Below are 112,687 nucleotides of genomic sequence, written 5' to 3'. Positions count from 1 at the left end.
TATTATGGTAAAAGTCAGGATGATAATCTTGAGCGAGCTGGTGTCCCTACAGTTAATCTTGATGAAGGTGGTGATACAAAATTCGAACCTGTTGAAACACAGGTCTACTGGGAGAATATGTATAATCAGACTTTGGGGCTTCCGCCAAGCCACAAATTTGCCGATGCCTGGAAGGCAACGCTCGCTATAGCGCAGCCTTATGTAAATAAGATTAAAGGGCAGCATATTCGTGCACTTTATCTTGAACAAAGTGATGGCAAGCAACTTAAGGTAAGTGGGCCAAAAACCTATGGTGATACTTATCTCAAAATGGCAGGAATGGACAATGTTGCCAGTAACCTGGTTGTGAAAGGTGATGCCGGGAGATATATCGCTGTTTCGATGGAGCAAATCATTGAATGGAATCCTGATATTATCTTCGTTGTATTTGGTAGCGCTAAAGACATTCTTGACAATAAAAATCCCGGTCAGGACTGGCGTAATGTGAAGGCGTTCAAGAATAAAATGATCTTTTCCACACCGGTGGGGATACACAACTGGGGCGGGTTGACAGCCGAAACTGCTTTATTACCTTTATATATGATTAATAAATTCAACCCCAATTACATTAGTGACGAGAAAATGAAGGAATTTACACGTTTGCATTATAAAAAGATGTTTAACTATGCGATCCCTGATGCATTACTTGATGATGAGCTCAGCCAACATTAAATGTTGTGTTCAATAAAACAAATATTTCGGGATGACGATGCATGCAGAACAAAAAATACTTATTGGTAATGACAGTGTTGTTGGTATTACTCATTATTATATCAATTTCTTCACTTTTCATCGGACGCTATACGTTATCTTTTAGTGATATGCTAAGAGAATTAGTACACTATGATGGCAAGTACGGTCTGAGTACCGGACTTGCTGTTATTTCCAATCTCCGGTTGCCAAGAATAATTGCTGTCATGATGGTTGGAGCCGGGCTATCGGTAGCGGGATGTACCTATCAGGCTGTACTACGCAATGCGCTGGCGAGTCCGGATGTACTTGGCACATCTTCGGCGGCGGCGTTCGGTGCTGCTTTAGGAATTTTGCTCGGCCTCCCCTTGCAGTTAAGCGCGTTTTCTTCGTTCATGTTTGGCGTTGTTAGCCTGTTTTGCGTTATGGGCCTTTGCCATCTCAAAAAAAATCACAGCGAACTAACCACTATTCTATCAGGTATTATTGTTGCTTCTGTATTCATGTCTTTTGTTTCAATTATTAAATACGTGGCCGATCCACAGGATCAATTACCAGCCATCGTATTCTGGTTAATGGGGAGTTTTGCTTCGTTGGTTAAAGGGCAGGTATATGAATTAATACCTCTGTTTGTGATTTGCTACCTGATAATCTACAGGCTCAGATGGAAAATGAATGTTTTATCACTCGGCGATGACGATGCCAGAATTGCCGGAATGAAACCGCAATCGCTAAAGGCCACATTGTTAATCACCGCCTCAATTCTGGTCGCCGCATCCGTCACGATTGCCGGTGTGGTTGGCTGGGTCGGTCTGGTGATCCCGCATCTGGTCCGGACGCTTGTCGGCTATAACCATGGAAAGCTTATCCCTGCATCTGCATTATGTGGAGCTCTGTTTTTACTGGTCATCGACAACCTGGCCAGAACAGTGACCTACGCAGAAATCCCAATTGGCATTCTGACTGCGCTAATTGGTGCTCCTCTATTTGCCGTACTCTTCATTATGAGTAATCGCTATGATCGAAGTAAATAATCTCACGTTTGCATTCAAAGGACGTAGCCCTACATTTGAAAACATCAGTTTCTCTTTGCCGGAGGGGGAAATACTGTGCATTCTGGGCCCGAACGGTGTGGGAAAAACCACGTTGCTTAAAACGATAACGGGACTGTACCAACCCTTAAGCGGCACATGCCATATCGGAGGAATAGACGGTAGAAAGGCCCGTCTGGCCCATGTACCGCAGGCAAGGCACATTCAATTTTCCTATAGTGTACTTGATTTTGTTTCATTTGGACGTCCGTTATGCGGTGGTATATTACCCTCTCCCGGAAGCAAGGACCTTGAACAATCTGCACAGATTTTGGCCGATCTTGGTGTTTCATATCTTGAGTCTAAAAACATTAACCAGATTAGCGGCGGTGAACTGCAAATGTGCTATATCGCCAGAGCACTGGTTTCTGAACCAGACATCGTGGTACTTGATGAGCCTGAATCCAATCTGGATTTCAATAACCAGGCACGTATTATTAAGTTATTGCAACAACTATCGCGAGAGAAGAATGTCACTATCATTCTTAACACGCATTTTATAAATCATGCAAACAGTATTGCGGACAAATGTTTGTTGATGAAGAGAAAGGAGTATTTTTTTGGTAATAAAGAGGTGGTTCTCCAGGAGGAGCGTCTTGGTGAATATTTCAATGTCCCCGTAAAACGGTGCTATTTTGAGCGTAGAGGTGTGCAAGAGGAGTCATTTGTGATTGCATTATAAATGACAGATAGTGAACATTAAGAATAACCGTTCTATTACCTCGTTATCATTTTCAGGAATGTTGTTTAACTATGTTTTATATTTTTACATCCACACAAATTCAAACGCAACTGAAACCATTTCAATCAAGGGTAGTTTTAAATTGGCTTCAAAAAGATCGCCTTTGTAATAAACAATAGTAACCAATAATATTATTAACTTGCGTAATTATTTCAAGGAGCCATGGAATTTAAATTTATTACACTACCTGGCGTTCTAACGACCGGCCCGATTCATTAGCCGAGGTTATCTAATAAATTATTTAACCACCACTTTATTATCTCTTGATAATATGCCACAAACAATAACATTGAGGTTAAATTATGAAACATAAAATTCTTTTTTATCTGATGCCGGTTATGTTAATACCGGGTGCTGTAAATGCAGCGGAAATCTATAACAAAGACGGAAATAAATTAGATATTTACGGTAAAATTGCCGGCTTACACTACGTCTCTAAAGATAAAAATGCTGATGGCGATCAATCATACGTTCGTAGTGGCTTTAAGGGCGAAACGCAGATCAATAATCAAATCACGGGTTACGGCCAGTGGGAATACAACATTCAGGCAAACAACACCGAGAGTGCCAGCAATCAATCATGGACTCGTCTGGCTTTCGCCGGCCTGAACTTTGGTGACGCCGGATCGTTTGACTATGGACGGAATATTGGCGTGGTCTACGATATAACCTCCTGGACTGACGTCCTTCCCGAGTTCGGCAGTGACGGTAGTAACGGAACCTATGATTCCGATAATTTCATGCAATCCCGTGCGAATGGACTAGCTACATACCGGAATAGTGATTTCTTTGGGCTGATCGATGGTCTTAATTTTGCTCTGCAATATCAGGGAAAAAATGGTAGCACTAGCGGCGAAGATGCTACCAATAATGGTCGGGGCGCACTCAGTCAGAACGGTAACGGATTCGGTACTTCCGTCACCTATGATATCGGAGATGGTTTTAGCGCAGGTGTCGCCTACTCTCATTCCAGACGTACTGATGCTCAGAACAAGCTAGCTGTTGGACGCGGCGATGACGCTGAAACTTATACGGGCGGGCTGAAGTACAATGCGAACAGAGTCTATCTTGCTACACAGTTCACGCAAACCTATAATGCCACTCAGCTGAGGGGGAATGGCGGACAGGATTCCATTAGCGGTTTTGCTAACAAAGCGCAGAACCTGGAAATGGTTGCTCAGTATCAGTTTGACTCGGGCCTGCAACCCTCCATCGCGTACTTACAATCTAAAGGGAAAGATATTGAAGGTTTCGGGGATCAGGATTTATTGAAGTATATAGATGTTGGTACGACATATAACATCAATAAAAATATCTCGACTTATGTTGACTATAAAATAAACCTTCTTAAGGACAACGACTTTACACAACGCGCCGGAATATCAACAGATAACATTGTTGCCGTCGGATTAGCATACCAGTTTTGACACTCTTATCACCCAGTTCAACCTCTTATAGGTTATTATAGGGGTTCGAAAAAGGATAAAAAATGAGAACGCAGAAAAAATGTCTTGCATATGTCTCTATTGTGGTTGATGACTACGATGAGGCTATCGAGTATTACACAGAAAAACTTGGGTTCATGCTTATAGAGGATACACCTCAACCGGGCAAGCGCTGGGTTGTCATTTCACCAAACCCAGAAAGCGATTGTCATTTGTTATTATCAAAAGCATCTAATGAAACGCAGCAGGCCTTTATTGGCAATCAGTGTGGTGGGCGTGTTTTTCTGTTTCTACAAACCGATGATTTTTGGCGGGATTACAACTCAATGAAGGCTGCTGGCGTACATTTCAGTGAAGAGCCGAGAGAAGAAGAATATGGTACCGTAGTGGTCTTTGAAGATCTATACGGTACTCGTTGGGACTTACTGCAAAAAACCTGACAGTAGTCATTCCCAGGCATGGATATTCTCCATGCCTGATCCAAACTTCTACCAGTCGTAGCCAAGGCTGACCGACTCTTCTTCTTTCTCACCGGTGTAGGGGTTGAACTTCGTGGTACCGCTAATACTTATTTTCCCACTTTTCGTCGTATAGGTTTCTTCCTGATAACCCCCGCCGAACATCGATTTCTTTTGCGTGAACTCAGGATAGTTGGCCTTTTCATCATGCCACTTAAGCTGCTTCTCTTTGTATTCAGCAGCAGATGAAGATACTGTACTCGCTGGCTCCGGGCCGCTATAACCATAGCGACCGGCAGGAAGTTCGGCCATTGCGTTAACTGCAATAGCAACCAAAATAAAGGGGATGAAAATAGTGAGTGTATATTTTGTAGTATTATGCATATCCGCTTGCCTACCAGAAGACGATAGAATAATCACACAGGATTAATATTGTTATTTACCAACCGAAGCGAGCGACGCTATCAGTACTATTGCCTGTGCGTCCTCTTTCCTGAAGTCGTTGTATACATTGCTGTCTTAAGTATTCTTTTTTCTGCTCTTTACTCATATGACAGATTTTGTTGAGACCATAGGAGGATGCCAAACTATTATATGGATAAACACCATTGCGCTTTCTCATGGTTTCGTAGCAACAGGTCCGGACATTACCAGAATTGCAAGCTGTCAACACAAACAGCGGAATAACCAAAAATCCATTTCTTAAAACTATCAACACCGAAAATCCTTGTCTATTAAGCAATTTATTACGTAAAACCCGTTCTTTCCATTCTCGTTTTTACGATAGTAACACCGTAAAGAGATGATAACAATAATCATTACCATTTTATCACCTCTGCAGATGAGAGGTCTGAACAGTTTACCCTGTTAAAAGGTCATTATTATGTTGAGTCTGACAGCCACTGCTATTCACTATCGCTTTTGATTAAAACCTGGCTTCGTCGCGGCTATTTTCACTACCTCTTCTTCACCCAAGCCCCTTTACCCTTCGATGTCTCCGTTTGTGATCGCCATTCTGATAGCTTCTGCAGTCGCCGCAAGACCTAATCGCTGCCGGGCTGATCGAAGATGGTTTTCGACCGTACGGCGGGAAATTCTCAGCATCGCTGCGATGTCAGCCTGTCTCCGACCGGTTGCAGTCCATGCAAGTACCTCATGCTCATGTCTCGAAAGCGTTCCGCCATTGTGCCCACGAACAAGTCCCATCATTCTGCGCAAACGATAGAAAACCGTAACAGCAACCAGTGGGATCCCTGGTTGCTCCTCTGAGGAGCTGTCGACCTTCTCACCGCCAAAGCTTACCGCCCCCTCCAGCCCCGTGCAGGCCAATCACCGGGGTTTGTAAACCGTGGACGCCACTTTCCTGTGGTTTACGCACAACTCGATACAACTCGCCTGTTTGTTCTGAAAACTTGCTCCAGTAAAATGCTCATCAGTTTCTAATACATGTTGGGTCATCGGGCAACGGCGCATATATGTCTGTTCATCGACGGTTCCACCGTTGTTAAACCAGTCCCCTTCGACCCAGAAAATTCTGTCAATCATGGCCACGTGATATGCAGAAGCAGAATAAAAAACATCGCGGCTCTAGCCTAATCATGTCGCAAATTGGCATACGGCAACCTGTATCTCCAGCAGGCTGTTGCTATTTTCGATAGTGATTGCCGTACGAACTGCATTATTTTCCAGCATGTCGTAGTTCTTTACTGACTTCGCTTAATAAAGCTTTCGCGGCAAGTTGACCTAACGCGTTACCGGCCAGCGGGCTATCGCCGGTCAGCATTTTCCTATCCTGACATGTAGCACCGCTGATATCCGTGTTAACTATCTCAAAACCTATGCTTTTTAGCTGCTCGCCAAATTTCCAGGTCAGGTGGCCTGGCATATACCCAATCTCAGGTGTCTGCGCATCCAGTGTATCCGGGAAAGCGCAAATCTTATACCCAGCAAACAGATCGCTACGTTCAACAGAGAGAAATGCAGCTGGGCCATGACAAAGCGAAATGATGAATTTATCGCGGGCGATGGCCCACTCGAGAAGATTTTTCACTTCGATACTAGCAGGAAGTCCGATAAGTGCGCCATGGCCACCGGGAATAAATATGCCAAGATAATCCGAATTGTCCCCCAGTTCAGTGCTGAGGACATCTGCGAGTTTCAGCGGTGATTTAAAGTGCTGATGGTATTTAGAAAACAGCCCCGTAACTTCAATATCCTCAGTTGGCATGGCCCAATACTCGAACTTTACCGGGTTACCGGATAGAGTGGCAATATCGAAACTAAAGCCTGCTTTATCGAGATGATACATGGGCAACAGCGTTTCTACCGGATGGTTTCCCGTGGAGAAGAAACTCCCGTTATCCATTTGCAAATAGCGCTCGTCGGTACATAACATCAGGATCTTCCAACGTCCCCCTGTGTAAGGTGAAGGATAATTGGCGTCGCTAAGATTTGATCGAGCTGATGTAAACTGGCTTAGTGAGTACGGTGAAGGGAAAAAAGCATCATATTCAGCCGGGTCCGCTGTCGGATGTTTGTCATTGGAGGTAGTTGCAGTCATGATATTCTCCTGAGATTAATGATATAGCCTTGTCACTATAGAATGATCAGATTACATGTAAATAAGGGATTTCCCTCAGGTATACGGCGAAATGCTATTTAAGGCAACCATTAACTCATTGTTTAACATTACACTTAGTATTGTTACCTATGGAAATAGATATCAATACTGCTTGTCGTGCTTAGCTCATCCATGAGCCGTATCCGCTCTCCCTAAATTATGCGCATGCGGCGATCCGCTCATTGAGCGTGGTGCTTATCTTCTCAACCAGCGATGAAATACTTTCCTTGGTTCTCTGATTGCGTTTGATATCAATGTCAAAAGTATCTGTGATTGTACTGGGAAGTCCCCCCAGTAGACATACCCGGTCCGAAAGCATCACGGCTTCTTCAACGCTGTGTGTCACCAGCAGCATCGAGCGTGTATTAATGACCCGCTCTTCCCATAATTCAATCAGATCCTGGCGAAGCTTATTGCCAGTGAAAATATCCAACGCAGAGAATGGTTCATCCATGAGTAAAAGATCCGGCTCAACTGCCAGTGCACGAGCAAACCCGACGCGCTGGCGCATCCCTCCTGAAAGCTCACGCGGGTAGGCTTTTTCATAGCCAGTCAGGCCAATCAAATCCAGCATATCCATTGTTCTTTTATCCACTTCATCAGACGAAAGCCCCTGCGCCTGAAGGCCAAATGCCACACTGTCAAAAACATTTAACCAAGGGAATAACGCAAATGACTGAAAGACCATGCTGGTATTTTTGCCGGGACCGTTGACAGGCAAATCGCAGCACACAATCGTGCCCAAATCAGGTTCGACCAGACCGGCAGCCATTCTCAACAACGTCGATTTACCTGAGCCGGAACGCCCGAGTAATGCAACAATCTCATTCTCTTTGACCTCAAGATTGATATGCTCCAACACCGTGATTTTTTGCTTCCGGTCTTTTTTATAAAATTTGGAGACATTCTTAACTTCCAATACCAAGTTTGAATTTTTCATATTATGTCCTGATAGCGAACTTTTAATTGTTAATCGAATTTGAAACGATTTTCTGCATAGCGATACAGGGGTTGCCAGACGAAAATAATGCACAGCAGCACCATCAAGCACATCGCCAGACATCCTAATGCTTCCTGCGGATTTTGCCCGGCATCGCTGGCGATAGAGATAAAGGCGCCCAGACCATACGTTTGTAGGGTAATTTTTCCCCAGTTTAATACCTCAGCAGCAATCGCAGTATTCCATGCCCCCCCGGCTGCCGAAATAACGCCTGTGACGATATAAGGGAAGACGGCCGGAAGCGTGAATTTAGTCCACCACAGCCATCCGCGAAGATGAAAAATTTTACTCGCCTCAACCATCTGGCTGGGGATCATTGATGTGCCAGCGATGACGTTAAACAGAACATACCATTGTGTACCGAGCATGATCATTGGGATGGTCCAGCTCCCCAAATTCTGGTGCCACGCCACAATCATAAAAGCAATCAACGGATAAAAGACGTTGGCAGGAACCGCAGCGAAAACCTGAATAATTGGCTGGAAAAAACGAACCAGACCGGGCCGTAGACCAATCCAGACACCAAGCGGCGTAAAGATAATGACGCTAAGTACCATGGCGGCAATGACCCGCCCCGCAGTTAACCCCATCCAGCCCGGAAGTGAAGTCAGATACTCCTTAGGAATAAACAACCACAGCTGATGACCGTAGTAAATGCAGCCAACTACGATTGCCAGATACCACAAGCTTGACCACAGCCAGTTCATTTGGCCCAGAATAGCAAACACGCGATGAAGCCGTAATCCATACCAGATTTTTGGTAATACAAACAACCAGAACCGGGAGAACTGTTTACAAACGTGCTCCAGCCCATGTCCAATCATTGAATGACTCAGACAGTGATAGAACCATGAACTGGGTACTTTTCTGTCACTCACATCCTCATATTTAAACTGATGAGCGTAGCGGACTAACGGGCGAAAGAGTAATTGGTCAAAGATGACGATATTAACGATAAGCGCCAATACCCCGCGAATAACACCAGGAACACTACCATCCTGAAGCGCAATACCGATATAAGAACCAACGCCAGGTAAATTTGTACTCCCATTACCTACTGTCAGCATCTCGGAAGCAATCAATGCAAACCAAGCCGCAGACTGCGATACCATCGTATTCCACAGTAACCCGGGAAATGAGTAGATAAACCCCAGCCGCCAGAATTTCTGCCATGGGTTATAGCGGAATGCATCCGCCGCTTCTACCAGTTCGTTAGGCACCACTCTTAGCGTCTGGTACAGCGTCAACATCATATTCCAGGCTTGCGCGGTAAACACGGCAAATATCGCTAAACCCTCAAGCCCCATAACACTATGTGGGTAAAGTCCCAGGAAAAAGGCGGTAGTGAAAGTCAGGAATCCTACTAACGGTACAGACTCCATAAAGTTGACAAAGGGCAAAATAACTCTTCTCATCGGTGCATATTTTGCTGCCAGAACCGCGAAGACAATTGAAAATAGCATTGAGTAAAAAAGCCCGATAACCAGGCGCATAGTGGTGCGCAGCGTATAATAAGGAAGAACATGATAATCCAGGCTAATCACAGGTAAATCACGCCCATTGAATACGCTATGCATCCCCTGCCAACCGTAGATAAATGAAGCAATACTTGCCATAAAAATGAAACAGACGACTACATCATTAAGCCATGAAGTTGTCTTACTTCTGTGTTCTGTCAATGAATACATAATAAGAGTCTCCGCTCATCAATTCACGCGCAGAAAATACCATTCACTGGACGCAAATGAATAATTTAAGATGGAATTTAAAACTCCAAACAGCCACAGAGGTACCCCGTTTTATCCGATCCTCTGTGGCGTATTATGAATTAAGGCAGCAGCGTATTTATATAATCTATAACAGCACGCTGTCTTTTTTGTGCTAATTTATGCAAGAAACGACTAACGAGACTTTTCCTGCCCGGGAAGGTTTTATGAATGAAGAAAGGTGATGAATTCCGCGGTGGTTGGCAGACATTCGCCAACGCTGAAAAAGGAATAGTGCTATCAACATCAATTAAAAACATATAACGTTTGGTTGTGAGCAACATGCTACACCTCATCTAAGTGCATAAAATGAAAGGTCATTCTCGACAGTTTTAAGGCAACTGTAATGACTACCTCCATTGCATCCACCTAATTTCAATGCAGATAGTCAGCCTGTAGCTAGCCCTCTCGATGGAGGCTCATCAGAAATGTTGTGTGTCATATCATGTCTCCTCATGAAGATACTGGATTAATTAAGCGGTATCTGGATATTATTGATAAGCACACCGCACTACATCAATGCTAATGTTATAGCGCAATCTCATGTTCCAGGTAAGATTGCTTCCCATCGGGACCGGCAAGCAGCGCCAGCAATTTTTCGCTAGTTTGCCTTGTTATTGATTGTAGAGTAACTGCTCAATGTCCGACTCCTGTTTTAAAGATGTCCTATTATAACTATGCATCCTCATTCGTAAATAAAAGAATCACTTCTGGTTATGAACTGTTTAGCTATGACAAAATAATAATCCATGTATCCAAATAATACGACATGTTCATTTTGATATATATATTTCCATTGTCACTGAATAATGGTTGTCGGCTAAATTTAATTACAGGGATAAACGTAATGACACATGATTTCATCGAATATCGAGGAGATAGAAAAGTTAGGTAAAGTTGAAAATAATCGCACAATATCTTACATAATCAGGCTTTATTGCCCGCGGAAACTAACATACTTTTATCCATCAAGGTATTTTAAAGAGGAAATTAACATGACGGATAAAATAAAGATTTCACGCCGGAACTTCTTGTTAGGATCTGGCGCCATTACGGCCGCAACCTTAGTCACCGCACCAGAAACATTAGCAAAGAATTTAGCGCCCTCCCCCGTAGCTGATAATCTCACCCACCAACAAGAGGAGGTATTATCCAAAAATTATCGTTATCATTTTAGTGGAAAGCTGCCTGATCAAATCCCCGAAGGCTACAATATTCTACTTATCACATCAGATCAGGAGCGTTATTTTGATCCATATCCGTTCCCCGTACCTGGACGTGAGCGCTTAATGGCATCAGGCACCACATTCACTAACCATCATATTTGCAGTAGTGTTTGTACGCCATCGCGCTCGGTGTTATATACCGGTTTACATATGCCAGAAACCAAAATGTTCGATAATCCTGGTTTCCCGTGGATGCCGGATAGCCTTGACCCTGAATTAGGCACCATTGGTAATATCATGAGTGACATGGGCTATTATCCTGCCTATAAAGGGAAATGGCACCTAAGTACTTTAATGGAAGATCCAGTAACCAAAAACACTGATGGAAGTACTGATCTCGGCATGATACCCAGGATCAAACTACATGAAATTATGGAAGGATATGGTTTTCACGACTATACCGGAATTGGTGACATTATTGGGCATAGCCATGGCGGTTATTTATACGATGAACTCACTGCTGCAGAAGCGATAAACTGGTTGAGAGATAAAGGTAGTGAAATGCAATCTAATAATAAGCCGTGGTTTCTGGCAGTCAACCTGGTTAACCCTCACGACACGATGTACATAGATACAGACAGTGACACCGATAAAAACCAATGGCACGGCGCTCTGATTCTCAACAGTAACTCTTCAACACCAAATAAAGCACCACAAAATACGATTTATCTGGACTCATGGCCCGAGGTTCCGCTCGCCCCCTCCAGACACCAGGCGTTCAGTGAGCATGGCAGACCACCAGCGCATCTTGAGTATCAACTATGTAATGGTTTAATGGTTGGAAATATTGCCGATCAGGATCGGCGCTGGCGAATTCTCCAGGATTACTATTTTAACTGCATTCGGGATAACGATACTCATTTGGTCAGGATCCTCGATGAACTAGATGCGTTAAATTTAACGAAAAATACTATCATTGTTTATACCGCCGATCATGGTGAGTTATGTGGCGCTCACCAGATGAACGGCAAAGGTACTTGTACCTATAAAGAGCAAGTTCATGTGCCAATGATAATCAGTCACCCTGCATTTCCTGGTGGCAGAAAATGTTCATCGCTCACTTCCCATGTAGATATCGCTCCCACCCTGGTTGGCTTGACGGGCAAAGCAAACAAAGCCAAAAGCCTTACACTGAAAAACCGTAAAGGATATGACTTTAGTACACTTTTATTTAATCCAGAATCATCTCCCATTGATGCTATAAGAAAAGGCATTTTATATTGCTACGACATGCTGTTATTTTCTGATGCGACCTATATTGGCAATATGTTTAAAATCATTAGAAATGAAACGTTAAGTAAAGAAGAAAAGCAACAACGTTTTTCTGTACTGTCCCCTGACCTCAGAAAAAGAGGTGGCGTCCGGATGATCTTCGATGGACGATATAAGTTTACACGCTATTTTTCATTACAGCAGCACCATACGCCTCAGACCCCGGATGCACTTTTTAGCCTTAATGATATTGAGTTATATGACTTGAAGACGGATCCCCATGAAATGAACAATCTGGCAAATAATCACCAAAACGTATCCCTAATTTTGAGCATGAACGAAAAATTGAATGCATTGTTCTCAAACGAAATCACAGGAAAAGACGACGGAAGCTGGATCCCTCCCCTTCATGGTATCCGCTGGGATCTCGATCCTGAAAGAGTTCGTCGTTTAATAAGAGATTAATTTTAATTGAGATGAAAACATCATGTATCGTCAATGTCATGTTATGGCTAAACCCGGTGGTGCGAAATGCAACATCGATTGTAAATATTGCTTCTATCATGAAAAGCAGTCGTTATATCCACAGCGTAAGCAGCACTGGAAAATGTCAGAAGAGACTCTGGAGGAGTATGTTAAGCAGCACATCGCGGCACAACACTCCCATCCGGTGACGTTCTCCTGGCAAGGCGGTGAGCCCTTGCTCTTAGGGCTTCCCTTTTTTAAGCGGGTTGTCGAACTCTGTCAGCGCTATGGTCAAGGGGTGAAGATAACGCACACGTTGCAGACCAACGGGATACTGCTTAACGAAGAGTGGGCAACCTTTCTCGCACAGCACCGTTTTATGGTTGGGCTCTCTGTTGATGGGCCCGAAACTCTCCACGATCGTTACCGCATCAGTCATTCGGGGAAAGGTAGCCATCGATTTGTGATGAAAGCATTATCGCTGCTGCATCGCTTCCAGGTCGATTTCAATACGCTGACGGTAGTGGGACACCATAATGTCGCCTACGCCGGTGAGGTCTATGAGTTTCTTAGGCATAGTGGTTCACGCTACATGCAATTCATTCCGCTGGTTGAACGAGTGAGTACAGAAGCAAACCCACGACTCAAATTGGTAACACCCGACGAACGGAAAGCGCGTCTGGCCCCATGGTCAGTACCTTCGAAGCAGTACGGCGAGTTTCTGAGTCAGGTATTTGACATCTGGATCCGCCGGGATATTGGCCAGATTGCGGTGCAAATGTTTGATGTCGCCATTGCGGCCTGGACTCGACAACCAGCCGTACTATGCGTTCATGCGGAGACCTGTGGACATGCTTTTGCATTAGAGGCGAATGGCGATCTGTACAATTGCGATCACTATGTCTATCCGCAACATCTTCTTGGTAATATCCATCATGATAGTATTGATGCAATCAATAACAGTGAAGCCGCCATGGCGTTTGGTCTGGCCAAAAAGTTAACCCTCACCGATGACTGCAAAGTCTGTCAGTTTCGCTTTGCCTGTCAGGGGGGCTGTCCAAAACATCGCTTTAGCCGGTCGTCATCAGGCACGGCAGGACATAATTATCTGTGCGCGGGTTATCAGCATTTTTTCAAGCATATTCAGCCCGTTATGAACCTGTGGGCTGCGTTGCTGGCTCGAGGCTGTCCCCCTGCGGCTCTGATACAGTATTTGCGCAAGCAGCATCGATTCTCACTTCGTCGAGCGCGGTAAAGAATTGCTGCAATAGTCGAGAGCGAGTTTCCTTGCGGTGGAACATCACCATTGGAATGGTGAGCGTTTCTATCAACGGTATATAGGCTATCCCGGGCATTGAAATCAAACGGGCTGAAGCCGGTGCCACGGTCATTCCGTAACCAGAGGCAATGAGCAGTAGCGCCGAGTCGTACTGCTCTACCTCAATGACTCGCTGAGGTTTCACATCGAGTGAAACCAGTCGTGCCAGTAACTCATCGGCAAGGCTCGGTCTTTTTTGGTTGGTATAAATGATGAATCGTCCCCCGTTAAACGTGGCCAGTGAAACAGCGCAACCGCGTTTGGCCAGGGGATGTGTTTGTGGTAATACGGCGATAAGCTGTTCCTGATACAGCGTGATTTGTTCTATATCATCAGCAACCACATTGATTCGGCCTATACCAATATCAATATGCCCAGCACGTAGCGCTTCCACCTGCTGTATACTGTTCATCTCTACTACCTGAACTTCTACTTCAGGACACAACTGTATGAAACGTCTGACAACGGACGCTAAATGGGCGTGAAAATTGGCTGAGACAAAACCAATTTTGATTACGTTGACTTCCGGATGAAACATGCGCTGCGCGTAGCCTTGCATCTGTTCTGTGCGCTGCAAAATCTCTTTTGCTTGCTGATAAATAAGCGCCCCCGCTACGGTTGTCTTTAATGGCCGGGAACGCCTGTCGATGAGTTCCCCACCCATTTCATTCTCCAGCTCCTGGATCCGCTGGCTTAATGGTGGTTGCGATATACAAAGATGAGCGGCGGCTCTGGAAAATGAGCCTAATTCCACCACGGTGACAAAATACTTTAAACGCCTTAGATCCATCGAGCCCTCCTGGTTGTAAGAAAATGATACAACTCTATATCAAGCTGATATTCTGAAGACCATAATGATATTTCAATAGCGGACTTTTTTAAAACATACTTTGAAGCTCGTTTAATATCAGTATAAATATACGGAAGAGTATTTCAATATGAAAAATAAAATTGCATTAGAGGAACATTTCGCTACTGAGGATACTTTAGAAGACTCCTATGACTCTATCTATCCAGAGAAATGGCATGAAATTAAATATCATATTCAGGCGGTCGGCGAGCAACGTCTACGTCAAATGGATAACGCGGGTATTGAGTTGGCAATAGTGTCATTAAATGCACCTGCTATTCAGCGCATCCACGATCCTGTTCGTGCTATAGAGGTCGCGCATAGAGCCAATGATGCGCTGGCGGAACAGATCGAAAAACATCGCGATCGCTTTCGTGGATTCGCCGCTTTGCCAATGCAAGACCCGGATGCTGCTACGGAAGAAATGACCCGATGTTTTGTGGATTTGGGGTTCGTAGGTGCACTGGTCAACGGTTTTTCTCAACATGAAAGTGAGGATACCGCTCTTTATCTCGACGATGGTCGTTATGATGCGTTCTGGGAGGTGTTTGCCGCCTTCCAGCGCCCTTTTTATCTCCACCCACGTAATCCGCTCCCGTCCCGAGCGCAGGTCTACCAGGGGCATCCCTGGCTACTGGGGTCTGCCTGGGCGTTTGGCGTTGAAACAGCCACTCATGCGTTGCGCCTGATGGGTTCAGGATTGTTTGACCGTCATCCCGATCTCCAGCTCGTTCTGGGTCACCTTGGCGAAGGTTTACCTGCCCTTATCTGGCGAATTGATCATCGGGTTGAGAATGAGCCACGAGGGTATCCGTGCAGCCATTCTTTCCAGCACTACTTTAGCCATAATTTTCACGTAACCACCTCTGGAAATTTCCGCAGCTCCGCTCTGCAAGTTGCTCTTCAGGAACTTGGCATTGAACGCATAATGTTCTCTACGGATTTTCCCTTTGAAGAGATGCAATGGGCATCAGACTGGTTTGATACGCTACCGCTCAGTGAAAATGATAAATTGAAAATATCTCGTCACAATGCGCTGAATTTATTTAATCTTCCTCACTAATTAAAAGCCTATGAGGTCTGCGTCAGACCTCATTTTAAGTGCGTCTGTTAACAATTTATTGAATTAATATGTCATACCATGAGATTCACGCGACTTAGGTTTAAAGGATGAACGATGTCAATGATTCGACTGACCGGAGTATTTTTACTTCCCGGGTTATTATTGGGCTGTGGCGATCTGGATCAAATTGACATTCATCCGGAACTGAGGACGACGTTGATTGAACGCCCGCGCCTGGAGGTCGAACAGTGTTTGGGTAAGGCTGCGAAAGTGCATCAGTTGCATTTAGTCCACAGCGGGATTCTTCCCGACAATACCGATAAATTGTTGCTCCAGGGAATTCAGCAAAAGAATATTGCTGAAGTTGAGATCAGTGCGAGGGGAAACGATGTAACAGCAGTTGATTTTTATTACCTGCCACACAGCGTAAACCGTTTTGATGACATTGAAGCAATACTTGCGGCATGCAAAAGGTAACGGCAATCGAATTAATTATGAAACTACTCATCCACTCTATCCTGCTCTCCGCACTTTGTCTCTACGCCACTCAGGTCATGGCCTTTCAGAGCACATCACCAGAGCTGCCTTTTTCTACTGAACAGCCAGTACGTTCGGAGCAACAGATCCAGCAATATGTCTACTCAGAACAACATGAGCCGTTACAGACAACACCGCTGGGAAACTGTCACGCCAGCCCAGTTCCGGGTTGTAACTATCCCTCTGAAGCAGAGAAGGAATAAAGCGATCATCGTCCGGACGGCTAACCGGCGGTGCTCTTACTGTAACGTCTTCATAGTAATTGGGTGAGTCGTCGGCGGCATATCGTATTTTCCATGTGTGATACCTGTGCCGTTACGCTCAGCCAGCAGAGGGCGGAAATTGATGGCCGTTTTGCTAGTTTCTGCCTCAACCAACGTCTTCCCTTGTATCTCACTATTGGTCGTGTTTTGCGTATCTCAGCGGGCTGGCCTGGCGCCAGCCCGCTCGGTTTACAGCACCTTGCTGAGGAACGCGGCGGTGCGTGGGTTGCTCGGCGCGCTAAAGATCTGCCCCGGCTTGCCCTCTTCCTGAATCACGCCCTGGTCGATGAAGATCACTCTGTCGGCTACTTCGCGGGCAAAGCCCATTTCGTGAGTCACGATCACCATGGTCATCCCCTCGCTGGCGAGGTTTTTCATCACCTCCAGCACGTCGCCCACCAGCTCCGGATCCAGCGCCGAAGTGGGCTCATCGAACAGCATAATCGACGGCTTCATCGCCAGCGCACGGGCGATGGCTACCCGCTGCTGCTGGCCGCCGGACAGGCTCGAGGGCCAGGCGTCGCGCTTATCGCTTAAGCCCACCTTCGCCAGCAAGGCGTCCGCCAGGTCGACCGCCTGCTGGCGCGGCATATTGCGCAGATTCATCGGCGCCATAATCAGGTTTTCCAGCACCGTCATATGCGGGAACAGGTTAAAGCGCTGGAACACCATGCCGACGCTTTCGCGCATCTTGTTGAGGTCGGTGGTCCGGTCGTGGGCGGCAAAGCCGTTAACCACCACCTCGCCTTCGCTGACCGTTTCCAGGGCGTTCATGCAGCGCAGGAAGGTACTTTTTCCCGAGCCGGACGGGCCGATGATGCACACCACTTCCTGCGGTTTAATATCGCAGCTAATGCCGCGCAGCACGTGGCTGTCGCCGAAGCGCTTATGTAAGTTATTAATGTGAATCACTTTTGCCAAACCTCTTTTCCAGACGGTTAACCAGCTGCGCCAGCAGGAAGGTGATCACCCAGTAGACCAGGGAGATGGTCAGGTAGGGTTCCCAGTAGGTGGCGTAGGCGCCGGAGACGGTGCGCGCGGCGTAGGCCAGATCGGCCAGGCCAATCGCCGAAGCCAGCGACGAGTCTTTGACAATGGCGATGGCGTTGTTGCCCAGAGGCGGCAGAATGCGGCGAAACGCCTGCGGCAGGATCACCTTGCGCATGGTTTTCCACCACGGCATGCCCAGCGCGCGGGAGGCCTCCATCTGCCCTTTGTCGATCGACTGGATGCCGGCGCGGAAAATCTCCGACACATAGGCTCCGGCGTTAAGGGTGATCGCCACGATGCAGGAGAGGAACGCCCCGTAGCTGGCGCGCAGCTCGCGGGCAAAGTCAGCGCTCATCAGGCCGCCGGTTACCAGCAGGCCGTCGCGCGGGTTGATAAACAGCGGCACCAGCGCAAAGTGCACCACCATAATCTGCACAAACAGCGGCGTACCGCGGAAGGCGCTAACGTAAAAACGCACCGGAAACTGCACCAGGTAGCGGAGAATATATTTCCATGGCCCGTGCTCGGCCTTCGCCATCCGCCCGAGACCGAGAGTTAACCCCCACAGCGTCCCGAGGATCACGCAGATAATGGTACATTTAATCGTCATCAGGGCGCCGTCCACAAACAGCGGGCCGTACTCCTCGATGATCTCCCAACGGAATCCCGTCATAGTCCTTCCCTAAAAAATACGGCTATCGCCTGGGCGATAGCCGTGGTCACTGAAAATGGTGGATTATTGCGCTGGCAGCGTCGGCACGTTGTCGTCGAACCAGGTTTTATAGATTTTGGCGTAAGTCCCGTCAGCAACAATCTTTTGCAGCCCGGCGTTGATCTTGCCCAGCAGTTCGCTGTTGCCTTTCGCCACCGCAATACCGAAATACTGACGCTCAAATTTGGCATCCGGCACCAGCTTGAACTGCTTCTCCGGGTGCTGTTTGATGTAGTACTTCACCACCCCGACGTCGCCAACCGCGGCGCTGACGCCGTCCTCAAACAGCTCCTGAAGCATCAGCGGGGTATTGTCGAAACGCTTGATCGCGGTGCTGTTTTTGCCCAGCACCTCAGAAACCACGATATCGCCGGTGCTGGAGTTCACCACCCCGACCTTCTCGTTTTTCAGGGCCGCCAGCGAATCCACCTGCGAGTCCTGGGCGACGACGATAGACTGCTCGGCCGGGAAGTACGGCGCGGAGAAATCGACCATCTGTTTGCGTTTATCGGTGATGGTGATCCCGGAGATGATGATGTCGCGGTCGCCGGTGTTCAGCGTGGCGAAGATGCCTTCCCATGGGGTATTGACCAGCTTGACGTCAAAGCCTTCGGCTTTAGCGATGGCTTTGATGATGTCGATGTCGAAACCTTCCAGCTGTTTCTGGCTGTTTTCAAATTCAAACGGCCGGTAGGTGCCGCCGGAACCGACGGTATAGGTTTCCGCAGCCGCCTGTCCGGCTGCCGTCAGCGCGGCCATCATGAAACACGCCTTGAGCAAATTCTTGACCATGAGATTTCCTTTTTATGCATTTATTTTGCATAAAAATACACACACTGACTTTTATATGCAACCGGAAACCTTCCCGCTGGTGAATTATCTCTTCAACTGCCCCGTTTACCGCCGGATTTACCGATGGCCCGGTGCAGGTCGTTGATTCGTTTCAGGGATTTCACCGTTTTTTGTGGCGTGGTGGAGGCCACCGACAGGACAATCATCTCCAGACAGACCAGCACCGTGCCGTGCAGCGGCATCCGGCTGCTGTCGCCGCCGCGCGGGACGTCGATCACTACCTGCGCCTCCTGGCTGAAGCGCGAGTCCACCGCCTGAGTCAGCAGGATCGTCGGGATACCCAGCCGCTTCGCCTCGCGCAGGGTGGTCATCCCTTCGCGATGGGGGGATTTTTGCCCCATCATGATCAGCACATCGCCGCGCTGCAGGCCGATAAGCTGCTCGGCGAGGCTAAAGCCCGTGCGGTTCATCACATACGCCGGCAAGCCAATGCGGCTGAACAGCCGGGCGGTGTACTCGGCGAGGATCCCCGAGGCGCCGATGCCGAAGATCCCTACCTGGCGCGCGTCGCTGAGCAATGCCACCGCCTGGGCCACCGCCGCGCGGTTGTCGGCGCGCGACAGGACCTCGCAGACCCGCTGATGGCCTTCAAGCACAAAATCAATACTGGAGTTGACGTCGCTGGAGAGCGCCGTGACCGTCGAGCGCATTTTTTCCGCCGAGGTAACCGAGGTGCCGAACCAGCGCTCCATGGTCTGCTTAAGCTCGCGCAGCCCGGCGAAGCCCAGCGCCTGGATGGCGCGCACCACCGTGGCGTCGGAGGTCTGGGTCGCCGTGGCGATCTCCATCGCCGTATGCTCCAGCACCACCTCGCGGTTGTCGTTGATATAGCTGACCACGGCCCGCAGCCGGGGGGAAAGCTGGTGCGCCCGGGCGCGATAGCGTTCGCCGAACAGATCGACTTTGCCCTTCTCTTTTTTTACCGCGCTTTTCATTTGGCCTCCGCCGGGATGGGCCTGCCGGCAATATGCGACTGCACCTGGGCCACCATCAGAGACAGCGCGGCGTAGGAGTTAGAGATCACCTCTTCCCGCGGCGGCAAAATATAGTGCCCGGTGCGGCAGGCACGCAAAAAGTCACACCAGCCGGGCATCACACCTTCCATCGCCTGCAGCTCATCCTGCGGCTTACCGCCGGTATCCGACCGCCAGGTGGCGAAGACAAAATCGGCATCCAGCTCCGGCAACTGTTCAGCGCTGACGTCAATGCGCTGACCGTCGGGGATCCGCTCAATCAGCGGCGGAAAGCGGAACCCGGCGTCGCGCAGCACCCGGCCCAGCGCATGATACGAATGGTGCACCGTGACCTTGCCGTTGTTCGCCTGGATCACGGAGACGCTGTACTGCGGTGGGTTGACCATCGCTTTAAGCTGTTTGATTTGTTCCTGATAGCGGCGCTCAAGGATCGCCAGCCGCGGCTGGGTGCCGGTCAGCTGCGCCAGCTTGCGGTAAATCTCCGGGGCGCTACCCTGCAGATGGTCGATGCTCACCGTCGGGGCAATCTTCTCCAGTTGCTCCACTGACACATGGCGGCTGGGCTCGGTGATAATCAGATCCGGCTTTGCGGCGGCTACCGCTTCCAGATCGATATCGGCGGTACCAATAAAGCGGATATCGCTGTTGTCGAAATCGACACCGGTGAGCTGGGCGCTGGCGCGCAGATAGTGGCTGCCGTCCGGGCGCGTCCGGCCGTGGCTGGCGATCGGCGGCACCCCGAGCTCAATCAACGGAATGGTAATATCGAGATCGTGCATCGAAACAATGCGCTGCGGATGCAGCGGGACTGTGACCGTGCGGCCTAAATCATCGGTGAAAGTTTGAGTTTGTGGGGCGGCGGCGCTGACGGCCCCCGTCAGCAACAGCAGCAATGAGACGAACCAACGCATACTACCTTCCTGGTTAAAGGGCATCACGGCGACGCCAGAGCAAGACAACAAAGAATGGGCAGCCCACCAGGGCAATGACAATCCCCGCCGGGATCTGCAGCGGGGCAAACGCCAGCCGGCCAAGGGTATCGGTTACCAGCACCAGCAAGGCGCCAATCAGCGCGCTGCCGCACAGCAGCGATACCTGGCCGCCGCGCAGCACAAAACGCGCCATATGCGGCGCCATAAGGCCCACAAAGCCCAGGCTGCCGACGCAGGAGACGCTGGCCGAGGTCAGCAGCACCGGCGCGAAAAAGCGCAGCATCGTCAGCTGCTGCAGATGTACGCCGAGGCCGATGGCGGTCCGGTCGCCCAGCAGCGCCACGTCCGCCGCCCGGGCGGTACAGAACAGGATGATGGCCCCGGGCAGCGCCCAGCAAAAGGCCACCGCCAGCAGCGGCCAGGTCGCGGCCTGCAGGCTGCCCGCCAGCCAGATCATCGCCGTCTGCACGTCGCGAACGTCGGCGGTGGTCATAAAGATGCCGACCGCTGCCGCCAGAGTCCAGGAGACGCCGATGCCAATTAAAATAAAGCGCGGCCGCGAACAGTCGCGCGCCAGCGTCAGGACCAGCAAGGCCACCGCCACGCCGCCGACCATTCCCGCCAGCGGCCGCCAGACCAGGCCTACCGCCGGGAAAAACAGCACCAGCGCCAGCACCACGATGCTGGCCCCCTCTTTGACGCCAATCAGCCCCGGGTCGGCCAGCCCGTTACGGGTGATGCTCTGCATCGCCGCGCCGGCCAGCCCCAGCATGGCCCCGCACAGCAGCGCCATCAGGATCCGCGGCAGGCGGATATCAAACAGAATAAAGCGCGGCTGCTCGCCCATATCCTGCGGCGCCAGCAGGGCCCGCGCCAGCGTCGACGCGGGCAACGGAAAGCTGCCGCGGCTGAGGCTGTACAGCCCGAGCGCCAGCAGCATCAGCATCATGATGGCGGCAATGTTGAGCGCCGCCGGGCGCAGCAGCAGCTGGCGGGAGGCGATAACCAGCGGCCGAAAACCGGCCCGGTGAACAGCGCGCGTCATTTAAAAAACCTCGCGGCGATAAAGATAAACAGCGGCGCGCCCACCAGGGCGGTCATCGCCCCGGTCGCCAGCTCCTGCGGCGCGACCAGCGTCCGGGCGGCGATGTCCGCCAGCACCAGCACCAGCGCCCCCACCGGCGCCGCCAGGGGCAGCGCCAGACGGATATCTTCCGTCACCAGACGGCGCACCACGTGCGGCACCACCAGCCCGACAAAACCGATCGGCCCGGCCACCGCCACCGCCGCACCGCACAGCAGCGCAATCGCCAGCAGACCCAGCAGCCTCGTCTGGACGAGATTAATGCCAAGGCCCAGCGCCACCTTATCCCCCAGCGCCAGCACATTAAGCCGTGGGGCAATGAGCAGCGCGACGCCAAGGCCGATCAGCGCCGGAACCAGCGCCGTCTGCAGCGTGCTCCAGTTCAGTCCGGCCAGGTCGCCGGCCAGCCAGGTACGCATCGCCAGCAGCGTCTGTTCATCGAGGATCAATATCGCCGCCGTCACCGCCGACGCAAACGCTGACAGCGCCACTCCGCACAACGTGATGCGCAGCGGCGTCGCCCCGCCGCGCCCGGCAGAGGCCAGCGCCATCACGCCACCGAACAGCAGCCCCGCGCCGCAGGCGGCGGTCAGCGGGCGCCCGGCTGGAAAAACGCCGAGAGACAGGCCCAGCGCCGAGGTCGCCACCACCGCCAGCGAGGCGCCGGCGTTAAGGCCGAGAATATGCGGCTCGCCAAGTGGGTTACGGATCACCGTCTGCAGCAGCAGCCCGGCGACGCCGAGCGCCGCGCCGGTCAGCAGCGCTGCCGCCAGCCGCACCAGGCGCAGATCGACGATGATTCGCTGGTCGAAGTTGCGCGGATTGTACTCCAGCAGCGCCTGCAGCACCGTCTGTGGGGCGATCCAGCGGGCGCCTAAGCCAAGATGCACCAGCGAGGCGGCGATAAGCAGTAGCGTTAGCAGCAAGAGCGCCAGTCGGGGGCGGGCATGACGCCGCGCGGCGTACAGAACGGCGGCGCTCATGCGTCAACGGCCTGGCGGGCGCGAAACGGCATAAAGAACGGTTTGCCGGTTTGCGGGTTAATCGACATCTGCACGTCAACGTCAAACACGCGTTTAATCAGCTCAGGGCTACAGACGTCGTTGTCGCTAATCGTGCCGGCGATGCGCCCCTGTTTGAGGAATACCAGCAGATCGGCATAGTTCACGGCAAAGTTGAGGTCATGGAGCACCGTCACCACCGTGCGGCCATGTTCGCGGGTGAGAGTCTGGAGCAGCTCGAGGATATCGACCTGATAGCGCAGATCGAGCCAGGTGGTCGGCTCATCGAGCAGAATGGTGGCCGTTTGCTGGGCCAGCGCCATGGCGATCCAGCAGCGCTGACGCTGGCCGCCGGAGAGGCTGTCCACCGGCAGATGGGCGAATTCGGCGGTACCGGTTAAGCGCAGCGCCTCCTCCACCGCCAGCTCATCGGCCTCGGACCACTGGCGCATCAGCCCTTGCCATGGGTAGCGCCCGCGCGAGACCAGCTCGAAAACCGTTAACCCTTCCGGGGTCACCGGCGATTGCGGGAGGATGCCCAGCTGGCGCGAGACGGCTTTCGTCGGCATCTGGTGAATGGCTTGCCCGTCCAGACGCACGCAGCCGCCGAGCGGTTTCAGCATTCTGGCGATGGTCGAGAGCAGCGTTGATTTACCGGAGCCGTTCGCCCCGGCCAGCACCGTCATTTTGCCGGTGGGAATGGTCAGGTTGATATCGTCAACGATCAGGGTCTGGCCGTATCCGGCCGACAGGGCATCCAGTACGATCCCCTGCTCTGCAGGTTTCACCCGCTGTGGCATAACTCGCTCCTGCGCCGCAGCGTTCCAGGCCATCGCTGAACAGTCTGCAGTCAAACAAAAATAAATCTCATTCTCTTTTGATCATGACGGGGATAGATGTAGTAGTCAATACTCGCCATCGTCATCCGTCCGTCGCGAGCACTACAGCGAGGCTGCGCAACAGCAAAACCAATAAAATCATTTAATATCAATAAAATAACAACACACCACCTCATTGAAAAGACGTGATAACCCCGCCATTTCCCACCGCCAATTTTTTATCTTACATAACATTTACTACTACATCCCTTCATGATTGAATGATTCTCAATTACACATCTGAAGGCGCGTTCAGACGCTAAACAGAGTGCTTTTATTATTCAGGGCAATGATTTTATTGGCTTAATCTGACCGCAAAGGCAGATTCGTTCACGAGAAACAGATAATGACTCAACCCCATGTCGCCTGCAGAGCGTTGCAAGGGCGCGCGCTTTTTTCGCTTCTTTTTTTAGCCTCACCGGGATTAATGGCCGCCGACAATAGCGCGGCGAAAAGTAATAACGACGCGGAAGAGACCATCACCGTGGTGGCCGACGGCGCGCAGCAGAGCGCCACCAGCGGCTATCAGCCACTCAGCTCCGCCACCGCGACGCTGACCTCGATGCCGCTGCTGGATATTCCGCAGGTGGTTAATACCGTCAGCGATCGGGTTCTCGAAGATCAGCACGCCACCTCACTCGATGAGGCGCTGTATAACGTCGCTAACGTGGTGCAGACCAACACCCTCGGCGGTACCCAGGACGCCTTTACCCGCCGCGGCTTCGGCGCCAACCGCGACGGCTCGATCATGACCAACGGTCTGCGCACCGTGCTGCCACGCAGTTTTAACGCCGCCACCGAACGGGTGGAAGTCCTGAAGGGGCCAGCTTCGACGCTGTACGGTATCCTCGACCCCGGCGGGCTGATCAACGTCATCACCAAACGGCCTGAGCGGCAGTTCTCCGGTTCGGTTTCCGCGACGTCCACCAGCTTTGGCGGCGGTACCGGCAGCTTCGACGTCACCGGCCCCATCGAAGGCACGAATCTGGCGTACCGGCTGATTGGGGAATACCAGAATGAGGATTACTGGCGCAATTTTGGTAAAAACAAAAGCAGCTTTATCGCCCCTTCCCTGACCTGGTTTGGTGAACGGGCGACGGTGACCGCGTCCTATTCGCACCGCGACTACAGCGCGCCTTTTGACCGCGGCACTATTTTCGATCTGAATACCGGCCATGCGGTGAACGTCGATCGCAAAACCCGCTTCGATGAAGCGTTTAATATTACCGATGGCTATTCCGATCTCGCTCAGCTCAACGCCGAGTATCGCCTTAACGACGCCTGGACCGCGCGCTTCGACTACAGCTACAGCCAGGATAATTACAACGATAACCAGGCGCGGGTGATGGCCTATGATTCGGCGACCGGCAACCTCACCCGCCGGGTCGACGGTACCCACGGTTCAACGCAGAAGATGCACTCCACCCGCGCTGACCTGCAGGGCAACGTGGTGGTAGGCGGTTTTTATAACGAACTGCTGACCGGCGTCGCCTATGAGAATTACGATCTGCTGCGCACCGATATGCTGCGCTGCAAGAACGTGAAAGGCTTTAACATCTATCATCCGGTCTACGGCACCCTCGACACCTGTAATACCGTCTCCGCCTCCGACAGCGATCAGCGTATCCAGCAGGAGAGCTATGCCGCATACGTGCAGGACGCGCTGTACCTGACCGACAACTGGATCGCCGTCGCCGGCGTGCGCTACCAGTACTACACCCAGTACGCCGGTAAAGGCCGACCGTTTAACGTCAATACCGACAGCCGCGATGAGAAATGGACGCCGAAAGCCGGCCTGGTCTACAAGGTGACGCCGAACGTCTCCCTGTTCGCCAACGTCGCCCAGTCGTTTATGCCACAGTCATCGATCGCCAGCTATATCGGCGAGCTGCCGCCGGAAGAGTCCACCTCCTACGAAGTCGGCGCCAAATTCGACCTGTTAAACGGCATTACCGCCAATATCGCGCTGTTTGATATTCATAAGCGTAACGTGCTGTACACCGAGAGCATTGGCGATGAGACGGTGGCCAAAACAGCGGGCAAAGTGCGTTCCCAGGGCGTGGAAGTGGATCTGGCGGGGTCCATCACCGATAACCTCAGCGTGATCGCCAGCTACGGCTACACCGACGCCAAAGTGCTGGAAGATCCGGATTACGCCGGGAAACCGCTGCCAAACGTACCGAAACATACCGGCTCGCTGTTCCTGACCTATGACATTCATAACGTCTATAACAGCAATACCCTGACCGTCGGCGGCGGCGGTCATGCGGTCAGCAAGCGCTCCGGCACCAACGGCGCGGATTATTATCTGCAGGGCTATGCGGTGGCGGATGTGTTCGCCGCCTATAAGATGAAGCTGCAGTATCCGGTGACGCTGCAGGTGAATGTGAAGAACCTGTTTGATAAGACCTATTACACTTCCTCGATCGGCACCAATAACCTCGGCAACCAGATTGGCGACCCGCGCGAAGTGCAGTTCACGGTGAAGATGGATTTTTAAGCCGGGCCATGGCGTCGCGCCGGATGTTCATTGCCGGGCGGCGCTGCGCTTGCGCCGGCCTACAACTGCATAGCCTGCGGTCCTTCCCCTTCCTGTCGAGTTCGTAGGCCCGGTAAGGCGCAGCCGCCACCGGGCAATGCGTTCAGCTTACCAGTCCTCCTCCTGGCCGAGGATGCGCAATATATCCTGACGATGCTGCAGCAGCTGCGGGTTATCGCGATGACGAGGAAAATCCAGCGGCAGCGCGAACTCGGCGATAATCCGCCCTGGACGCGGCGACATCACCAGCACCCGCTCGCACAGCAGCAGCGCCTCTTCGATATCGTGGGTCACCAGCAGGCTGGTATACCCCTGCTGCTGCCAGAGGGCGATCAGCTCCCGCTGCATGCTGATGCGAGTCAGGGAATCCAGCTTACCCAACGGCTCGTCGAGCAGCAGCAGGCGCGGTTCGTTCAATAAGGCGCGCGCCAGCGCCGCACGCTGCGCCATCCCCCCGGACAGCTGCCGCGGCCACGCCTCGCTGAAGGCCTGCAGCCCGATGCGGTCAATCAGCGCGTCGGCCTTCGCCTCCAGCCCCTTTTTGCCCTGCGCCTGCGGGCCCAGCAGCACGTTCTGCCGTACCGTCAGCCATGGGTAGAGCGTCGGATCCTGAAACACAAGGATCCGCTCCGGCCCCGGGGCGCCGGGCGCCGCACCGTCGATCTGCATCTGTCCGCTCTGCGGCGCTTCCAGCCCCGCCAGCAGCCGCAGCAGGGTTGATTTACCGCAGCCGGAAGGGCCCAGCAGCGCCACGCTTTCCCCCGGACGCAGCTGTAGACTGATATTCTCCAGCACGGGTACCGTCTGTTTGCCAAGCGTAAACGCATGATGAAGATGGCTGATGGATACCGCCGCGCCGCGCGCTATCGCCGGCGAATCTGACGTCGCTGTTACCATTGCATTCCTCCTCGCTGCCAGCTCAGCAGCCGGTCACGCAGCATAAATAATCCGCTTATCAGGCCGGAGCATAACAACGCCATTACCAGCAGCGCGGCGTACATATTCGGATAGGCCGCCCAGCCCTGGGCCCACTGGAGGTAAAAGCCGATCCCTGACTTCACCCCGACCATTTCGGCGACAATCAGCACCGAAAACGACGCGCCGAGCCCCATAAACAGGCCGACAAAGACGTTCGGCAGCGCGGCGGGGATCGCCACCCGCAGGATCAGGAAACGCTGGCTGGCGCCGAGGGTCCGCGCCACGTCGTACCACGCCTTATCAATGCCCATCACTCCGGACCAGGTCAGCACCGTGACCGGGAACCAGGTGCTCAGCGCGATCAAAAACACGCTGGCGCCGAAGCTCGAGGGAAAAATAAACAGGCACAGCGGCAGCAGCGCGGTGGACGGCACCGGGCCCAGCAGACGTAACACCGGATGCACCCAGTAGCCAATCCGTTGCGACCAGCCGATGGACAGACCGGTGATGAACCCGCTGCTGGTGCCCAGCAGCACGCCGAGCCCCAGCAGCCCCAGCGAGTGCAGCAGGCTGTCGAGCAGGCGCGGCCAGTCGTCGTGCAGTACTTCGATCAGCGCCTGCGGCGGCGCGAAAAACGGCACCGGTAGCACGGCGCTCTTGGCGGTCAGCCCTTCCCAGACAGCAAACAGCACCGGCAACAGCGCCAGCCACTTGCCGGCATGCCGCACACGCGCGCCGCGCGCTCGCCAGTAGCGATAGCTCAGCGCCAGCAGCAGTAATCCACCGCCGAGGGTGAATTGCGCCAGCGCCCACCCTTCGCTAAACGGCCAGCGCCGCCCGGCATCGGGCCAGGCCAGGGTAAACAGACCGCCCAGCAGCCACAGCGCGGCGGCCAGCAGCCCTTCTCCCCACAGCGGTGCGCGGCCGGTGGAGCGCGCCAGAGCCTGCTCAGGCGAATACGTTGGCATAGATACTCTCCGCGAACTGATGGGGATCGGTACCCGGTTTGATCACCTGCACTCGCTGCAGGTCAACCGCGTACTGCGTCAGCTCTTTCACGAATGCTTCGCCCACCGCGTGATGGCCGTGGCCCTGCCCGTGCAGGATGCCGCTCACCTCCGCTTCACTGGTGTTCAGGGCATGGGCGAGGAAGGATTGCGCCACGCTTTCCGGATGCGCTGCGGCATAGCTGTGCGCCTCAAGGATCGCCTGGGTGAGCGCGGCGGCCGCCGGTTTATGGTCCCGCGCCAGGCTCCCGCTCACCCCCAGCACGCAGCAGCTGAGGTTGGCATAATCCCCGGTCATATTGCTGGCGATCAGCTGATACTTGCCGGTCTCCAGCAGACGATAGCTGAATGGCTCGCTGCCGCTGATGGCGGCGATTTCGCGCTTGTCCAGCGCCACGCTGAGCAGATCCGCCGGGTAGACTTTCCACTGCACGTCGCTGATCGGGTCGATACCGTGGCGCTTAAGCAGAATGGCGAAGAAGTTTTTATCCGGCCCGGCCATATCAGTGACGCCGATGGTTTGTCCCTTCAGGCTCTCGAGGCCGCCGAACGGCGAGTCTTTGGCCGTCAGCAGGTTCAGACAGCCGCCGTGGGTTCCGGCGGTGAGCTTGACGTCAAAGCCCTGCTCCAGCGCCTTCAGCCAGCGCAGCGCCATCCCCACCCCGGCGTCGGCCTTACCGGTGGCGATCGCCTCCAGCAGCACATCGGTGGAGTTGCCGAAGTTAACAAACTCAACGTCGAGGTTATATTTACTGAAAATCTTCTGCTGCTCGGCGACGGCGACCGGCGCGAGGCATACCGCGCTTTTATTGATCGCCAGCTTGATCTTGTAGGGCTCTGGCAGGCGCAGCGCCGGATGGGCATCGCTGCTGGCCATGTTCGCCATATCGTGAGCCCACAGCGGCAGAGAGACCCCGGCCAGCGCCAGGCCGCCGCTGAGCTGTAAAAAACGGCGGCGGGAAAAAGTGTTTCTGGTCATGGTGTCACCTCGGCGGCGGGCACGCTAAAGCTGGGGTCAAAGGTCGGCTTCACGTCCAGCCGGGTGCGGATCAGGCCGTTGGCGAGATAAAAGTCCGCCGTTGCCTGCTGCTGGGTCACCGTTTCCTCTGCCAGCGGCTGCCACTGCGACTGGCGGTTGGCAAACTGCGCGCGGGCGATCTCCGCCGGGAAGCGGATGATCTCCCCCAGCGTTTTGCCGTAGCTGTCGAGATTGGCGTAGGCCCAGCGCTCAGCGCCGGCCAGGCGCTGGAGATAATCCTGCAGCGCGGCGCGTTTTTGCGGATCGTTAAGCGCGGAATCCGTTGCCGCGAGGAAGGTATTCCCCGGCAGCAGCCCTTTGCCGCTCACCAGAATCTGCCCCTCGTTGGTCTTCACCATTTGGGTGGTGTAGGGCTCCCAGGTCGCCCAGGCGTCTACCGAACCGTTAAGCAGCGCCACTTTGGCGTCCACCGGGCCGAGGAACACCCACTGCACCTCCTTCGGTGAAATCCCCGCCTGCTCCAGCGCTTTCAGCGCCACGAAATGACCAATCGACCCTTTACCGGTGGCGATGCGTTTGCCTTTTAAATCGGCGCCGCTTTTTAACGTGCTGCCGGGGGAAACCAGCACCGCGGTCCCCGCCGGGTTGCTTTTATCCACGGCAATGGCCTTGACCGGCGCACCGTTGGCCAGGGCAAAGAGCAACGGCGCATCGCCGATGATCCCCGCGTCCACGGCGCCCGCGTTGAGGGCTTCCGCCAGCGGCGCGGCGGCCGGGAACTCGGCCCACTTAATGTCGTAAGGGAGATTTTGCAGGGCGTTGGCCGCCTCCAGCTGCGAACGCATGCCGCCTTTTTGATCGGCGATACGCAGGGTGATCCGCTCCTGCGCTGTCGCGTAGCCGCCCAGCGCCAGCAGCATCAGCGCTGCCGCCACCCGGCCTGAAAATGATAGACGCATCGTGATTATCCTTGTGATTGAAAGACGAAGTTGCCGGCTGCCAGCCAGGCGCTGTCGCTCTGTGGGGTATGTACCCGTCCGCAGAGCACGTTGCGGTAGTGGCGTTCCAGCGGGTTCTGTCGGCTCAGGCCATGATTGCCGGTCAGCTCGAGCGCAATATTCACCGCCTGAATGGCGTTGTCGGTGATGGTGACTTTCGCCAGATTGGCCTCGATAGCGGAAAAGCGCAGCGCGGCGGCCTGCTCCAGCAGGCTGCGGTTGACCAGCAGCAGCCCGGCGATCTGCCCGACTTTCTCCTGCACCCGTGGCAGACGAGAGAGCGGATGACCGAGACCGGCGGGTACCCGTCCCGCCAGCCACCTCACCAGCCAGTCGTGAGCGGCGTGGGCAATGCTGTCATAGATCGCCGCCAGCAGCGCCGTCTGCCGGTTGGCGAACAGGCGAAACGGTTCGGCCTCCGCGGCGGGTGGCGCATCGGCCGGCCAGACATCCACCGCGTGCTCTGCCGCCACCCGCACGTGGTTAAAAATAACTTCATGGCTGCCGGTGGCCCGCATCCCGGCGTGATCCCAGCTTTTCACCACGCTGATACCCGGGCTGTCGCCAGCCACCAGCCAGGTGCCCACCAGCGGCGGGTTATCATCGCTTCTGGCCCACACCGCCAGCCAGCGCAGCCCTTCAATGCCGGTGGTATAAATTTTATGGCCGCTGATGTCCCAGCCCTCCGCGCGACGGGTCGCCACGGTGTCCGGCAGGCCGCCCCGCGCCGGGGATCCCAGCTCCGGCTCGACGCGCAGGCTGTTGATCAGGCCACCGTGTTCGACAGCATCGTGAAAAACCTGCTGGCGCAGCGGCGCGTGCCAGGCGTCATTTTCCGCCAGCCGCAAATGGTGCAGATACTGCATGCAGACAATCAGCGCTGTCGCCGGCTCTCCCCAGGCGATGGCGGCGATGACCTGCTGCAGCTGGGCCAGAGTGGCGCCCGCGCCGCCGCAGGATGACGGCACGGCGAGACTTAACCAGCCCCCCGCGCGCAGATGGTCGATATTACGCTGGGGAAAGTCGCCGCTGGCATCAAGGCTGGCCGCCTGCTCTGCCATCTGCTGGCGGAGCGCCGTCAGCTGCCGGGCCCAGTCGTCGCGCTCAGGATGGATCACGATGCGCGCTCCGCCACCGCACGCCGGGCGGCTTTTTCCCGGGCGATCGGCAGCAGCGCCCGGCCATAGTCGGCCGCGTCGTTCAGCGGATCGAAGCCGCGGATCAGGAAGTTACGCACGCCGAGGTCGTAGTAATCGAGCAGCGCATCCGCCACCTGCTCCGGGGTGCCCACCAGCGCGGTGGAGTTATGTCCGCCGCCCACCAGTTGGGCGATGCCGGTCCACAGACGTTTGTCCACCACCCTGCCCTGCGCCGCGGTGGCCCGCAGCCGCTGGGCGCCGATGCTGTCCGGTTTGGCTTTGAAACCCCCTCCGCGCTGTGCCGCCTGCTCGGTGGCGACGTGCAGGATATGCTCGGCTTTCTCCCAGGCTTCGGCTTCGCTGTCGGCGATAATCGGCCGGAACGAGACGCTGAAGCCGATATCACGCTGGTGTTTCGCCGCTTCGGCGCGCACGCGCTGGATGGTCTCTCCGGTTTGCGCCAGCGACTCGCCCCACAGGGCGAAGACGTCGGCATGTTTGCCGGCGACGGCGATGGCCGCTTCCGACGAGCCGCCGAAGTAGATGGGAAGATGCGGTTTTTGCAGCGGGCGAATGGCGGACCAGGCCTGCTCGGCCTGATAAAAATCGTTGTGAATATCCACCGGCTGCTCGCTGGTCCACACCTGGCGCACGGTGTCGAGGAAGGCGTCGGTGCGGGCGTAGCGCTGGTCGTGGTCGAGATAATCGCCATCCCGGCGCTGCTCGGCATCGTTGCCGCCGCTGATGATATGCACCGCCAGCCGGCCCCCCAACAGGTGCTCAAGGGTGGCGAATTTGCGCGCGGCGAGGGTTGGCGAAACAAAACCGGGGCGATGAGCCAGCAGGTAATGGATTTTCTGCGTCGACAGCCCCGCCAGGGCCGTCACCAGAAAGCCGTCGGGTTGATCGGACCAGTGGCCGACCAGCAGACGATCAAACCCGGCGGCTTCATGGGTTTGCGCAAAGCGAACGATATAGTCGCGGTCAAAGATCGGCCCCACCGGGGCAATCGTTTCGGAAGAGAGGCGGTGGCCAATCATGCCGAGAAACTGAATGCTCATGAACAACTCCTTGCGTCAGGGTAATGGAGTGGCCGCGACAGCGGCGCTGGTCATTACCCTATACAGAGTGTGTTAATGAGCAAAATGCATTTTTATCATATCTTAATATGCTGAATTAGCATTAAACAAAAATGCATAGTGCTTTCAGTCGGATACTGTCAGCTGCTGCACCACTTTGCTGGCGAAAAAGGTCAGCGGCGGCTGCAGGTTTGCCAGATACTGGGCGTGGATCAGCCACAGTGAGACCGCAGGCTGAAAATCGCTGAGATTGAGGACCGCGATCTCGTCCCGCCACGGGCTGTTGGCCAGCGCCGCCCGCGGCACCAGACCCAGTCCCAGCCCCTGCGCCACCAGCGCTATCTGCAGCTGCGCGCCCGCGCTTTCGACATTAAGCTTCAACCGCAATCCCTGACTCTGCAGCTCGCGAATGAGCCCGGCGCGCAGGCCACAACCGTCGGGGTTAAGGATCCAGCCCTGTTCGGCGCACTCCCGCAGGGATGACGCGCGCAAATTCAAACGCCGGCCGACGATCGGCACCACCTCCAGGGGACACAGCAGGCGCCCGCTATAGCCCTCGGCGAAGCTTTGCTGGGCGGGCCCCATCGCCAGCATGCCGTCCAGCTCGCCGTTTTCCAGCCGACGCTGCAGCTGTCCGCTCCAGCCGCAGGTGATCTGCGGCGACAGTCCGGGAAACTGCTGGCTCAGCGCTGACAGCGCCGCCGGCAGGGCAATCTCGCTGAGACTCTGCGGCACACCGAGACGCAGCGCGCCGCGCGGCTCGCCTTGCGGATCCAACAGGCTGTAGAGTTTTTTCGTCTCACGCTTAATGCTCAGACACTGCTCGTACACCCGGTGTCCGGCGGCGGTCAGGGTCAGCGGGCGGGTCTGGCGCTCCAACAGCGTCACGTTCAGCTCCTGCTCCAGGCGCTGCAGGCGCCGGGTGATGGCCGACTGGGTGATCCCCAGATATTCCGCGGCCTGATTGAGGGACGAAAACTGCACCGTGGCCAGCAAAGCGTCGATATCGTCAATGCGCATAGGATCCTTATGTGAAATTTGCATATTAATATATGCGTAAATTGCATTTAAATAATATTAACGCCTCTGTTAGCGTTTTGACCAGTCCCTCTGACAGGAACCGCACATGACTGCACCACGACTGGAAAAATTACGCCATTTCATTCATGAGGTAGACCGCCTGCACCGTGAGCACCACCAGACCGCCCCGCTGCTTGACGCCGTGGCGCAGCGACTGGCGGCGCTGGTGCGTTACGACGACTGGCTGCCGGAAGAGTACACCCTGCCGCATCCGCACCATTACCAGCAGTATCTGCTGCATGCCGACTCCGGGGAGCGCTTCTCGATTGTCAGCTTCGTCTGGGGACCGGGGCAAGCGACGCCGATCCATGACCACCGGGTGTGGGGGGCCATTGGTATGCTGCGCGGCGCGGAGGAAAACCAGCGCTACCAGCTGGATGCCGATGGCATCCCGCGCGCGCTGGGCGCCGCCACGCTTCTGGAAGCAGGCCAGGTGGAGAAAGTCTCCGCTGACGATGGCGATATTCATCGCGTCAGCAATGCGCTGGCGGATCGCGTCTCCATCAGCATTCACATCTACGGCGGCAATATCGGCGCGGTGAAGCGCGCCGTGTATACCCCGGAAGGGCAGCAGAAACCGTTTATCTCCGGCTACTCTAACCGCCATTTACCCAATATCTGGGATTTGTCCCGCGAACATCAAGGATAACCACTATGCCCACCTACGCTTATCGCCAGGCCGCCGGGATACGCCAGGCGCTGCTCGACCGTCGTGAACTGGCGCTGATCGACGTCCGTGAAGAGGCCGATTTCGCCACCGCTCATCCGCTGTTTGCCGTCAATCTGCCGCTCAGCAAACTGGAGCTGGAGGTCCGCCGGCGGATACCGCGCTTCACCACCCCGCTCACCGTCTACGACAACGGCGAAGGTCTGGCGGAGATCGCCGTCGAACGGCTACGGGCCTGGGGCTATCAGGATGTGGCCCTGCTGACAGAGGGGCTCGCCGGCTGGCGCCGCAGCGGCGGCGAGCTGTTTCAGGACGTCAACTCCGCCAGCAAAGCCTTTGGTGAACTGGTGGAAAGCGTGCGTCACACGCCGTCGCTCAGCGCCCAGGAGGTTCAGGCGCTCATCGACAGCCGGCAGGAGGTGGTGATCGTCGACGCCCGGCGCTTCGATGAGTACCAGACCATGAGCATCCCCGGCAGCATCAGCGTGCCCGGCGGCGAGCTGGCCCTGCGGGTGGAGAGCCTGACGCCCTCCCCGCAGACGCCGGTTATCGTCAACTGCGCCGGACGCACCCGCAGCATCATCGGCACCCAGTCGCTGATCAACGCCGGCGTGCCAAACCCGGTCCATGCCCTGCGCAATGGCACTATCGGCTGGACGCTGGCCGGCCAGACGCTGGCGCACCAGCAGCAGCGGCAATACGATCCCTCCGCCCGCGCCTCCGGCGTCCGGGCCGCTGAGGTGGCGCATTTTGCCGAACGGGCCGGGGTGGCGGTCATCGATGAGGCCACGCTGCAACGCTGGCTGCAGCAGAGCGACCGCACTACCTTCCTGTTTGATGTCCGCAGCCCCGAGGAGTACGCGGCGGGTCACTATCCCGGCAGCCTGAGCGCGCCAGGCGGCCAGCTGCTGCAGGAGACCGATCACTTCGCCAGCGTACGAGGGGCGCGAATTGTGCTGCTGGATGACGATGGCATCCGGGCGGCGATAACCGGCTCGTGGCTGGCGCAGATGGGCTGGGAGACGGCGCGGCTGAGCGCGCTGTCGGCCAGCCAGTTGAGCGAACGCGGGGTGCCGGCCGCCGAGGTGCCGCCCGGCCCGCAGGCGGAGGAGATAAGCCCGGCGCAGCTGGCGCAACAGCTGGACGAACCCGGTACGGTGGTGCTCGATTTTACCACCAGCGCCAACTTTGTCGCTCGCCATATCCCCGGCGCGTGGTGGCTAACGCGCTCGCAGCTGCGCCAGGCCCTGGATGTGATCCCTCCCGCACAGCGATACGTGGTGACCTGCGGCAGCAGTCTGCTGGCCCGCTACGCGGTGCCGGAGGTGGCGGCCTTGACCGGTAAACCGGTGCAGCTGCTTACCGGCGGGACGCTGGCGTGGATCGCCGCCGGTCTGCCGCTGGCGCATGGCGATAGCGGCCTCGCCGTCGAGCGCCGTGACCGCTATCGTCGTCCGTACGAAGGAACCGATAATTCCGCCGAGGCCATGCAGGCCTATCTGGAGTGGGAGTATGGCCTGGTGGATCAGCTGGCCCGCGACGGCACCCACGGTTTTCGGGTGCTCTAGCGCGAGCGCGCCTCAGGCCTCGCGCAGGATCCACGAATACTGAAAGCTCTTCGGCGCCGGAAAATGGGTCCGGCGTCGGTAGGAGCCCAGCGACTGCGGGGTGCAGTAGGTGCAACTCCCCAGCCATTCAACGCTCGCCGGCGACACTCCCGCCTCTGCGAAGATCACTTCGGCAAAGGCGCGCAGATCAAACCACAGATTATCGCTGCCGCGTGCGGCGGCTTTGAGCGGATCGCTGACCGGGCCCGAACGGGAATGAAACAGCCGCTGGCGATGGCGGGCCACCCGATCACCGCCGGGCTGGTCCAGCAGTTGCTGATAAAATCCGGCGGAGACTTCGTAACAGCAAGGGTGAATATGCGGCCCCACGGCGATGACCAGATCGGCCAATGCCACCCCCTGCTGGCGAAAACAGGCCAGACTATTATCGACAATGCCGCTGACCAGCCCCTGCCAGCCGGCATGCACGCTGCAGACGAAGCGACCGTCGCGCGAGGCGATCAGCATCGGCAGACAGTCGGCGGTCACCACCCCCACCTTTTGCCCGGCTACCGCGGTAAACACCGCGTCGGCGTGCGGGCGCGTCGGCAGCGGCTGCTGATAATGATGAACCTCATTACCATGCACCAGCTTCACCGGAGCCAGCTCGGCATAGGGAAAGGCGGCGGTTTCGTGGACATCGAGAAAAGCGTGGCGGATGCCAGGGATAGCATTGAGCAAACGGGAGGTGTAAGCCATAGGGACGATAAGCGTCAGGGAATGATGTCTTACCATAGGCCAGGTGACGCGGACAGGCAAGGCGGCGGCCCGGCATTTTTTTGCCAGACCGCCGGATGCGTCTCAGACAATCGCGGCGCGCTGCTGGCGATGCATCAGCCAGAACACCGCCACCCCAGCCAGCACAATACCCGGCGCCGAGGCCGCCATCACCCCGACGGTACCGGTGCCGAGGGCCAGCATCTTGCCGGCCAGCAGCGGGCCGCTCATCGCCCCAAGACGGCCCACCGCCACGGCGGTGCCGACCCCGGTGGCGCGGATCGCTGCGGGATAAAAAAGCGGCGCCAGGGCATAGAGTACGCTCTGGCCGCCGGTGGCAAACAGCCCGGCGACAAACCCCGCCAGCAGCATTCCGTTCAGCGATGACGCGCTGCCCAGCGCCAGCAGGGAAGCCAGAATCCCGCTGTAGATCAGGAGCGACATCCGCAGCGGGGTGAGCTTATCCATTAGCGCTCCCAGCAGCAGCGTGCCGCAGGCGGCGCCGATCTGCAGAGAGAACATCACCCCCGCCGCCTGGCTGGCGCGGAATCCCTGGCCCACCAGCAGCATCGGCAGCCAGTTGATCAGCATATAGACCACCAGCAGGGTGAAAAAATAGCCCAGCCACAGCAGCAGGGTGGCGGCGGCCTGGCCCGGGGCAAACAGGGTGCGCAGCGGCACGCTGGCCTCCGCGCGCTGAAACGCCTGCGACTCCGGTAGCCAGCGCATCAGCAGCGGGATCAGCAGTAACGGGACCACGCCGCCAATCCAGAAAATAGTCTGCCAGGCCGCGGCGAGACCGGAAAAGCCCAGCGCCGCCGCCAGCGCGGCGCCAATGGGCACGCCGCAGTACATCAGGCTTACCGCCCGGCCGCGGAAGCGTGAGCCAGCGGCTTCCGAGGTTAAGGCGATCAGGTTCGGCAATGCCGCCCCGAGCCCGACGCCGGTGAGCAGGCGCGCCAGCAGCAACGTCGGGAAGCTCCATGCCACCGCGGTGGCCAGCGAGAACAGGCCAAACAGCAGCACCGATCCCAGCAGAATGCGCTTGCGCCCGTGGCGGTCCGCCAGCATGCCGCCCACCAGCGCGCCGGGCAGCAGGCCGAGGATCCCGGCGCTGAAGATCCAGCCCATCTGCATTTTATCCAGCGCAAAGGCCTGCGCCATGCCGACGGCGGCGATCCCCGCCGCCTGCAGATCCAGCCCTTCCATCAGGGCCACCATAAAACAGAGCCCGATGGTGACCACCAGGCGCGAGGGGTTTGCAGTCGTTATCTTGGTCATAGGGTACCTTGGCGATAGCCGAACAAACGGAGCAGGTGACTGGCGGCTGATGCTTTGTCAGCCGCACGTTTTTCGTTATTTATTGCGGTTAAGCAGATCCAGTGCGACGTCGACGATCATATCTTCCTGGCCGCCGACCATCCGCCGCTTGCCCAGCTCGACGAGAATATCCACCGCGCTGAGGCCATAGCGCTCGGCCGCCGCTTCGCTGTGGCGCAGGAAGCTGGAGTAGACCCCGGCGTAGCCCAGCGCCAGCGTTTCGCGGTCGACACGCACCGGGCGGTCCTGCAACGGCCGCACCAGCTCATCGGCCGCGTTCATCAGGGCGTAGAGATCGGTGCCATGCTGCCAGCCGAGCTTGTCGGCGGCGGCAATAAATACCTCCAGCGGCGCATTGCCCGCCCCCGCCCCCATCCCGGCCAGGCTGGCGTCAATGCGATCGCACCCCTCTTCCACCGCGACGATCGAGTTCGCCACCCCGAGGCTCAGGTTATGGTGGGCATGCATCCCGGTGGCGGTCTCCGGCTTCAGCACCGCCTTCAGGGCACGGAAACGGTCGCGAATGTCGTTCATGTTCATCGCCCCGCCGGAATCCACCACATAGATACAGGTCGCGCCATAAGATTCCATCTTCAGCGCCTGCTGCGCCAGTGCCTGCGGGGAGATCATATGGCTCATCATCAGAAAACCGACGGTGTCCATTCCCAGCTCGCGGGCAAAGGCAATATGTTGCGCCGCGACGTCCGCTTCGCTGCAGTGGGTGGCGACCCGCACCACCCGCGCTCCGGCCTGATACGCCGCTTTCAGATCGTGCAGCGTGCCGATGCCCGGCAGCAGTAAGGTGGCGATTTTCGCCTGGCTGACCGCCTCCGCCGCCGCTTCAATCCAGGCGATGTCGCTGTGAGCGCCAAAGCCGTAGTTGAAGCTGGATCCCTGCAGGCCATCGCCATGGGCCACTTCGATGGAGTCGACCCCAGCCTTATCCAGCGCGCCGGCGATCTGCTGCACCTGCGCCAGGGAATACTGGTGACGGATGGCGTGCATGCCATCGCGCAGCGTCACGTCCGAGATATAAAGTTTTTTACCGTTCATGCTGTCGCTCCCGCCGCGCTGTGCATTGCCCCAGCCATTTGCTCCGCCGTCGCCAGCGCCGCCGAGGTCATAATATCGAGGTTGCCCGCGTACGCTGGCAGATAGTGCGCCGCCCCTTCCACTTCGAGGTAAATCGCGGTTTTCAGGCCGGAAAAACAGCCGACGCCGGGCAGGTTGACCGGCTTATCCTCGGGGATAACCTCAAACTGCACCTGCTGCTTCAGCCGGTAGCCTGGGACGTAAGCCTGCACTGCCGCCGCCATTTCGGCGATCGAGGCGGCAATCGCCTCCTGCGACGCCAGCTCGCTCAGGACGTAGACGGTATCGCGCATCATCAGCGGCGGCTCCGCCGGGTTCAGTACAATAATCGCTTTGCTCTTGCCCGCGCCGCCGACTTTTTCAATCGCCTGCGAGGTGGTTTCGGTGAATTCGTCAATATTGGCCCGCGTGCCCGGCCCGGCGGATTGGCTGGCGATCGAGGCCACAATCTCCGCGTAATGCACCTTCGCCACTCGCGAGACCGCGGCGACCATCGGGATGGTCGCCTGCCCGCCGCAGGTCACCATATTGACGTTGCCCTGATGGAGATTGGCCGCGAGGTTGACCACCGGTACGCAGTACGGGCCAATCGCCGCCGGCGTCAGGTCGATGACGCGGATCCCCGGCTTCGCTTCGCGCAGCGCAGCATCGTTTTTGATGTGCGCCCCGGCGCTGGTGGCGTCAAAAACAAAATCGATGTCGGCAAATTCCGCCATCTGCATCAGGCCGCCCACCCCTTCGTGGGTGGTCGCGACGCCCATGCGCCGGGCGCGGGCCAGGCCATCCGACTGCGGGTCGATGCCGACCATCACCGCCATCTCCAGATGCTGGCCGTGGCGCAGGATTTTAATCATTAAATCGGTGCCGATATTCCCGGAGCCGATAATGGCGACTTTACGTTTACGCATCACGATGTCCTTCTCCGGCGGCGACGAAGCGTGCCGCAACTGAGCCAATACCTTCGATATGGGCGACAAAGCTGTCCCCCTCGTTAATCGCCACCATCGGGCCTAACGCCCCGGTCAGCACGATATCCCCCGCCCGCAGCGGTTCGCCGAGACTCGCCAGCTTGCGCGCCAGCCAGACTGCGGCGTTCAGCGGATGCCCCAGGCACTCGCTGCCGCGGCCGCTGGAGACCAGCTCCTGGTTGCGGGTCATGTGCATGGCGCACTGCTTCAGATCCAGTCCTGCCGGGCGCTGCGCCGGGCCGCCAATGACGTACAGGCCACAGGAGGCGTTATCGGCGACGGTGTCGACAAAGCCGATTGACCAGTCGCGAATGCGGCTGCCCACCACCTCCAGCGCCGGCAGCACCCATTCGATGGCGTTATACAGCTCATCAAAGGTGGTATCGGCATGCGGCAGATCCTGCTTCAGCACCAGGGCGATCTCGGCTTCCACTTTGGGCTGCAGCACGCGGCCAAACGGCACCTCGGCGTTGTCGCCGTAGCACATGTCGGCAAACAGGGTGCCGAAATCCGGCTGGTTGACCCCCAGCTGCTGCTGCACTTTGGGATGGGTCAGGCCCACCTTGCGGCCCACTACCCGCCGGCCATGGGCCACGTGGTGCTGGACGTTCAGACGCTGGATGGCATAGGCGGCGTCGGCATTGTCGACGCCGAGGATATCGCGCAGCGGGGCGATCGCCTGGCCGGTCTGTTCCGCGTCGCGCAGCTGCCGGGCCAGCGCGTCAAGAGAAAAAGTCATCATTTACTCCTTAAGCCCGTGCGAGGAAATTGAGCACCAGCTGATTAAAACTGTCGGCATGTTCCCACTGCGCCCAGTGGCCGCAGTCGCGGTAAATATGCAGTTCCGAACCGGCGATCCCGGCGAGCAGGCGCAACCCGGCATCCATCGGCACGAAGCGGTCATTGCGTCCCCAGACGATCAGGGTTGGCGCGGTGATTTCGCCCAGCCGCGGGCCAAAGTCAGGAAACTGCTTCGGGTTGGCTTCGAGGCTCTTGACGAAGTTGTCCAGATGGTCGCGGCGCGACAGCATATTGTTGAGACGCGCCTCGAACAGCGCCTCGGTGAGGTCGCGGGTGTCGAAGACGAAGATGCTCATCATCTTTTTGAGGTTTTCAATGGTCGGCTCGCGGTACAGGGCATTCAGCAGCTTGATGCCCTCCGTCGGCATCGGCGTGAACAGGCTCATGCCGCCGGTCCCCCCACCCATTAGCACCAGCTTCGCCACCCGCTCCGGCCAGCTCAGGGTGAAGGCCACCGCGCTATGGCCGCCCATCGAGTTGCCCAGCAGATGGACTTTATCGATCCCCAGCTGATCGACCACGCTTTTCAGAATGCGGGCGTTGAGGTCCGAACGTGAGCCGCTGTTGACGATAGCATCGCTTTTGCCCCACCCCGGACAGTCGAGGAGCAGCACGCGATAGCCCGCCTCGACCAGCGGGTCAATGTTACGGCTGAAGTTGGCCCAGCCGGTGGCCCCCGGCCCGGAGCCGTGCAGCATGACCACGGTCTCTTTCCCGTCGCCGCAGTCATTGATATGGATGCGCAGCGTGCGGCCCTCCTCGTCGACATTGAGGAATCGGCTGGTGGCGGCTTCGGTTTGCGGTTGATAGCTCATGTTAGTCTCCCGGTTAATCAAATCTCGGTGGTGGCGCTCAGCGAGCCGAACCCGGCGATCCACTCGGGGATCGGCCGGTAATAGCGGCCCTCACTGCGCCAGCGGCCAAAAGCGGATAGCGCGGCAAAAGCGGCCACCCAGCTCTTAATTTCGTGCGTCGATTTCCCGGCCATCGCCGACAGCTCGTCGTTGCCGATCGCATCCAGCTCCGCCAGCCGCCCCTGCTCCAGCAGGCTCATAAAGCGGTTGTCCCAGACCGGGTTGAGGGGATGGAGCGAATGCGGATCTTCGGTAAACCGTCTGGCGGCGTTGATCACCCGCTGCTGGCGCCGTTCGCGTTCGTCCGGCGGCAGCTGTTTTCCGCCGCCGAGCAGGCGATCGCGGAGATGGGCGTCGGCTTTCGCCAGCTCCGGCACCGGCGGCTGGTGCGAGAGTCCGCCCGAGCCGAGGATCAGCACCCGCTTATTGAGGGTATTGAGAAAGCGGCCCATCGCCTCGCCCAGCAGCCGGGTACGTTGAAAACCCGGCAGCGGCGCGGCGACGCCGTTAATAAACACCGGCAGCACCGGCAGGCGGTCCAGGCCACCCAGCAGAAACTCCAGCGGCTGGGCGAAGCCATGGTCCACCTGCATGTTGTACGACACCGCCAGGTCGATACCGCTGTTGATGACCGCGTGGGCGCAGGCTTCCGCCAGCTCGGTCGGCACCGGCAGGTCGCCGGCGGCGCTGGCGAAGTCGCCAATGGCGGTGGCGCCGACGCCGAGGCAGAACGGCGGCATCACGTCATAGAAAAAACCGTTGTAGTGATCGGGAGCGAAGAGCACCACCAGCTCGGGCTCGAAAGCGGCGATCCGCCGCCGGGCGTCAGCAATCACCCCGTTCACTTCATCAAGGACCGCCTGCTCCGGGTCCACGAATCCCACCAACGGAGTGTGGGAGAGACAGTGCAAATAGGCATCCATATCAGGCCACCTTCTCTTCAGTGCGGGCGGTATCCCCGGTTGCGAGGGTCATTTTTTCCGCCAGGGCGGTCAGCTGTGCGCCGAGGGTCTGCGGGATGGCGAGAGCGGCGACAAAGCGGTCCGGTCTGACCACGGCAATGGCGGTGTTATGCTGAGCAAACCAGCTCTTCAGGCGATTTTGCGTATCGCCTACCCGCAGCGTGCCGGGGGCGTTATCCTGCTCGCGATGGATCTGCACCTCCGGCACCACCTGGATAAAGCGCACGCCAATCGCGCGCCAGCGAGCGATCTGCCCGGCGTCGAGCCCCCACTGCGGGTTGCAGCCCCAGCCGATAATGGCGAAATTCGCGCCGATGACGTCGTCGAGCAGCACGCTCTCGCCGCTCTCCAGCGTCACCTGCGGTTGAATAAACATTTTGCCCACCGGCGAGGTCTTGCCGGCGGCGTCGATCAGCAGCGCCCCCTCGCGGTACTGCGGCATCGGCTTAAAGCGCATTTCAAGGAAGTAGCGCTTCACCGGCGGCAGGTAGTTCAGCAGCCAGGAGAGACCGTCGCGCACGGCCCCCTGCCAGCGCTTCGGCGGCGCCAGCACGTGGCCGGCGGTGACCGACAGATCAATCATCGCTTTCGCGTGGTCGCGGCGCTCCTGCTGATAGCTGTCGAGCAGCGCCTCTCCCGCTTTACCGTTGACCACCAGCGCCAGCTTCCACGCCAGGTTGAAGGCGTCGCGCATGCCGCTGTTGTATCCCTGCCCCTGCCAGACCGGCATGATGTGCGCCGCGTCGCCGGCCAGCAGCACCCGGTCAATGCGAAAACGCTCGGCAAGTCGGGCGTTATGGGTGTAGACCCGCTGGCGGATCAGCTCGACGCGGTCCGGGTCCGGCAGCACTTTGCTCAGCAGACGACGCATATTGTGCGGCTCGCTGAGCTGGGCTTCGGTTTCTCCGGGCATCACCATAAATTCAAAGCGGCGCACGCCATGGGGCAGCGCGGCGGAAACGTAGGGTCGCACCGGGTCGCAGCACAGGTAAACGTGCGGGGTGGCCAGCGGGTCGTTAGCGATATCGATGACGATCCACTGATTCGGCGCGGTCTTGCCTTCGAAGGGGACGTTCAGCGTACGACGAATAAAGCTGGCGCCGCCGTCGCAGGCCACCAGCCAGTCCGCGCGCACCGTCTCCCGCTCGCCGTCCGGTCCTTTAAGATTTAACGTGACACCGTCACCGTTCTGGCTAAAGGCTTCTACTTCGCGGGAGAAGAGGCAGCGGACCTGCGGGAAACGCTGCAGGCCGTGATACATCACCGCATCGACCTGCGGCTGAATGAAGGCGTTGCGCCGCGACCAGCCAAACTCATCGGTCATCGGCTGGATATCAGCAAAGCAGCGCCCCTTCGGGGTCAGAAAGCGCATGGCGTGCCACGGCGTGGTGTGCGGCAGCACGTCATTCACCAGCCCTACCGCCTGCATCGCCCGCAGGGATTCATCGTCAATGCCGATGGCCCGCGGGTAATCGATCAGTGTGTCGAGCTTTTCCACCAGCAGCACGCTGATGCCCATCTGGCCAAGGTAGTTGGCCATCATCAGGCCAACCGGACCGGCGCCGGCGATGGCGACCTGAGCGGTATGCTGCACGGCGGGTTGAATATCGGGTGTAGATGTTGTCATTTTCAGCGACCTCACGACTCGGAAACTGCCCGGCTGACAGGCAATTTGTTAATCATGTGTAAACGTATTTTTATAATGGGCTGAGTATAGGGCGGGGGTTTTCGGCTACAATCAAAACATCGCCGAATGTGCACCAGGTGCACGATGCTGTTTATAAAGCATTTTAAGGAAGGATTTATGCGTGACGATGGGTCCACTGAGTACAAAACGGTGCGTGGGTTAAGCCGGGGTTTATTGTTATTAAAATTGTTAAATAAATTCGACGGCGGCGCGACGCCGGGCCTGCTGGCGGAGTTTAGCGGCCTGCATCGCACCACCGTGCGCCGGCTGCTGGAGACGCTGCAGGAGGAGGGTTTTGTCCGCCGCAGCCGCTCCGATGACAGCTTCCGGTTGACCATTAACGTCCGCCAGCTGAGCGATGGATTTCGTGACGAACATTGGATTTCTGCCCTCGCCACGCCGCTGCTCGGCGAGCTGCTGCGCGAGGTGCAATGGCCGACAGACATCACCACCCTCGACGTCGACGCCATGGTGGTGCGCGAGACTACCCACCGCTTCAGCCGACTGTCGTTTCACCGCGCGATGGTCGGACGGCGGCTGCCGCTGTTGCTCACCGCCTCCGGGCTGACGTGGCTGGCCTTTGCCCCCGACGCGGAGCGCGACGCCATCGTCAGCATGCTGGCCGCCCGTCCGGAAGCTGAGTATCAGCTGGCCCGCGAACCGGAACGGCTGGCGGCGATCCTCGCCCGCACCCGCCAGAACGGCTATGGCGAAAACTTCCGCGGCTGGCGGCAGGAGGAGAAAATCGCCTCCATCGCCGTGCCGGTCAGCAGCCAGCAGCGGGTTATCGGCTGCCTGAACCTGGTCTATATCGCCAGCGCAATGACCATTGAGCAGGCGGCGCAGAAGCATCTCCCTGCGCTGCAGAGGGTGGCGAGGCAGATAGAGGCCCGCATGGAAGAGGAAGAAGTGTGGTACGAAATGCCCTGATCGTGATGAGGGTAAATGCGATCACCCATTGCGCCCGGCTTCGTTATATAATTTAATACATAACGAATTTTTCACGCCATTCGGGCCACACCATGTCAAAACACCCCTTACTGCTGGGCCTGACGCTGCTCAGCGCCAGCCTGTTCACCGGCCAGGCCTTTGCCGACCGCACCGTCACCGACCAGCTGGGTCGCCAGGTCACGCTCCCCGACCACATCACCCGCGTCGTGGTTCTGCAACATCAGACGCTCAACCTGCTGGTGCAACTGCATGCCGCAGAGGATATCGTCGGCGTCTTAAGCAGCTGGCAGAAACAGCTCGGGCCGCAGTTCGCCCGCTTTATGCCTGAGATCGGGCAACTGGCGACCCCGGGCGATCTCACCCAGGTCAATATTGAAAGCCTGCTGGCGCTGCATCCGCAGGTGGTTTTTGTCGCCAACTATGCCCCGCCGGCGATGATCGCGCAGATCCAACAGGCCGGGATCCCGGTGGTGGCCATCTCGCTGCGCCAGGACGCCGCGGGTGAAAAAAATAAAATGAACCCCACCATGGCTGACGAAGAGCAGGCCTATAACGCCGGGCTGGTGGAGGGGATCCGCCTTATCGGCGAGGTCGTCGAGCGCCAGCCCGAGGCCGAGGCGCTGATTCACTACACCTTTGCGGCGCGCAAAAAAGCCAATGCGCCGGTGGCCGATATTCCACCGAACCAGCGGGTGCGGGTGTATATGGCCAACCCCGATCTGAATACCTACGGCGCCGGTAAATACACCGGGCTGATGATGGCGCACGCCGGGGCGCTGAACGTGGCGGCCGCCAGCGTAAAAGGCGCCCGTCAGGTGTCGCTGGAGCAGGTGCTGGAGTGGAACCCGCAGGTGATCTTCGTCCAGGACCGTTATCCGCAGGTGGTCAAACAGATAGAGAACGACCCGCAGTGGCAGGCGATCGATGCGGTGAAACACCACCGCGTGTGGCTGATGCCGGAGTACGCCAAAGCCTGGGGTTACCCGATGCCGGAGGCCCTGGCGCTGGGCGAGCTATGGATGGCGAAAAAACTCTATCCTTCGCGCTACCAGAGCATCGATGTGGACAGTAAAGCCAGGGATTACTATCAGCGTTTTTACCGCGTGGCGTGGACGCCAGATGCGCGCTAACCTCCATCCCTGGCGGTTGCAGGGTAGCCTGGCGCTGGCGACGCTGGCGATCGCGGTCGCCTCGCTCTGTTTCGGCCAGTACCCGTTAAGCCTGCGCGCCGTTGGCCACACCCTGGTCCATTTGCCGCCAGGTGAAGGGGTGATCGGGCAGATCGTCTGGTCGGTTCGCCTGCCGCGCGTGGTCATGGCTCTGCTGGCCGGGGGCGCGCTGGGGCTGTGCGGCGCCACCTTGCAGGGCGTGTTCCAGAACCCGCTGGTGGACCCGCACATCATCGGGGTGACCGCCGGCTCCGCCTTCGGCGGCACGCTGGCGATCCTGTTGGGCGTCGGCGGTCTGCTGATGATGGCCTCGACCTTTTTCTTCGGCCTCATCGCGCTGGGGCTGATTTACGCCCTCGCCGCCCTGCAGGGGCGGGACAGCACGCTGGGGCTGATTCTGTCCGGGATCATTCTCAGCGGCTTCTTCGCCGCGCTGGTCAGCCTGATGCAGTACCTCGCCGATAGCGAAGAGACGTTACCGAACATTGTTTTCTGGCTGCTCGGCAGCTTCGCGACCGCCAGCTGGCATAAGGTTCTGCTTATGTCCCTGCCCATGGCGCTAGCCGTCGGGGTGCTGTGGAAGCTGCGCTGGCGTATCAACCTGCTGGCGCTGGAGGAACGCGATGCCCGCAGTCTTGGCGTTCCGGTGGCCGCGCTGCGTCGCGGCGTGCTGGTGTGCTGTGCAGTGCTGGTGGCAGCCCAGGTGGCGGTCAGCGGCAGCATCGCCTGGATGGGGCTGGTGGTCCCGCACCTCGCCCGTCTGCTGGTGGGCGCTGACCATCGTCGCCTGCTGCCCACCGCCTTCTGGCTTGGCGCCGCGCTGATGCTGGTGGTGGACGATCTGGCGCGCACGCTGACCCAGGCGGAAATCCCGATCGGGATCATCACTGCCCTGCTCGGGGCGCCGCTGTTTACCTTTTTACTGGTGCAATCCCGGCGCCGGAGTACCGCCCGATGAACAGCTCATTATCGCTGGAAGCGCTACGCTACGGCCACCGTCAGCCGCTCTTCGCCCCGCTCACGCTGACCTGCCGGCCCGGTGAGATCTGGGCGGTGCTGGGCGCCAATGGCCGGGGAAAAAGTACCCTGCTGGACACCCTGACCGGCGTGTTGCCGCCGCTGGGCGGCCAGGTGCAGTGCGAGGGGGGCATCGCCCTGGTCCCGCAGTCGTTTCGTCCCGCTTTTCGCTGGCGCGTGAGCGATGTGGTGCTGATGGGCCGCGCCCGTCATGTGGATCTCTTTGCCCAGCCTGGCGAGGAGGATGCCCGGCGGGTTGAGAACGCGCTGGCGCAGCTGGGGATTGCCGCCCTGGCCGGGGATGACTTCGGCGCCCTCTCCGGCGGCCAGCAGCAGCTGGTGCTGATTGCCCGCGCGCTGGTCAGCGCCAGCCAGAATATCCTGCTGGATGAGCCCTGCTCGGCGCTGGACCTCGGTAACCAGCAGGTGGTATTGCAGCTGATCGGCGACCTCGCTCACCGCCAGGCACGCACCGTCCTGTTCACCACCCATGATCCAAACCATGCGCTGCAGGTGGCCAGCCATACGCTGCTGCTTCTGCCGGAGGGCCAGTGGCTGGCAGGCGAGACCGCCGACGTGCTGAGCGAAACGCACCTCCGGCAAGCGTACGGCCTGCCGGTACGTCTGATCTACCATCCAGCGTCCGCGTCCCCTCTGCTGGCGCCGGGGTTTACTCTGCGTCGCTGAACGGCATAAAACCCGCCTGCCGGAGATACCTCTGGCCAACGTCGCCGAGGATAAAGCGATACAGGGCCAGCGCGGCGGGATCCGCCCTGAGACGCGCCAGCTGGTAATCGCAGCGAATATTCCACGGCGCCGGGATGGTCAGGGTACGCAGATCGTCGCAGGCGGCCAGCGCGGGGCCATAGTGCGCGTAGCCGATAAACAGATCCGCCAGATTCTGGCGAATAAGCCACGCGCCGGCTATCTCGCCCGGCGGCACGCTCAGTGAGTCTCTGCCGCCGACCCGCGGCTGCGCCCGCCCGGCTATCGCGTTGCCCAACCCAGGATAGTGCGCCTCAATTCGGGCAAACAGTTGCCAGGTATAATCTCCCGACGGATCGCATCCCGGCGTGGAGGTCGCCAGCCGCAGGCGGGGCGTGCTGAGCAGCGCCAGCCAGTCCAGGCCATCGTTGTCCGGCGACCGCCGGGCGGTCAGCATCAGCTGGTTGCCGGCAAATCCCTGGCATTCCTGCGCCAGACCGGCCTGCAGCAGCGCCTGCGGGTGCGCCGCGTTGGCGGACGCAAAAACCGCGCACGGCGCCCCGGCCTCGATCCGCTCGCGCAGCAGGCCGGCAGGGCCAAACTGCGCATCGACCGCCAGGCCAGTGTGCTGCTGAAAGTGCGCCACCAGCGGCAGGAAAGCGCTTCTCAGGCTTCCCGCCGCCAGCAGCGTGAGAGGAGTGGACATCATAGATAGTCGCTATAAACCGGATAATATAACGCTATATTACCCGGTTTGCCGTCGCGTCAGTAGCGAATTTCCGCCAGCGCGCGCAGCTGCTCGGGGGTGGCTACCGGCAGGTCGAAAAAGCGCAGATAAGCGGGGATCATTTCAAACAACATGTCGGTCCCGCGCTGGATATGGCACTGTCGCGCCTGAGCGGCCCTCAGCAGCGGGGTGTACTCCTGGGTCATCACCACCTCCCCCACCCAGGTGCCTGGCGCCAGACGGTCAACGTCCAGCGGCAGCGGATCGCTGGCCTTCATCCCCAGCGGGGTGGCATTGACCACCAGCTCGTGTCCGACAGGATCGTGCTGCATCAGGGTGATATCGAGCAGCGGATAGTGCTGATGCAGCCGTCCGGCGAGGGCGTGCGCCACCTCGGGCCGGGTATCGTACAGGGTCAGGGCGCTGACTCCCGCCGCGGCGAGGGAGGCGGCGATAGCCGACCCCACCCCGCCGCTGCCGACCACCAGCGCCCGCGTCCCCTGCGGATTAAACCCTTTACGACGCAGGCCCAGCACAAAGCCGTCGCCATCGAACATATCCCCGCTCAGGTTACCGTCGGCCTCGCGACGGATGGCGTTGCAGGCGCCGGCGATGGCCGCCGTCGGGCTCAGGCGCTGGACCAGATCGCAGGTGGCGATTTTATGCGGCATCGTCACCAGCGCGCCGATGATGTTGGTCATCGTAAACAGCGGCGGAATAAACGCGGCGTAGTCCTCCGGCCTGACCCCCATCGGCACCACCTTCACGTCCACCTGCTGGTCGACGAACCACGGGTTATAGATCATCGGCGCCTTAAAACTGGCGGTCGGATAGCCAAGGTGCGCTATCAGCCGCGTATTTCCACTAATCACCATGCCTTGCTCCTTTGCTTACTGCGATAACTCGATACGTTTGACGTCGCCGAGGATAAACAGATAGGCCACCACGCCCAGCAGCGCGGCGCCGCCGATGTAGATCAACGCGTAGAAGAAATTGCCGAACCCGGCAACGATAAAGCCGATCACCAGCGGGGTGAGGATCCCCGCGAGGTTGGCGCAGAAGTTAAACAGGCCGCCGGTCAGGCCGCCTAGCCCCTTCGGGGCAATATCGGAGATCAGCGTCCAGCCAAGCCCCACCATTCCCTGACCAAAAAAGGCAAACGACATCACCAGGATCACCGCCAGGTCGCTCTGCAGCCAGTTGGCGGTGATAATGCAGCTGGCCATCAGCAGACCGGCGACGATCGGCAGCTTACGGCCAAGGTTGGCCGACCCGGTGGCCTTGAGCAGTTTGTCGGAGATCCAGCCGCCAAACATCACCCCGCCCGCGGCGGCGACAAACGGCAGGATGGAGAAGAAGCCCACCTTCAGCCAGGGCATATGCCGCTCGGTGGCCAGCCAGGTCGGGAACCAGGTGAGAAAGAACACCAGCACGGTATTGCCGGCAAACTGGCCGATGCTGGCGCCGATGATCTGCCGTTTGCTCAGCAGTTGGCGGACCAGCGGCCAGCTGAACGCCACCTGCTGGTCCGTCGGGGCGCTCAGGCCGCCGCCGTTTTCGATATGCTCGCGCTCCTGCTGGCTGAGGCGCGGATCTTCATGCGGTTCGCGGTAGCAGCGCCACCACACCAGGGCAAACAGAATACCGACCGCGCCGACGCTAACGAACAGCACCCGCCAGCCAAAGCCGTCCATGATCCAGAACAGCAGCGGCGCAAAGCAGGCCAGCCCGAGGTATTCCCCTACCGTGTACACCGCTGTGGCTTTCGCCCGCTCATGCTGCGGGAACCAGGCGCTGACCACCCGGCTGTTGACCGGAAAGCACGGCGCTTCGCTAATGCCGAGTCCGAAGCGGCACAGCAACAGTGTTTTCAGCCCCACCGCCATGCCGTGGAACAGGGTAAACAGCGACCATAGGGTCAGCGACAGAAAATAGGTCACTTTGTTGCCAAAGCGGTCAAGGAACAGCCCGCCGGGGATCTGCGCCAGGGCATAGGTCCAGGCGAAGGCGGAAAAAAGGATACCCATGATCGCCGGGTCGATCCCCAGCTCACCGGTGAGCTTTGGGGCGGCGATCCCCAGCACGGTGCGATCGAGGTAGTTGATCATGGTACCAATGGCCAACAGCGCAAGGATGCCGATGCGCCGCCGGGAGCGGCGCACGGTGACGGCAGGCTGGGCGGCAGCCGTCGGGTTAGGGCTATATGAGCTCATAGTCAGTTCCTGTCTCGGGTACAGAGGATGTTGTTATTGTGTTTAAAGCATAATGAACCATTTGATTCGGGCTAACAATACTGCATCGCCGCCAGACGGACGGCGGCATTCGCCGCGCCATAGAGCGCGTAACCGGCCCGTCGTTCGGTTAACTCAAAGAAAAAGCGCCCGGCGGTAAAGGGGCGGGTATAAAGATGCAGGAAGGCCCCGCCCTGCGGATCGCGGTCGTAGAGGAGCTGCCGCCGCTGCAGTTGCCCAACGTCCAGCTCGCCGCCGAAGCGCGCCAGCAGATCGTCATAATAATTGGCCGGGATCGGCAGCGCATGGCGGGCAACGTCGGCAAGCTGGTCGCAGGTGGCCGGCAGATCGCGGCAGGCAAAGGCCGCATGCTGCAGCCCTGCCCCCTGGTAGCAGGCGACCGAGCGGGCAATCTGCGTCGCCCGGCTCTGCGAAATATTCAGCGCCAGACGGATATCGCCCTGCGGGCTGCGCACCGCCAGACTGCGCACCAGTCCATACGGGTCCGGCAGCGTCTGCTCATGCTCAAGGGTAAAACCAAACACCGTGCGGAAGAACATCACCCAGTTGTCGCGGCTGTCGGCCTCCATCCCCAGCGCCAGATGGTCGATACCGAGATAATCCTCGCGCACCGTCAGTCCGTCGCGCAGATGAAAATCGCGCTCATAGATCCCTTCCCCGGCCTCGATGAGATAGATAAGGCTACCGTCCGGGGCGCAGATCGCCGGGATCGGCGTTTCGTTCGGCCCGGCATCGCCCTGCCAGGTGGCATACCCCAGCGCCCGGGCGCGGGCCACAATCGGCGCACTGCGATCGACCCGCAGCGCCATGGCGCACAGCGATACGCCGTGGCGTTGATAGAAATGATCGGCCCAGCTGTGGGGCTGATGGTTGATGACGATCCGCGCCCCGCCGTTGCGCCACAGCGTCACCTGTTTGGAGCGGTGGCTTCCCTCGTGCTGAAAACCCAGCGCCTGCAGATGCTGCCCCAGGCGCTGCGCCTCGGCGGCGCTGGCGGCAAACTCGATAAACTCCAGCCCGTGATAGACCGGCAGCGGCGGCGGTGAAAACAGATCGGCATCGCACGTCGGGAGCCGACGGCGGGTTTGCTCCTCCAGCCACAGCAGCGAACGATAACCATCTTTGGCCGTCGCGCCGTTCGGCGAGGCGCGAAAACCGTCATTAAAGATCTCCAGCGACCAGGGGCCGCGATAGCCGCAGCGGGTGACCTGCTCGGCAAACGGCTCCAGCGGCAGCTCGCCCTGCCCGGGGAAGCAGCGGAAATGGCGACTCCATTCCAGGAGATCCATTTTCATGTACGGCGCATCGGCGAGCTGAACAAAGGTGATTTTCTCCACCGGCACCGACGGTAGCGCGTCCAGCGTGTCGCCGCGAGCCAGAATATGGAAGCTGTCGAGCACCAGGCCCAGCGCCGGGCTGTCCACCCGCCGTACCCGCTCCCAGGCCTGCTGCCAGCGGTTCACATGGGTTCCCCAGGCCAGCGCCTCATAGCCGATGGTGATCCCCTCTTCTTCCGCCAGCGTGGCCAGCGCCCGCAGATCCGCGACCTGCAATTCGCTATCCGCCGAGCAGTCCGGCTGCACATTGCTGCACAGCAGCAGCGTGTCGCAGCCCAGCTCGTGCATCAGGGCAAACTTGCGCCGAGCGCGGGCTATATTCGCCGCAAACTGCGCCCGGCTGGCGCCTTCAAAATCGCGAAAGGGTTGAAAAAGCGTGATTTTTAACCCTAAATCGGCGGCAAGCTGGCGGATTTCCGCCGGCGTCCCCGTATAATAGAGCAGATCGTTCTCGAAAATTTCCACACCCTGATAGCCCGCCGCCGCAATAGCGTGCAGCTTCTCAGGCAGGGTGCCGGAAATCGAAACGGTGGCGATAGAGCGCAGCATAAGGTCCTCGGGTCAACAACTGACGTGAGCCTTGAATATGTATCATTTGGTTCATTTGCGCCATACTAGGTTGCTAAATTGTGATCATTATGTGTATTTTTTGTCACCCAAGAAAAAGGAGTTGCCATGACCGTCGTTGCTCATGATGAAGCACAATCCCTGAAGGCGCGGATTTTCAGCGCCGCTATCGCTGTTTTTGCTGAACACGGGCTGTCAGGCGCCCGCATGGAGCAGATCGCCACCGAGGCGCAGACCACCAAGCGCATGGTGGTTTACTACTTCAAAAGCAAAGAGCAGCTCTATCAGGAGGTGCTGCAGTATGTGTATGCGCGGATCCGCGAAACCGAGCAGCAGCTGGGGCTGGAGAATGTGCCACCGGTGGAGGCGCTGGTGCGGCTGGTGCGCTGGAGCGTGCGTTATCACGCCACCCACGCGGACTATATGCGGGTGATTTGCATGGAGAATATGCAGCGCGGCAAGTGGTTACAAACCTCGGGTGAACTGAAACCGCTGAATCGTACCGCCCTGTCGATTCTGGAAGACATTTTACAGCGCGGCCAGCAGCAAGGTGTCTTTCAGGCGGGGCTCGAAGCACGCGATGTGCACCGGTTAATCAGCAGCTTCAGCTTTTATCAGGTGTCGAACTTCTACACCTTCAGCAGCCTGTACCTGGACGACCCGCTGCCCGCCATCGACGACGAAGCGATGGTGGCCCACCACTGCGACATTGCCGTCCGGGCGGTGATCCGCTTCGTGATATCCTGACCCGCCGGTGACAGAAGTTAATGCCCGGAAAGGGCATGAATGACTTTCTCCATGGCCTCCACGGTGAGCGCCGAACGCTGAATTTTGGCGTTCGCCAGCGAGGTGCGCAGTACGCCGGCAATGACAATGTGTTTCGGCTCCTGACCCAGGTCTCGCATTTCCAGCACCACTTTACCCACCACGCGGCACATTTCCTGGTACAGCTCGTCGTCTTTGGCTTTATTTCCCATCTGGTTTTGCTCGCACTTTATTATTATCAATCAATTCATTATTGATAGATTTTTTCCGCAACGCAAATTATCCCCGGCGGAATGGGCCAATGGCGCATTTTACTGGTTCATCACGCGAGAAAAAGCGCCTTCCGCTGCCCCTTTGCCTGCCCGGTGATGAAAAAATGTGTTGCGTACTTTTATGCATAACGTGCCGGTTTTGTTACGCGTTTTGTCCATAATTTGAAACGAGGTTTTTATTTTCCTTTTTGATTTCGGCAGCGTATAATGCGCTTCGATTCTTTCTTGAATGGTTTCAGCGCATTGGACTGCATGATAAAACGCATAACACCTTGCCACATTTCATGGGCTGAACCGCCAGCACACATTCTTCTGCACGCTCCGGGGTTGTCACCTATCCTTAGGGCGTGGCTTAGCAACTTTCGTAATACAGGTTTGGCTCCCCGGCAGTGCGCCCGCGGAGCGAGAATTCCATATCCTTCACAACTTAAAGACTAAAACTGTCATGAAAAAGACCAAAATTGTTTGCACCATCGGTCCGAAAACCGAATCTGAAGAGATGCTGACCAAAATGCTGGAAGCCGGCATGAACGTGATGCGTCTGAACTTCTCCCACGGTGACTATGCGGAACACGGTCAGCGCATCCAGAACCTGCGCAATGTGATGAGCAAAACCGGTAAGAAAGCCGCTATTCTGCTGGACACCAAAGGCCCGGAAATTCGTACCATCAAGCTGGAAGGCGGCAACGACGTCTCATTGAAAGCAGGCCAGACCTTCACCTTCACCACCGATAAATCCGTCGTCGGCAACAACGAAATCGTTGCTGTGACCTACGAAGGCTTCACGTCTGACCTCACCGTCGGCAACACCGTTCTGGTGGACGATGGCCTGATCGGCATGGAAGTGACGGCTATCGAAGGTAACAAAGTTATCTGTAAAGTGCTGAACAACGGCGACCTTGGCGAGAACAAAGGCGTAAACCTGCCGGGCGTCTCCATCGCCCTGCCGGCGCTGGCTGAGAAAGACAAACAGGATCTGATCTTCGGTTGCGAACAGGGCGTGGACTTTGTCGCGGCCTCCTTCATCCGTAAACGTTCCGACGTCGTCGAGATCCGTGAGCACCTGAAAGCCCACGGCGGCGAAAACATCCAGATCATCTCCAAAATCGAAAACCAGGAAGGCCTGAACAACTTCGACGAAATCCTCGAAGCTTCCGACGGCATCATGGTTGCTCGTGGCGACATGGGCGTTGAGATCCCGGTTGAAGAAGTTATCTTCGCCCAGAAAATGATCATCGAAAAATGTATCCGCGCGCGCAAAGTGGTTATCACCGCGACTCAGATGCTGGACTCCATGATCAAGAACCCGCGTCCGACCCGCGCTGAAGCCGGCGACGTGGCCAACGCCATCCTCGACGGTACCGATGCAGTGATGCTGTCCGGTGAATCCGCGAAAGGTAAATACCCGCTGGAAGCCGTCACCATCATGGCCACCATCTGCGAACGTACTGACCGCGTGATGACCAGCCGTCTGGACTTCAATAACGACAACCGTAAACTGCGCATCACCGAAGCGGTGTGCCGCGGCGCGGTAGAAACCGCTGAGAAACTGGAAGCGCCGCTGATCGTTGTCGCCACCCAGGGCGGTAAATCCGCACGCGCTGTGCGTAAATACTTCCCGGACGCCACCATCCTGGCCCTGACCACCAACGAAACCACCGCTCGCCAGCTGGTGCTGAGCAAAGGCGTTGTGCCGCAGCTGGTGGAAGAGATCGCCTCTACCGATGACTTCTATCATCTGGGCAAAGATCTGGCGCTGAAAAGCGGCCTCGCGCGTAAAGGCGACGTGGTGGTGATGGTTTCCGGCGCATTAGTGCCGAGCGGCACCACTAATACGGCTTCCGTACACGTGCTGTAATAATTTACAGGTTAATTGGTTTTTTTTAATAAAGCGCCTCTCGGGGCGCTTTTTTTTATTCATTGATTAGCTCTTCCTATTAAAAATGCAAATCGGAATTTACTATTTAATAAGAGATTATCTAAGATGAATCCGATGGAAGCGCGCTGTTTTCACTCGCCTTTTTCAGCGATTTTGTCCAATTCGATGCTTCTTTGAGCGAACGATCAAAAATAAGTGCGTTCAGGTAAAAAAAATATTCTCATCCCAAAAAACTTTGTGTAATACTTGTAACGCTACATGGAGATTAACTCAATCTAGAGGGTATTAATAATGAATCGTACTAAACTGGTACTGGGCGCGGTAATCCTGGGTTCTACTCTGCTGGCTGGTTGCTCCAGCAATGCTAAAATCGATCAGCTGTCTTCTGACGTTCAGACTCTGAACGCTAAAGTTGACCAGCTGAGCAACGACGTGAACGCAATCCGTTCCGACGTTCAGGCTGCTAAAGACGACGCAGCTCGCGCTAACCAGCGTCTGGACAACCAGGCTCACTCTTACCGTAAGTAAGAGTTCTGGTAATAAAAATGGCGCACTCTGTGCGCCATTTTTTTTGCCCTCAGCATGAGGGCTACTGGGTAAGCAGGCTGTTGTCTGACGGCGTGTTCTGCGCCGACAGCGTAGCTGGCGCACTCCCCGTCCCCGTGGACACCACCACCGGATATCCCGCCCTTCTCGACATCGCTTTTTTCAGCTGTGCATCATCGACCGCTTTATCCTCTGCGAAGGCGTGAAACGCCGCAGGCAGCGTGTAGGCGATGGTCCGGGTGTTTTCCCCTTCCGTCTGCGAAAGCGGCCTGTGGACCTCGACATAGCGTTTACCATCCGGTTCGACGGCAAACTTCACCGGCTGATTGATAATCCGTACCGGCGTCCCGGTTTTCACCTGGTTGAACAGCGCTTTGATGTCATCGGCGTTCATTCGCATACAGCCTGAGCTGACGCGTAAACCGACGCTGTCCGGCGCGTTGGTGCCATGAATCAGATATTCGCCGTTGCCATAGGCCAGACGCAGCGCGTAGCGCCCCAGCGGATTGTACGGCCCGGCCGGGACCACCGCTGGTAACGTCACCCCTTTCTCCAGCGAACGCGCCCGAATGCCCGCGGTGGGCGTCCAGGTCGGGTTGGGGATCTTCTGCCCGATGCGGGTGGTCATCTCAGGCGTTTCCAGCCCTAACTGGCCGATACCCAGCGGATAGACCTGCACCTGATTCTCTCCCGGCGGGAAGTAATACAGCCGCAGTTCCGCAAGGTTGACGACAATCCCCTCTCGCGGTACGTCGGGGAGCAGCATCTGGGAGGGGATCAGGACCTGAGTACCTGGCTTCGGCTGCACCGGCGCGATGGTATCGTTGGCTTCGAGGATCAGCATCGCCGCGGTATCGAAATGGCGGGCGATCGCCTGCAGGTTGCGGTCTCCCTCCTGTACGGTCCAGTACTGGTTCTGGCCAATCAGCCGGCTGTTGGCGGGAGGAAGCGGGTAGTCGACGGCCCAGGCGGCCGAGGAGACGCCAAGCGCGCTGAGAAGGGCTAAGGTGATCATCGTTTTGCGTTTCATACTGAGATTCCTTCTTTCGCTGATAAAACGCCAGGAGACTGAACGGCGGCAGGAGCAGAACCCCTACCGGACGTAACAGAATGAAATCTACCTGTTTATTCTAGCTAATATTTGCGGCTTTCGCGCGGATCGCACGGATCATGGCTTCAAGCCCTTGCGAGCGGGAAGGCGTCAGGTGTTGGGTGAGCGCCATTTTTTCAAACCACGGGCGCACATCGAACTCAGTGATGTCCTGGGCGGTCATCCGATCATAAAGGATAAACACCACCGCAATCAGCCCTTTGACGATCGCCGCATCGCTGTCACCGCGCAGGGTGATAACGCCGGAGGGGTCCTGCGCCATCACAATCCACACCTGGCTTTGGCAGCCCTGAATAATGTTCTGCACGCTATGTTCTTCCGGGCTTAGCGGCGCCAGCCGCTGGCCCAGCTCAATGATATAGAGATACTTCTCTTCCCAGTTGGCGCAACGGCTAAAATTGCGCAACAGTTTGTCTTTGTCTGGTAGTGCCGCCATCGTCACGTCCTTTACCCTAATAATTTGTGGATCCGCTGCAGGCCGGCCACCAGGCGGTCCACCTCTTCCGTGGTATTGTACATCGCCAGCGAGGCCCGACACATAGCCGGTACCTGATACCGGGCCATCAGCGGCATGGCGCAGTGGTGCCCGGTTCGCACCGCGATACCGTAGTTGTCGAGGAAGCTGCCGACGTCATAGGCGTGATGCTGGCCGAGGTTAAAGGCGATCACCCCCTTGCGCTGCGCCGGCCCGTAGAGGATCAGATCCGGCACGGCGCGCAGAGCCTCCAGCGCATAGCGCATCAGGGTCTGCTCGTACTCCGCGATCTGCGTCAGCCCCAGTTGGCTGACGTAGGTCAGCGCCGCGCCGAGGCCAATGATCCCCCCGGTATTCGGCGTACCGGCCTCAAAGCGCCACGGCGCCCGGTTCCAGGTGGTGCCTTCCGTCAGGCTGACGGTGGCGATCATCGACCCGCCGCCTTCCCATGGCGCCATCGCCTGCAGTAGCTCGGAACGGCCATAGAGCACGCCGATCCCGGTCGGGCCATACAGCTTGTGTCCGGAGAAGACGTAGAAATCGCACCCCAGCGCCTGCACATCTACCGGGTGGTGCATCACCGCCTGAGCGCCATCCACCAGCACTTTCGCGCCATGCTGATGCGCAAGGGCAATCAGCGCCGCCAGCGGGTTTTCCGTCCCCAGCACGTTGGAGACCTCGGTTATCGCCAGCAGGCGGGTGCGCGGGTCAAACAGTCCCGGGACAACATCCAGTTGCAGGGTGCCGTCCGGGTTCAGGGGGATCACCCGCAGCTCAGCCCCGACGCGGGCGCACAGCATCTGCCACGGCACAATGTTGGCGTGGTGCTCCATTTCGCTGATGATGATGTTATCCCCGGCGCCGACGTTGGCGTTTCCCCAGCTGTTGGCCACCAGGTTGATACCCTCGGTGGTGCCGCGGACGAACACCACTTCCTCCGCCGACCCGGCGTTAAGGAAGTTGGCCGCCTGCTGACGCACGGCTTCCATCCGCGCGGTGGCTTCCGCGCTGAGGGTATGGATGCCGCGGTGCACCGCCGCGTAGCCGTGGCGATAGAATTCCGCTTCGGCGCCGATCACCGCCTCCGGCTTCTGGGCACTGGCGGCGCTGTCGAGATAGGCCAGCGGCTGACCGTTGACCTCCCGGTTCAGTACCGGAAAATCGGCGCGAACCCGTTCTACTGAAAATGTCATACAGTGCCTCCCGGCAAACGCTGTCCAATCCGCGCCAGCACCTGCTCTCTGAGCGCATCGCTGCGGATAGCCTCGGTGAGCTCGGCGGCGAAGGCGTAGAGGATCATCTGCTGCGCCGCCTGCTGTTCGATACCGCGCGAGCGCAGATAGAACAGCTGTTCTTCATCAATGCGCCCGACGGTCGCCCCGTGGCTGCATTTCACGTCATCGGCGTAAATCTCCAGTTGCGGTTTGGTATCGACCTCCGCCAGCCGCCCAAGCAGCAGATTGTTGTTGGTCATCTGGCCGTCGGTTTTCAGCGCGTGCGGCGCGACGTTGATCAGCCCGTTAAACACTGCCCGACCCTTATCGCTGACGATGGTTTTGTGCAGCTGGCGGCTGTTGCAGTAGCCGACCTGATGGTCGAGCCAGGTGCGGCTGTCGCAGACCTCATTTTTCACCGGCATCGCCAGCGAATTGAGGCGCAGGTTGCTGTTTTCACCGCCCAGGCGGGTGCTGGTGTGATGACGCAGCACCTGGCCGCCGAGCAGGAAACTGCTGCTGAAGGCCGAGGCGTCGCGGCCCAGCAGCAGGTCGTTATGGGCGAAGTGGTAGCTGAGCGCGTTCTCAAACGCCAGCTTGATATGCTGGAGGTGCGCGTTATCGGCCACCGTCATGGTCAGTCGCCCGCCGGTGAAGTGCGGCTGCTCATTAAAGCTGAGGTAATGTTCGACCACGGTCGCCTCCGCCCCGCTTTCCAGCGCCAGGTGATGGCGATAATGGGCGGTATTCAGCGCATCGCCGGCCAGACCGCGGGTGATATGCATCAGCAGCAGCGGCTTATCCAGGCGGCGGTTGCGCGGTACGCGAAGGCGGGTCACCGTCTGCGCCAGGCTTTCGGTCAGATGGAGAAACACCTCCGGATGCAAAGCATCCGGCAGATGCTGGCGTTGGTTATCGACGCTGACCTCCACGCCGCTGGCGGCGAGATCGTCGCTCAGCTCAGGATGATAGCGGCCATCGATAAACACCAGCCGCCAGGCGTCCAGCGGCAGCGCCAGCGCATCACGCTGTTCAGCGCTGAGCGATGCCCCCTCGTCGGCGACAAAGTGACAGTTCAGTAGCGCATCCAGCGGGGTGTATTTCCAGTCCTCGTGCTTACGTGTCGGCAGCCCCAGGCGCAGCAGCTGCTGCAGATGCTGGGTGGCCTCCGCCGTACGCTGGCCGCCCTGCGCTTCAAACAGGTGGTGCCACTGCTGCAGCGCGTTACTGCTGTTCGGTAAGCCAGCCATAGCCCTGCTCCTCCAGCTGTTTGACGAGGGTGAAATCCCCCGACTTCACAATCCGCCCCTGATACAGAACATGGACATAGTCCGGCTTGATATAGTCAAGAATGCGCTGATAGTGGGTGACAATGATGAAGGCGCGTTTGCCGTCGCGTAGCGAGTTGACACCTTCCGAGACAATCTTCAGTGCATCAATATCCAGCCCGGAATCTGACTCATCAAGAATGCACAGCTCCGGCTCCAGCACCGCCATTTGCAGAATATCGTTACGCTTTTTCTCACCGCCGGAGAAGCCAACGTTCACCGAGCGGGTCAGCAGATCTGCCGGCATCTGCAGCAGCCTGATTTTCTCTTCCATCAGATCCTGGAAGTCGAAGCGATCCAGCGGCTCCTGGCCGCGATAGTTGCGCACGGCATTCAGCGCGGTCTGCAGGAAGAACTGGTTGCTGACGCCGGGAATTTCCACCGGATACTGGAAGGCCATAAAGATACCTTCTCCGGCGCGATCTTCCGGGGCAAGTTCCAGCAAGTCTTTACCCTTAAATTCGACGCGGCCGCCGGTCACCTCGTAATCCTCACGCCCGGCCAGGGTGGCCGAAAGCGTACTTTTCCCCGAGCCGTTTGGCCCCATAATGGCGTGGACCTCCCCCGGGCGCACCTCAAGGTTCAGCCCGCGCAGGATCGCTTTATCTTCGACGGCGACGTGTAAATCTTGAATACTTAACATCTTTTTTCCTTAATTATCAGCCGACGCTATGTTCAAGGCTAATGGCCAGCAATTTTTGCGCTTCGACAGCGAACTCCAGCGGCAGTTCGGAGAAGACGTCTTTACAGAAACCGTTGACGATCATCGAGATGGCATCGTCTTCGCTGATCCCACGCTGCAAACAGTAGAACAGCTGATCTTCGCCAATACGCGAAGTGGTCGCTTCATGTTCCAGCTGGGCGCTGTTGTTGCGGCATTCCACATACGGGAAGGTATGCGCCCCGCAGTCCGGGCCGATCAGCATCGAATCGCACTGGGTGTAGTTGCGGGCATTGGTGGCGGTCGGCATGATTTTGACCAGCCCGCGATAGCTGTTCTGGCTGTGTCCGGCGGAGATCCCTTTCGAGATGATGGTCGAGCGGGTGTTCTTGCCGATATGGATCATTTTGGTGCCGGTGTCCGCCTGCTGGTGACCGCTGGTCAGCGCTACCGAGAAGAATTCGCCGATCGAGTTATCGCCGCGCAGGATGCAGCTGGGGTATTTCCAGGTGATGGCCGAGCCGGTTTCCGACTGGGTCCATGACATCTTGCTGTTCTCCCCTTCGCACAGCGCGCGCTTGGTGACGAAGTTGAGAATGCCGCCGGTGTTGTTGTCGCCGGGGAACCAGTTCTGCACCGTGGAGTATTTTACTTCCGCATCTTTATGAATGATGACTTCAACGACCGCCGCATGCAGCTGATAGCTGTCGCGCACCGGCGCCGAGCAGCCCTCAATATAGCTGACGTAGCTGCCTTCATCGGCCACCAGAATGGTACGTTCAAACTGCCCGGTCTTTTCGGCGTTGATGCGGAAATAGGTCGACAGCTCCATCGGGCAGCGGACGCCCTTCGGCACATAGATAAAGGTGCCATCCGAGGCCACCGCGGCGTTCAGCGCGGCAAAGAAGTTGTCATTGCCTGGCACCACGGTGCCCAGATACTTTTTCACCAGTTCCGGGTGGTCGTGGATCGCCTCGCCGAAAGAACAGAAGATGATCCCCTGCTCCGCCAGCTTTTCGCGGTAGGTGGTCGCCACCGACACGGAGTCGAATATGGCGTCCACCGCCACCTCGCGCCCTTCGCGTACCGGCACGCCCAGCTGGTTAAAGGCTTCTTCCACCTCGCTGGTCAGGAAGGTGTTGGCCCCGGTCTGCTGCACCGCACCCGGCTCTGAGGCGCAGGTCTCATCGCAGTTGCCGCAGGAGGGCGCGGAATAGTAGCTGTAGTCCTGATAATTCAGCTTATCGTAATGCGCCTTCAGCCAGTGCGGCTCCTCCATCTCCAGCCATGCCCGGAAAGCATTGAGCCGAAACTCCAGCATCCACTGCGGCTCATTGCGACGGGCGGAAATGGCCCGGACCACCTCTTCATTAATCCCTTTGGCCAGCTCATCGGTCTGCAGCCGGGTGAAAAAGCCCTCTTTATAATTGAGCGGGCCGCCGGTCCAGGTTTTGACATCGTCAGTTGCTTCAGTATTACGCGACATAGTTACTCCGCCTGCACCCCAAAACTTTCGCCACAACCGCACTCGTGCTGCGCTTTCGGGTTATGAAATTTAAAGATTTCATTTAAACCTTCCCGGACGTAATCGAGCTCCGTACCGTCAATGAACGGCATCGCCTGCAGCGGCGCCCACAGTTTCGCCCCGTCAGATTCAAAGAGCAGATCGTCGGCTGCCGGCTCGGCAATCATTTCGAGCACATAGCCAAAACCGGCGCAGCCGCTGGTTTTTATCCCCAGCCGCAGCCCTTTTTTGTCCGGTTGCTTGCGCATCAGATCGCGAATATGCGCGGCAGCGGCCGGCGTCATGGTCAGTCCCTGCCAGCTAAAATCGGCGGGATTAAAGGTTCCTGCTTGTACTTCCATCGATAGACCTCCAGGTTGGCGCCATCAAGGCATACCGCCATGTTAGTGATAATGATTATCACTTCAACCCATCTGCAGCAGGGGTATTGCCCCATTTAGCGCTTTTTATAAGCATAGACCCTCGCCCGGGGATTATCAGGGTATGCAGGGCCAACTTAATCTTTTGATTTATAATATGTTATTCTGAAATCGTTCTATATTCGCACGCAATGGTAAAGATGTATCGAAAATACCGATTTATGCAATAGCAGATGACCCGGTTCCTGTTTATCGCACAGCCTGGAGAAGGAAAAGTGACAGCGTCACCTAAAGGCCAACAAGGCCGAGAAGGCGCAGGTCCGGTGGTCAGGATAAGAAAGCGCCAGTCCGTGACGCTTTCAGAAAGCAACAATCGCCGCTCGCCAGGCCGCGATCCAGGGAATGAAAACTGTGATGAAACGGGTAAATGGATTGCCAGGCAGGGTAGCGACTGGCTAGGTGCCTTTTCTGACCAGGCGGGCGGCCTGAACAAAAACCTCATCTTCCACCCCGTCCCCCTTCTGTCTGCCCAGTCTCACCAGTTCATCCACGATACTCCCCTGATTAATCTGCTTCTGTGTAGCCACTAAGCTAATGACCGCCGCGCCGATGGCCATGCCAATCAATGCCGTTTGTTCATCTTTATCTTTCATGGTGTCGCTCCGTCTGTCCTCCAGAGAAAGGCTAGCAAAAGATACCACCAGCTCAATTTCAAATTCATCTTCTTTACACCTCCCGGAAAACGCAGGCGCCGCGCTGACCTCTCCTTCCCCCTGGTGGCGATGGCGCAAAGCGCTGTCGCCTCATACCGGGTCTTTATTTTGCCAGCTTCACGTTGCGCGGAAATAAATAAAAATAACGCGCGCGCCGAAGAGTAAAAAAAGGAAATAACAGCCTCAGCGATAAAACCAGATTATTCCAGCAGGGAATAGCTGGGATGCTAATATTTCATTTCCCCACCGGTTTTTAGAAGCCTATAGTTTTTTTGCCTGCAGAACATCCACTTAGGTTAAAAGACATAAGGACATAATAATGATTGTTTCAGCCCCCAGCGATTATCGCGAAGCCGCTCGTCGCCGTCTGCCCCGCTTCCTTTTCGATTATATTGACGGTGGCGCGGTGGCGGAAAATACCATGAACGCCAACGCCACCGAGCTTGCTTCGGTAGCCCTTCGCCAGCGCGTGCTGTGCGGGGCGGGCGAACCGACGCTGGCCACCACGATCCTTGATGCCTCATGGGCGATGCCCGTGGCGCTGGGGCCCGTCGGCGCCACCGGGATGTACGCCCGCCGCGGCGAAGTTCAGGCGGCCCGCGCCGCCTCCCGCGCCGGGATCCCGTACACCCTGTCCACGGTGTCGGTCTGCTCCATTGAAGAGGTGGCGAGCCAGGCCAGCGGCGCACTCTGGTCCCAGCTGTACGTGCTGAAAGATCGCGGCTACATGCGTAATGCGCTGGAGCGCGCGTGGGCCGCCGGCATGAAAACCCTGGTATTCACCGTCGATATGCCGATCCCCGGCTCGCGGTATCGGGATAATCGATCAGGCATGTCCGGGCCGCACGCCACCCTGCGACAGTATCTCCAGGCCTGTACTCATCCACGCTGGGCAATGAACGTCGGGCTGGCGGGCAGGCCCCTGTCGTTTGGTAATATCGAAGCCTACACCGGACACAAAATGACCATGGACGACTATATGGGGTTCATCAGCAACAATTTCGACCCGTCCATCGCCTGGCACGATCTGGAGTGGATCCGCGACAGCTGGCAAGGGAAATTAATCATCAAAGGGATCCTCGATGCCGACGATGCGCGCAATGCCGTGCGCCTCGGCGCCGATGGCATTGTGGTGTCGAATCATGGCGGCAGACAGCTCGATGGCGCCATCCCCACTGCCCGGGCGCTACCAAGGGTGGTGGATGCGGTCGGCGACGATCTGACGGTGCTTGCTGATTCCGGAGTGCGCTCCGGCGTGGACGTCATTCGCCTGCTGGCCCTCGGCGCGAAGGGCGTGCTGCTCGGGCGGGCCTATATTTATGCCCTGGCCGCGGCGGGCGAAGCGGGCGTGGCGCATCTGCTGCGCTTATTTGCCGAGGATATGAAGGTCACCATGACCCTCACCGGCGCGACCTCGCCATCGGCCATCAGCCTCGATTGCCTTGACCGTCTCGAACAGGATCAACATCGCACTCATGCGGTGCCGGTATCCTTACCCGCCTGACGCTGCCCAGGGCCGGGCCTGACCGCGTTTATCGGCCAGGTCCGGCAAGAGGGAATTACCCCTGCGGGTGCAGCGCCGGGTGTTGCACTGCGTCAGCCGGGGGCTGAGGTCGGATGCGGAACCAGATCGCGTACATGGCCGGCAGGAAAATAAGGGTCATGATGGTTCCCCCCAGCGTCCCGCCAATCAGCGTATAGGCGAGCGTTCCCCAGAAGACCGAATGGGTGAGCGGAATGAACGCCAGGATCGCCGCCAGCGCGGTCAGCAGAACCGGGCGGGCGCGCTGCACCGTCGCCTCCACCACCGCGTGGAACGGATCGAGCCCTGCCTGTTCGTTGTGGTGGATTTGGCCAATCAGGATCAGCGTATTGCGCATCAGGATCCCCGACAGGGCGATCAGGCCCACAAGAGCATTGATGCCAAACGGCTGATTGAACAGCAGCAGTGTCGGCACCACGCCAATCAGCCCCAGCGGCGCGGTCAGGAAAACCATGACCATCGCCGACAGCGAACGCACCTGCAGGATAATGATCAGCAGCGTGAGGGCGATCATGATGGGAAATAACGGCACCATCGCCCGCGTGGCTTTGCCTGACTCCTCGATCGACCCCGCCGTCTCGATGCGATACCCCGGCGGCAGCGAGTCGATAATGGGCTGCAGCGATTTCATCAGCGCGGTGGAGACATCCGGCGGCTGCAGGGTATCCGCGACATCTCCGCGGACGGTGATGGTCGGCGTGCGATCGCGACGGCGAAGCAGCGGGTCCTCCATTCTGATCGACACGTCGCCAATCTGTGACAAGGGAACCCGCTGCCCGCCGCTGCCCACCAGAGTGAAGTCGGCGATTTTCGCCGGATCCAGACGGATATCGCCCGCCGCGCGGCCGATGACCTGCACGGCGCGAATATCTTCCCGAACAGTGGTGATGGGGATCCCTGACAGCAGGAACTGCAGCTGCTGGGCGACGGACTGGGAGCTGAGTCCGCTCGCCTGCAGCCGGTCCTGATTGAGGCTGAAATGCATCACCGGCACCCGCGAACCCCAGTCGCTATTGACGGTGCGCATCAGCGGACTGGCCTGCAGTACCGATTTAACCCGTTCGGCGATGTCGAGCAAGGTGTGCGGATCGGGCCCCATCACCCGCCAGGCAACCGGATAGGGCGAATAAGGGCCAAAGACCAGCTGAGTGACGCGCACCCGCGCTTCCGGCGCCAGGCCATTGGCCACCGCCTCCCGCAGCCGCCGCTTGAGCGCCTCGCGGGCGTCCTGACCGTCGGTCAACACCACCAGTTTGGCAAAGGAGGGATCGGGCAACTCCGGGGCCATCGCCAGGTAAAAGCGCGGCGCGCCCTGGCCGATATAGCTGGTGACAATCTTCGCCTCCGGCTGCTGCTGCAGCCAGTGCTCAATTTTCGCCGTCGCGGCGCTGGTCTGGATAATCGACGACCCGTAAGGCATCTGTACTTCAACCAGTACTTCCGGACGATCGGAGGTGGGGAAAAACTGCTTTTTCACCGCGCTCATTCCCAGTATCGCCACCATAAACAGCACCACCACGCTGGCGGCCACGCGCCATTTGCGGGCGATAACGCGGGTCAGCAGCCGACGGAAACGCTGATAGCGTGGGGTGTCATACAGCGCGGCGTGGCCTGCCGCCGCGGGCTTTCTGTCCGGCAACAGGTGCACCCCCAGCCAGGGGGTAAAAATCACCGCCACGATCCAGGAGGCAATCAGCGCGATACCGACGATCCAGAACACGTTGCTGGCGTACTCCCCGGCGGTAGACTGCGCAAATCCATTGGGCATAAAGCCCACGGCCGTCACCAGGGTACCGGCCAGCATGGGAGCCGCGGTATGGCTCCAGGCATAGGCGGAGGCTTTGAGGCGGTCGTACCCCTCCTCCATTTTGACCACCATCATTTCGATGGCAATGATGGCATCATCCACCAGCAGGCCCAGGGCGAGGATCAGCGAGCCGAGAGTGATACGGTCGAAGTTTTTGCCGGTCGCCTCCATCACCACAAACACCACGGCCAGAGTTAAAGGCACCGCCGCCGCGACCACCACGCCCACGCGCCACCCCATGCTGACAAAGCACACCGCCATCACCACCAGCAGGGCGACAAAGAATTTGATCATGAACTCATCGACCGCGGCGCTGATATTCACCGACTGATCGGTCACCTTGGTCAACGACATGCCGAGCGGCAGGCTCTGATTGATGCTGGCCGTTTCGGCGTCCAGCGCTTTCCCCAGCGCCAGACCATTCCAGCCCTCGCGCATCACCACCCCCAGCAGCAGCGCCGGTTCGCCCTGATTGCGGATCAGGAAGGTCGCGGGATCTTCATACCCTCGCTCAACCGTGGCGACATCGGCCAGTTTCAGCGTTCTGCCCCCAGCAATAATCGGCGTGTCGCGGATCTGCTGCAGGCGGTCGAACGCCCCGTCGAGGCGGATAAAGATCTGCCCGCCCCGGGTCTCAATGGCCCCGGCGGCGGTCAGCACATTCTGGCTGTTCAGCGCGGCAAAAATCGCCTCTGGCGAAAGGCCCAGGGTGGCGAGACGATCATGAGAAAACGAGAGATAAATGCGCTCCGCCTGTTCGCCGAGGATATTCACTTTTTTCACCCCGGGTACATGCAGCAGCTGCTGGCGCAGGGCTTCAGCGTCACGTACCAGCTGCCGCGGCAGCTCTCCCCGCGCTTTCAGAGCAAAGAGGGCAAAGGTGACATCGGCGAATTCGTCATTCATCATCGGGCCGGAGACGCCGGCAGGCAGGTTTTTCGCCTCATCCCCGAGCTTTTTGCGCGCCTGATAAAACTGCTCCGGCACCTCGGACGGCGGGGTCTGCTCCTGCAGCGATAACGTGATCAACGCCATACCAGGGCGGGTATAGGTCTCCGTGCGATCGTACCACTTCAGCTCCTGGAGCCGTTTTTCCAGCGGCTCGGCGACCTGATCCTGCATCTCCTGCGCGGTGGCGCCGGGCCAGACGGTAATGACCGTCATTTGCTTGACCGTGAAGGGCGGATCTTCCGCCCGCCCGAGTCCGAAGAACGCCACCAGCCCGGCGACGGAGATGAGGATAATCAAAAACAGGGTCACCGACCGCTCGCGGACGGCCAGCGCGGAGAGATTAAAACGCCCGGCGCTCATGGCTGGCTCCCGGCGGCATTATGCTCGCGTCGTTCCGCCAGACGCACCGCCTCGCCCTGGTGCAGAAGATGGGCGCCCAGGGCGACGATGGGCTCGCCGGGCTTCAGCGGGCCGGTCACCCGCGCCGTTTCATCATTCAGGCCGAGCACGGTCACCGGTTGCCAGGAGACGGTGGCCGGACGCGAGGCAATGCGCCAGACGCCAGGGCCGTTGCCCGGATCGTAGAGCGACGCCAGGGGCACCTCCAGCACCTGGCCTGGCGCCTGGTCGCTGCCGATACGCAGGGTCACGGTAGACCCCAGCGGCGTATTCGCCAGCGCCCCGTTCAGCACATAGCGCGCTTCAAAGGTGCGGGTGGTGGCGTCAGCCGCGTCCGAAAGCAGTCGCAGGGTCGCCGTGACCGGCTGAGATTCGCTGCCATAGCGTGTCGCCAGCGCCTCGCTGCCGACCGCCGGGCGCAGCGTCTCCGGAAGCTGCACCCGCGCTTCGCGCTGCCCCGCCCGCGCCAGGCGGATCACCACCTGTCCGGCGCTGACCACCTGCCCCGGTTCGGCAAGCGTTTCCACCACCACGCCGTCAGCGTCCGCCAGCAGTCCGGCATAGCCGGTGGCGTTTTGCGCCACATTGGCCTGCGCCTGGGCCGCGCTCAGGTCGGCTCTCGCCGCCTCTGCCGCTGCGTTAATCTGGTCGAATTCCGCGGCCGAGACGGCGCCACTCGCCACCAGGCCGCGATAGCGGGCCAGATCGTTGGTCGCCTTTTTGGCTCGCGCCCGCGCGGCATCCACGGCCCGCTGTTGAGACTGCGCCTGCAAGGTTAAATCAGCCGGCTCCAGACGCAGCAGCAGTTGACCGCGCTTGACGCTCTGCCCGGTCTCCACCAGCCGGGCAAGGATTTTTCCCGATACCCGGAAGCCGAGATCGCTTTGGGTACGAGCGACCACCACGCCGGTAAAGGCCCGCGAGCTGGCCTCCGCGCGCTCGACGGTCGCCACCCGGACCAGCGGCGGCCGGGTGCGGGGATCGTCATGATCGGCAGGTTCGCCGCAGCCCGCGAGGGCCAGCGGCAGGAGGCAGACGGCAAGATGGACGGCATTGAGCCTGAGCATGGGTCACCTTAATGAAAAGACCGGACAGTGACCGCATTCTCAGACTAGTGACCAACAAAGTCAATAGTCACTAATCAGGGGGAGAGACTTCTCAGGATCAGGGAGGCAAGCAGCACCGCCGCGGTGGGCGCGGTGTCGAGATTGTATTGCAACTGCACCGGGTTGATGAAAGGACACATCACCATATAGACCGCCAGGGTTGCCTCATCCAGCGGGGTTTTGCGCTCGAACTCACCCGCCTGGCGGCCTTCGACAAGGATTTGACCAATCAGCTGCTGCAGATGACCGGCATACTGTTCCGTTGAAGGCCATTTATCGCGCGCTGCGACGGCGGCGATGTCGTACAGTTTGCGATCCTCAAAAAACAGTTCACTGCCGGCCTCGGTCAGTGCCCGGAACAGGCGGCGCAGTTTCTCGCTGGCGGACGGCGCATCGGCGATAGCCGCGCTGACGGCCACCATGATCTTCTCCAGCCGGCTGGCGCAAATCGCCTCGCCAATCGCCTGCTTGGAGTCAAAGAATTTATAGATATAGGCTTTGGAAAAGCCTATCGCTTTGGCGAGATCGGTGACCGTCGTTTTCTCATAGCCATAGCGACTAAAGTGCGCCATGGCCGCGTCAAGAATCTGGTCCCGAACGCTGTGGTCATGGGGACCACGGCTTGCAGGGGTGGGGGTATTTTTCGTCATCCGTTTAGCTTAATGCGATCGCTATCGTTTGACAACGAGTGACGTTATTATGATTTGGTCACAATAACACCCCGCTCTGTGAACCTCTCGCCGCGTCACGCCTCGCGCACCTCGGTGTTTATCGCGCCGGCGGGCAGACAACCCAGGCCTTGCAGCGTCTGAAGCACCGCGCTGTCGAGTGGGGTATGCGGCTCCGCACCTAAAAAATCAACCAGTTTATCGTTGCGCAGGCGTACCGGCAGACGCCAGAGATAGTGCATCTCGACCATTTCCCGCAGGGTGGCGTTAAAGGGCGCCGCCAGCTTTACCAGCCACCAGGGAAAAGACTTCACTGCCGCTCGGCCGCCATAGCGGGCGACCACCCGCTGGATCGCCTGACTCATTTCGCTGCCGTCCGGGTCCCAGTGGCCCTGCATATGAAAACGAGCAAACGGCTCAAGCTCATGCCTGCGGGCCAACAGCGCGGCGGTGGTGTCGGCGACGTCGGGCAGATAAGCCCACTGATGCCCGACGCCGATCGCCCCCGGGCGGCTAATGACGCGGGGAAGCTGCCCGGGCTTGACCAGCCCCTGAGAAAACCAGTTATTTCCGGCGCGTGGACCAAAAAAATCGCCCGCCCGAACAATCAACGCCCGGCCACCGCGCTGCACGTAATCCTCCAGCGCCTGCTCCATCTCCACCCGAATAGCGCCTTTACGGGTCACCGGTTGCTGAGGGGCCGCTTCAGCAATCAGCGGAAAGGCATCCGGTCCATAGTTGTAGACCGTGCCGGGCAGAACAACTAACGCCCGCTGTTGTTCGGCGGCCTGCAGGGTGTTGTGCAGCATGGGCAGTACCTGTTGCCGCCAGTGCCGGTAGCCCGGCGGATTGACCGCATGGACGATAACGTCGCAACCGGCAGCCGCCGCCGCAACCTGCCCGGCATTCAGCGCGTCGCCGGCTATCCACTGCATGCCATCTGCGGGACCGCGAATCTGAGCGCCGCGCTTCAGCGCCCGAACCTGCCAGTTGTCCGCCACCAGCCGGCGCGCCACTTCCCCGCCAATCCCCCCGCTTGCTCCCAGAATAAGTACTTTGCCGCTGCTGTTCATCCTCTTTCCCCGTTCGCTAATGGATGCTTGACAGCCTACCTGCCGCTCATATCAAATGAAATTGCATGCCATCATCGAGCAGCTATACATTTTTGTATGAATACCTCTATTCCCTGGGAGTGGTACCGAACCTTTCTCGCCGTCCTGCAGGAAGGTTCCTTATCGGGCGCATCGCGCACCCTGAACATCACCCAGCCGACGGCGGGGCGCCATATTGCCGGGCTGGAGGCCGCGCTCGGCCAGGCCTTATTTACCCGCTCGCAGACCGGCCTGCTGGCGACCGACGCGGCGCTGGCGCTGCGGGTGCACGCCGAGGCGATGGACAATACCGCCCGGGCGCTGGAACGCACGGCGGCTAACTTTAGTCGCGACCGAACCGAACTGCGTGGCGTGGTGCGGGTGGCCGCCAGCGAGGTGGTCGGCGCCGAGGTGCTGCCGCCGCTGGTTGCCCGGCTCAGGCAGGCGTGCCCGAATATCGTCATCGAACTGATGCTCTCCAATCGGTTTCAGGATCTGCTTCACCGGGAGGCGGATATTGCGGTGCGGATGGTCGCCCCGCAGCAGGAGCAGCTTATCGCCCGCCGTCTCGGCAGGATCGAGCTTGGGTTACATGCCACCGCCGCCTACCTGACGCGCCAGGGCCTGCCCGCTACCCTCGACGATCTGGCCGGCCACGCGCTGATTGGTTTCGATAGCGCCACCCCACTTGTTCGCCGGGCCCTGCAGGCTTACCCCCGATTTCAGCGCGAAGCGTTCGCGATGCGGACCGATAGCGACCTCGCCCAGTTGAGCCTGATCCGCGCCGGGGCGGGGATCGGCATCTGCCAGGTGCCCCTTGCGGATGGCATTATTCCCCTGCAGCGAGTACTGGCGGCCGACTTTTCCCTGAATCTCGATACCTGGCTGGTAATGCATGAGGATCTGCGCCACAGCCCAGCCTGTAAGCGGGTATTTGATTTTCTCGCCCAGGGGTTGCAGGCGTATATTCGTGGCCCACTGGCGAGCTGATCCGCCCCATCGCGCGGGCATTTCATTGCCTGCCGAAATAGTCACTCATTGACACTGTAAATATGGCATTGTATAAAACCCCGCCCCAATAATGAGTTTCATTTGCATTACTCCCATTTGCTGGTCATCCACTCGCCTGTTTACAAGGATAGCGTTTAATGAAGAAGGTCCTCTGCGCGTTAGGCTTGATGTTCACCGCCGTCAGTTCCGCGCTGGCAACAACCTACCCCCTGACGATTGAAAACTGTGGCTATCAGGAGACCTTCACCCGGCCGCCGGAGCGCGTGGTCGCGCTGGGGCAAAATACGGTCGAAATTCTGCTGCTGCTCGGGCTGCAAAAGCAGGTGGTCGCCAGCGCCTTCTGGCCGACCAGCGTTTTACCGCAGCTGGCTGAGCAAAACGCGAAGATTAAAACCCTGACGGTGGAAATTCCGAGCCTGGAATCCGTGCTGGCGCAAAATCCCGATTTCGTTCCCGCCCAGTTGCCGCTGCTGCTGGGGCCGGAAAGCAAAGTCGCCAGGCGTGAAGATCTCGCTACCGTCGGCGTAAACAGCTACGTCTCACCGGGGATGTGCGCCACCAAAAAGGCCACCGGCGATATGTACGGCAGCCGGCAAAAGCTGTGGGATATGACCTGGCTGTATCAGGAAATTAGCGATTTTGCCCGCATTTTCAACGTCGAAGATCGTGGTCAGGCGCTGATTGCCGATTTCAAAAAACGTGAAGCCGACCTGCGCCAGGAGTTTGGTAAAAGCAAAAAGGATCTCTCCTTCGTCTTCTGGTTCTCCAGCGCCTCACCTTCGGCCGATGCCTATGTTGGCGGCAAAAACAGCGCCTCCGGATTTATCGCCAGTGTGCTGGGCGGACATAATGCGATTACCTCCGAAACCGAGTGGCCCACGGTGAGCTGGGAGAGCATTATTGCCGCCAACCCGGATGTGATCGTGGTCTCCAGCCTGGATCGTAACCGCTGGGCGCTGGATAAGGCCGAGGAGAAGATCAAATTCCTCAAAAGCGATCCCGCCGTCAGCCAGCTGGAGGCCGTGAAAAAAGGCCATATCGTGGTCATGGACGGTCAGGCGATGAACCCGACCATCCGCACGCTTTATGGCGCGGAACAGGTGGGCGAGCAGCTGAGAAAAATGGGGCTGAACTGATGAGCGTCGCCGTGCTTCAGACGCGCCGCAGCATGCTGCTCACCGGCTGGTGTTTACTGGCCGTGATCGTGCTGGCGCTGGTGATAGCGGTGGGCGTCAGCGTCGGCGAGCTGGCCATCCCGCTGCAGAATGTCTTTTACGCTATCAGCAACAGAACCGGCTTAACCGCTGAGCCTCTCAACCGTATCTATGAGAGCGTGATCTGGGATTTCCGCCTCAGCCGCGCGCTGGTCGCCGCCTGCTGCGGCGCAGGCCTCGCTATCTGCGGCGTCGTGCTGCAAAGCCTGCTGAAAAATGCCCTCGCGGAACCCTACGTCCTCGGCGTCTCCGCCGGGGCCTCCACCGGCGCGGTGTCGATCGTGGTGCTGGGCCTTGGCGCTGGCGCGATTTCCCTCTCGGCAGGCGCCTTTGCCGGGGCCTTCGCCGCCTTCGCCTTTGTCGCCTTGCTGACTAATGGCGCGCGCGGCGGCAATGAGCGTACGATTCTGGCGGGCGTTGCCGCGTCACAGTTATTTAACGCCATCACGGCTTACACCATCAGCACCTCCGCCAGCGCGCAGCAGGCGCGCGATGTGATGTTCTGGCTGCTGGGCAGCTTCAGCGGCGTCCGCTGGCCCGAATTCCAGCTGGTCATCGTGGTGGTGCTCGCGGGCCTGGCGGTCTGCCTGTGGTATGCCCGGGCGCTGGATGCATTCACCTTCGGCGATGATGCCGCCGCCTCGCTGGGGATTGCCGTGCCACAGGTACGCCTGATCCTCTTCACCACCGCGGCGCTGATCACCGCCACCATCGTCAGTATGGCCGGCTCGATCGGCTTTGTCGGCCTGGTGGTGCCGCACGTGATGCGCTTCTTCTTTGGCCCGCTACACCGGACGTTGCTGATCGCCAGCGCGCTGGCAGGGGCGATCCTGATGGTGCTGGCGGACATTGCGTCGCGCCTGCTGATTGCCCCGCAGAGTCTGCCCGTTGGGGTGGTAACCGCCCTGGTTGGGGTGCCTTTCTTTGCCGTGATTATCTACCGCTCAAGGAATAAGTGATGAGTATTTGCGCTGAAAATATCACCTGGAAGGCAGGCAAAAAGGTCATCGTCAATAATGTCTCGCTGCGGGTGTCGCGCGGCGAAACGGTCGGACTGCTGGGACCCAACGGCTGCGGCAAATCCTCGCTGCTGCGCGTTCTGGCGGGCCTGCGCCGCCCGGATGCGGGTCGCGTCACCCTCGACGGCCAGGACATCACCCGGATGGCGAAAAAGCAGCTCGCCCGCCGCGTGGCTTTCGTCGAGCAACACGGCATGACCGAGGCCAATATGCGGGTGCGCGACGTCGTGCGCCTGGGGCGCATTCCCCACCACTCCCCGTTTTCAAACTGGAGCGCTCAGGATGATGAGGCGATCACCGCCGCGCTGCAGCGGGTAGCGATGCTGGAGAAAAGCGATCAGGGATGGTTAAGCCTCTCCGGCGGCGAGCGGCAGCGGGTGCATATCGCCCGCGCGCTGGCGCAGAGCCCGAGCGAAATCCTGCTGGATGAGCCTACCAACCATCTGGATATACACCATCAGATGCAGTTAATGCAGTTGATCAGCGAGCTGCCGGTGACCAGCATTGTGGCCATTCACGATCTTAACCATGCCGCGATGTTCTGCGATTCGCTGATCGTGATGCAGCAGGGGCAGATCCTCGCCAGCGGGACGCCGGAGGAGATTTTGTCCGAAGCGCTGCTGTGGGACGTTTTCCGGGTGAAAACCAAAATCGAGATCTCCCCTTACCACGGTAAAAAACACATTCATTTCATCGTTTAGGTTGGGCGGATATGCCTCTCTTCTCCCTGCGCCCTGCGGCAACCCTCTGGCCTCCCGTGTTACTGGGAAGTCAGTTCGTTTTTAATATTGGCTTTTACGCGGTCGTTCCTTTCCTCGCCCTCTTCCTGCGCGACGACATGCTGCTCTCGGGGGGACTTATCGGCCTGATCCTCGGGCTGCGCACCTTCTCTCAGCAGGGCATGTTTATCATCGGCGGGACGCTGGCCGACCGCTATGGCGCTAAGGCCATCATCCTCGCCGGCTGCGTCGTTCGCGTCGCCGGTTATCTGCTGCTGGCGTGCGCTACGTCGCTGTGGCCCATTATCCTCGGCGCCTGCCTGACCGGCGTCGGCGGCGCTCTGTTTTCCCCGTCGATCGAGGCCCTGCTGGCGCGGACCGGTACCCACAGCCAGGCCAACGGGAAACGCAGCCGCGCCGAGTGGTTTGCGCTGTTTGCGGTGTGCGGTGAGCTGGGGGCGGTTATCGGCCCGGTGGCCGGAGGGCTGCTGAGCGGGATCGGCTTTCGGCATATCGCCCTCGCCGGCGCGGGAATCTTTCTCCTGGCGCTGCTGGTGCTCTTTTTCTGTCTGCCCGCCGACGGGCACACGACAACAACGCGCAGACGAGTCCCATGGTGGATGCCTTTGCGCCAGCCGCGCTTTGTCGCGTTTATTCTCGCCTACAGCTCCTGGCTGTTGAGCTACAACCAGCTGTACCTCGCCCTGCCGGTGGAGATCCAACGTTCCGGCGGTCGTGAGCAGGATCTGGCGCCGCTCTTTATGCTGGCTTCGCTGTTGATTATCACCCTGCAGCTCCCTCTCGCCCGCTTCGCCCGACGAATTGGCGCCGTGCGCATCCTGCCGGTGGGCTTTCTGCTGCTGTCGGCTTCTTTTGTCAGCGTGGCGTTATTTGCCGCCACCCCGCCCGCCGAAGGCTGGCTGCGATTATTGCCGTCGGCCTGCTTTGTCACGCTGCTCACCCTCGGCCAGATGCTGCTGGTGCCCTCAGCCAAGGATCTGATCCCCCTGTTCGCTGAGGAGTCGACGCTGGGCGCCCACTACGGGGCGCTCGCCACCGCGGGGGGTTGCGCGGTGTTAGCCGGAAATTTACTGCTCGGTCATTTGCTTGACCAGGCGCTCACCCCCTCGCCGCAGGCGGTTTATCCCTGGCTTCTGCTGGCGCTGTTTCCGCTGTGCAGTGCCGTCGCCTTGCGGGCGATCTGCCGCCCGCTGGCGGCAACATGACGCTGAGCGGGCAACAGCCCGCTCAGGAGGTGAACCGGCGATGAGTGACACCGCCAGGGGAAGATAACGGGAATGCGCCCCGCCTTACTTTGCCGCCAGCTCGCGGCGAACGATCTCGGCGCCGGCGCTCAGGGCATGCAGTTTGCCGGTCGCGACATGGCGCGGCAGCGGCGCCATACCGCAGTTGGTGGACGGGTAGAGTTTGTCGGCATCGACGAACGCCAGCGCCTTGCGCAGGGTTTCAGCCACTTCTTCCGGGGTTTCGATAGCATGACTGGCGACATCGATCGCCCCGACCATCACCTTTTTACCGCGGATCAGTTCCAGCAGATCCATCGGCACCCGCGAGTTGTGGCACTCGAGAGAGATAATATCGAGGGAGGATTTCTGCAGCTGCGGGAAGGCCTCCTCATACTGTCGCCACTCAGAACCCAGCGTTTTTTTCCAGTCGGTATTCGCCTTGATGCCGTAGCCGTAGCAGATATGCACCGCCGTTTCACACTTCAGCCCTTCGGTCGCTCTTTCTAAGGCGGCGATCCCCCAGTCGTTGACTTCATCAAAGAAGACGTTGAAGGCCGGCTCATCGAACTGAATAATATCGACCCCGGCGGCCTCTAACTCTTTCGCTTCCTGATTAAGGATTTTGGCGAACTCCCAGGCCAGCTTTTCCCGGCTTTTATAGTGGTTGTCATACAGCGTGTCGATCATGGTCATTGGGCCTGGCAGCGCCCATTTGATCGGCTGACTGGTGAGCTGACGCAGATAACGCGCGTCCTCCACGAAGACCGGTTTCTGGCGCTCCACGGCGCCCACCACGGTTGGAACACTGGCCTCATAGCGGTTACGAATTTTCACGATCTCGCGTTTGGCAAAATCAACGCCGCTGAGGTGCTCAATAAAGGTGGTGACAAAGTGCTGCCGCGTTTGCTCGCCGTCGCTGACAATATCGATCCCGGCACGCAGCTGGTCGTCGAGGGACAAACGCAGGGCATCGCGCTTGCCGGCCAGTAATTCCTCGCTGGACAGTTTCCAGGGCGACCACAGGGTCTCTGGCTGCGCCAGCCAGGACGGTTTCGGTAAACTGCCGGCGGTCGATGTCGGAAGCCATGTTTTCATAATAAGTAGCCTTTTATTTTGGTTTAGCAAAGCGCGAAGTTAGCAGACCATTGCTCAAGCAACGTCTTGTGCGGGTTGATAAAATGTTGTTGTGTAAATTTACCCTGCTCTATCGCCAACAGGCTGCGCTCTTCCCGGTCATAAACAATTTTTGTTAATGAATGATCCAGGTGGTTGAGATTGGGTTGATAGTATTGCCCCGCCGCGGAATTGGCATTGTAGATCTCCGGGCGGTATATTTTCTGGAACGTCTCCATCGTGCTGATGGTCGCGATCAGCTCCAGGCTGGTGTAATCGCTGAGCAGATCGCCGGTAAAATAAAAGGCTAACGGCGCGACACTGTGCTTCGGCATAAAATAGCGCACCTGCAGGCCCATTTTGCTGAAATAGCGCTCCGTCAGCGACACGCCATCCTGAGCATATTCAATGCCGAGGACCGGATGTTCATTACCGGTACGCCGGTAAACATCTTTGCTGGAGACGCTCAGGCAAATCACCGGCGCCTTGCTGAAGCTGGCCTTATAGGCGCTGGATTGCACGAAATCCTTAAAGATATTGCCATGCAGCTCGCCAAAGTTATCGGGCACGCTAAAGCTACCCCGGTTTTTATTATGTTCCAGCAGCAGCACGCTAAAATCATAATCCCGCACATAGGAGGAGAAGTTATTACCGGCGATACCGGCATGGCGCTCTCCGCTCTTTTTATCGACAATATGCGTTTGCAGGATCTCTATCACCGGGAAGCTGGCGCCATCCTGAGCAATATTCATCTCGACAGAAATAATATCCAGTTCCACCGCATAGCGATCGTTATGAGGATTATCCCAGTGCGCCAGGGTATTAAACCGGTTATTCATCATGATTAACGTATTGCGCAGATTTTCCTGACGGTTCTCCCCTCTGGCTAAATTGGCAAAGTTGGTGGTAATACGCGTATTTTCCGCGGGGTTATAGTTTTCATCAAAACGACTGCGCTTAATCGTATAGGTAAATTCGTTAGTCATGGCGATTGTCCATTCTGGTGTTGGGTATGAAGCTGAATGAGCAGATTGCCATTCCACAAGCAACGCGGGGTCAGGCCTGGCGCGCTTCAACCGATAAATGTTGTTGATTCGTTAATGAGTCTATTTTTGCCAGAGTCGGCGGTGGAGGGAAAGCGACTTAAATTCATTGCAACATGAGCCATCCTCATGTTGCTCCGCTGAGCGCTGGTTGCAAGGTGTGGAACCGGTCGTGGTCATGGCGCTATGGTCAGGCGCGGGCAACTCAGGCAACGTCTGGCGAATAATCATTTGTCCAGTGAATATATGCCAGGGTACAATCTTTAACCACTATAATACGTGCTTTGACGTCGCCGCCGTGCCGTACCCGTTTGCTGGAGCTTTTGTCGTAAAGAATGATTGTTGATATCAGTATTATGTCGATGTGCATGGCCGTGCTGCTGATTATGAGCGTACTGCTGAACTAAAATGCTTCCCCAATGACACAAGCTCTCATCTGACCTTCACATTCGCGAAGAAAAAAGGAGATTCAGAGGATTCGCGTCGCATGGGATTGTCCCGCCTGCCGCCGCCCTCTACTCTTTTGATACTTGCTAATCGAGGAATACCAGATGAAAAAAGCTTTGACTGCCCTGTTCGCCATCGCCGCGGTTGCCGCCGCCAGCGCCTTTGCGGCCGATAAAACCGACGTCCCGGCGCCCGCCGTTGATAACGGGGCCCGCCCCCCGCTGGAGATGGGCCGTGGCCCCCTGCCGCCGTTCCCGCCGCAGCTTCCGCCGCACAGACCGGTGCTGTTTTCGGCCACGGTAGCGACCGATACGCCGGCAGAAACCATTAACAAACTGACCGCGCTGATCCCGGCCAGCCCGGCGAAGCACTACGAAGTTCACGTTGAGGTGGTGCCCGTTACCGGCGATGCCGACGGGCAGTAGCCCTTGCGCGGGTCGCCTGACCTGGGCACTGCAATAAAAAAGCTGCCGCTTATCGCGGCAGCTTTGTTAACGAGAATGAAACAGAATGGCTGAGAATTAACTGCGCACTTTCCGGTAGATAAACAGCACGACCAGCGCGCCGATTACCGCAACCACAAAGCTGCCGAAATTAAACCCGTCGACCTTGCCAAAACCAAACAGGGTACTGATCCAGCCGCCGACCACGGCGCCGATGATCCCCAGAATAACGGTGACAATAAACCCGCCGCCGTCTTTCCCCGGCATAATCCACTTGGCTAAAATACCGGCAATAAGTCCAAAAATGATCCAGGAAAGAATACCCATGGTTAACCGTCCTCTTGTTACCTTTAAGCATTTAGTATTGAAAAGAGTAGCATATATAACGCGAGTGGATCGGCAATAATATATTTATTAGATAATTCCTTGCCGCTGCAGGGTGGTCCGTGCGACAAAATCTCTGGTCCTGACAAACCCGTTACCGTTTATTACCCTGAAAAAAGGGAGGCTATTCGCCTCCCGGTCACGGCTTATATTACTGCGGTGGTTAGCCGCGATGAACAGCATAATCGCGACTGTTCATCGAAGATTTCGATTTGCCAGACCTGATGACGAGTGCCGACGTGCAGCGCTTTACAGACCCCCCGCACCCGGCCTCCGCGCGCCGAACGAATGTGGTTGGCGTTAACCTCCAGCCCCACCACCTTCTGTTCGCCTTCGCTGCACAGATAACCCGCTACCGACCCCAGGGTCTCCGCCAGCACCACCGAGGCCCCGCCGTGCAGCAGGCCAAACGGCTGCTGCGTACGGCTATCCACCGGCATCGTGGCCTCCAGCGTATCGTCGGTAAAGGTCTCAAAGCGAATATCGAGCAGCCCTACCATGTTTCCGTCACCGAGCCGGTTGAGCTGCTCCAGCGTGGCCTGACGTTTCCAAATCATCCTATTATCTCCAGTAACGCCTGCAGCGGATGGCGAACGCCGCTGCCTTCAATGCGCTTCACCTGACTGCGGCAGGAGTAGCCCGTCACCAGACAGCGGTTACGCGGCAGCCGCTGCATCGCCTGCTGCCAGGAGAGCGCGTAAATGGCCAGCGAGTTGGCATGGTTTTTCACTTCATGGCCATAGGTCCCTGCCATCCCGCAACACCCAACGCTGACGTTTTCCAGTTTCGCGCCAAAGTGGGCAAAAATCTCTGCCCACTGTTTTGTCGCCGCCGGTAGCGCGGTCACTTCCGTACAGTGACCGAACAGGTACCAGGGCTCGCCTCCCTGTTCGGGACGGGCGGCGGTCGTCAACGCCTTCGGCAACCACTCATGGACTAACAGCACCTGGAAATCGCCGCGCTTATCGCCAAGGGTTTGCTTATACTCATCGCGGTAGCAGAGCACCAGCGCCGGGTCGACGCCGACCAGCGGCATGCCAAGCTGCGCCACGCGATTGAGGAAGTCAGCCGTCTTCTGCGCGGTGCGAGCAAAGCGGGTGAGGAACCCTTTGATATGCTGCGCTTTGCCGTTCGGCGAGAATGGCAGCAGCACCGGCTGATAGCCTAGCGCTTCGACGAGGCGAATAAAGTCAGCCACCACCTGGGCGTCGTAGTAGCTGGTGAACGGATCCTGCACCACCAGCACCATCTTCGCTTTCTGCTCAGCGCTCAGCGCTTCGAGCTGCTCAAGGGTCATGTTGGCGGAGCGGTGGCCGGCCATCTGCTGCTTCAGCGACGGCGCCGAGAGCAGCGGCAGATCGACCATCCCAATGTGCTTCTCCGACAGCTTTTTCAGCCACGGCTGGTTAATAAAAAAGTTAAAGGTCTTCGGCGCCTGCGCCATCAGCGGCGCATAGGATTCGACCGAGGCCACCAGATGGTCGCGTACCGGGCGCAGATAGCGGCTGTGGTACAGCTGCAGGAAGCGCGAACGGAACTCGGGCACATCGATTTTGATCGGGCACTGGGTCGAACAGGCTTTGCAGGCCAGACAGCCGGACATCGCCTCTTTGACCTCGTGCGAGAAGTCATATTCCCCTTTACGCGCATGCCAGCTGTTCCGCGTGCGCGCCACCAGCGAACGCAGGCTGACGCCCTGCTCCGGCAGCGCCTTCTCCAGCTGGTTGGGATCGACGCCGCGGTCGGCCAGCAGGCGCAGCCATTCACGCACCAGCGTCGCGCGCCCTTTCGGCGAGTGGATGCGCTGGTTGCTGACTTTCATCGACGGACACATCGGACTCTTGACGTCAAAGTTGAAGCACAACCCGTTGCCATTACACTCCATCGCCCCGCGCCAGCTGCTGCGCACCGCGATGGGGATCTGCCGATCCCAGGTGCCGCGCTTCACCGCATCGACTTTCATCATCGGGGCGTCGACGCCTTCCGGAGGACAGATTTTCCCTGGGTTCAGGCGGTTATCGGGATCGAAGACTGCTTTGATCTTCCTAAGTTCGCCGTACAGCGCCTCGCCAAAGAAGGCCGGGCTGTACTCCGCGCGGAAGCCTTTGCCGTGTTCGCCCCACAGCAGGCCGCCATACTTCGCCGTCAGCGCCACCACGTCATCGGAGATCTGCTTCATCAGCACCTCCTGCTGCGGATCGCACATATCCAGCGCCGGGCGCACGTGCAGCACCCCGGCATCAACGTGGCCAAACATGCCGTAGCTCAGGCCGTGGCTGTCGAGCAGCGCGCGGAACTCGACGATGTAATCCGCCAGATGCTCAGGCGGTACGCAAGTGTCTTCAGCGAAAGGAATAGGCTTGGCGGCGCCTTTGGCATTGCCCAACAGGCCGACGGCCTTCTTGCGCATGGCGTAGATCCGCTCTACGCCATCGAGATCGTGACAGACCTGCCAGCCGATGACGCCCGCCTCGCTGCCGGCCATCAGCTCATCCAGCCGCTGGCACAGGGTAGTGACCTGCTGGTCAATCAGCGTAGCGTCATCCCCGGCGAATTCGACGATATTGAGCCCGAGCATCTCTTTATCCGGCACGTCGGTGATCAGTTCGCTTACCGAGTGCCAGACGATATCCTCGCGCGCCAGATTCAGTACCTTGGAGTCGACAGTCTCCACCGACAGCGCTTTCGCCTGCACCATAAATGGCGCATTACGCAACGCGGAGTCAAAGGAGTCATATTTAACGTTGACCAGACGGCGCACCTTCGGCAGGCGGGTGATATCCAGCCGCGCTTCGGTAATAAACGCCAGCGTGCCTTCCGAACCGGTTAAAATACGGGTCAGATCGAACTCGCTCATCTCATCGTTAAAGACATGGCGCAGATCGTACCCGGTGAGGAAGCGGTTAAGTTTAGGAAACTTATCAATGATCAGTTCACGCTGCGTCTTGCAGCGCTGGTAGACCGTGTTATAGATCCGGCCAATCGTCGATGGGGTGTTGCCCAGCGTCTCCGCCAGCGCTACTGGCACCGCCTGGGTGTCGAGGATATCGCCGCCCATCAGCACAGCTCGCAGACCGAGCACGTGATCCGACGTTTTACCGTACACCAGCGATCCCTGTCCGGACGCGTCGGTGTTTATCATCCCGCCCAGCGTGGCGCGGTTGCTGGTGGAAAGCTCAGGTGCAAAGAAGTAACCATAGGGTTTAAGAAACTGGTTCAGCTGATCTTTGATGACCCCGGCTTCAACGCGCACCCAGCCCTCTTCGGGGTTAATCTCGATGATGCGATTCATATAGCGGGACATATCGACAATAATCCCGCCGTTCAGCGCCTGGCCGTTGGTGCCGGTGCCGCCGCCGCGCGGCGTGAAGACCAGCGATGTAAAGCGCGGTTCGGCGGCGACACGCGCCAGCAAGGCCACGTCCGCCGTAGAACGCGGGAAAAGGACCGCATCCGGCAGCAGCTGATAGACGCTGTTGTCGGTGGCCATCGTCAGCCTGTCGGCATAGCTGGTGGCGGTATCGCCGGTAAAACCCTGTTGCTCCAGTACCTGCAAAAAATTCAGCACCAGCTGAACTACCCCTGGTGCCTGAGAAATTTGTGGGATCATCACACTTGACCCTGCCTGACTATGTTGTGTTTGAAAATATTGTGTTGGTGCTAACTAAACGTTTGCGTAGCGCATTCAACTTTTTATCACATTTTTTTCATATGCGCCCACGTGTTTTCTGTGCAAAATCAGCCCGGCAATATTATTGATATTATTATCAGTACATGGATTTACGCGGCGCCAGCTTTTTGGCGCGACTGGAAAGGTAAAATTTCTCTATGATAAACCCCCATCAGCCTCGGGACATTCCGCAAATACTGCTGTCGGTGCTGTTCCTGGCCCTGATTATCATATCCTGCCTGTGGGTTGTGCAGCCGTTTATTCTGTCCTTCGCCTGGGCCGGTACGGTGGTGATCGCCACCTGGCCGGTGCTACTGCGTCTGCAGCGCGTGCTGTTCGGCAAACGGATGCTGGCGGTGCTGGCGATGACCCTGCTGCTGTTTTTGCTATTCGTTATTCCTATCGCTCTGCTGGTCAACAGCCTGGTGGATAACAGCGTCCCGCTGATCAAACTTATCAGCAGTGGAAATGTGACGCTGCCGGATTTCGCCTGGCTGAACAGCGTGCCGCTGGTCGGCGATAAGCTGTACTCCGCCTGGCATGGTCTGCTGGATATGGGCGGCTCGGCGATTATGGCCAAGGTTCGCCCCTATATTGGCACTACCACCAGCTGGTTTGTCGGGCAAGCGGCGCACATCGGCAAGCTGCTGGTCTACTGCGGTCTGATGCTGTTGTTCAGCGCGCTGCTCTACTGGCGCGGCGAGCAGGTGGCCTATGGTTTCCGCTACTTCGCTACACGCCTCGCAGCCAAACGCGGCGATGCGGCGGTGCTGCTGGCCGGCCAGGCCGTGCGCGCCGTGGCGCTGGGCGTGGTGGTGACGGCCCTTACTCAGGCGGTGCTGGGCGGGATCGGCCTTGCCATCTCCGGCGTGCCCTACGCCGCTCTGCTGACCGTGGTGATGATCTTTACCTGTCTGGTCCAGCTCGGCCCTTTGCTGGTTCTGGTGCCGTCGATTATCTGGCTTTACTGGAGCGGGGACACCACCTGGGGCACCGTGCTGCTGGTGTGGAGCTGCGTGGTTGGCACCATGGACAACGTCATTCGTCCGGTGCTTATCCGTATGGGCGCCGACCTGCCGATGATCCTCATTCTTACCGGCGTCATTGGCGGACTGATCGCCTTCGGCATGATCGGTCTGTTTATCGGTCCAGTGCTGCTGGCCGTCTCCTGGCGTCTGTATGACGCCTGGGTACACGAAGTGCCGCCGCCGCCGAAAGACCCCGATGTCGTCCTCGAAGAGCTTAGCGAGCTGGAGGCTGGGCGCAAGTAATGCCCTGGCAGGCGGGGAGACCCGCCTGTTTCCTTGCCCGCCTATTGTTAAGCAAAATTTATTGATCGCCGGCAAAGCGCTGGCCCTGAGCGCCATTCCCCTCGCTTTCCTCCCCAGGTCCTTCACAACAATTTAACTATTGAGAGGAATCTGATCGACGGCAAAGGCCCCGCTGCCTACTATTAGCTCACGGTTATAAATCAACACCTTGATTTATAAGCATGGAAATCCCCTGAGTGAAACAACGAATTGCTGTGTGTAGTCTTTGCCCATCTCCCACGATGGGCTTTTTTTTGTCCTGCGCATCGCCACAGCGGACAGCCTGCAACAGGCAAAAAAAATCCCCGGCATCGCTGCCGGGGATCAGTGCTGTCAGGGCGAACTTATTTTTTCAGTTCCGCCAGACCTAGCCAGGTTTGCACCACGGTATCCGGGTTCAGGGACAGGCTATCAATCCCCTCTTCCATCAGCCAGGCGGCAAAATCTTCATGGTCAGACGGCCCCTGGCCGCAGATGCCGACGTATTTGCCCTGTTTTTTCGCTGCGCGGATCGCCATCGACAGCAGGGCTTTCACCGCGTCGTTGCGCTCATCAAACAGCTCAGAGACCACGCCGGAGTCGCGATCCAGACCGAGCGCCAGCTGGGTCATGTCGTTCGAACCGATGGAGAAGCCGTCGAAGTACTCGAGGAACTGCTCGGCCAGCAAGGCGTTCGATGGGATCTCACACATCATAATGATCTTCAGCCCGTTCTCGCCGCGCTTCAGCCCCTGACGCTCCAGCTCTTCGACCACCGCTTTCGCCTGGGCGACGGTACGCACAAACGGCACCATCACTTCAACGTTGGTCAGCCCCATGTCGTTACGCACGCGCTTCATCGCTTCACACTCCAGCGCGAAGCAGTCGCGGAAGCTTTCGGAAACGTAGCGTCCGGCGCCACGGAAGCCGAGCATCGGGTTCTCTTCTTCCGGCTCATAACGCTCGCCGCCCACCAGGTTGGCATATTCGTTCGACTTGAAGTCCGACAAACGTACGATGACGCGTTTCGGGTAGAAGGCGGCGCCAAGGGTAGCGATCCCTTCGGTCAGACGGCCGACGTAGAACTCTCTCGGCGAATCGTAGCCTTTCATCAGCTCACGGATTTCGTTCTGCAGGCCCGGCTCCTGGTCGTCAAACTCCAGCAGCGCGCGCGGGTGAACGCCAATCATGCGGTTGATGATAAATTCCAGCCGCGCCAGACCCACGCCTTCGTTCGGCAGGCAGGCAAAGTCAAACGCACGATCCGGGTTGCCGACGTTCATCATCACCTTCAGCGGCAGATCCGGCATCTCGCCAACGCTGGAGCTCTTGACGCTGAAGTCCAGCAGCTCGGCGTAAACGTAGCCGGTGTCGCCTTCGGCGCAGGAGACGGTCACGTTCTGGTTTTCCTGAATGCGATCGGTGGCATCGCCGCAACCGACCACCGCCGGGATCCCCAGCTCACGGGCGATAATCGCCGCGTGGCAGGTACGTCCGCCGCGGTTGGTGACGATCGCCGAGGCTTTCTTCATGATCGGTTCCCAGTCCGGGTCGGTCATGTCGGTGACCAGCACGTCGCCAGGTTCGATGCGGTTCATCTCGCTGATATCGTGGATCACCTTCACCGGGCCGGCGCCAATACGGTGGCCGATGGCGCGCCCTTCGGCGATGATCTGCCCCTGAGCGTGGAGGGTATAACGCTCCATCACCTGGCCGCGGGAACGCACGGTTTCCGGACGCGCCTGAACGATAAACAGCTTACCGGTGTGGCCATCTTTCGCCCACTCGATATCCATCGGACGGCCGTAGTGCTTCTCGATCTGCACCGCCTGCTTCGCCAGCTCCTGCACCTCCTCGTTGGTTAACGAGAAAACATCGCGCTGCGCCTGCGGCACATCTTCGATACGCACCTGCTTGCCGTGTTCCTGAGTCGGCGCGTATACCATGCGGATCTTTTTCGACCCCATGGTGCGGCGCACGATGGCCGGGCGGCCAGCGGCCAGCGTCGGCTTGTGGACGTAGAATTCATCCGGGTTCACCGCGCCCTGCACCACCATCTCGCCGAGGCCCCACGCCGAGGTGATAAACACCACCTGGTCAAAACCGGACTCGGTATCGATAGAGAACATGACGCCGGAGGAGGCCAGATCGGAGCGGACCATCCTCTGCACCCCGGCGGAAAGCGCCACGCCGCGGTGATCGTAACCCTGATGCACGCGATAGGAGATCGCGCGATCGTTAAACAGTGAGGCAAACACGTGCTTCACGGCAACGAGCACGGCGTCAAAGCCCTGCACGTTGAGGAATGTCTCTTGCTGCCCGGCGAAGGAGGCGTCCGGCATATCTTCCGCAGTAGCGGAAGAGCGCACGGCAAATGAGGCCTCGGCGTCATCGGCGGACAGCAGGTCATAAGCATCGCGAATCGCGTTTTCCAGTTCGCTCTGGAAAGGGGTGTCGATGATCCACTGACGGATCTGCGCGCCCGCTTTCGCTAATGCGGAAACGTCGTCAATGTCGGTTTCATCCAGCAGTGCATAAATGCGCTGGTTAACACCGCTTTGGTCCAGGAACTGATCAAAAGCATCAGCGGTGGTGGCAAACCCGTTAGGCACGGAAACACCCATACCGGACAGGTTTGTAATCATTTCACCAAGGGAGGCATTTTTGCCCCCAACTCTGTCTACATCATTCATGCCGAGTTGGTTATACCAAAGCACCAGCGGTGACGAGCCATTGTTGGACATCGAGACAATCCTTTTGTGATTTAATACCAGTGAAAAAAATTTCACGATCGACTGCAGGATTATCCTGACATATTTATGGGGCTGAAAAAAACGGTGAATCGTTCAAGCAAATTATTTTTTCATTTTTCGGACTGTTCCCGCGATATAGCTAACTTGATGATTTTTAGGAATTATGACGAAAAACGCTGGAAATAACGGCAAAAAGAAGAAAATGAACCACCCTTTTCATAAAAAACAAAAATAGCGTTTCAATTTTAACAAGAGACAAATCAAACAGGGATATGCTTAAATTTAATATCCGTATTCAGGCAATTAAACTCATTATACCGGATGGTCAAAATGGAAAGTGCTGTAGATCGCCACGTATTTTATATTTCTGACGGTACCGCCATTACGGCAGAAGTGCTGGGGCATGCCGTGATGTCGCAATTCCCGGTTGCCATCAGCAGCGTGACTCTGCCGTTTGTCGAAAACATCAGCCGCGCGCGGGCGGTAAAGGAGCAGATCGACGCCATCTATCAGCAAACGGGTATTCGCCCGCTGGTGTTCTATTCCATCGTCATCCCGGAAATCCGCGACATTATTCTGCAAAGTGAAGGTTTTTGTCAGGACATCGTGCAGGCGCTGGTGGCCCCGCTGCAGCAGGAGCTCAACCTCGACCCGACGCCAGTGGCCCACCGTACTCACGGCCTGAACCCCGGGAACCTGATCAAATACGATGCGCGTATCGCCGCCATCGATTACACCCTCGCCCACGACGATGGCATCTCCCTGCGTAACCTCGATCAGGCCCAGGTGATCCTCCTCGGTGTGTCGCGCTGCGGCAAGACGCCCACCAGTCTGTACCTCGCCATGCAGTACGGCATTCGCGCCGCCAACTATCCGTTTATCGCCGACGATATGGACAATCTGGTGCTGCCGGCGTCGCTGAAGCCCCTGCAACATAAGATGTTCGGCCTGACCATCAACCCCGAACGGCTGGCGGCCATCCGCGAAGAGCGTCGGGAAAACAGCCGCTACGCCTCTCTGCGTCAGTGTCGGATGGAGGTGACCGAAGTGGAGGCCCTGTATCGCAAAAATAAAATCCCGTGCCTGAACAGTACCAATTATTCTGTTGAGGAAATTGCCACCAAAATCATGGACATCATGGGGCTGAATCGCAGAATGTACTAACACACTAGTACATTATTAAAAATTTGTTTATGCTATCACCCGTGGCCTATACAGGATCATGCCCTGCTCTTGCAATAAGCAGGGATTGGTTTATCGTGATGCGCATCACTTCCCGGCATTTTCGCCGCGGAAGAAACAGATTTTTGAGACCCCAATGAATAAAACAGACGAATTGCGTACCGCGCGCATTGAAAGCCTGGTAACGCCCGCGGAACTGGCCCATCGCCATCCCGTCACGGCCGACGTGGCCGCCCACGTTTCGGCCTCCCGCCGCCGAATTGAAAAAATCCTCAACGGCGAAGACCGCCGCCTGCTGGTGATTATCGGCCCCTGCTCCATTCACGATACCGACGCGGCGCTGGAGTATGCCCGCCGCCTGCAGGGCATGCGCGAGCGCTACCAGCCGCAGCTGGAGATCGTGATGCGCACCTACTTTGAAAAACCGCGTACCGTGGTGGGCTGGAAAGGCTTAATCTCCGATCCGGACCTCAACGGCAGCTACCGGGTCAACCACGGAATCGAGCTGGCGCGGCGCCTGCTGCTGCAGGTAAATGAGCTGGGGGTACCGACGGCCACCGAGTTTCTCGATATGGTGACCGGTCAGTTTATCGCCGATCTCATCAGCTGGGGTGCCATCGGGGCGCGCACCACAGAAAGCCAGATCCACCGTGAGATGGCCTCAGCGCTCTCCTGCCCGGTCGGGTTTAAAAACGGCACCGATGGCAATACGCGCATCGCGGTGGACGCCATCCGCGCCTCCCGCGCCAGCCATATGTTCCTCTCCCCGGACAAGCAGGGGCAGATGACGATTTACCAGACCAGCGGCAACCCGTACGGGCATATCATTATGCGCGGCGGCAAACAGCCAAACTATCATGCCGAGGATATCGCTGCCGCCGGCGAGGCGCTGCGTGAATTCGATCTGCCGGAACAGCTGGTCGTTGATTTCAGCCATGGCAACTGCCAGAAGCAGCACCGCCGTCAGCTGGAGGTGTGCGCCGATATCTGTCAGCAAATTCGCGCGGGCTCCACCGCCATCGCCGGGATTATGGCAGAGAGCTTCCTGCAGGAAGGCACCCAGAAAGTGGTCCCCGGCCAGCCGCTGACCTGGGGCCAGTCGATCACCGACCCCTGCCTGAGCTGGGATGACAGCGAAAGGTTATTGAGCGAGCTGGCCGCCGCCGCCGCTACCCGTCTGTAACCGCTCCGCCCGTCGCGCCTGCGGCGGGCAATTTCCTTCGGTGACTCCCCTACCAAATCCGGTAACACGATAAATAACACTTGCCGTCAAAAACAACATTATTGATAATGATTATCATTGTTGCTTTGATTTTTATTTTGAGAGCTATGACGCGTATGGATAACACTGCCACAGCTGAAAAACCAAAAGACAATGCCCCCTATCCCGTGGCGACGGACAGGCAGATTAGCAGTCGGGTGCTGTTAGGTAGCGAAGGACGGGTAGTCATCGAACATGGCGGCCAGCGCTATCTGCTGCGCCAGACCAACGCCGGGAAGTTAATTCTGACCAAGTAAGCGCCCCGCTGAGCGCGGGGCGAGGCGAGTTAGCTCGAGCAGCTGACTTCCAGACGTTTCCCCCAGTCCGGAGGGCGGCGGACGTAGTCGTCCTCGCGATCGGTAAAGGGGTCTGCCAGCGCGGCATGCAGGCGCTCCAGCTCGCCCATATCGCCCGCCTCGGCCTGCTCTATCGCCCGCTGCGCCAGCCAGTTGCGTAACACCAGCGCCGGATTTACGCCCTGCATCCGCTGCTGGCGCTGCGCGTCATCCACCTGTTCATCACGCAGGCGCGCACGATACCCGGCAAACCAGCTGTCGAAAGCCGCCCGATCGATAAACTCGTCGCGCAGCGGCGAGGCGGCGCTGAGCTGTTCGCTGTGGCTCAGCAGGCGGAACGTTCGGGTATAGTCGCTCTTCTCACGGATCATCAGGGCAAACAGCCCGTCCAGCAGGTCGTTATCCCCTTTCTGCTGGCTGAACAGGCCGAGTTTATCGCGCATCCGTTGGCCATAAGCGGTCAGCAAGGCGTGCTGATACTCATCCAGCGCCGCGTTTAACGCTTCAGCGCTGATAAACGGCGACAGCGATTGGGCGAGACGCTGCAGATTCCACAGCCCCACCGCCGGCTGGTTTTCAAAACTGTAGCGCCCCTGATAATCGGAGTGGTTGCAGATGAAGTCCGGTTGAAAATCGTCAAGGAAGCCATACGGGCCGTAGTCGATGGTCAGACCGAGAATCGACATGTTGTCGGTATTCATCACCCCATGGGCAAAGCCCACGGTTTGCCAGCTGGCGATGGTCTGCGCGGTGCGCGTGACAACGTCACGGAACCATAACAGATACTTGTCTGCCTCATCCTGCAGCTGCGGCCAGTGGTGGCGAATGACATAGTCGGCCAATTGCTGGACCTTCTGCGGCTCACGGCGATAGTAAAAATGTTCGAAATGGCCGAAGCGGACATGGCTCTCGGCCACCCGCATCAGCATCGCGCCAGGCTCCACGCGCTCGCGGTAGATCGGGGTATCGCTGGTCACCATCGCCAGGGCGCGCGTCGTCGGGATCCCCAGGGCGTGCATCGCCTCTGACGCCAGACTTTCTCGGATCGTCGAGCGCAGTACAGCGCGCCCGTCCCCCATCCGCGAATAGGGGGTCAGGCCGGCGCCTTTCAGATGCCAGTCGTAACGGCGACCATCCGCAAGCTGCTGCTCACCGAGCAGGATCCCGCGTCCGTCGCCCAGCTGGCCGGCCCAGGCGCCAAACTGATGGCCGCTGTATACTTGCGCCAGCGGCGACATGCCCGGAAGCAGCGCTTCTCCGCCCCAGACACCGGCCCCATTTTCAGGCGCGAACAGGGCGTCGGGCACCCCCAACTGTTGCGCCAGCGGGGCGTTACGCCAGATGAGTCGGGCGTTATCCAGCGGCGTCGGTGACAGGGAAGTGTAAAAATCCGGCAGTTCATCCCGCCAGTGGGTGGTAAAAGAAAGGGTCATGGTTCCTCCTACCTTCAGTGTAGTGCCTCAAACAGCGGATTAACACGGGCGGAGTGCAGGGTTATCGGCATAAAAAAGGGAAGCGCTCGCTTCCCTCTTGCTTCTGAATGACGTCAGATACGCCGCGCCTGCCAGAACTTTTTGTTCCAGTAGACGTTATCCAGCGAGGAACGGGTGACGCCCTGGCTGGTGGAGGCATGGATAAACTGGTTGTCGGTATCGTAGATGCCAACGTGCAAACCGCTCTCCCCTGAGCCGGTTTTGAAGAACACCAGATCGCCGGGCAGCAGATCGCGCTTATCGATACGGGTGCCGATTTCCGCCTGCTCGCGGGTTTCACGCGGCAGCTGGAGGGCAAATTTATCGCGAAACGTGCGCACCACGAAGCCGGAGCAGTCGACGCCGCGCGGCGTCATGCCGCCGTAGCGATACGGTGCGCCACGCCAGCTACGCAACTGCTCGTTCAGATTCGCCACCACCGTGATGGAGTCAGCCAGCCGTGGATTCGGCGGCGGTGCCCGATGGCTGCTGCAGCCGGCTAAAATTAACGCCGCCGCCAACATGAACCAGAAGCGCATTTCAGATGATCCCTCTGTCCCTAGTCTCTTTATCGCAATAATTTAGCTTGTTTATCAATATAGTGACAAGATAACTGCGTGCTACTGTGACGCGATGAGCATAATATGACCGGCCACCTCCACGCGCTGGAACGGGATCGCATAGGCAGCGGTTAAATTTTCCTCATTCAGCACCTCGGCGGTCTCTCCGCAGGCGATGGCTTCCCCCTGGCAGAGCAGCCAGCTTTGTCCGGCATGGCGCAGGGTATGGTTGAGATCGTGGCTGCTCATCACCACCGCAATCCCCGCCGCGCTCAGCTCACGTAACAGCCGATCCAGCGCCGCCTGCTGGGCCACATCCAGACTGTTCATCGGCTCATCCAGCAGCAGCAGTTGACCCGCGGGATGACTCAAGGGATCGATCTGCAGGATCACTGCCGCCAGCCGCACGCGCTGCCACTCACCGCCCGAAAGCTGATTAACCTGACGGTCCAGCTTATTGTCCAGACCAAGCCTGGCCGCGATATCGCTCAGACGGCCGCTATCGCCCTGCTGCTGCATATGCAGCGCCAGGTAGTGCCACACCGGCATGGCGAACGGCGGGGTCTGGTGTTGACATAGATATCCGCGACGGCGCGCCAGCTCCGTCGCCGGCCACTCGTCAAGCCGCCGTCCGTTAAAATGAACCGTGCCGGGGCCGTCGGACAGCCCCGCCATGCGGGTCAGCAGCGTGCTCTTCCCTGCGCCGTTCGGCCCCACCAGGTGGACAATCTCCCCGGCGCGAAAGGCCGCAGAAAACGGGGCCAGACGCCCCGCCGCTTCTACATCCTGTAGCTGCATCAGAAACGCCATTATTTCGCCAGCGCTCCTTTAATCGCCGCCACCAGCTGCGGATCGTCCGGCGTCATATCCGGAGAGAAGCGCTCAATGACGTTGCCCTGGCGATCGACGAGGAATTTTTCGAAATTCCACAGAATGTCGTCCACATACAGCGGCGCCCGGCCTTTGCTGGCCATCCGCTCATAAAAACCGCTGCCTTCCGGGGCCACCGCTTTCGGCGCGGCGGCAATCAGTTTTTGATACAGCGGCGCGCGATGTTCACCGTTGACGTCAATTTTGCTGAACAGCGGGAAGGTGACGCCGTAGGTGGTGCTGCAGAAGGTCTTAATCTCTTCTTCACTGCCCGGCTCCTGGCCGAGGAACTGGTTGCAGGGGAACCCCAGCACGCTAAAGCCCTCCCCGGCAAACTGCTTTTGCAGATCCTCGAGTTGCTCATACTGCGGCGTCAGGCCGCATTTCGAGGCCACATTGACGATCAACAGCACCTTGCCGGCAAAGGATGCCAGGGTGGTTTTCTCGCCATCAATGGTCGTCACTTCGGTATTCAGAATGTCATGTTGCATAGCCTGTCCTCAATGGATAAACCGGTTTCCGGTGAAGGTGATCCCTATCTACTGTAGCGGATTCAGCGGCCGCCATTCTACTGCCAATCCCCCCGAGTTGTCGCATGATGTAACAGCGCTTCGCTGGCCGCCAGCAACATGAAATCCTCTCAATTGGGCAGTCGACCATTTCCGTGTACAGTGTCCCGGTAATGTAATATGGTTTCGTTACTTGTTAATTTAAGAGAGTTTTATTGATGAAGAAGTTGTTTAGCCTGGCGTTAATCGCCACCTCTGTCGCCCTGCTGAGCGCCTGCTCTCCGGATGAAGATAATAAAGTGAAAGTCGCTATCAATACCGGGCCGGACGAAGCCATCTGGAAAGTGGTGGAGCAGGTGGCGAAGGATAAATATCATCTCGACGTCGAAGTGGTCTCCTTCAATGATTATGTGCTGCCCAACGAAGCACTGAACAACAAAGATGTGGATGCCAACGCCTTCCAGACCCTGCCGTACCTTGAGGCGCAGTCGAAAGAGCGCGGCTATAAATTTGCGGTGGTCGGTAAAACCTTTGTCTTCCCTATCGCCGCCTATTCTCACCGGATCAAAAACATCAGCGAACTGCCTGAAGGGGCGACGGTGACCATTTCTAATGAAACCACCACCCTGGGCCGCAGCCTGCTGCTGCTCCAGGCGCAGGGGTTACTCAAGCTGAAGCCGGGCGTCGGCTATTTACCCACCACGCTGGATATCATCGACAACCCGAAACAGCTGAAAATTGTTGAAGTGGATACTCCACAGCTGACCCGTACCCTTGATGATCCGAACGTTAGCTTGTCAATCATTAACACCAACTTCTCCGCCCAGGCGGGCCTGTCGGCCGCCCGCGACGGTCTGTTTATGGAGGGGCCGGATTCTCCTTACGTGAATGCGATTGTCGCCCGCGAGGATAATAAGGACAGCAAGAAAATTCAGGAGCTGAAAGCCGCCTTCCAGACCAGCGAAGTCGCGGAAAAAGCGAAGGAAGTCTACAAAGGCGACGCGATCAAAGGCTGGTAAGCCTGAACCGGCGCCGTCCCTGCCGACGGCGCCGCGCTATCCCCGCCCCCGCGAACGCAGCAGCAACCAGATAAAGACCGGCGCGCCCAGCGTCGCCGTCACCACGCCAATCGGCAGCTCTGCGGCGGAAAGCGCCAGTCGGGCAATGATATCCGCCCCCAGCAAGGCGCTCGCCCCGGCCAGCATGCAGGCCGGGAGCAACACCCGGTGATCGCTTAAACCGCATAGCCGCAGAATGTGCGGGATCACCAGGCCGATAAAGCCAATTGCTCCCGCCAGCGCCACGCTAACGCCGACCAACCAGCCGGTCGCCACCACCAGCAGCTTGCGCCATAGCCACAGCGGCAGCCCAAGCTGACGAGCGGAGACCTCGCCCAGCGCCAGTAAATTCAGGGGTTGCGACTGCAGACAAACCCAGCAAAGCACCGGCAGGAGGGCTATCATCAGCCACAGCTGCTGCCAGTCGACGCCGCCAAACCCGCCCATCATCCAGTACATCAGCTGACGCAGGTCAAAAGAGGTGGAGAAGTAGACCGCCCAGGTCATCAGGGCGCTGCAGATGATCCCCAGCGCCACCCCCGCCAGCAGCAGACGGCTGGTAGAGAGATGGCGGCGGGCAAAACGCAGCAAAATAAAGGTGATCAGCAGCGCGCCGAGGATCGCGCACAGCCCGAGCGCCCAGCCGGGCAAGACTCCTTTGCCCAGCAGGACGGCGGCAATCAGCCCGACGCCCGCCCCGTTGGAGACGCCCAGCAGACCCGGCTCCGCCAGCGGATTTTCAAACAGCGCCTGCATAATCGCCCCGGAGAGCGCCAGCGCCGCCCCCACCAGCACCACCGCCAGGGTTCGCGGCAGGCGGATCTGCCAGATGAACAACTGGCCTTTCGCGCTCAGCCATTCCCCAGGCGGGATCCATTGATCGCCCGCGCACAGGCTGATCAGTAGCGTAACCAGGAGCAACAGCGTTAATCCGAAGAGCCAACGCCGGCTGCGGCGCTGTTGAAGATGGGCGAGAGTCAGCATAGATTCCATTACGCAGTGGGAACAAGAGGCTGATTTTACGGTGGGTGTCGCGATGAGAAAAGGAAAAACTCGCGCCCGAATGTCGACGCGGAGGAAGACCTCCCCCGCGTCTGCGGTCGTTCGTTACACCAGGATCTGAAACAGTAGCGCAAAGAGAATGATATTCGCCACCACGATTGCCCAGCCGTTATAGAGCATATATTTCAGATGCGTGGACTGCGCCAGCCCCATCTGGCCGAACATGTCCGATGAGGGAAACGGACCGAACCAGTCCACCTGAGAAGAGGCGAGCAGCACCGCGGTGGTCCCCTGCGGCGGCACGCCGGCGGCCATCAGCATCGGGCCAAAGATTTTATGGGTAAACGTCATTTGCGCCACCGCCGCACCGGGCACATGGCCGATAATATTGAACGCGAAGATGCTAAAGCACAGCCAGGCCGGGGAGATCCCCTCGAGCAGCGGTTGGGTATACTCCAGCAGCCCCTGATAGGCATGCAGACCATCCATCAGTTCAAGGATTGGGTTATACAGCCAGTAGAGGATAAACATCCACACCAGACGGCCACAACCGTGATATAACGCCTGCAGGATCTGCGTCGGCCGCAGGCCGCCTACCAGCCCGGTCATCAGCGCCACCAGCAGCATCACGATAATCGCAAAGCTGAAGCCAGCTTTGATCACCACGCCAACGACCGCCATCACAATGATCGTCGCGGCGAAGGCCAGCGCGCTTAATTTACGCCGACGCTGCTGCGCGGCGCTGAGATCGTCTTTTGGCTTCTCCGAAAGATCGACGTCATAGCGCAGTTTGCCTTCAGTCATCTTCTGGATCCGCCCCGCCATTATCCAGCCGGCCAGCAGCGTCACCGCACTCATCGGCAGACCGACGTACAGCAGATAATCCGGATAGCTCAACCCGCCGAGGCTGAGGATTGTCACGGTGCTGGGGGTGAAGGGCCCGGTAAAGAGCCCAACGGAGCCGGCGGTCATCATCAGCGCGGCGACCGTCGGCGGCGTTAAGCGTACCGCTGCCGCCACCGGAATGATCACGGCCACGATAATGGCGTTACCACCGGCCATGGTGCCCAGCGAACCACAAATTAAAATCGATGACACCACAATGCCGAACTTAACCCGCGTCTGGCTCGACAGCCCAATACGATGAACCACGAATTTCACCAGCTCAACCGCTGCGCCGGTGCGGGTGGCCACTTCCCCCACGCCGGCGCCGAGCATAATGATAAGCCCTACGGTGGCGATAAATGACCCGGTGGATTTCGCCAGCATCGTGCCCATTTCCGGCAGGCCGGTCGAGGTCATTATCATGGCGATAATAATCGAGGAGATCACCGCCAGCACAATATCAACGCCGATCAGCGATAATATCGCTAGTGCCACCAGCGGCGTAAATCCCAGCAGGCCAAGCTCACTGCCCGGTCGACCGTGGCACCACAGCGCGATCAACACGAACAGCAGCAATAACAGACCAGTAATAACGTTTTTCCGCGTGATATTTCGTCTGACAGGCGCATTGCCTGTGAGCGTTGAGTCACTCATAACACTCCTTAATGCCAATCAATCCGACCGTAAGGGTCAGGAGGTGTATTGGGACCTGCTCAGAAAACATCCTCCCTCTTTTTCATTATTGGCCGCGAGCCTGAGGGGGCGTTTGGGTACAAAGGAATAGATTCTGAGAGCGTAATATTCCGCCATCAGGCGGGGTCTACAGCACAATATGTAACCGGAGCGCTGATTGGAGATTAAATTTATGTTAACTTTGCGTTAGTGGATAATGACTTTTTATCGGTAGGCTATAACCCTGAGTTAACTGTTCATGAAACTGCGTCATCTGGAAATCTTTCACGCCGTAATGACCTGCGGCTCGCTGTCACGCGCGGCGGAAGCGCTCAATATCTCTCAGCCAGCGGCCAGCAAAGCGCTAAAAAGCGCCGAGATGAAACTGGGTTTTACCCTCTTTCAGCGGGTGCGCGGCAAGCTGCTGCCGACCAGCGAGGCGATCACACTTTTCGAAAAAGCGCAGAGCATTTATCAGGACCTCGATAACCTGCGCCTGTTGGCCGACAATCTGGCTCGCGATCCGCGCGCCAAAATCACCTTAGGCTGCCTGCCGAGTCTGGGGTTAAGTCTGGTGCCAGAGCTGGTGACCGACTTTTATCAGCAAAACAGCAACCTGGTGATGACGCTCACCACCGAGCACACCGAGACGCTGGTCAAAAAACTGGATTTGCGCGAGATAGATTTGGCGCTGACGCTACAGCCGGTGCAGCAGGGAGAGATCCTGACCACCCTGATTGCCGAAGTACCGCTGGTGTACATCGACCGTCATTATCGTCAGGGGGCGGTGGACATCGGCCAGATCGACCAGCAGCGCTGGATCTCGCCAGGGCCGCACTCGCTCTCTGCCGCCATCGCCACCCGTCGCGACTTTTCCACCACCCGGCTTAACGTCCAGACCTACTATATGGCCACCGAGTTCGTGAAGCGCGGCATGGGCTGCAGCATCACTGATATTTTTTCCGCCCAGCACAACCTGGATCCCGAGATGATCCACCCCATTACGCCGCCGATTGCCATCAACCTCTGCCTGCTGCGCCGGGCCGATGTTTCGCTGAGCCCGATGGCGCAAAAGTTCGTCGATTTTCTCTGCCAGCGTCTGCGCCAGCAACTCAAGGAGATTAACCTGCGGTTATACCCTGACCATAAAAAGTCAATTGCGCCGCTGGGGTAAATGCTTTGACATAACCCGATAAATTGATTAGCGGTGGATATATCGGGTTATGAACAAACGCATTGTCATTATCGGCGGCGGCGTGGTCGGTCTGGCCACAGCCTGGGAACTGATTAAGCGCGGCCATCAGGTGCAATTACTGGAGCGCAATGCTGAACCGGGCAGTGCCACCAGTTTTGCTAACGGCGGACAATTAAGTTATCGCTACGTTGCCCCCCTTGCCGATAGCGGCGTTCCCCTGCAGGGGATTAAATGGATGGGCAAAGCCGATTCGCCGCTGAATATGCGTCTTAAGATGTCTTTCCAGCAGTGGCGCTGGCTGCTGCAGTTCCTGCGTGCCTGTAATAGCCAGACCAATAAAATGAACGGCGATCATATTTTGCGCCTGTCGTTGCTCAGCCGTCAGGTCATGCAGTCGTGGCTGGATGAGGATAATCTTGCCGATTTTCACTGGCGGCGCAGCGGTAAATTAATTATCCATCGCCGCGAATATGATTTTAATAAAGCGGCAAAAGGGATAGATCCTCAGTATCAACAAGCGCTGAATGCTGACGCCTGTCTGCAGCTGGAGCCGGCACTCAGACATATCAGCCCTTCGCTGCAGGGCGGAATTTATTCGCCGGGCGATGAAACGGCAGATTGCCATCAGTTCTGCCTTGCCCTGCTCGACAAGCTCAATGCCAGCAACGACTTTAGCCTGCTGACGCACTGTGAGGTGCAGCAGCTCAATAAGCGCGGCGGACGCATCAGCGCCCTGGAGACCAACCGGGGAACCATCACCGGCGATGATTATGTCGTTGCCGCCGGTAACGGCAGTGGTCCTCTGCTTGGGCATCTGGGGGTTCGCGTGCCGCTGTGCGCCCTGAAGGGGTACAGCCTGACCCTGCCCTATCCTGAAAAAGCAGGTATTGCCCCTGACATCAGCGTCACCGACTACGGGCACAAAATCGTTTATGCCCGCCTTGGCCAACAACTGCGCATCGCGGCGATGGTGGACATCGGCTACGACGGCGACCAACTGCGCGAGAGCCGCATTCAGGCGCTGAAAAACATCGTCGCCCGTAGCTTTCCCGAACTCGAAGGGCTGGACAAGGCCGAAGCCTGGACCGGCATGCGCCCGTCAACACCAGCAGGCCCGCCGATGCTGGGTCGCGCCGGATACCCCAATCTGTGGATGAACCTGGGCCAGGGTAGTCTCGGCTTTACCCTCGCCGCCGGCAGCGCGGTGGTGCTGGGCGCGTTAATCGACAATCAGGCACCCACTATTTCTTTAGAAGGTCTCACATGGAAACAAACCGCATGACCATTATTCGCAATAATCCACAACCTCGCCTTTCCGCCAGCGTTGCGTATGGCAATCTGTTGTTCCTCTCCGGGCAGACGCCAAAAAGCAGCGAAGACGATATCGTTTTACAAACCCGTGAAGTGCTGGAGAAGATCGATGCCCTGTTGGCGGCTGCCGGGAGCGATAAGCGGCAAATTCTCTCCGCGCAGATCTGGCTGAAAGATATCGAACGTGATTTTGTCGCATTCAATGACGTGTGGGTACAGTGGATGCCGGAAGGCCAGAGCCCGGCGCGAGCAGCAGTACAGGCGGAGATGGCGCGACCGGATATCCTGGTGGAGATCATGCTCACCGCCGTCAAAGCGTAAGGACGTGTAGAAAAGAAAAAGGCCGCAATGCGGCCTTTTTAATTAGTTCAGATTATTTGTCTTTCGGCGACGCGTTTTCGACACGGCTTTTCAGCTTCTGACCGGGTCTGAAGGTCACCACGCGCCGGGCTGTAATGGGAATATCCTCCCCCGTCTTCGGGTTACGTCCCGGGCGTTGGTTTTTATCCCGCAAATCGAAGTTGCCGAACCCGGAGAGTTTGACCTGTTCTCCGTTTTCCAGAGCACGACGGATCTCTTCGAAAAACAACTCGACCAGTTCTTTGGCATCCCGCTTGCTAAGCCCAAGCTTATCAAACAGATATTCTGACATTTCAGCTTTTGTAAGCGCCATAGGTTCAATCCCTCAATGATGCCTGGAATCGCTCTTTTAATGCCTCTACACATCTGGCAACGGTAGCGGCAATCTCCTCTTCTTCGAGTGTACGGCTGGTATCCTGCAGGATCAGGCTAATCGCAAGGCTCTTATACCCTTCCGCCACACCTTTACCACGGTACACGTCAAATAAGTTTACGCCAACTACCTGATTTACGCCAACTTTCTTACATTCGGCTAAAACATCGGCAGCAGCCACGTTTTCCGCGACCAGTACCGCGATGTCGCGACGGTTCGCCGGGAAGCGGGAAATATCGCGCGCCTGAGGCACCACGCGGTCTGCGAGCTTGTCCCACTCCAGTTCGAACACCAGAGTGCGACCGTTCAGATCCAGTTTACGTTCCAGTTCCGGATGAACAACCCCAATGAAACCAATGCGTTCACCTTTAAGATAAATCGCTGCGGATTGACCTGGATGCAGCGCGGCGATCGCTTCGCCACGGAACTCGATGTCGGCCAATTTACCGGTTAAATCCAGTACGGATTCCAGATCGCCCTTCAGATCATAGAAATCGACCGTCTCTTTCGCCAGCGTCCAGTGCTCTTCGTAACGGTTGCCGCAGATCGCCCCGGCCAGCATCACATCCTGACGAATGCCCAGCGGCGCCTGAGTATCCGGCACGAAGCGCAGGCCACTCTCAAAGATGCGCACGCGGCTCTGCTGACGGTTCTGGTTGTAGACCACGGTACCCAACAGGCCGGTCCACAGCGACAGACGCATCGCCGACATTTCGCTGGAGATCGGGCTTGGCAGGATCAGCGCCTCTTCCCCGGCGTGGATCAGCTGCTGGATTTTCGGGTCAACAAAGCTGTAGGTGATCACTTCCTGATAGCCTTTGTCGTTCAGCAGCGTTTTTACGCGCTTCAGCGACAGGTCGGCTTCACGATGGGTACCCATGATCAGACCCGCCTGTACTGGCGCATCAGGAATGTTGTTGTAGCCATAAACGCGAGCCACTTCTTCGACCAGATCTTCTTCGATCTCCATGTCGAAACGCCAGCTCGGGGCGACTGCCTGCCATTCGTCCTGACCCACCGTCACTTCGCAGCCGAGGCGCTGCAGAATGTCGGTGACCTGCGCGTCATCGATATGGTGGCCAATCAGGCGATCCAGTTTGCTACGACGCAGGGTAATGGTGGCGCGTTTTGGCAAGGTCTCTTCGTTTGTCACGTCGATCACCGGGCCGGCTTCACCGCCGCAGAGGTCGATCAGCAGACGCGTGGCACGCTCCAGCGCTTTATACTGCAGCGCCGGATCGACGCCGCGCTCATAGCGATGAGAGGCATCGGTGTGCAGGCCATGACGGCGCGCGCGGCCGGTAATGGACAGCGGGCTGAAGAACGCGCATTCCAGCAGCACGTTCTGGGTTTCGTCGTTAACGCCGGAGTGTTCCCCGCCGAAGATCCCGCCCATCGCCAGCGCTTTGTTATGGTCAGCAATAACCAGGGTGTCACTGTCGAGCTTCGCTTCAGAGCCATCGAGCAGCACCAGGGTTTCACCCTCTTTCGCCATGCGCACCACGATCCCGCCTTCGATACGGTCGCGGTCAAAGGCGTGCATCGGCTGGCCCAGCTCAAGCAGGACATAGTTAGTCACGTCAACCACCGCGTCGATGGAGCGGATCCCGCAGCGGCGCAGCTTCTCTTTCATCCACAGCGGGGTCGGCGCTTTGACGTTGATGCCTTTCACCACGCGGCCCAGATAGCGCGGGCACGCCTGCGGCGCGTCAACCTGAATCGGCAGCACGTCGTCAATGGTCGCGGCAACCGGCGTAATTTCCGGCGCGTTCAGCGGCGCTTTGTTCAGCACAGCGACATCGCGCGCCACGCCGATGATACCCAGGCAGTCGGCACGGTTTGGCGTGACGCTGATTTCGATAGTGTTATCGTCAAGCTTGAGGTATTCACGAATATCAGTGCCGATCGGCGCATCCGCCGGCAGTTCGATGATACCGCTATGGTCGTCGGAAATACCCAGCTCGGAGAAAGAGCACAGCATCCCTTCTGACGGTTCGCCGCGCAGCTTCGCCGCTTTAATTTTAAAATCGCCCGGCAGCACGGCGCCGATGGTCGCCACGGCGACTTTCAGCCCCTGACGGCAGTTTGGCGCGCCGCAGACGATGTCCAGCAGGCGTTCACCGCCCACGTTGACTTTGGTGACGCGCAGTTTGTCAGCATTTGGATGCTGGCCGCACTCCACCACTTCACCGACCACTACGCCGTTGAAGCTGCCGGCAACCGGCTCAACGCCGTCGACCTCGAGGCCCGCCATGGTGATCTGATCGGAAAGCGCTTCGCTGTCGATCGCCGGGTTAACCCACTCGCGTAACCACAGTTCACTGAATTTCATTGTTCTGTCCTGCCCTTATTTAAACTGTTTGAGGAAACGCAGATCGTTTTCGAAGAACGCGCGCAGATCGGTCACGCCATAACGCAGCATGGTCAGACGCTCCATCCCCATACCGAAGGCGAAGCCGGAGTAAACTTCCGGATCGATACCGACGTTACGCAGCACGTTCGGGTGTACCATCCCGCAGCCCAGCACTTCCAGCCATTTGCCGTTTTTACCCATCACGTCAACTTCTGCGGACGGCTCGGTGAACGGGAAGTAGGACGGACGGAAGCGCACCTGCAGGTCTTCTTCAAAGAAGTTGTTCAGGAAGTCGTGCAGCGTCCCTTTCAGGTTGGTGAAGCTGATGTTTTTATCAACAATCAGACCTTCCATCTGGTGGAACATCGGGGTATGGGTCTGGTCGTAGTCGTTACGATAGACGCGGCCCGGCGCGATAATGCGGATGGGCGGCTGCTGGTTTTCCATGGTGCGGATCTGCACGCCGGAGGTCTGAGTACGCAGCAGGCGAGTGGCATCGAACCAGAAAGTGTCGTGGTCAGCGCGCGCCGGATGATGACCCGGAATATTCAGCGCATCGAAGTTGTGGTAATCATCTTCGATTTCCGGGCCAGTCGCCACGGTAAAGCCGAGCTCACCGAAGAAACTTTCAATACGGTCGATGGTGCGAGTGACCGGATGCAGGCCGCCATTTTCAATGCGGCGTCCCGGCAGCGAGACGTCAATGGTCTCTGCGGCCAGACGCGCATTCAGCGCTGCGCCTTCCAGATCAGCTTTGCGCGCGTTCAGCGCCTGCTGCACCTGCTCTTTCGCTTCGTTGATGACCGCGCCGGCTGCCGGACGCTCTTCCGGCGGTAACTCACGCAGGGTGGTCATTTGCAGGGTCAGATGCCCTTTTTTACCCAGGTATTCCACGCGGACGTTGTCCAGCGCAGCAACATCTGATGCCTCGTTAATGGCTGCCTTGGCACTGGCAACCAGCTCTGCGAGATGTGACATGGTTTTCCTCATTATGTCGGTGCAGACACCGGTTATAGTGAAATTAATATCCCGAATCCATATACGAAAAAAGCCTCCACAGGGGAGGCTTTCTGGCGCTGTTTTCCGTTTCTTCTTTCACGCGCTAGCCTCCTGAGTTCAGGTGCTAAAGTAAAAAAAGAAGCGGAAAATAGCAGCATTCATGCTTGCATTACCTTGTCTGGTAAGAAACGTCAGACCTGTATTGAAAAGCCTGCGCCGATAAAAGTCAATGTATTGATGGTGTTGAAACGAAAAGAGGGAGACAAGCTCCCTCTTTCAACTGGCTTATGCCAGAGCTGCTTTCGCTTTTTCGACCAGAGCGGTGAACGCTACTTTGTCGAATACGGCGATGTCAGCCAGGATCTTACGGTCGATTTCAACAGAGGCTTTTTTCAGGCCATTGATGAATTTGCTGTAAGAAATACCGTTCTGACGTGCTGCTGCGTTGATACGTGCAATCCACAGTTGACGGAACTGACGTTTACGTTGACGACGGTCACGGTAAGCGTACTGACCAGCTTTGATAACAGCCTGGAAGGCAACGCGGTATACGCGAGAACGCGCACCGTAGTAGCCTTTAGCTTGTTTCAAAATTTTCTTGTGACGTGCACGTGCAATTACACCACGTTTTACGCGAGCCATGTGTGCTCTCCTGTATCTATTCTAAGTTAAAAAAGTTAAACGTTAACGACTTATGCGTACGGCAGGCACGCGATAACCAGGCCCAGATCGCCTTTGGAAACCATGGCTTTCGGACGCAGGTGACGTTTACGCTTGGTAGCTTTTTTAGTCAGAATGTGACGCAGGTTAGCGTGCTTGTGCTTAAAACCACCTTTACCGGTTTTTTTGAAGCGCTTAGCAGCACCGCGTACGGTCTTAATTTTTGGCATCTTAATAACTTCCACTTCGCATTGTTAATAAACGAAACATAGGCGAACAACATCAGTGAAGCCCTAAGGCTCCACTGACATCGCTACTTGAAGGCCTTACTGTTTCTTCTTAGGAGCGAGCACCATGATCATCTGGCGGCCTTCGATCTTCGTAGGGAAGGATTCGACTACTGCCAGTTCACTCAGATCGTCACGGACGCGCGTAAGCACTTCCATACCGATCTGCTGGTGGGCCATCTCACGACCGCGGAAACGCAGTGTGATCTTAGCCTTATCGCCATCTTCGAGAAAGCGAACCAGGCTGCGGAGTTTTACCTGGTAATCACCATCATCGGTCCCAGGACGGAATTTAATTTCCTTAACCTGGATAACTTTTTGCTTTTTCTTCTGTTCCTTAGAAGACTTACTCTTTTCATAAAGGAACTTGCCGTAGTCCATGATACGACAAACTGGCGGTTCGGCGTTAGGGCTGATTTCAACTAAATCTACTCCGGCCTCTTCAGCCTTTTCGAGAGCTTCTCTCAGACTCACAATACCCAAAGCTTCGCCTTCCAGACCTGTCAAGCGAACTTCCAGGGCGCGAATCTCGCCATTGATACGATTCGGACGTGCCGTTTGAACTCGTTTTCCGCCTTTAATACCTTATTCCTCCAGTTGTTGAAGACTGCGGCTGCGAATCTCTTGTTGCAGCTTCTCAATCACTTCACTTACGTCCATGCTGCCGAGGTCTTTCCCGCGACGGGTGCGCACGGCCACTTTGCCGGCTTCGACTTCTTTGTCGCCACAGACCAACATATACGGGACACGACGTAAAGTGTGCTCGCGGATTTTAAAGCCAATCTTCTCATTTCTCAAGTCTGCTTTTACACGAATGCCCGCATTTTGTAGTTTACGCGTCAATTCGTTAACGTATTCAGCCTGAGAATCGGTAATATTCATGACCACTACCTGCACTGGTGCAATCCAGGTTGGGAAGAAGCCGGCGAACTCTTCGGTCAGGATGCCAATGAAGCGCTCCAGAGAACCGAGAATCGCACGGTGAATCATGACCGGTACCTGACGCTCGTTATTTTCGCCCACATAGGAGGCGCTTAAACGCTGCGGCAGAGAGAAGTCCAGCTGTACCGTTCCGCACTGCCATGCGCGATCGAGGCAGTCATACAGGGTAAATTCAATTTTCGGGCCGTAGAACGCCCCTTCTCCCAGTTGATACTCAAATGGGATGTTATTTTCTTCCAGCGCCACCGCCAGATCCGCTTCCGCGCGATCCCAGGTCTCATCGCTACCGATACGTTTTTCCGGGCGAGTTGACAGTTTGACGACGATCTTCTCGAAGCCAAAGGTGCTGTACATATCGTAGACCATACGAATACAGGCGTTCACTTCATCGCGAACCTGATCTTCAGTACAGAAGATATGCGCATCATCCTGGGTAAAGCCGCGAACGCGCATCAGACCGTGCAGCGCGCCAGACGGTTCGTTACGGTGGCAGCTACCGAATTCCGCCATACGCAGCGGCAGATCGCGGTAGGATTTCAATCCCTGGTTGAAGATCTGCACGTGGCCCGGGCAGTTCATCGGCTTGATGCAGTATTCACGGTTCTCAGAAGATGTGGTGAACATCGCATCTTTGTAGTTGTCCCAGTGGCCGGTTTTTTCCCACAGCACACGGTCCATCATGAACGGACCTTTGACTTCCTGATACTGGTACTCTTTCAGTTTAGAACGAACAAAGGTTTCCAGTTCACGGAAGATAGTCCAGCCGTCGTTGTGCCAGAACACCATACCCGGCGCTTCTTCCTGCATATGATACAGGTCAAGCTGCTTGCCAATTTTACGGTGGTCACGCTTGGCGGCTTCTTCAAGACGCTGCAGATAGGCATTCAGCGCTTTTTTATCCGCCCACGCGGTGCCGTAGATACGCTGCAACATTTTATTGTTGCTGTCGCCGCGCCAGTAGGCACCGGCGGTTTTCATCAGCTTGAAGTGATGACAGAAGCGCATATTCGGTACGTGCGGGCCGCGGCACATATCGATATATTCTTCATGATGATACAGACCCGGCTTATCATCATGAGCAATGTTTTCGTCAAGAATAGAAACTTTATAGGTTTCGCCGCGCTTCACGAAGGTTTCACGCGCTTCGTGCCAGCTGACTTTCTTCTTGATGACATCGTAGTTTTTCTCGGCGAGCTCATGCATACGTTTTTCGAGCGCGTCGATATCTTCCTGAGTCAGGGTGTGGTCGAGGTCTACGTCATAGTAGAAGCCATTATCAACAACCGGACCGATAGCCATTTTGGTGTTGGGCCACAGCTGTTTAATGGCATGGCCTAACAGGTGCGCACAGGAGTGACGAATGATCTCCAGCCCTTCTTCATCTTTCGCAGTGATAATAGAGAGAGTGGAATCCGTTTCGATCGGGTCGCAGGCGTCTACCAGTTCACCGTTTACCCGCCCGGCAATGGTGGCTTTCGCCAGGCCTGGACCGATATCCAGCGCAACATCCATGGGGCTAACAGCGTGGTCAAAATGGCGTTGACTGCCATCAGGAAGCGTAATTACAGGCATTTTATGTCCTTATTTGCAGTGGTGCCCCGCACGAAAGAGCACATACAAAACTATATAATCATAATTATCATCAGGTTAAGGCGCAGTTCCCGCTTCACTCTGCGAAAATAGGAGGACGACCGGATAGACCGTTCCCGCCTGCCACCGCCTGCTGATAACACCGGGGAGTAGTTTACACATCATTGGTACGTGATTAAAGCCGCAAGCGTATAAATGATGGCGGAATGTGGAGAAAACAAGAGAGATTGAGATAAAAAGACGAATATCCTGCTACTGCAGGCAAGAATAATCCCCGGCAAAGCCGGATAATATTATTCGGACGTGATAGAAGAGACGCAATGATATTGCATACTTAATCTTTAACGCAGCGCGTTAAACCGGTACCGCTCCACCCGGCTTAATTGACGTATGACGAAATAAAGGTCTGGTATATTATGACCACTCGCCGGCCACCAGCGTATGCACATTAAAGGCATCGCTCATGGATTGTCCGGTAGTTCGGGAACCGGGGGCGATATTCGAGCCAGCCTCAACGTCAGTCGCTTTGGCGATGCCAACCTGAGTATGGTCCTGGTTGCCTGATGGCGGAACGGGCGTGGCAGCGGATGCGCCAAAAGAAAGCACGCACAGCGCCAGGGCTGCGATGGTAAATGAAGTGTTTTTCATGATATTCATTCTCTTATTACGGAAGACAGACCGCGCGATTTCTCCGCCCGGACAGTGCATATCATTATAGATCCAGATCACATATTTGTCCGTCGAATATTTAGCTTTTCGTGTCAAATAGAATGAATATTTGTCAACAAACCGGGAATAATGGAGAAAAGATGGAGGGCTATTTCTTTTTATAAAAACTAAAACGAAAGGCCAGAAAAAATAATGGCACTCATTGCTAAATTTAAAACGAACAGGCCGGGGAAACCCGGCCTGAAAATATTACATTTTATACCCAAGGGACAGCGACGTCCGGCGATCGGTATGCTCCGGCGCAGAGGAAGGCGGTGCCGAGTTCCAGGTCACGTTGTAGGCGACCTTCAGCGCGAAATGGGCGTTAATCGCCACGTTTAACGCGCTCTCAGAGTTGACGGTGGTGTCCTCAGCGCCAAACACCGAGACCCCTTGCGTAAATTTGGCGTTATCGGTCATCTGCCAGGCCCAGGTGCCGGAGGCGTAACCCAGCGGCTGAGTATCGGTTTCTCCATCGGTAAACTCGTCATAGCGAACGCCAGGACCGAATTCAAACCGCAGGCTGTGCACCGGACCGTTGAGGATCTGACGACCATAACCCGCCGTCAGGACATCACGCTGCTGATAGCCATTATAGCGGTCGGTCAGCCAGCTCCCCTGACCAAAGATATAGTTCATATCGGTCAGGTTGTAGCGGCTACGCCCACCGACTGCATATTTTTCTGAGGATCGCTCATCGTTGGAAGAGGTGTTGCTGGCATTCCCCCACAGCGACCAGGCGGTGGTATTACCATACCAGGTCAAGGTGGAATCTGCCGTCATCGAGGAGTTTTTGGTGTTGCCGGACTGCGCCAGGTAGCCTGCGTTAACCACACCTTCGAAAGGTTTTTTAGCAGCGGAAGGGTCATCCATGACGGTAAATACAGAATCATCGGCCATTGCGCCAACAGACGCAAAAAGCCCCCCCGCCAGCATAACCGCTGCGGGTACTGTCTTTAAAAGCTTCATTATAACTCTCTAAAATACATTTTTTAGGACAGTACAAATGATGAACAGACACAACCTGCCCGCTCATTGAATTTAGCGTCCGTACAACATAAAAGAGACCTGAGGGTCCCGGAAACTTTCGCGAGGATCGCGGTGTGCAGGTCCTAAGAAAGGTAGCAAATTATAAAAAAGCACGAATAACATAGCAATCACTTACTCTTTCGTTTTTTGAATAAGACAGCTCCGGAAACAATCTTTATTTCATAATGAAAATACAGGCTTCTTTGCAAATCTCTCAGGAACATCACTTTCCCTCCCGGAGCCATCGTGCCATGCTTAAATAAAGCACAGTCGCCGTATTAAGGAGGAGAAGGAATGACCAAAATTTATACGTTAACGCTGGCCCCCTCGCTGGATAGCGCCACGCAGACCCCACAGATTTATCCCGAAGGTAAACTCCGCTGCAGCGCGCCAGTATTTGAGCCCGGCGGCGGCGGGATCAACGTTGCCCGTGCCGTGACCTTTCTTGGCGGCAAAGCCACCGCCATTTTCCCGGTTGGCGGCGCCACCGGCGAGCACTTAGCAGCCCTGCTGGCCGATGAGCAGGTGCCGGTCGAGACCGTCGAAACCCGCGACTGGACGCGGCAAAACCTGCACGTTCACGTGGCCGCCAGCGGCGAACAATATCGTTTTGTCATGCCCGGCGCAGCGTTGACGGATGATGAGTTCCGTCGGCTGGAAGAGAAAGTCCTGACTATCGAACCCGGCTCACTGCTGGTGGTAAGCGGCAGCCTGCCGCCAGGTATCAGCGTCGAAAACCTGATGCAACTGGTGAAAAATGCGCAACAGCAGGGACTGCGCTGCATTATCGACAGTTCCGGCGACGCGCTGGCTGCGGCGCTGGACGTCGGCAATATTGAGCTGGTGAAGCCGAACCAGAAAGAGCTCAGCGCCCTCGTACAGCGCGATCTGAGCCAACCCGATGACGTACGCCTTGCCGCCCAGTCGTTGATCCAGTCCGGTAAAGTACGCCGGGTGGTGGTTTCGCTCGGGCCGCAGGGGGCGTTAGGCGTTGACGCCAGCGGCAGCGTTCAGGTGGTGCCGCCGCCGATGAAAAGCCAGAGCACCGTCGGCGCCGGCGACAGCATGGTGGGCGCCATGACCCTGCGTCTGGCGGAAAACGCCGGGCTGGAAGATATGGTTCGCTTTGGCGTCGCTGCCGGTAGCGCCGCGACAATCAATCAGGGCACCCGTCTCTGCTCGCAGGCCAATACGCAAAAAATCTACGATTATCTCTGCGGTCGCTGATCTTCCCTGCCCCTCCGCGCTGGCGGAGGGAGCCACGATATTGGCTGGATGGTCTATGCTGGAAAGGCTATGGATAACAATGGGGTGTAGAGATGAGCAATGAGATAACCGCCTGGGTCGTCAGCGTCACCTTTCACGAACAGGCGCTGACGGAGATCAACGAGGTCAGCAACCACTTTACCCGTGCCGGGTTCGTACTGACGCTCAATGATGAAGACGGCAATCCCCATGAGCTGGGGACCAACACTTTTGGCCTGCTCAGCGCCCAGGATGCTGATGAAGTTAAGGCCCTCAGCGCAGGGCTGGCGGAATCGGCTCTGGGCCGCCCGGCAGAGATTACGGTCAGCACATTCGCCGAGTGGTTAAAAGCTCAATAAGTGCGTTTAACGCAACGGAAAGCGTCAGTTGTGCGTCAGTTCCAGGTTTACCCGGTAGCAGTGCGCTAACCTTATGATATGGTGGAAAACATGGGGAGAGACAGCATGTGGCAAGCAATCAGTACACTTTTACGCGATTGGCATTCCGAAAACGCTGAAATCGAACTGAAAACCGAGCTGCCCGGTGGGGAAATCCATTCGGCCTGGCATTTACGCTTCGGCGGGAAAGATTACTTCGTGAAATGCGACGAACGTGAGCTTCTGCCCATCTTCACCGCCGAGGCCGATCAGCTGGAACTGCTGTCGCGAAGCAAAACCGTTCGCGTGCCGCAGGTCTATGCGGTCGGCAGCGACCGTGACTACAGTTTTGTGGTCATGGAATACCTCCCTCCCCGTCCGCTGGATGCGCATAATGCCTTCCTGCTCGGCCAGCAGTTAGCGCATCTGCATCAGTGGAGCGATCAGCCGCAGTTTGGTCTGGATTTCGACAACGATCTTTCCACCACGCCGCAGCCCAACGCCTGGCAGCGTCGCTGGTCGGTGTTCTTTGCCGAGCAGCGTATCGGCTGGCAACTGGAGCTGGCGGCGGAGAAAGGGCTGCACTTTGGCGATATCGATACCTTAGTCGATGTGGTTCAGCAGCGGCTGGCCAACCATCAGCCGCAACCTTCACTGCTCCATGGTGACCTGTGGTCCGGTAACTGCGCCTTAGGACCAGATGGCCCCTATATCTTCGATCCGGCCTGCTACTGGGGCGATCGCGAGTGCGATTTAGCCATGCTGCCGATGCACCCGGAACAACCGCCGCAGATCTATGACGGCTACCAGTCCGTTTCACCGCTGCCAGCAGGTTTTCTCGATCGCCAGCCCATCTATCAGCTGTACACCCTGCTGAACCGGGCGATTTTGTTTGGTGGCCAGCACCTGGTGACGGTCCAGCAGGCGCTGGACGATGTATTGACGGAAAAAACGCGTTAGACAAGGCTCACGGCGGACCAGGGGGTCCGCCGCAACGCATTATCAGTTGATCTCGACCCCACTCAGACGGAATTTGATAGTCATCGTCACGCCGGTTCCCGGTCTTGCCTGCTCGTAACGCCATCTGCGCATCGCGCTTTTCACTTCGCGCTCAAACATATTCGCCGGCTGGGCAGAGAGGATCTGTAGGTTGTCGATTCGGCCATCAGGCGTCACGTCAAACTTCACCCGCACCGTCCCTTCGATGCGCAGCGCCTGGGCGCGGGCCGGATAGGTCGGCTGGACACGGCTGATCGCCCGCGGGCCGCTCGGGGCAGTGACGGTGGGTTTGGCGGCCGCGGTCGAGGTGCTTGGCGCGGTGCGCGCTGGCGTCGTGTTGTTGTTTTCAAACGGCGAGGCCGGACGCGGCTCCGCTGCCG

The 112,687-nt window shown here is 57.7% G+C and carries 108 protein-coding genes, 1 other RNA gene, 2 pseudogenes and 1 other annotated feature (2 of these 112 only partly in view); of the genes and pseudogenes, 41 read left to right on the top strand and 70 right to left on the bottom strand.

Annotated elements, in window-relative coordinates:
• The 5 genes from AC3EMD_RS10795 to AC3EMD_RS10775 all read left to right on the top strand — a co-directional run.
• On the top strand, positions 1 to 711 hold the 3' portion of the coding sequence (locus AC3EMD_RS10795) for an ABC transporter substrate-binding protein (RefSeq protein ID WP_023322801.1). It extends 366 nt beyond the left edge of the window; the window shows 711 of its 1,077 coding nt (coding positions 367-1,077); the start codon falls outside the window, past its left edge; the stop codon is at positions 709 to 711.
• A 41-nt stretch (positions 712 to 752) separates the two neighbouring features.
• Positions 753 to 1,763, top strand: a complete 1,011-nt coding sequence (locus AC3EMD_RS10790) for a FecCD family ABC transporter permease (protein WP_023340318.1) — start codon at positions 753 to 755, stop codon at positions 1,761 to 1,763.
• The gene (locus AC3EMD_RS10785; RefSeq protein ID WP_302074075.1) at positions 1,747 to 2,502 is read left to right on the top strand and encodes an ABC transporter ATP-binding protein; all 756 of its coding nucleotides are present in this window, start codon (positions 1,747 to 1,749) and stop codon (positions 2,500 to 2,502) included. Before AC3EMD_RS10790 ends, AC3EMD_RS10785 begins: the two co-directional genes overlap by 17 nt.
• 362 nt (positions 2,503 to 2,864) lie before the next feature.
• A complete protein-coding gene (gene ompC / locus AC3EMD_RS10780) occupies positions 2,865 to 3,989 on the top strand; it encodes a porin OmpC (protein WP_023322804.1) in 1,125 nt (374 codons plus the stop codon).
• Positions 3,990 to 4,051: 62 nt separating this feature from the next.
• On the top strand, positions 4,052 to 4,447 hold the full coding sequence (locus tag AC3EMD_RS10775) for a VOC family protein (RefSeq protein ID WP_023322805.1): 396 nt from the start codon (positions 4,052 to 4,054) through the stop codon (positions 4,445 to 4,447).
• A gap of 48 nt (positions 4,448 to 4,495) precedes the next feature.
• On the opposite strand, the gene AC3EMD_RS10770 is transcribed toward AC3EMD_RS10775, so the two are convergent.
• The 5 genes from AC3EMD_RS10770 to AC3EMD_RS10750 form a co-directional block, all read right to left on the bottom strand.
• Complete coding sequence (locus AC3EMD_RS10770) at positions 4,496 to 4,849, bottom strand: hypothetical protein (RefSeq protein ID WP_023322806.1); 354 nt, start codon at positions 4,847 to 4,849, stop codon at positions 4,496 to 4,498.
• Positions 4,850 to 5,446: 597 nt separating this feature from the next.
• Positions 5,447 to 5,671 carry a LuxR C-terminal-related transcriptional regulator gene (locus tag AC3EMD_RS10765; protein WP_223168512.1) on the bottom strand — a complete coding sequence of 75 codons (225 nt, stop codon included), beginning with the start codon at positions 5,669 to 5,671 and terminating at the stop codon, positions 5,447 to 5,449.
• A gap of 472 nt (positions 5,672 to 6,143) precedes the next feature.
• Positions 6,144 to 7,025 (bottom strand): glyoxalase III HchA, encoded by an 882-nt coding sequence (gene hchA / locus AC3EMD_RS10760; protein WP_302074074.1) that lies wholly within the window; start codon positions 7,023 to 7,025, stop codon positions 6,144 to 6,146.
• Positions 7,026 to 7,242: 217 nt separating this feature from the next.
• A complete protein-coding gene (locus AC3EMD_RS10755; RefSeq protein WP_023340323.1) occupies positions 7,243 to 8,025 on the bottom strand; it encodes an ABC transporter ATP-binding protein in 783 nt (260 codons plus the stop codon).
• Positions 8,026 to 8,054: 29 nt separating this feature from the next.
• A complete protein-coding gene (locus tag AC3EMD_RS10750) occupies positions 8,055 to 9,773 on the bottom strand; it encodes an ABC transporter permease (RefSeq protein ID WP_023322809.1) in 1,719 nt (572 codons plus the stop codon).
• 1,067 nt (positions 9,774 to 10,840) lie between these two features.
• Here AC3EMD_RS10750 and AC3EMD_RS10745 point away from each other — a divergent pair.
• The gene (locus AC3EMD_RS10745; protein ID WP_086070306.1) at positions 10,841 to 12,754 is read left to right on the top strand and encodes a sulfatase-like hydrolase/transferase; all 1,914 of its coding nucleotides are present in this window, start codon (positions 10,841 to 10,843) and stop codon (positions 12,752 to 12,754) included.
• A gap of 22 nt (positions 12,755 to 12,776) precedes the next feature.
• Positions 12,777 to 14,009, top strand: a complete 1,233-nt coding sequence (locus AC3EMD_RS10740; RefSeq protein ID WP_302074073.1) for an anaerobic sulfatase maturase — start codon at positions 12,777 to 12,779, stop codon at positions 14,007 to 14,009.
• Here the strand turns inward: AC3EMD_RS10740 and AC3EMD_RS10735 are convergent.
• The gene (locus AC3EMD_RS10735; RefSeq protein ID WP_052524828.1) at positions 13,906 to 14,862 is read right to left on the bottom strand and encodes a LysR family transcriptional regulator; all 957 of its coding nucleotides are present in this window, start codon (positions 14,860 to 14,862) and stop codon (positions 13,906 to 13,908) included. The two genes, AC3EMD_RS10740 and AC3EMD_RS10735, sit on opposite strands and share 104 nt — an antisense overlap.
• Before the next feature lie 148 nt (positions 14,863 to 15,010).
• On the opposite strand from AC3EMD_RS10735, the gene AC3EMD_RS10730 reads away from it, so the two are divergent.
• From AC3EMD_RS10730 to AC3EMD_RS10720, 3 genes are all read left to right on the top strand, one after another.
• Positions 15,011 to 15,985 carry an amidohydrolase family protein gene (locus tag AC3EMD_RS10730; RefSeq protein WP_023322813.1) on the top strand — a complete coding sequence of 325 codons (975 nt, stop codon included), beginning with the start codon at positions 15,011 to 15,013 and terminating at the stop codon, positions 15,983 to 15,985.
• Between the two features lie 114 nt (positions 15,986 to 16,099).
• Positions 16,100 to 16,462, top strand: a complete 363-nt coding sequence (locus AC3EMD_RS10725) for a hypothetical protein (protein ID WP_032735853.1) — start codon at positions 16,100 to 16,102, stop codon at positions 16,460 to 16,462.
• A gap of 17 nt (positions 16,463 to 16,479) precedes the next feature.
• Positions 16,480 to 16,725: a hypothetical protein gene (locus AC3EMD_RS10720; protein ID WP_123836844.1), complete on the top strand. Its 246-nt coding sequence runs from the start codon at positions 16,480 to 16,482 to the stop codon at positions 16,723 to 16,725.
• A 249-nt stretch (positions 16,726 to 16,974) separates the two neighbouring features.
• On the opposite strand, the gene AC3EMD_RS10715 is transcribed toward AC3EMD_RS10720, so the two are convergent.
• The 8 genes and pseudogenes from AC3EMD_RS10715 to AC3EMD_RS10680 form a co-directional block, all read right to left on the bottom strand.
• Positions 16,975 to 17,697 carry an amino acid ABC transporter ATP-binding protein gene (locus tag AC3EMD_RS10715; RefSeq protein ID WP_012967953.1) on the bottom strand — a complete coding sequence of 241 codons (723 nt, stop codon included), beginning with the start codon at positions 17,695 to 17,697 and terminating at the stop codon, positions 16,975 to 16,977.
• The gene (locus tag AC3EMD_RS10710) at positions 17,684 to 18,448 is read right to left on the bottom strand and encodes an amino acid ABC transporter permease (RefSeq protein WP_008804505.1); all 765 of its coding nucleotides are present in this window, start codon (positions 18,446 to 18,448) and stop codon (positions 17,684 to 17,686) included. Before AC3EMD_RS10710 ends, AC3EMD_RS10715 begins: the two co-directional genes overlap by 14 nt.
• Positions 18,449 to 18,511: 63 nt before the next feature.
• Positions 18,512 to 19,279 (bottom strand): basic amino acid ABC transporter substrate-binding protein, encoded by a 768-nt coding sequence (locus AC3EMD_RS10705; RefSeq protein ID WP_008804504.1) that lies wholly within the window; start codon positions 19,277 to 19,279, stop codon positions 18,512 to 18,514.
• A gap of 92 nt (positions 19,280 to 19,371) precedes the next feature.
• Positions 19,372 to 20,305: pseudogene (locus tag AC3EMD_RS10700) on the bottom strand (MurR/RpiR family transcriptional regulator).
• The gene (locus AC3EMD_RS10695) at positions 20,271 to 21,248 is read right to left on the bottom strand and encodes an ABC transporter substrate-binding protein (protein WP_302074184.1); all 978 of its coding nucleotides are present in this window, start codon (positions 21,246 to 21,248) and stop codon (positions 20,271 to 20,273) included. The pseudogene AC3EMD_RS10700 and the gene AC3EMD_RS10695 overlap by 35 nt, the downstream one beginning before the upstream one ends.
• Positions 21,238 to 22,290 carry a FecCD family ABC transporter permease gene (locus AC3EMD_RS10690; protein ID WP_302074072.1) on the bottom strand — a complete coding sequence of 351 codons (1,053 nt, stop codon included), beginning with the start codon at positions 22,288 to 22,290 and terminating at the stop codon, positions 21,238 to 21,240. Before AC3EMD_RS10690 ends, AC3EMD_RS10695 begins: the two co-directional genes overlap by 11 nt.
• Positions 22,287 to 23,312 carry a FecCD family ABC transporter permease gene (locus AC3EMD_RS10685; RefSeq protein ID WP_117119254.1) on the bottom strand — a complete coding sequence of 342 codons (1,026 nt, stop codon included), beginning with the start codon at positions 23,310 to 23,312 and terminating at the stop codon, positions 22,287 to 22,289. Before AC3EMD_RS10685 ends, AC3EMD_RS10690 begins: the two co-directional genes overlap by 4 nt.
• Positions 23,309 to 24,130 (bottom strand): ABC transporter ATP-binding protein, encoded by an 822-nt coding sequence (locus AC3EMD_RS10680; protein WP_023297800.1) that lies wholly within the window; start codon positions 24,128 to 24,130, stop codon positions 23,309 to 23,311. Before AC3EMD_RS10680 ends, AC3EMD_RS10685 begins: the two co-directional genes overlap by 4 nt.
• A 505-nt stretch (positions 24,131 to 24,635) precedes the next feature.
• On the opposite strand from AC3EMD_RS10680, the gene AC3EMD_RS10675 reads away from it, so the two are divergent.
• Entirely contained in the window at positions 24,636 to 26,708 is a 2,073-nt protein-coding gene (locus AC3EMD_RS10675) for a TonB-dependent siderophore receptor (protein WP_072122350.1), read from the top strand.
• 147 nt (positions 26,709 to 26,855) lie between these two features.
• Here AC3EMD_RS10675 and AC3EMD_RS10670 read toward each other — a convergent pair whose 3' ends face one another.
• From AC3EMD_RS10670 to AC3EMD_RS10640, 7 genes and pseudogenes are all read right to left on the bottom strand, one after another.
• Positions 26,856 to 27,644 carry an ABC transporter ATP-binding protein gene (locus tag AC3EMD_RS10670; RefSeq protein ID WP_038431399.1) on the bottom strand — a complete coding sequence of 263 codons (789 nt, stop codon included), beginning with the start codon at positions 27,642 to 27,644 and terminating at the stop codon, positions 26,856 to 26,858.
• Positions 27,638 to 28,633, bottom strand: coding sequence for an ABC transporter permease (locus tag AC3EMD_RS10665; RefSeq protein WP_023297803.1), 996 nt, complete (start codon positions 28,631 to 28,633; stop codon positions 27,638 to 27,640). The genes AC3EMD_RS10670 and AC3EMD_RS10665 overlap by 7 nt, the downstream gene beginning before the upstream one ends.
• Entirely contained in the window at positions 28,614 to 29,651 is a 1,038-nt protein-coding gene (locus AC3EMD_RS10660) for an ABC transporter substrate-binding protein (RefSeq protein WP_302074071.1), read from the bottom strand. The genes AC3EMD_RS10665 and AC3EMD_RS10660 overlap by 20 nt, the downstream gene beginning before the upstream one ends.
• Positions 29,648 to 30,610, bottom strand: coding sequence for an ABC transporter substrate-binding protein (locus AC3EMD_RS10655; protein ID WP_008804495.1), 963 nt, complete (start codon positions 30,608 to 30,610; stop codon positions 29,648 to 29,650). The genes AC3EMD_RS10660 and AC3EMD_RS10655 overlap by 4 nt, the downstream gene beginning before the upstream one ends.
• A 5-nt stretch (positions 30,611 to 30,615) precedes the next feature.
• Complete coding sequence (locus tag AC3EMD_RS10650) at positions 30,616 to 31,767, bottom strand: acyl-CoA dehydrogenase family protein (RefSeq protein WP_023322821.1); 1,152 nt, start codon at positions 31,765 to 31,767, stop codon at positions 30,616 to 30,618.
• Positions 31,754 to 32,849: pseudogene (locus AC3EMD_RS10645) on the bottom strand (LLM class flavin-dependent oxidoreductase). Before AC3EMD_RS10645 ends, AC3EMD_RS10650 begins: the two are co-directional and overlap by 14 nt.
• A gap of 144 nt (positions 32,850 to 32,993) precedes the next feature.
• Positions 32,994 to 33,887 carry a LysR family transcriptional regulator gene (locus AC3EMD_RS10640; protein ID WP_008804492.1) on the bottom strand — a complete coding sequence of 298 codons (894 nt, stop codon included), beginning with the start codon at positions 33,885 to 33,887 and terminating at the stop codon, positions 32,994 to 32,996.
• Positions 33,888 to 33,993: 106 nt separating this feature from the next.
• On the opposite strand from AC3EMD_RS10640, the gene AC3EMD_RS10635 reads away from it, so the two are divergent.
• Together AC3EMD_RS10635 and AC3EMD_RS10630 are read left to right on the top strand one after the other, a co-directional pair.
• Entirely contained in the window at positions 33,994 to 34,596 is a 603-nt protein-coding gene (locus AC3EMD_RS10635; RefSeq protein ID WP_008804491.1) for a cysteine dioxygenase family protein, read from the top strand.
• A 5-nt stretch (positions 34,597 to 34,601) separates the two neighbouring features.
• On the top strand, positions 34,602 to 36,182 hold the full coding sequence (locus AC3EMD_RS10630) for a rhodanese homology domain-containing protein (protein WP_110220793.1): 1,581 nt from the start codon (positions 34,602 to 34,604) through the stop codon (positions 36,180 to 36,182).
• A gap of 12 nt (positions 36,183 to 36,194) precedes the next feature.
• Here the strand turns inward: AC3EMD_RS10630 and AC3EMD_RS10625 are convergent, their stop codons facing one another.
• From AC3EMD_RS10625 to AC3EMD_RS10590, 8 genes are all read right to left on the bottom strand, one after another.
• Positions 36,195 to 36,920, bottom strand: a complete 726-nt coding sequence (locus tag AC3EMD_RS10625) for a purine nucleoside phosphorylase YfiH/LACC1 family protein (RefSeq protein WP_110220794.1) — start codon at positions 36,918 to 36,920, stop codon at positions 36,195 to 36,197.
• A 102-nt stretch (positions 36,921 to 37,022) separates the two neighbouring features.
• Positions 37,023 to 38,219, bottom strand: coding sequence for a 3-(3-hydroxy-phenyl)propionate transporter MhpT (gene mhpT, locus AC3EMD_RS10620; protein ID WP_012967942.1), 1,197 nt, complete (start codon positions 38,217 to 38,219; stop codon positions 37,023 to 37,025).
• Positions 38,220 to 38,294: 75 nt separating this feature from the next.
• Positions 38,295 to 39,311 (bottom strand): 4-hydroxy-2-oxovalerate aldolase, encoded by a 1,017-nt coding sequence (gene mhpE, locus AC3EMD_RS10615; RefSeq protein ID WP_008804486.1) that lies wholly within the window; start codon positions 39,309 to 39,311, stop codon positions 38,295 to 38,297.
• Complete coding sequence (gene mhpF, locus AC3EMD_RS10610) at positions 39,308 to 40,258, bottom strand: acetaldehyde dehydrogenase (protein ID WP_110219918.1); 951 nt, start codon at positions 40,256 to 40,258, stop codon at positions 39,308 to 39,310. The genes mhpE and mhpF overlap by 4 nt, the downstream gene beginning before the upstream one ends.
• Positions 40,251 to 41,057, bottom strand: coding sequence for a 2-keto-4-pentenoate hydratase (mhpD, locus tag AC3EMD_RS10605; RefSeq protein ID WP_012967940.1), 807 nt, complete (start codon positions 41,055 to 41,057; stop codon positions 40,251 to 40,253). Before mhpD ends, mhpF begins: the two co-directional genes overlap by 8 nt.
• 10 nt (positions 41,058 to 41,067) lie before the next feature.
• The gene (gene mhpC, locus AC3EMD_RS10600; RefSeq protein WP_023297813.1) at positions 41,068 to 41,934 is read right to left on the bottom strand and encodes a 2-hydroxy-6-oxonona-2,4-dienedioate hydrolase; all 867 of its coding nucleotides are present in this window, start codon (positions 41,932 to 41,934) and stop codon (positions 41,068 to 41,070) included.
• Positions 41,935 to 41,951: 17 nt separating this feature from the next.
• Entirely contained in the window at positions 41,952 to 42,896 is a 945-nt protein-coding gene (gene mhpB, locus AC3EMD_RS10595; protein WP_302074070.1) for a 2,3-dihydroxyphenylpropionate/2,3-dihydroxicinnamic acid 1,2-dioxygenase, read from the bottom strand.
• 1 nt (position 42,897) lies between these two features.
• Positions 42,898 to 44,562 (bottom strand): bifunctional 3-(3-hydroxy-phenyl)propionate/3-hydroxycinnamic acid hydroxylase, encoded by a 1,665-nt coding sequence (locus tag AC3EMD_RS10590; RefSeq protein WP_302074069.1) that lies wholly within the window; start codon positions 44,560 to 44,562, stop codon positions 42,898 to 42,900.
• Between the two features lie 177 nt (positions 44,563 to 44,739).
• On the opposite strand from AC3EMD_RS10590, the gene AC3EMD_RS10585 reads away from it, so the two are divergent.
• The 4 genes from AC3EMD_RS10585 (at position 44,740) to AC3EMD_RS10570 (ending at position 48,446) form a co-directional block, all read left to right on the top strand.
• Complete coding sequence (locus AC3EMD_RS10585; protein WP_048965051.1) at positions 44,740 to 45,552, top strand: DNA-binding transcriptional regulator; 813 nt, start codon at positions 44,740 to 44,742, stop codon at positions 45,550 to 45,552.
• A 92-nt stretch (positions 45,553 to 45,644) separates the two neighbouring features.
• On the top strand, positions 45,645 to 46,703 hold the full coding sequence (locus AC3EMD_RS10580) for an ABC transporter substrate-binding protein (RefSeq protein WP_131023626.1): 1,059 nt from the start codon (positions 45,645 to 45,647) through the stop codon (positions 46,701 to 46,703).
• Positions 46,693 to 47,700, top strand: a complete 1,008-nt coding sequence (locus AC3EMD_RS10575; protein WP_110235688.1) for a FecCD family ABC transporter permease — start codon at positions 46,693 to 46,695, stop codon at positions 47,698 to 47,700. The genes AC3EMD_RS10580 and AC3EMD_RS10575 overlap by 11 nt, the downstream gene beginning before the upstream one ends.
• The gene (locus AC3EMD_RS10570; RefSeq protein WP_012967936.1) at positions 47,697 to 48,446 is read left to right on the top strand and encodes an ABC transporter ATP-binding protein; all 750 of its coding nucleotides are present in this window, start codon (positions 47,697 to 47,699) and stop codon (positions 48,444 to 48,446) included. Before AC3EMD_RS10575 ends, AC3EMD_RS10570 begins: the two co-directional genes overlap by 4 nt.
• Here AC3EMD_RS10570 and AC3EMD_RS10565 read toward each other — a convergent pair.
• The 4 genes from AC3EMD_RS10565 to AC3EMD_RS10550 all read right to left on the bottom strand — a co-directional run bounded on the left by AC3EMD_RS10565 (position 48,430) and on the right by AC3EMD_RS10550 (position 53,329).
• Entirely contained in the window at positions 48,430 to 49,173 is a 744-nt protein-coding gene (locus AC3EMD_RS10565) for a substrate-binding domain-containing protein (RefSeq protein WP_023340342.1), read from the bottom strand. The two genes, AC3EMD_RS10570 and AC3EMD_RS10565, sit on opposite strands and share 17 nt — an antisense overlap.
• 56 nt (positions 49,174 to 49,229) lie before the next feature.
• Entirely contained in the window at positions 49,230 to 50,066 is an 837-nt protein-coding gene (locus AC3EMD_RS10560) for a shikimate dehydrogenase family protein (RefSeq protein WP_023297820.1), read from the bottom strand.
• 15 nt (positions 50,067 to 50,081) lie between these two features.
• Positions 50,082 to 51,404: an MFS transporter gene (locus AC3EMD_RS10555; protein ID WP_012541401.1), complete on the bottom strand. Its 1,323-nt coding sequence runs from the start codon at positions 51,402 to 51,404 to the stop codon at positions 50,082 to 50,084.
• A 71-nt stretch (positions 51,405 to 51,475) separates the two neighbouring features.
• Positions 51,476 to 53,329, bottom strand: a complete 1,854-nt coding sequence (locus tag AC3EMD_RS10550) for a bifunctional sugar phosphate isomerase/epimerase/4-hydroxyphenylpyruvate dioxygenase family protein (RefSeq protein ID WP_012967932.1) — start codon at positions 53,327 to 53,329, stop codon at positions 51,476 to 51,478.
• Between the two features lie 126 nt (positions 53,330 to 53,455).
• On the opposite strand from AC3EMD_RS10550, the gene AC3EMD_RS10545 reads away from it, so the two are divergent.
• A complete protein-coding gene (locus tag AC3EMD_RS10545; RefSeq protein WP_008804472.1) occupies positions 53,456 to 54,094 on the top strand; it encodes a TetR/AcrR family transcriptional regulator in 639 nt (212 codons plus the stop codon).
• Between the two features lie 17 nt (positions 54,095 to 54,111).
• Here AC3EMD_RS10545 and fumD read toward each other — a convergent pair whose 3' ends face one another.
• Together fumD and AC3EMD_RS10535 are read right to left on the bottom strand one after the other, a co-directional pair.
• Positions 54,112 to 54,324, bottom strand: a complete 213-nt coding sequence (gene fumD, locus AC3EMD_RS10540) for a fumarate hydratase FumD (protein WP_012541399.1) — start codon at positions 54,322 to 54,324, stop codon at positions 54,112 to 54,114.
• A gap of 236 nt (positions 54,325 to 54,560) precedes the next feature.
• A complete protein-coding gene (locus AC3EMD_RS10535) occupies positions 54,561 to 54,692 on the bottom strand; it encodes a hypothetical protein (protein ID WP_004217210.1) in 132 nt (43 codons plus the stop codon).
• Here AC3EMD_RS10535 and ynhH point away from each other — a divergent pair.
• The 3 genes from ynhH to AC3EMD_RS10520 all read left to right on the top strand — a co-directional run bounded on the left by ynhH (position 54,637) and on the right by AC3EMD_RS10520 (position 56,791).
• On the top strand, positions 54,637 to 54,822 hold the full coding sequence (gene ynhH, locus AC3EMD_RS10530; RefSeq protein WP_418268519.1) for a protein YnhH: 186 nt from the start codon (positions 54,637 to 54,639) through the stop codon (positions 54,820 to 54,822). The genes AC3EMD_RS10535 and ynhH overlap by 56 nt on opposite strands.
• A 7-nt stretch (positions 54,823 to 54,829) precedes the next feature.
• Positions 54,830 to 56,242: a pyruvate kinase PykF gene (gene pykF / locus AC3EMD_RS10525; protein WP_012541397.1), complete on the top strand. Its 1,413-nt coding sequence runs from the start codon at positions 54,830 to 54,832 to the stop codon at positions 56,240 to 56,242.
• A 312-nt stretch (positions 56,243 to 56,554) separates the two neighbouring features.
• Complete coding sequence (locus AC3EMD_RS10520) at positions 56,555 to 56,791, top strand: major outer membrane lipoprotein (protein ID WP_007374746.1); 237 nt, start codon at positions 56,555 to 56,557, stop codon at positions 56,789 to 56,791.
• Between the two features lie 61 nt (positions 56,792 to 56,852).
• Here the strand turns inward: AC3EMD_RS10520 and ldtE are convergent, their stop codons facing one another.
• The 8 genes from ldtE to AC3EMD_RS10480 form a co-directional block, all read right to left on the bottom strand.
• Complete coding sequence (gene ldtE, locus AC3EMD_RS10515) at positions 56,853 to 57,839, bottom strand: L,D-transpeptidase LdtE (RefSeq protein WP_008804469.1); 987 nt, start codon at positions 57,837 to 57,839, stop codon at positions 56,853 to 56,855.
• A 100-nt stretch (positions 57,840 to 57,939) separates the two neighbouring features.
• The gene (sufE, locus tag AC3EMD_RS10510; RefSeq protein WP_039103818.1) at positions 57,940 to 58,356 is read right to left on the bottom strand and encodes a cysteine desulfuration protein SufE; all 417 of its coding nucleotides are present in this window, start codon (positions 58,354 to 58,356) and stop codon (positions 57,940 to 57,942) included.
• Positions 58,357 to 58,367: 11 nt separating this feature from the next.
• Positions 58,368 to 59,588: a cysteine desulfurase SufS gene (gene sufS, locus AC3EMD_RS10505; protein WP_012541394.1), complete on the bottom strand. Its 1,221-nt coding sequence runs from the start codon at positions 59,586 to 59,588 to the stop codon at positions 58,368 to 58,370.
• Positions 59,585 to 60,859: a Fe-S cluster assembly protein SufD gene (gene sufD, locus AC3EMD_RS10500; RefSeq protein WP_302074067.1), complete on the bottom strand. Its 1,275-nt coding sequence runs from the start codon at positions 60,857 to 60,859 to the stop codon at positions 59,585 to 59,587. The genes sufS and sufD overlap by 4 nt, the downstream gene beginning before the upstream one ends.
• Entirely contained in the window at positions 60,834 to 61,580 is a 747-nt protein-coding gene (sufC, locus tag AC3EMD_RS10495; RefSeq protein WP_004184415.1) for a Fe-S cluster assembly ATPase SufC, read from the bottom strand. The genes sufD and sufC overlap by 26 nt, the downstream gene beginning before the upstream one ends.
• 16 nt (positions 61,581 to 61,596) lie before the next feature.
• Positions 61,597 to 63,084 carry a Fe-S cluster assembly protein SufB gene (gene sufB / locus AC3EMD_RS10490; RefSeq protein WP_016161296.1) on the bottom strand — a complete coding sequence of 496 codons (1,488 nt, stop codon included), beginning with the start codon at positions 63,082 to 63,084 and terminating at the stop codon, positions 61,597 to 61,599.
• 2 nt (positions 63,085 to 63,086) lie between these two features.
• The gene (sufA, locus tag AC3EMD_RS10485) at positions 63,087 to 63,464 is read right to left on the bottom strand and encodes a Fe-S cluster assembly scaffold SufA (RefSeq protein ID WP_032735879.1); all 378 of its coding nucleotides are present in this window, start codon (positions 63,462 to 63,464) and stop codon (positions 63,087 to 63,089) included.
• 473 nt (positions 63,465 to 63,937) lie between these two features.
• Entirely contained in the window at positions 63,938 to 64,135 is a 198-nt protein-coding gene (locus tag AC3EMD_RS10480) for a hypothetical protein (RefSeq protein ID WP_004203090.1), read from the bottom strand.
• Between the two features lie 379 nt (positions 64,136 to 64,514).
• On the opposite strand from AC3EMD_RS10480, the gene lldD reads away from it, so the two are divergent.
• A complete protein-coding gene (gene lldD / locus AC3EMD_RS10475) occupies positions 64,515 to 65,699 on the top strand; it encodes an FMN-dependent L-lactate dehydrogenase LldD (protein WP_008804462.1) in 1,185 nt (394 codons plus the stop codon).
• A gap of 55 nt (positions 65,700 to 65,754) precedes the next feature.
• On the opposite strand, the gene AC3EMD_RS10470 is transcribed toward lldD, so the two are convergent.
• The 4 genes from AC3EMD_RS10470 to AC3EMD_RS10455 form a co-directional block, all read right to left on the bottom strand.
• Positions 65,755 to 68,856: an efflux RND transporter permease subunit gene (locus tag AC3EMD_RS10470; RefSeq protein ID WP_302074066.1), complete on the bottom strand. Its 3,102-nt coding sequence runs from the start codon at positions 68,854 to 68,856 to the stop codon at positions 65,755 to 65,757.
• Entirely contained in the window at positions 68,853 to 69,962 is a 1,110-nt protein-coding gene (locus AC3EMD_RS10465; RefSeq protein ID WP_302074065.1) for an efflux RND transporter periplasmic adaptor subunit, read from the bottom strand. The genes AC3EMD_RS10470 and AC3EMD_RS10465 overlap by 4 nt, the downstream gene beginning before the upstream one ends.
• 74 nt (positions 69,963 to 70,036) lie before the next feature.
• Entirely contained in the window at positions 70,037 to 70,651 is a 615-nt protein-coding gene (locus AC3EMD_RS10460; protein WP_004143215.1) for a TetR/AcrR family transcriptional regulator, read from the bottom strand.
• Between the two features lie 95 nt (positions 70,652 to 70,746).
• Positions 70,747 to 71,742, bottom strand: coding sequence for an NAD-dependent epimerase/dehydratase family protein (locus AC3EMD_RS10455; protein ID WP_244345900.1), 996 nt, complete (start codon positions 71,740 to 71,742; stop codon positions 70,747 to 70,749).
• A 96-nt stretch (positions 71,743 to 71,838) separates the two neighbouring features.
• Between AC3EMD_RS10455 and AC3EMD_RS10450 the strand changes: the two genes are divergently transcribed.
• From AC3EMD_RS10450 to eitD, 5 genes are all read left to right on the top strand, one after another.
• A complete protein-coding gene (locus AC3EMD_RS10450; protein ID WP_109910109.1) occupies positions 71,839 to 72,750 on the top strand; it encodes a LysR family transcriptional regulator in 912 nt (303 codons plus the stop codon).
• Positions 72,751 to 72,908: 158 nt separating this feature from the next.
• The gene (gene eitA, locus AC3EMD_RS10445) at positions 72,909 to 73,907 is read left to right on the top strand and encodes a siderophore ABC transporter substrate-binding protein EitA (RefSeq protein ID WP_012541384.1); all 999 of its coding nucleotides are present in this window, start codon (positions 72,909 to 72,911) and stop codon (positions 73,905 to 73,907) included.
• Positions 73,907 to 74,944 (top strand): FecCD family ABC transporter permease, encoded by a 1,038-nt coding sequence (locus tag AC3EMD_RS10440; protein WP_012541383.1) that lies wholly within the window; start codon positions 73,907 to 73,909, stop codon positions 74,942 to 74,944. Before eitA ends, AC3EMD_RS10440 begins: the two co-directional genes overlap by 1 nt.
• Positions 74,944 to 75,705 (top strand): siderophore ABC transporter ATP-binding protein EitC, encoded by a 762-nt coding sequence (eitC, locus tag AC3EMD_RS10435; protein WP_049010329.1) that lies wholly within the window; start codon positions 74,944 to 74,946, stop codon positions 75,703 to 75,705. The genes AC3EMD_RS10440 and eitC overlap by 1 nt, the downstream gene beginning before the upstream one ends.
• 11 nt (positions 75,706 to 75,716) lie before the next feature.
• Positions 75,717 to 76,949: an MFS transporter EitD gene (gene eitD / locus AC3EMD_RS10430; protein WP_016161303.1), complete on the top strand. Its 1,233-nt coding sequence runs from the start codon at positions 75,717 to 75,719 to the stop codon at positions 76,947 to 76,949.
• Positions 76,950 to 77,033: 84 nt separating this feature from the next.
• Here eitD and AC3EMD_RS10425 read toward each other — a convergent pair whose 3' ends face one another.
• Both AC3EMD_RS10425 and AC3EMD_RS10420 read right to left on the bottom strand, forming a co-directional pair.
• Positions 77,034 to 78,065 carry a methionine synthase gene (locus AC3EMD_RS10425; protein WP_008804453.1) on the bottom strand — a complete coding sequence of 344 codons (1,032 nt, stop codon included), beginning with the start codon at positions 78,063 to 78,065 and terminating at the stop codon, positions 77,034 to 77,036.
• Positions 78,066 to 78,088: 23 nt separating this feature from the next.
• Entirely contained in the window at positions 78,089 to 79,069 is a 981-nt protein-coding gene (locus AC3EMD_RS10420) for a DUF1852 domain-containing protein (RefSeq protein WP_032730651.1), read from the bottom strand.
• A gap of 608 nt (positions 79,070 to 79,677) precedes the next feature.
• Here AC3EMD_RS10420 and AC3EMD_RS10415 point away from each other — a divergent pair.
• Positions 79,678 to 79,998: a hypothetical protein gene (locus AC3EMD_RS10415; protein WP_012967847.1), complete on the top strand. Its 321-nt coding sequence runs from the start codon at positions 79,678 to 79,680 to the stop codon at positions 79,996 to 79,998.
• Positions 79,999 to 80,094: 96 nt separating this feature from the next.
• Here AC3EMD_RS10415 and AC3EMD_RS10410 read toward each other — a convergent pair whose 3' ends face one another.
• The 3 genes from AC3EMD_RS10410 to ydiJ form a co-directional block, all read right to left on the bottom strand.
• The gene (locus AC3EMD_RS10410) at positions 80,095 to 80,343 is read right to left on the bottom strand and encodes a GlsB/YeaQ/YmgE family stress response membrane protein (RefSeq protein WP_002909014.1); all 249 of its coding nucleotides are present in this window, start codon (positions 80,341 to 80,343) and stop codon (positions 80,095 to 80,097) included.
• A gap of 203 nt (positions 80,344 to 80,546) precedes the next feature.
• A complete protein-coding gene (gene menI / locus AC3EMD_RS10405; protein ID WP_302074064.1) occupies positions 80,547 to 80,957 on the bottom strand; it encodes a 1,4-dihydroxy-2-naphthoyl-CoA hydrolase in 411 nt (136 codons plus the stop codon).
• Positions 80,954 to 84,010, bottom strand: coding sequence for a D-2-hydroxyglutarate dehydrogenase YdiJ (gene ydiJ / locus AC3EMD_RS10400; protein ID WP_012541378.1), 3,057 nt, complete (start codon positions 84,008 to 84,010; stop codon positions 80,954 to 80,956). Before ydiJ ends, menI begins: the two co-directional genes overlap by 4 nt.
• 218 nt (positions 84,011 to 84,228) lie before the next feature.
• On the opposite strand from ydiJ, the gene ydiK reads away from it, so the two are divergent.
• Complete coding sequence (gene ydiK / locus AC3EMD_RS10395) at positions 84,229 to 85,341, top strand: AI-2E family transporter YdiK (protein ID WP_004203114.1); 1,113 nt, start codon at positions 84,229 to 84,231, stop codon at positions 85,339 to 85,341.
• 189 nt (positions 85,342 to 85,530) lie between these two features.
• An RNA gene (rprA, locus tag AC3EMD_RS10390) (antisense sRNA RprA) lies at positions 85,531 to 85,638 on the top strand.
• 86 nt (positions 85,639 to 85,724) lie between these two features.
• Here rprA and ppsA read toward each other — a convergent pair.
• Complete coding sequence (ppsA, locus tag AC3EMD_RS10385) at positions 85,725 to 88,103, bottom strand: phosphoenolpyruvate synthase (protein WP_012541376.1); 2,379 nt, start codon at positions 88,101 to 88,103, stop codon at positions 85,725 to 85,727.
• 75 nt (positions 88,104 to 88,178) lie between these two features.
• Here ppsA and AC3EMD_RS10380 point away from each other — a divergent pair, with 75 nt between their 5' ends.
• From AC3EMD_RS10380 to hemP, 4 genes are all read left to right on the top strand, one after another.
• A complete protein-coding gene (locus tag AC3EMD_RS10380; protein WP_012541375.1) occupies positions 88,179 to 88,298 on the top strand; it encodes a hypothetical protein in 120 nt (39 codons plus the stop codon).
• Positions 88,299 to 88,442: 144 nt separating this feature from the next.
• On the top strand, positions 88,443 to 89,276 hold the full coding sequence (gene ppsR, locus AC3EMD_RS10375; RefSeq protein WP_002909061.1) for a posphoenolpyruvate synthetase regulatory kinase/phosphorylase PpsR: 834 nt from the start codon (positions 88,443 to 88,445) through the stop codon (positions 89,274 to 89,276).
• Positions 89,277 to 89,430: 154 nt separating this feature from the next.
• A complete protein-coding gene (gene aroH / locus AC3EMD_RS10370; protein WP_302074063.1) occupies positions 89,431 to 90,477 on the top strand; it encodes a 3-deoxy-7-phosphoheptulonate synthase AroH in 1,047 nt (348 codons plus the stop codon).
• 155 nt (positions 90,478 to 90,632) lie between these two features.
• Positions 90,633 to 90,812: a hemin uptake protein HemP gene (gene hemP / locus AC3EMD_RS10365; RefSeq protein ID WP_012967843.1), complete on the top strand. Its 180-nt coding sequence runs from the start codon at positions 90,633 to 90,635 to the stop codon at positions 90,810 to 90,812.
• A 29-nt stretch (positions 90,813 to 90,841) separates the two neighbouring features.
• Here hemP and selO read toward each other — a convergent pair whose 3' ends face one another.
• The 4 genes from selO to AC3EMD_RS10345 form a co-directional block, all read right to left on the bottom strand.
• Positions 90,842 to 92,284: a protein adenylyltransferase SelO gene (gene selO / locus AC3EMD_RS10360; protein ID WP_022065340.1), complete on the bottom strand. Its 1,443-nt coding sequence runs from the start codon at positions 92,282 to 92,284 to the stop codon at positions 90,842 to 90,844.
• Positions 92,285 to 92,397: 113 nt separating this feature from the next.
• Positions 92,398 to 92,862: an NlpC/P60 family protein gene (locus AC3EMD_RS10355; protein WP_002909082.1), complete on the bottom strand. Its 465-nt coding sequence runs from the start codon at positions 92,860 to 92,862 to the stop codon at positions 92,398 to 92,400.
• Between the two features lie 81 nt (positions 92,863 to 92,943).
• Complete coding sequence (gene btuD / locus AC3EMD_RS10350; protein ID WP_302074062.1) at positions 92,944 to 93,693, bottom strand: vitamin B12 ABC transporter ATP-binding protein BtuD; 750 nt, start codon at positions 93,691 to 93,693, stop codon at positions 92,944 to 92,946.
• Complete coding sequence (locus AC3EMD_RS10345; protein WP_008804442.1) at positions 93,693 to 94,244, bottom strand: glutathione peroxidase; 552 nt, start codon at positions 94,242 to 94,244, stop codon at positions 93,693 to 93,695. The genes btuD and AC3EMD_RS10345 overlap by 1 nt, the downstream gene beginning before the upstream one ends.
• A gap of 236 nt (positions 94,245 to 94,480) precedes the next feature.
• Here AC3EMD_RS10345 and AC3EMD_RS10340 point away from each other — a divergent pair, with 236 nt between their 5' ends.
• A complete protein-coding gene (locus AC3EMD_RS10340; protein WP_002909085.1) occupies positions 94,481 to 95,281 on the top strand; it encodes a MetQ/NlpA family ABC transporter substrate-binding protein in 801 nt (266 codons plus the stop codon).
• Between the two features lie 36 nt (positions 95,282 to 95,317).
• Here AC3EMD_RS10340 and btuC read toward each other — a convergent pair whose 3' ends face one another.
• Both btuC and AC3EMD_RS10330 read right to left on the bottom strand, forming a co-directional pair.
• A complete protein-coding gene (gene btuC / locus AC3EMD_RS10335) occupies positions 95,318 to 96,304 on the bottom strand; it encodes a vitamin B12 ABC transporter permease BtuC (protein ID WP_008804441.1) in 987 nt (328 codons plus the stop codon).
• 123 nt (positions 96,305 to 96,427) lie between these two features.
• Positions 96,428 to 97,861: a gluconate:proton symporter gene (locus tag AC3EMD_RS10330; protein ID WP_008804440.1), complete on the bottom strand. Its 1,434-nt coding sequence runs from the start codon at positions 97,859 to 97,861 to the stop codon at positions 96,428 to 96,430.
• Positions 97,862 to 98,138: 277 nt separating this feature from the next.
• Between AC3EMD_RS10330 and admX the strand changes: the two genes are divergently transcribed.
• From admX to AC3EMD_RS10315, 3 genes are read left to right on the top strand one after another with little or no spacing between them, the layout of a single operon-like run.
• Entirely contained in the window at positions 98,139 to 99,053 is a 915-nt protein-coding gene (admX, locus tag AC3EMD_RS10325; RefSeq protein ID WP_022065336.1) for an HTH-type transcriptional regulator AdmX, read from the top strand.
• Positions 99,054 to 99,102: 49 nt separating this feature from the next.
• The gene (locus tag AC3EMD_RS10320; RefSeq protein WP_008804438.1) at positions 99,103 to 100,356 is read left to right on the top strand and encodes a D-amino acid dehydrogenase; all 1,254 of its coding nucleotides are present in this window, start codon (positions 99,103 to 99,105) and stop codon (positions 100,354 to 100,356) included.
• On the top strand, positions 100,353 to 100,706 hold the full coding sequence (locus tag AC3EMD_RS10315; RefSeq protein WP_008804437.1) for a RidA family protein: 354 nt from the start codon (positions 100,353 to 100,355) through the stop codon (positions 100,704 to 100,706). The genes AC3EMD_RS10320 and AC3EMD_RS10315 overlap by 4 nt, the downstream gene beginning before the upstream one ends.
• A gap of 52 nt (positions 100,707 to 100,758) precedes the next feature.
• On the opposite strand, the gene ihfA is transcribed toward AC3EMD_RS10315, so the two are convergent.
• The 10 genes from ihfA to AC3EMD_RS10265 form a co-directional block, all read right to left on the bottom strand.
• Complete coding sequence (ihfA, locus tag AC3EMD_RS10310; protein WP_002909098.1) at positions 100,759 to 101,058, bottom strand: integration host factor subunit alpha; 300 nt, start codon at positions 101,056 to 101,058, stop codon at positions 100,759 to 100,761.
• A gap of 4 nt (positions 101,059 to 101,062) precedes the next feature.
• Positions 101,063 to 103,450, bottom strand: a complete 2,388-nt coding sequence (gene pheT / locus AC3EMD_RS10305; RefSeq protein ID WP_016161312.1) for a phenylalanine--tRNA ligase subunit beta — start codon at positions 103,448 to 103,450, stop codon at positions 101,063 to 101,065.
• A 15-nt stretch (positions 103,451 to 103,465) separates the two neighbouring features.
• A complete protein-coding gene (pheS, locus tag AC3EMD_RS10300) occupies positions 103,466 to 104,449 on the bottom strand; it encodes a phenylalanine--tRNA ligase subunit alpha (protein ID WP_008804435.1) in 984 nt (327 codons plus the stop codon).
• Positions 104,450 to 104,512: 63 nt separating this feature from the next.
• Positions 104,513 to 104,637 (bottom strand) — a sequence feature (Phe leader region).
• Positions 104,588 to 104,632: a pheST operon leader peptide PheM gene (gene pheM / locus AC3EMD_RS10295; protein ID WP_001386830.1), complete on the bottom strand. Its 45-nt coding sequence runs from the start codon at positions 104,630 to 104,632 to the stop codon at positions 104,588 to 104,590. It overlaps the preceding feature by 45 nt.
• A 118-nt stretch (positions 104,638 to 104,755) precedes the next feature.
• Positions 104,756 to 105,112: a 50S ribosomal protein L20 gene (gene rplT / locus AC3EMD_RS10290; RefSeq protein WP_000124850.1), complete on the bottom strand. Its 357-nt coding sequence runs from the start codon at positions 105,110 to 105,112 to the stop codon at positions 104,756 to 104,758.
• Positions 105,113 to 105,162: 50 nt separating this feature from the next.
• Positions 105,163 to 105,360, bottom strand: a complete 198-nt coding sequence (gene rpmI, locus AC3EMD_RS10285; RefSeq protein ID WP_001124225.1) for a 50S ribosomal protein L35 — start codon at positions 105,358 to 105,360, stop codon at positions 105,163 to 105,165.
• Positions 105,361 to 105,456: 96 nt separating this feature from the next.
• Positions 105,457 to 105,999, bottom strand: a complete 543-nt coding sequence (infC, locus tag AC3EMD_RS10280) for a translation initiation factor IF-3 (protein WP_012967832.1) — start codon at positions 105,997 to 105,999, stop codon at positions 105,457 to 105,459.
• 3 nt (positions 106,000 to 106,002) lie between these two features.
• A complete protein-coding gene (thrS, locus tag AC3EMD_RS10275) occupies positions 106,003 to 107,931 on the bottom strand; it encodes a threonine--tRNA ligase (protein WP_008804433.1) in 1,929 nt (642 codons plus the stop codon).
• Positions 107,932 to 108,363: 432 nt separating this feature from the next.
• Positions 108,364 to 108,597, bottom strand: coding sequence for a YdgH/BhsA/McbA family protein (locus AC3EMD_RS10270; protein WP_012541368.1), 234 nt, complete (start codon positions 108,595 to 108,597; stop codon positions 108,364 to 108,366).
• A 270-nt stretch (positions 108,598 to 108,867) separates the two neighbouring features.
• Positions 108,868 to 109,626 (bottom strand): DUF481 domain-containing protein, encoded by a 759-nt coding sequence (locus tag AC3EMD_RS10265; protein WP_008804431.1) that lies wholly within the window; start codon positions 109,624 to 109,626, stop codon positions 108,868 to 108,870.
• Positions 109,627 to 109,980: 354 nt separating this feature from the next.
• Here AC3EMD_RS10265 and pfkB point away from each other — a divergent pair, with 354 nt between their 5' ends.
• The 3 genes from pfkB to AC3EMD_RS10250 all read left to right on the top strand — a co-directional run bounded on the left by pfkB (position 109,981) and on the right by AC3EMD_RS10250 (position 112,268).
• The gene (pfkB, locus tag AC3EMD_RS10260; RefSeq protein ID WP_008804430.1) at positions 109,981 to 110,913 is read left to right on the top strand and encodes a 6-phosphofructokinase II; all 933 of its coding nucleotides are present in this window, start codon (positions 109,981 to 109,983) and stop codon (positions 110,911 to 110,913) included.
• 92 nt (positions 110,914 to 111,005) lie between these two features.
• Positions 111,006 to 111,290 carry a type V toxin-antitoxin system endoribonuclease antitoxin GhoS gene (ghoS, locus tag AC3EMD_RS10255; protein ID WP_008804429.1) on the top strand — a complete coding sequence of 95 codons (285 nt, stop codon included), beginning with the start codon at positions 111,006 to 111,008 and terminating at the stop codon, positions 111,288 to 111,290.
• Positions 111,291 to 111,395: 105 nt separating this feature from the next.
• On the top strand, positions 111,396 to 112,268 hold the full coding sequence (locus AC3EMD_RS10250) for a fructosamine kinase family protein (RefSeq protein WP_012541366.1): 873 nt from the start codon (positions 111,396 to 111,398) through the stop codon (positions 112,266 to 112,268).
• A gap of 42 nt (positions 112,269 to 112,310) precedes the next feature.
• On the opposite strand, the gene tonB is transcribed toward AC3EMD_RS10250, so the two are convergent.
• Positions 112,311 to 112,687 carry the 3' portion of a TonB system transport protein TonB gene (tonB, locus tag AC3EMD_RS10245; RefSeq protein ID WP_022065331.1) on the bottom strand. It continues 370 nt past the right edge of the window, so the window shows 377 of its 747 coding nt (coding positions 371-747); the start codon falls outside the window, past its right edge; its stop codon occupies positions 112,311 to 112,313.

The sequence above is a fragment of the Klebsiella sp. PK18 genome (genome assembly GCF_057784655.1).
Note: the sequence above shows the minus strand (reverse complement) of the source record. Positions and strands in the feature narration are given on the sequence as shown.

Coding starts and splice junctions, on each gene's coding strand:
- AC3EMD_RS10790 (WP_023340318.1), top strand. CDS start 753: ATGCAGAACAAAAAATACTTATTGGTAATGACAGTGTTGTTGGTATTA.
- AC3EMD_RS10785 (WP_302074075.1), top strand. CDS start 1,747: ATGATCGAAGTAAATAATCTCACGTTTGCATTCAAAGGACGTAGCCCT.
- ompC (WP_023322804.1), top strand. CDS start 2,865: ATGAAACATAAAATTCTTTTTTATCTGATGCCGGTTATGTTAATACCG.
- AC3EMD_RS10775 (WP_023322805.1), top strand. CDS start 4,052: ATGAGAACGCAGAAAAAATGTCTTGCATATGTCTCTATTGTGGTTGAT.
- AC3EMD_RS10770 (WP_023322806.1), bottom strand. CDS start 4,849: ATGCATAATACTACAAAATATACACTCACTATTTTCATCCCCTTTATT.
- AC3EMD_RS10765 (WP_223168512.1), bottom strand. CDS start 5,671: ATGGGACTTGTTCGTGGGCACAATGGCGGAACGCTTTCGAGACATGAG.
- hchA (WP_302074074.1), bottom strand. CDS start 7,025: ATGACTGCAACTACCTCCAATGACAAACATCCGACAGCGGACCCGGCT.
- AC3EMD_RS10755 (WP_023340323.1), bottom strand. CDS start 8,025: ATGAAAAATTCAAACTTGGTATTGGAAGTTAAGAATGTCTCCAAATTT.
- AC3EMD_RS10750 (WP_023322809.1), bottom strand. CDS start 9,773: ATGTATTCATTGACAGAACACAGAAGTAAGACAACTTCATGGCTTAAT.
- AC3EMD_RS10740 (WP_302074073.1), top strand. CDS start 12,777: ATGTATCGTCAATGTCATGTTATGGCTAAACCCGGTGGTGCGAAATGC.
- AC3EMD_RS10735 (WP_052524828.1), bottom strand. CDS start 14,862: ATGGATCTAAGGCGTTTAAAGTATTTTGTCACCGTGGTGGAATTAGGC.
- AC3EMD_RS10730 (WP_023322813.1), top strand. CDS start 15,011: ATGAAAAATAAAATTGCATTAGAGGAACATTTCGCTACTGAGGATACT.
- AC3EMD_RS10725 (WP_032735853.1), top strand. CDS start 16,100: ATGTCAATGATTCGACTGACCGGAGTATTTTTACTTCCCGGGTTATTA.
- AC3EMD_RS10720 (WP_123836844.1), top strand. CDS start 16,480: ATGAAACTACTCATCCACTCTATCCTGCTCTCCGCACTTTGTCTCTAC.
- AC3EMD_RS10710 (WP_008804505.1), bottom strand. CDS start 18,448: ATGACGGGATTCCGTTGGGAGATCATCGAGGAGTACGGCCCGCTGTTT.
- AC3EMD_RS10705 (WP_008804504.1), bottom strand. CDS start 19,279: ATGGTCAAGAATTTGCTCAAGGCGTGTTTCATGATGGCCGCGCTGACG.
- AC3EMD_RS10695 (WP_302074184.1), bottom strand. CDS start 21,248: ATGCCCTTTAACCAGGAAGGTAGTATGCGTTGGTTCGTCTCATTGCTG.
- AC3EMD_RS10690 (WP_302074072.1), bottom strand. CDS start 22,290: ATGACGCGCGCTGTTCACCGGGCCGGTTTTCGGCCGCTGGTTATCGCC.
- AC3EMD_RS10685 (WP_117119254.1), bottom strand. CDS start 23,312: ATGAGCGCCGCCGTTCTGTACGCCGCGCGGCGTCATGCCCGCCCCCGA.
- AC3EMD_RS10680 (WP_023297800.1), bottom strand. CDS start 24,130: ATGCCACAGCGGGTGAAACCTGCAGAGCAGGGGATCGTACTGGATGCC.
- AC3EMD_RS10675 (WP_072122350.1), top strand. CDS start 24,636: ATGGCCGCCGACAATAGCGCGGCGAAAAGTAATAACGACGCGGAAGAG.
- AC3EMD_RS10670 (WP_038431399.1), bottom strand. CDS start 27,644: ATGGTAACAGCGACGTCAGATTCGCCGGCGATAGCGCGCGGCGCGGCG.
- AC3EMD_RS10665 (WP_023297803.1), bottom strand. CDS start 28,633: ATGCCAACGTATTCGCCTGAGCAGGCTCTGGCGCGCTCCACCGGCCGC.
- AC3EMD_RS10660 (WP_302074071.1), bottom strand. CDS start 29,651: ATGACCAGAAACACTTTTTCCCGCCGCCGTTTTTTACAGCTCAGCGGC.
- AC3EMD_RS10655 (WP_008804495.1), bottom strand. CDS start 30,610: ATGCGTCTATCATTTTCAGGCCGGGTGGCGGCAGCGCTGATGCTGCTG.
- AC3EMD_RS10640 (WP_008804492.1), bottom strand. CDS start 33,887: ATGCGCATTGACGATATCGACGCTTTGCTGGCCACGGTGCAGTTTTCG.
- AC3EMD_RS10635 (WP_008804491.1), top strand. CDS start 33,994: ATGACTGCACCACGACTGGAAAAATTACGCCATTTCATTCATGAGGTA.
- AC3EMD_RS10630 (WP_110220793.1), top strand. CDS start 34,602: ATGCCCACCTACGCTTATCGCCAGGCCGCCGGGATACGCCAGGCGCTG.
- AC3EMD_RS10625 (WP_110220794.1), bottom strand. CDS start 36,920: ATGGCTTACACCTCCCGTTTGCTCAATGCTATCCCTGGCATCCGCCAC.
- mhpT (WP_012967942.1), bottom strand. CDS start 38,219: ATGACCAAGATAACGACTGCAAACCCCTCGCGCCTGGTGGTCACCATC.
- mhpE (WP_008804486.1), bottom strand. CDS start 39,311: ATGAACGGTAAAAAACTTTATATCTCGGACGTGACGCTGCGCGATGGC.
- mhpF (WP_110219918.1), bottom strand. CDS start 40,258: ATGCGTAAACGTAAAGTCGCCATTATCGGCTCCGGGAATATCGGCACC.
- mhpD (WP_012967940.1), bottom strand. CDS start 41,057: ATGACTTTTTCTCTTGACGCGCTGGCCCGGCAGCTGCGCGACGCGGAA.
- mhpC (WP_023297813.1), bottom strand. CDS start 41,934: ATGAGCTATCAACCGCAAACCGAAGCCGCCACCAGCCGATTCCTCAAT.
- mhpB (WP_302074070.1), bottom strand. CDS start 42,896: ATGGATGCCTATTTGCACTGTCTCTCCCACACTCCGTTGGTGGGATTC.
- AC3EMD_RS10590 (WP_302074069.1), bottom strand. CDS start 44,562: ATGACAACATCTACACCCGATATTCAACCCGCCGTGCAGCATACCGCT.
- AC3EMD_RS10585 (WP_048965051.1), top strand. CDS start 44,740: ATGCGTGACGATGGGTCCACTGAGTACAAAACGGTGCGTGGGTTAAGC.
- AC3EMD_RS10580 (WP_131023626.1), top strand. CDS start 45,645: ATGTCAAAACACCCCTTACTGCTGGGCCTGACGCTGCTCAGCGCCAGC.
- AC3EMD_RS10575 (WP_110235688.1), top strand. CDS start 46,693: ATGCGCGCTAACCTCCATCCCTGGCGGTTGCAGGGTAGCCTGGCGCTG.
- AC3EMD_RS10570 (WP_012967936.1), top strand. CDS start 47,697: ATGAACAGCTCATTATCGCTGGAAGCGCTACGCTACGGCCACCGTCAG.
- AC3EMD_RS10565 (WP_023340342.1), bottom strand. CDS start 49,173: ATGATGTCCACTCCTCTCACGCTGCTGGCGGCGGGAAGCCTGAGAAGC.
- AC3EMD_RS10560 (WP_023297820.1), bottom strand. CDS start 50,066: ATGGTGATTAGTGGAAATACGCGGCTGATAGCGCACCTTGGCTATCCG.
- AC3EMD_RS10555 (WP_012541401.1), bottom strand. CDS start 51,404: ATGAGCTCATATAGCCCTAACCCGACGGCTGCCGCCCAGCCTGCCGTC.
- AC3EMD_RS10550 (WP_012967932.1), bottom strand. CDS start 53,329: ATGCTGCGCTCTATCGCCACCGTTTCGATTTCCGGCACCCTGCCTGAG.
- AC3EMD_RS10545 (WP_008804472.1), top strand. CDS start 53,456: ATGACCGTCGTTGCTCATGATGAAGCACAATCCCTGAAGGCGCGGATT.
- fumD (WP_012541399.1), bottom strand. CDS start 54,324: ATGGGAAATAAAGCCAAAGACGACGAGCTGTACCAGGAAATGTGCCGC.
- ynhH (WP_418268519.1), top strand. CDS start 54,637: ATGATAAAACGCATAACACCTTGCCACATTTCATGGGCTGAACCGCCA.
- AC3EMD_RS10535 (WP_004217210.1), bottom strand. CDS start 54,692: ATGTGTGCTGGCGGTTCAGCCCATGAAATGTGGCAAGGTGTTATGCGT.
- pykF (WP_012541397.1), top strand. CDS start 54,830: ATGAAAAAGACCAAAATTGTTTGCACCATCGGTCCGAAAACCGAATCT.
- AC3EMD_RS10520 (WP_007374746.1), top strand. CDS start 56,555: ATGAATCGTACTAAACTGGTACTGGGCGCGGTAATCCTGGGTTCTACT.
- ldtE (WP_008804469.1), bottom strand. CDS start 57,839: ATGAAACGCAAAACGATGATCACCTTAGCCCTTCTCAGCGCGCTTGGC.
- sufE (WP_039103818.1), bottom strand. CDS start 58,356: ATGGCGGCACTACCAGACAAAGACAAACTGTTGCGCAATTTTAGCCGT.
- sufS (WP_012541394.1), bottom strand. CDS start 59,588: ATGACATTTTCAGTAGAACGGGTTCGCGCCGATTTTCCGGTACTGAAC.
- sufD (WP_302074067.1), bottom strand. CDS start 60,859: ATGGCTGGCTTACCGAACAGCAGTAACGCGCTGCAGCAGTGGCACCAC.
- sufC (WP_004184415.1), bottom strand. CDS start 61,580: ATGTTAAGTATTCAAGATTTACACGTCGCCGTCGAAGATAAAGCGATC.
- sufB (WP_016161296.1), bottom strand. CDS start 63,084: ATGTCGCGTAATACTGAAGCAACTGACGATGTCAAAACCTGGACCGGC.
- sufA (WP_032735879.1), bottom strand. CDS start 63,464: ATGGAAGTACAAGCAGGAACCTTTAATCCCGCCGATTTTAGCTGGCAG.
- AC3EMD_RS10480 (WP_004203090.1), bottom strand. CDS start 64,135: ATGAAAGATAAAGATGAACAAACGGCATTGATTGGCATGGCCATCGGC.
- lldD (WP_008804462.1), top strand. CDS start 64,515: ATGATTGTTTCAGCCCCCAGCGATTATCGCGAAGCCGCTCGTCGCCGT.
- AC3EMD_RS10470 (WP_302074066.1), bottom strand. CDS start 68,856: ATGAGCGCCGGGCGTTTTAATCTCTCCGCGCTGGCCGTCCGCGAGCGG.
- AC3EMD_RS10465 (WP_302074065.1), bottom strand. CDS start 69,962: ATGCTCAGGCTCAATGCCGTCCATCTTGCCGTCTGCCTCCTGCCGCTG.
- AC3EMD_RS10460 (WP_004143215.1), bottom strand. CDS start 70,651: ATGACGAAAAATACCCCCACCCCTGCAAGCCGTGGTCCCCATGACCAC.
- AC3EMD_RS10455 (WP_244345900.1), bottom strand. CDS start 71,742: ATGAACAGCAGCGGCAAAGTACTTATTCTGGGAGCAAGCGGGGGGATT.
- AC3EMD_RS10450 (WP_109910109.1), top strand. CDS start 71,839: ATGAATACCTCTATTCCCTGGGAGTGGTACCGAACCTTTCTCGCCGTC.
- eitA (WP_012541384.1), top strand. CDS start 72,909: ATGAAGAAGGTCCTCTGCGCGTTAGGCTTGATGTTCACCGCCGTCAGT.
- AC3EMD_RS10440 (WP_012541383.1), top strand. CDS start 73,907: ATGAGCGTCGCCGTGCTTCAGACGCGCCGCAGCATGCTGCTCACCGGC.
- eitC (WP_049010329.1), top strand. CDS start 74,944: ATGAGTATTTGCGCTGAAAATATCACCTGGAAGGCAGGCAAAAAGGTC.
- eitD (WP_016161303.1), top strand. CDS start 75,717: ATGCCTCTCTTCTCCCTGCGCCCTGCGGCAACCCTCTGGCCTCCCGTG.
- AC3EMD_RS10425 (WP_008804453.1), bottom strand. CDS start 78,065: ATGAAAACATGGCTTCCGACATCGACCGCCGGCAGTTTACCGAAACCG.
- AC3EMD_RS10420 (WP_032730651.1), bottom strand. CDS start 79,069: ATGACTAACGAATTTACCTATACGATTAAGCGCAGTCGTTTTGATGAA.
- AC3EMD_RS10415 (WP_012967847.1), top strand. CDS start 79,678: ATGAAAAAAGCTTTGACTGCCCTGTTCGCCATCGCCGCGGTTGCCGCC.
- AC3EMD_RS10410 (WP_002909014.1), bottom strand. CDS start 80,343: ATGGGTATTCTTTCCTGGATCATTTTTGGACTTATTGCCGGTATTTTA.
- menI (WP_302074064.1), bottom strand. CDS start 80,957: ATGATTTGGAAACGTCAGGCCACGCTGGAGCAGCTCAACCGGCTCGGT.
- ydiJ (WP_012541378.1), bottom strand. CDS start 84,010: ATGATCCCACAAATTTCTCAGGCACCAGGGGTAGTTCAGCTGGTGCTG.
- ydiK (WP_004203114.1), top strand. CDS start 84,229: ATGATAAACCCCCATCAGCCTCGGGACATTCCGCAAATACTGCTGTCG.
- ppsA (WP_012541376.1), bottom strand. CDS start 88,103: ATGTCCAACAATGGCTCGTCACCGCTGGTGCTTTGGTATAACCAACTC.
- AC3EMD_RS10380 (WP_012541375.1), top strand. CDS start 88,179: ATGGGGCTGAAAAAAACGGTGAATCGTTCAAGCAAATTATTTTTTCAT.
- ppsR (WP_002909061.1), top strand. CDS start 88,443: ATGGAAAGTGCTGTAGATCGCCACGTATTTTATATTTCTGACGGTACC.
- aroH (WP_302074063.1), top strand. CDS start 89,431: ATGAATAAAACAGACGAATTGCGTACCGCGCGCATTGAAAGCCTGGTA.
- hemP (WP_012967843.1), top strand. CDS start 90,633: ATGGATAACACTGCCACAGCTGAAAAACCAAAAGACAATGCCCCCTAT.
- selO (WP_022065340.1), bottom strand. CDS start 92,284: ATGACCCTTTCTTTTACCACCCACTGGCGGGATGAACTGCCGGATTTT.
- AC3EMD_RS10355 (WP_002909082.1), bottom strand. CDS start 92,862: ATGCGCTTCTGGTTCATGTTGGCGGCGGCGTTAATTTTAGCCGGCTGC.
- btuD (WP_302074062.1), bottom strand. CDS start 93,693: ATGGCGTTTCTGATGCAGCTACAGGATGTAGAAGCGGCGGGGCGTCTG.
- AC3EMD_RS10345 (WP_008804442.1), bottom strand. CDS start 94,244: ATGCAACATGACATTCTGAATACCGAAGTGACGACCATTGATGGCGAG.
- AC3EMD_RS10340 (WP_002909085.1), top strand. CDS start 94,481: ATGAAGAAGTTGTTTAGCCTGGCGTTAATCGCCACCTCTGTCGCCCTG.
- btuC (WP_008804441.1), bottom strand. CDS start 96,304: ATGCTGACTCTCGCCCATCTTCAACAGCGCCGCAGCCGGCGTTGGCTC.
- AC3EMD_RS10330 (WP_008804440.1), bottom strand. CDS start 97,861: ATGAGTGACTCAACGCTCACAGGCAATGCGCCTGTCAGACGAAATATC.
- admX (WP_022065336.1), top strand. CDS start 98,139: ATGAAACTGCGTCATCTGGAAATCTTTCACGCCGTAATGACCTGCGGC.
- AC3EMD_RS10320 (WP_008804438.1), top strand. CDS start 99,103: ATGAACAAACGCATTGTCATTATCGGCGGCGGCGTGGTCGGTCTGGCC.
- AC3EMD_RS10315 (WP_008804437.1), top strand. CDS start 100,353: ATGACCATTATTCGCAATAATCCACAACCTCGCCTTTCCGCCAGCGTT.
- ihfA (WP_002909098.1), bottom strand. CDS start 101,058: ATGGCGCTTACAAAAGCTGAAATGTCAGAATATCTGTTTGATAAGCTT.
- pheT (WP_016161312.1), bottom strand. CDS start 103,450: ATGAAATTCAGTGAACTGTGGTTACGCGAGTGGGTTAACCCGGCGATC.
- pheS (WP_008804435.1), bottom strand. CDS start 104,449: ATGTCACATCTCGCAGAGCTGGTTGCCAGTGCCAAGGCAGCCATTAAC.
- rplT (WP_000124850.1), bottom strand. CDS start 105,112: ATGGCTCGCGTAAAACGTGGTGTAATTGCACGTGCACGTCACAAGAAA.
- rpmI (WP_001124225.1), bottom strand. CDS start 105,360: ATGCCAAAAATTAAGACCGTACGCGGTGCTGCTAAGCGCTTCAAAAAA.
- thrS (WP_008804433.1), bottom strand. CDS start 107,931: ATGCCTGTAATTACGCTTCCTGATGGCAGTCAACGCCATTTTGACCAC.
- AC3EMD_RS10270 (WP_012541368.1), bottom strand. CDS start 108,597: ATGAAAAACACTTCATTTACCATCGCAGCCCTGGCGCTGTGCGTGCTT.
- AC3EMD_RS10265 (WP_008804431.1), bottom strand. CDS start 109,626: ATGAAGCTTTTAAAGACAGTACCCGCAGCGGTTATGCTGGCGGGGGGG.
- pfkB (WP_008804430.1), top strand. CDS start 109,981: ATGACCAAAATTTATACGTTAACGCTGGCCCCCTCGCTGGATAGCGCC.
- ghoS (WP_008804429.1), top strand. CDS start 111,006: ATGAGCAATGAGATAACCGCCTGGGTCGTCAGCGTCACCTTTCACGAA.
- AC3EMD_RS10250 (WP_012541366.1), top strand. CDS start 111,396: ATGTGGCAAGCAATCAGTACACTTTTACGCGATTGGCATTCCGAAAAC.